Here is a 92633-nt window from a genome sequence, read left to right as displayed (position 1 = left end):
GAGGTGGGCCCAGGGCACGCCGTTCACGAAGCGCTGGATGAACATGGCCGCGGTGATCGAGCCGCCGGGCCGGCCGCCGGTGTTCTTCATGTCGGCGATCATCGAGTCGATGTTCTTGTCGTAGGCCTGCGGCAGCGGCATGCGCCAGAGCGGCTCGCCCTCGGTGTTCGAGGCCGCGATCAGGTTGCCGGCCAGCTCCTCGTCGTTCGCGTAGCAGCCCGCCAGGTCGTGGCCGAGAGCGATGATGATCGCCCCCGTCAGGGTCGCCAGGTCGACCATGAACTTCGGCTTGAAGCGGTCCTGGCAGTACCAGACGGCGTCGGCCAGGACGAGGCGGCCCTCGGCGTCGGTGTTGATGATCTCGATCGTCTGGCCGGACATCGAGGTGACAACGTCGCCCGGCCGCTGGGCGTTGCCGTCGGGCATGTTCTCGACCAGGCCCAGGATGCCGATGGCGTTGACCTTCGCCTTGCGGCCGGCCAGCACATGCATCAGGCCCGCGACGGCGCCCGCGCCGCCCATATCCCACTTCATGTCCTCCATGCCCTCGGGCGGCTTCAGCGAGATGCCGCCGGTGTCGAAGCAGACGCCCTTGCCGACGAAGGCGATGGGCTGGGCGGTTTTGTCCGCCGCGCCGTACCACTTCATGATGGCGAGCTGGCTGTCGCGCACCGAGCCCTGGCCCACGCCCAGCAGCGAGCCCATGCCGAGCTTCATCATCTCGGCCTCGCCGAGGATCTCGACCTCCAGGCCCAGCGCCTCCAGCTTCTTCACCCGCTGGGCGTATTCCGCCGGATAGAGGACGTTCGGCGGCTCGGAGACCAGGTCGCGGGTGAAGCTGACCGCGTCGGCGAGCGCCGCCATCGGTTCGAAGGCCTTCGAGGCCGCGGCCGGGTCCGTCGCGACCACCTGCGCCGTCACCACCGAGGGCTTCTTTTCCGCCGGCTCCTTGGTCCGGTACTTGTCGAACCGGTAGCTCGCCAGCCGCACGCCCAGCGCCGCATGCGCCGCCAGATCGGCAGCCCCCTCCGGCAGCTCGATGCGCACCGCCTCCAGGCCCGAAGCCTTCACCGCCGCGAAGGCGCTGGCCGCGGCGTGCTCGATCCCGATGGCGTCAACGCCGTCCGCCTTGCCGGCGCCGACCAGCACCAGCCGGGGCGCGTCCACGCCTGACGGCGCCAGCACATCGAGCGTCTGGCCCTTGGCGCCGGTGAAGCGGCTGGCGGCGGCGGCCTGGGCGAGTACGCCCTCCAGCTTCACGCCCTCGTGGACGATACGGGCCAGGGCGGTTTTCGGGGGCAAGGCTGCGCCGGCGGCGACGAACTCGATATCCATGCGTGTCTCTCAGGTGACAAGGGCTGCCGCAGAGCGCCCGCGGACGGCGTCCGGCGGTTGTCTCATGGGGCGACGCATGGTTTAGATCACCTCCGCGGCGGGGGCGCGGCAAAAACTCCGAGTGAGCCCTAAATCTTACCGATGCGCCTGATCGACCGCTACCTGCTCCGGCAACTGCTAGGCCCCACCGTCCTCGCCATCACGGCGTTGTCAGCGGTCGTGCTGCTGAGTCAGAGCCTGTCGGGCCTCGATCTGGTGGTGAACCAGCGCCAGAGCTTCATGGTCTTCCTGAAGGTCACGCTGCTGTACATGCCGCAGCTGATCAACATGATCCTGCCGATCGCGGTGTTCGTGGCCGCCCTGGTGGCGCTGAATCGCCTGCATACCGAGCAAGAGATCGTCGTCTGTTTCGCGGGCGGGATGAGCCGCTGGCGGGTGATCTCGCCGGCCATGCGGCTGGCCAGCACCATCGCGCTCCTGGCGCTCCTGATGAACCTCTGGGTGCAGCCGCTGACCTACCGCGCGCTCCGCCAAGTCCTGTTCGACGTCAAGACCGACCTCGCCGCGACCCTGGTGCGCGAAGGCGAATTCACCCAGCCGGTGCCGGGCCTCACCGTCTACGCCCAGACGATCGACAACAAGGGCGAGATGCACAACATCTTCATCCACCAGACCAAGGACGACGGCACCGCCACCACCTACATCGCCAACTCCGGCCGCGTGGTGCAGCGCGCCGGCGGGCCGGTGCTGCTGCTGCATGACGAGTCGACCCAGCGGTTCTCGCCGCGCGGCGTGCTGAACTTCCTGACCACGCCGGAATACCCCTTCGAACTCAGCTCGCTGAACGACAACGACGAGCTCATCCAGTACAAACAGTCGGACCGCTATCTGCACGAGCTGTTCTTCCCGGACCTGCAGCAGGACTGGGAGAAGCGGAACCGCAAGGCGCTGCTCGCCGAAGGGCACCAGCGGATCGCGACCCCGCTCTACAACATCGCCTTCATGGCCATGGCGCTTTCGGCGGTGCTCGGCGGCGCTTTCTCGCGCCTGGGCTATGGACGCCGTATCGTCGTGGTCAGCGCCGCGGCGGTCGCGGTGCGGATCCTGGGCTTCGTCGCGCTCTCGGCCGCCAATTCCGCCGTCTGGGTGAACGCCCTGCAGTATCTCATCCCCCTGGCCGCGACGGCGGTTGCGCTGCGCAGCGTGTTCCGCCAGCGGGTCAGCCGCTTCATCGACATCCGCCGCCAGCCCGCGCGCATCGCGCCGGTCGCGGCCTAGGGGCGCGGCGATGAATTCGCGCATCGAACGCTATGTGCTGGTCCGCACCCTGCTGGGCGTCGGCATGGCGCTGGCGGTGATCTCTTCGATGATCCTCTTGATCCAGTTCGTGAACCTGTCGCGCAAGATCGGGGTGCGCGCCGACGTCAGCGCCGCCGATCTGTTAGGCTTGACGCTGTTGAGCTCGCCCTCGCTCATTCAGATCCTGCTGCCCTTCGTCTTCCTGTTCGGCGGCATCAGCGCCTATGTCGGCCTCAACCGCCGCAGCGAGCTGATCGCCATGCGCGCGGCCGGCGTTTCGGCGTGGCGGTTCATCATGCCCTCGGCCGCCGCCGCCTTCGTGGTCGGCGTCCTGACCGTGCTGGTGATCAACCCGATCTCTTCCCAGCTCAACGCCCGCTTCGAGGCCGACCAGGCCAAGATCATGTCCAACTACCTGGGCGACATCCCCAAGGACGTCTGGCTGCGCCAGGGCGACGAACACACCCAGATGGTGATCCACGCCAAGTCGCGCGACATGGTGCAGGGCGACGTCCGCCTGCGCGGCGTCTCGCTGTTCGTCTATCAGAAGAACAGGTTCGGCCAGCCCGAGTTCAAGCGCCGGCTGGAGGCCGCCGAGGCGGTCCTGCGCCCGGGCTTCTGGCAGTTGAAGGACGTGCGCGAGGCCAGCGCCGGCGAAAGCTCGGTGCAGTCGGACAGCCTGTCGATTCGCTCCACCCTGGACTCCGAAGCCGCGGTCGAACGCTTCTCCTCCGCCCCGCCAGACGCCGTGGCCTTCTGGCGGCTGCCCGCGGCGATCAAGCAGACCGAGGATTCCGGCTTCTCCGCCGCCGGCTACCGCCTGCGCTTCCAGCAACTGCTGGCGACTCCGGTGATGTTCGCGGCCATGGCGATCCTGGCGGCAGCGTTTTCGCTGCGCCTGGTGCGCCTGGGCGGATTGGCCGGCCTCGCGGGCGCCGGTTTCGCCCTGGGATTCGTCGTCTTTTTCTTCAACCAGTTCTCCGGCGCGCTGGGCCGCGCCGACATAATCCCGCTGTTCGCCGCGGCCTGGGCCCCGGCGGCGGTGGCGCTGCTGTCTGGGCTGACGCTGCTCTGTTACACCGAAGACGGTTGAATCCTCCGCACGCCCGGCTATGCAGGCGGTGAGGCGCGTCGCGATGAGGATCGGAAGGCGAAGATGAATCCGCGTCGGCGCGCGCTGTCCGCAGCCGCTCCCTCTTATGCGATGAAGCGCGCGCTCCTGGCCGGCGCCGCGCTGGCGGTTGCATGGCCGGCGCTGGCGCTGGCCCAACAGGTGAGCCCGCCGCCCACCGAATACGAACAGGGGCCGCAGGGCCGCCTGCAGCGCGGCCAGGTGCTCAACAATGAACCGGGCCAGCGCACACAGCCCGCCAAGGCGGCGCCTGTAAACACCGACGGCCTGAAGCCTGGCGAACTCTATATCGAGGCCGATCAGCTCTCGCGCGACGACAAGAACGGGATCACCACCGCCGAAGGCCACGTGGAGGTGCGCTACCAGGACAAGACCCTGCGCGCCGACAAGCTGGTCTACAAGGAGCCGCCGCCGCCTCCGGAGGGTCAGCCCCGGCCGCCGCGCGACAAGGACGCGCCGGCCCAGGGCGTGATCCGCGCCTACGGCCACATCCAGATCATCCACGACGACGGCCAGGTCGAATACGCCGACCAGATGACGCTCGACGACAAGATGCAGGCCGCGGTGGCGCTCGGCTTCTCGACCCGCATCAAGGAGGTGAAGACCAACCAGGAGGCCAAGATCAGCGGCGACACCGCCGTCCGCCGCTCGGAAGACCTTCAGGAGCTCAACCGGGCGATCTTCACCGAGTGCGAGATCTGCGTCGGCGACAAGCCAAAGTCGCCCACCTGGTCGGTCAGCGCCGACCGGATCGTCGAGGATAAGGTCCACCACATCATCTACTATCGCCACGCGCGCATCCACGTGCTGGGCGTGCCGGTGCTCTACCTGCCATTCTTTTGGCATGCCGATCCGTCGGCGGAACGCGAGAGCGGGCTGCTGGCGCCGCGTATCGGGGTCAACAGCCGCCGCGGCTTCTCCTACGATCAGCCCTATCTGTGGGTGATCAGCCCCTCTGCCGACCTGACGATCTCCCCGCAGATCAACACCAACGTCAATCCATTCCTGAACCTCCACTACCGCCAGCGCTTCAACGAGGGCGATCTGGATGTCCGCGCCGGCTACACCTACGAAAAGGACCTGGAAGGCTCGGGCACGCGTTTCGGCGAGGCGACCTCGCGCAGCTACATCCTGGCGAGCGGCGACTACCACCTCGACGACAAATGGCTGGTGGGCTTCACCGCCGAGCGGGCCTCCGATCCGCTGATCAACGACAAGTACGATATCGGCCGCTTCTATGGCGTGGCCCGCGGCCCCTATGTGACCGATGATCACCGGCTGATCAGCCAGGCCTATGCGGTGCGCCAGGACGACGATTCCTATTCCTCGATCGCCGCCATCAGCATCCAGGGCCTGCGACCGGGCGACAACAACCGCACCTTCCCGTTGGTCGCGCCCATCGTCGAAAGCCAATACGAGCATCCCGACGACGTTTTGGGCGGGCGGCTCAGCTTCACCGGCAGCGCGGTGTCGCTCACCCGCGACCAGTCCCCCGACAATCAGGCGGCCAGGCTGCCCGGCCTCGACAGCGCCCGCGTCAGCGCCGACGTCGACTGGCGGCGCATCTTTACCTCCGAGAGCGGCCTGCGGGTCGAGCCTTTCATCAACGCGCGGCTCGACGGCTACGACATCCGCGACATCCTGACCGGCGCCAGCGCCCTGCCGACGGCGACGGCCGCAACGCCCGTCACGACAGCTTCGAAGACCGAGGCCCGCGCCGTGGGCGTGGTCGGGGCCGACATCTCCTATCCGCTCTACCGCCGCTGGGGCGACGACAAGACGGTCGTACTGGAGCCGCTCGCGCAGGTCGCCATCTCACCGAAGGCCCAGCAGGTGGTCATCGGAAAGGATCCGACCACCGGCAAGCCGATCTATCTGGACGAGGATTCGGTGGCCTTCGAATTCGACGAGACCACCCTCTTCCAAGCCGACAAATTCCCCGGCTACGACCTCTATGAGGACGGCACGCGCCTGAACGTCGGCGGTCGTGGCTCAATCCTGTGGGACGACGGGCGTCAGGCGAGCCTCTTGGTCGGCCGCAGCTTCCGCGCCGAACCCAACACCGTCTTCAACCCGGGGTCGGGCCTCAACAACCGCGCCTCCGACTGGATCGTCGCTGTCGACGCCCGGCCCTCGGCACACTATTCCTTCTTCGCCCGCACGCGCCTCGACGGTGAAACCTTTGAGGTTCACCGCCTTGAGGCGGGGGCCAATTTCAACGAGACCTGGGGCACCGGCTACGTCCGCTACCTGAAGGACGACCAGGGCCTCAACGGAACCCCGATCAAGAACGTCGACCTCGGGGCCGACTTCAACATCCCCGGCACCAAGCACTGGGGCATCAGCACCTATGGCAACCGCGATCTGATCCAGCAGGCCTGGGTGATCCGCGACGTCGGCGTCTTCTACAAGGACGAGTGCGTCCGCGTGGACGTGTTCTATCGCCACGAAGACGTTATAATCGGGCGGCTGGGCTCCAGCGACCAACTGTCCATACGCCTAACGCTCGCCACATTGGGCGCACCATTTTATGGTCGATAAGGAATGCGGCCGGACGCGGCCGAACGAGGGAATGATTTCATCCATGATGCGCGCGCGTAACGTCACGGGCCGGGGGGCGCGCGGCGCTGTGATCGCAACGGCCGCCTTGGCTGTGGCCTTGCCCCTGGGCGTTCCGATGGGCGCGTGGGGCCAGGTCGGCGCGCCGCCGGCCGCCGCCGCGCCTGCGCCGACAGCGGTTTCGACAGGCCCCGTGCGCTCCGCCGCGCCGGCCGTGGCGCGTCCGATGACGGAATCGGTCGCCGCCATCGTCAACGACGAGATCGTCTCGACCTACGACCTGGCGCAACGCATGCGCCTGTTGATCTCCACCACCGGCGTCCAGCCGACCCAGGACACCATCCCGCAGCTCCAGCAGGAAGCGCTGATCTCCTTGGTGGACGAGCACCTGCAGGTGCAGGAGCTGCGCCGCGTCGAGAAGGACAACAAGTCGACCATCATCCTGACCGATGACGAGGTGAACGACGAACTGGCCGACATGGCCCAGCAATCCAACCTCAAGCGCGAGGGGCTGGTCGCCGCGCTCAAGGCCCAGGGGATCACCGAAGCCACCCTGGTCGACCAGATTCGCGCTCAGCGCAGCTGGGAACGTTACATCCGCGGCCGCTACGGCTCGCGGCTGCGGATCGGCGAGGACCAGATCAAGGCCACCCAGCAGCGCCTGATCGCGTCGGCGTCCAAGCCGCAGTACGAGGTCAGCGAGGTCTTCCTCGACGCCACCCGCATCGGCGGCATGGATGCCGCGACCAAGGGCGCCGCCCAGCTGGTCGCCCAGCTGCAGCAGGGCGCGCCGTTCGCCGCCGTCGCTCGGCAGTTCTCTTCCTCCTCGACCGCGGCCGCCGGCGGCGACGCAGGCTGGATCAGCCCGGGCGAAATGCCGCCCGAGGTGGACACGGCGATCGAGCAGCTGCGCCCCGGCCAGCTCTCCCAGCCGATCCCGGTCAAGGACGGCGTCTACATCATCTATCTCAAGGACAAGCGCTCCGGCGCCGGCCAGACCCTGGTCAGCCTCAAGCAGATCGCCGTCGCCCTGCCGACGACCGCCACGCCGGCCGACATCGAGGCCGCCCGCGCCAAGCTTGCGACGGCCAAGGCGACCATCAAGGACTGCGCGACCCTTGAGGTCACGGCGGGCAAGACGCCGGGCGTGGTCGCCAGCGACCTGGGCGAGGCTGAGCTCGCGGACCTGTCGACCGAGTTCAAGGACGCCGCCAGCAAGCTGAAGGTCGGCGAGCTGTCCGATCCGATCCGCACCAAGGTCGGGCTGCACGTGCTCGCCGTCTGCGGCAAGCGGGCGGCCGGTGCGGCCCAGGTCGACCACGACCAGGTCGAAAACCGCCTCTATGGGCAGCAACTCAGCATGATCGCCCGGCGCGCCATGCGCGACCTGCGCAATACCGCGACCATCGAGTACCGGTGAAGCCCGGCCCGCTCGCTCTGAGCCTGGGCGATCCGGCCGGCATTGGACCGGAGATCGTCGTCAAGGCCTGGAACGAGCTGCGGCGTGGCGGTCCGCCCTTCCTGGTGGTCGGCGACTACCAGGCGCTCGCCTCGGCCTCCGGCGGCGGCGCCTCGATCCTTCGCCAGGTGGTGGCCCCGGCCGAGGCGCTGGACGTCTTCGAAACCGCCCTTCCCGTCCTCAACCTCCCGCTGAAAACCCCCGTGGTCGCAGGCCAGCCCTCCGCGGCCGCCGCGCCGGCCGTCATCAAGTGGATCGAGACCGCCGTCGGCCTGGCGCTGTCCGGCGCCGTGGCCGGCGTGGTGACGGCGCCCATTGCCAAGGCCCCGCTCTACGACGCCGGCTTCAAGTTCCCCGGCCACACCGAGTTCCTGGGCGAGCTAACCGCCTCGGAACGGTTCGACGGCGCGCGCGGGCCGGTGATGATGCTGATCGCGGGCGACCTGCGCGTGGCGCTGGTCACCGTCCACACGCCGCTTGCCCAGGTGCCCGGCCAGCTCAGCACCGAGGCCATCGTCAACGTCGGCAAGGTCACCGCCGAGGCGCTCAGCCGCGATTTCGGCATCGCCAAGCCGCGCCTGGCCGTCGCCGGGCTCAATCCGCACGCCGGCGAGAGCGGCGGCATCGGCCGCGAGGAGATCGAGATCGTCGCTCCGGCAGTCCGCGCGCTGGTCGACCTCGGCATCGACGCCACCGGCCCCTACCCAGCCGACAGCCTGTTCCCCGAGGCCATGCGCGCCAACTATGACGCCGCCATCTGCCTCTATCACGACCAGGCCCTGATCCCGGTGAAGATGCTCGATTTCTGGGGCGGGGTGAACGTCACGCTCGGCCTGCCGATCGTGCGGACCTCGCCCGACCACGGCACCGCCTTCGACATCGCCGGGCGCGGCCTCGCGCGCGCCGACAGCCTGATCGCCGCCATCCGCCTCGCCGACCAGCTGGCCAAGGCCAGGGCGGCTTAGGTGAGGAGAGCGTGAGCCTCGAGGCTTTGCCGCCGCTGCGCGAGGCGCTCGCGGAACACGGGCTGATGGCCAAGAAGGCGTTCGGCCAGCACTTCCTGCTCGACCTCAACATCACCCGCAAGATCGCCCGCCTGGCCGAGCTCTCGCCGGGCGAGCGGGTGATCGAGGTCGGCCCGGGCCCCGGCGGCCTGACCCGCGCCCTGCTCGAGACCGGCGCCCAGGTCACCGCCATCGAGAAGGACCAGCGCTTCCGCCCGCTGCTGGAGGACCTGGCTGCGGCGGCGCGGTCGAGCGCGGGGGCTGGTGCGCTGACCCTCGAATTCGCCGACGCGCTGACCGCCGACGAGGCGGCGCTGACCGCCGGCGGACCGGGCCACGTGGTCTCCAACCTGCCCTACAACGTCGGCACGGCCTTGCTCATCAAGTGGCTGACGGGGTCCTGGCGCCCGGCCTCGATGACCCTGATGTTCCAGCGCGAGGTCGCCCAGCGGATCGTGGCCGGCGTCGATTCGCCCGCCTACGGCCGCCTTGCGGTGATCGCCCAGGCCACCAGCCACGCCGGCATCGTCATGGACGTCCCGGCCCGCGCCTTCACCCCGCCGCCCAAGGTCGATTCCGCGGTCGTGCGCCTGACGCCCCGCGCCGACCGGCCCTCGCCGCCGCGCCTCCACGCCCTGCAGAAGGTCACCGCCGCCGCTTTTGGCCAGCGCCGCAAGATGCTGCGCGCCAGCCTGAAGGGCCTTGGCGGCGAGCCGCTGATCGAGGCCGCGGCCCTGAACCCCCAGGCGCGGGCCGAAACCGTCGATGTCGCAGGCTTCCTGCGCCTTGCAGACGCCTGGATCGCGGCGCGCTAGGGGATGCGACTCAGCTATTGCGGACAAACCCGCCGATCGTGGCGTCTGGAGTAGATCATGGCGGATGCCTGCAACGGCGTGGATACCGGCTTCGTCGCGCTTGGCTACGCCAAGGTCGCCCTGCTCGGCGTGGTCCAGGGGATCACCGAGCTGATGCCGATCTCGTCCTCGGCCCACATGCGGATCGTGCCCGCGGTGTTGGGCTGGCAGGATCCGGGCGCGGCCTTCTCGGCAGCGATGCAGCTCGCCGCCCTGTTCGCCGTTGTCAGCTATTTCTGGAGCGACGTGGCGGGGCTGGCCGGCGGATCGCTCTCGGCGGTCGCGAAAGGGCGGTTCAGCGACCCGAAGTTCCGCCTGTCGCTGTGGATCGTGCTGGCGACCATTCCCCTGGTCGCGGCCGGCGTCGCGCTCGCCCCGATCCTCAACGCCTGCAACTCGCCGCTGCGCTCGATCCCGGCGATCGGCGTCGCCTGCCTGGTGATGGCGGCGTTGCTGGCGCTGGCCGAAGTCGGCGCGCGCCATTCCCGCACCGTGACCAAGGCCGGGCTGATCGACGCCCTGCTGGTTGGCCTGGCGCAGGTGGGCTCGCTGATCCCTGGCGTCTCGCGCTCGGGTTCAACGCTGACCGCGGCGCTGGCCCTGGGATTCAAGCGCGAGGAGGCGGCGCGCTTCTCCTTCCTGCTCGGCATCCCGGCCATCGCCGGCGCGGGCTTGAAGGAGCTATGGGAGCTGCACAAAGTGCATCTGGGCAGCCACGGCTGGAGCGTGCTGGGCGTCGGCATCGCGGTGGGCGCGGTCTCCGCCTTCGTGACCATCTGGGCCCTGATGCGCATCCTCGAGCGCGTCTCGGCCTGGCCCTTCGTGGCCTATCGCGCGCTGCTGGGCGTCGCCCTCCTGGCCGGCGCGGCGTCGGGGTGGCTCCACTAGGGCGTTGCCTGTGGGGGCCGCACGCGGTCCTATGATCCCGCCGTCTGCGAGGGAGACCGGATGCTGATCCTGCTGGGCGTGGCCGTGATCGTGGTGGGCTTCGCCGTCCGGCTCAATCCGCTGCTGGTGGTGCTGTTGGCCGCCATGACCAGCGGCTGGTTCGCCGGCCTCTCGCCGCTGCAGGTGCTGGCGGCGTTCGGCCACGCCTTCAACGAGAACCGCTTCGTCACCAGCGCCTACCTGGTGCTCCCCCTGGTGGGGATGCTGGAGCGCGCCGGCGTGCGCGAGCGGGCGGCGGCGATCATCGCCACATCGCGCGGAGTCACCGCCGGCCGCTTCCTGATCAGCTATATGGCGCTGCGCCAGGCCACCTCGGCGGTGGGTTTGGCGACGATCGCCGGTCAGACCCAGACCGTGCGGCCGCTCATCGCGCCGATGGCCGAAGCGGCCACAGAGGTGCGGGACGGGCCGCCGGCGCCGGAAACCCGCTACCTCGTCAGGGCCATGGCGGCGGCCACGGACAACATCGCCGTGTTCTTCAGCGAAGACGTCTTCGTCGCCATGGGCTCGGTCCTGCTCGTGGTGAGTTTCCTGACCACCAGCAAGATCGTCATCGACCCGCTGCGCATCTCCGTCTGGTCGATTCCCACCGCGCTCGCCGCCTTTGCGATTCACGGCGCGCGGCTGCTGCTCTTCGACCGCCGTCTCGCGCGGAGCACCAAGGCGTGATCAAGCTCGGCTTCGTCTATGTCCTGGCCGGGCTGATGTACGCGGCCTTCGCGCTTCTCAGCGCCACGGACCGGGTCAACCGCAAGCGCTGGGGGAACGCCCTGTTCTGGGGTTTGGTGGCGGTGAGCTTCCTGGCGGGCGACCGTCTCGGCGACCTCGGCAACGGCGTCCTGGTGCTGGGCCTGGCGCTGATCGCCGGCTTCGGGTTCCTCGGACGCGGCCAGCCCGCCACCACCTCGCCGGCCGAGCGCACCGGCCTGGCCGAGCAATTCGGGAACCGGCTCTTCCTGCCGGCGCTCATGCTGCCCCTGGTGGTCGCCATCGGCGTGTTGCTGCTGAAGCCGGTGCAGATCGGCGGCGTCCCACTGATGGACCCCAAGCAGGCGACCCTGATCTCGCTTGCGTTGGCGGTGATCGTCGGCCTAGCGCTGGCGCTCGCCCTGCTGCGCCAGCCCTGGGCCAGTCCGCTGCAGGAGGGCCGCCGGCTGGCCGACACCATCGGCTGGGCCGCGCTCCTGCCGCAGTTCTTGGCCGCGCTTGGCGCCGTCTTCGCGCTGGCCGGGGTCGGCAAGGCCATCGGCCTTTTGACCAGCACCTACCTCCCGGTCGACACGCGCCTGGCGGCGGTCAGCGTCTATTGCGTCGGCATGGCCGCCTTCACCATGCTGATGGGCAACGCGTTTGCCGCCTTCCCGGTGCTGACCGGAGGGATAGCCCTGCCGATCCTTGTGGGCCACTTCGGCGGCAATCCCGCCGTGATCGGCTCGATAGGCATGCTGTCGGGGTTCTGTGGGACACTGATGACCCCGCTTGCGGCCAACTTCAACCTGGTGCCCTCGGCGCTCCTGGAGCTTCCCGACCGCTATGCGGTGATCAAGGCCCAGATCCCGACCGCGCTCCTCATGCTGATCGTCAACGTGGTGCTCATGTATGTCCTCGCCTTCCGCCCCTAACGCCACCAACGGCCGCGTGACCCGCGAACTCGCCTCGCAGTTCGCCCGCATCGCGCTGGGCCACGTGGCGCGCGAGTACCCCAACAAGCTCGATCACGTACTGGACGGCCCCGCCGATGCGCGCGGGCCCCGCGACCTGCACCCGATCTTCTTCGGCAGCTTCGACTGGCACTCCTGCGTCCACGGCTACTGGCTCTTGGCGACGCTGCTCCGCCTGCAGCCCGCGATCCCGGAGGCGCCGGCCATCCGCGCCCTGTTCGACGCCGCCTTCACCGCCGAAAAGGTGGCGGGCGAAGTCGCCTATCTCGCCCGGCCCTCCTCCCGCGGCTTCGAACGGCCCTACGGCTGGGGCTGGCTGCTGAAGCTGCAGGCCGAGTTGCTGGCCCACGACGCACCCCCTTCGTCGGCAAAATGGGCGAAGACTCACCAGCCGCTGGCCGATGTGTTCGTCGCCCGGTTCGAGGACTTCCTGCCCAGGGCCACCTACCCCTTGCGCACCGGCGTCCATTCATCGACCGCTTTCGCCATCGCGCTCGGCCAGGACTACGCGAAGACCGTGGGGAACGCCGCGCTGACCGCCCTCTTCACCCAGAAGATGCGCACGTGGCATCTGGCCGACCGCGACGCGCCCGCCTGGGAGCCGTCGGGCGACGAATTCCTTTCCGCCACCCTGATGACCGCCGCCTGCCTGCAGAGGCTGCTGCCGCGCGACGAGTTCCGGGCCTGGTTTGCCGCCTACCTGCCGCGCGCGGCGCAGCGCCAGCCGGCCACCCTGTTCACGCCGGCCACCGTTTCGGACCGGTCCGACGGCAAGATCGCCCACCTCGACGGCCTCAACTTCTCCCGCGCCTGGTGCTGGCGGGAACTGGCCGCCGGCCTGCCGCCAGGCGATCCTCTCGCCGGCGTCGCCGAGGCGGCCGCGGACCAGCACATGGCCGCCTCCCTGCCGCACATTTCGGGCGACTACATGGGCGAACATTGGCTCGCTTCCTTCGCCCTCCTGGCGCTCACGGCCGGAGAACCCATTGGATAGATTACAGATTCTTCACATACCGGATTACATTTCATTCACATTCGAAAGTTGCGCTTTTTAAGCGCGCCCGCAGCGCACAACGCCGCGAATGTGCGCTGCGCCATATCGGATAACGGCAAAACCGCATCCGGATCGGCTTACGATTTCCTCCGTTGGGGCAATCTCGCTGTCGAGGACGGCTATGAAACTCTGTGGTCAGATCTCTGTCGAACTGAACGTCGGCGACTACATCGAGGCCGCCGATCATCAGAAGCGGCTTGAGGACATCCTCAAGCTGGTTCGCGACGCCTATCCCGACGCTACGCTGGCCATGCGCGAGCGCCGCCAGCGCAAGGCGCTGCCGCTCACCCGCGCGGCGCCGCGTTCGGCGGCCACCGGCGTGCTCAACCGCTACGACGACGAATAGGCCTAAGTGCGCCCCAGGGACTCTCTGCTGGAGGCGATCCTCGCCCTGAAGGCGCTCGATGCCCGCATCAGCGTCAATGAGATCGTCGCCTTCCTCTATACCTGCGAGAACGAGGGCCTGAGCGTGCAGGAACTCGCTTATGTGGCCGGCCTCACGCAGTCCACCGCCTCGCGCAGCCTGCGCTCGCTGGGTCGCCCCGGCTCCGACTGGGCGCAGGCGCCGGCGCTCGGCCTGGTCGACGCCTTCCTCAATCCGACCGACGGCCGCAGCCATGTGGTCCACCTCACCGACCAGGGCCGCGCGTTGCGCGACCGCCTCGATGACATGATCCGCCGGGCGGTCACCATCGACTACGAAGGCTGACCTACTGAGTATAGAATTCCTCCGATACGCGTTTAGAAAAGTACATGCAGCATCGCAACAAACCCAAGAACGAATACCATCCGTCACGTTGTTACGTCAGATGAACGCAAGTTAACTGTCGCGACGCCGATTCCTGTGGTTCGGTCCCCGACACCTGGGGAAGCACGAACCGCTATGGCCTATCCACTCGACCGCCTGGACGTTCAGATCCTGGCCGCCCTGCAGGAGAACAACCAAGCCACCGCGCAGGCGCTTGCCGACCGCGTGCCGCTGTCGCCCTCGGCGATCCTGCGCCGCATTCGGCAGTACCGTGATGAAGGGGTGATCGCCGCCGACGTCTCGATCATCGAACCCGGGCAGGTAGGCGAGCGGATCTCAGTCATCATGATGGTGCAGCTCGAGCGTCACTCCCCCGCGGCGGTGAGCGAATTCCGCTCCCACCTCGCCCGCTCGCCGCATGTGCAGGTCTGCATGGAGATCTCGGGCGCCTACGACATCTCCTGCATCGGCATCTTCCGCGGGATGGAGGAGTTCAACGCCTTTACCGACGCCAATATCGCCGGCCACCCGGCTGTGCGCCGCTACGAGGCGAGCTTCGTCAAAAAGCGCGTGAAGTTCACGACAGCCATCCCGCTGTAGATCGTTTTGTCCAGATCCATGCAACTATGACTACGCGATAATCTTGCTCGATTACTTCGATCTTTGTGTCCAATTCGAGACACGTAGGCCACATTACCTTTGCAAATCCCACAACCACATTGACCACTTCCTGCAGCCCTAAGTAACTCCACCGTAACCGGGGTCTCCGAGAGGCGTCCCTGGGACTCGTTTTTTGTGGGGAGCTGGCCGGCTCCGATGCGAGCGCGGCCGCTGGAGGAGTTGACCTTGAAAATCCAAAACACCCGAGAGCGCCTGTTGGCCTCCTCGATGATCTGCGGCGTGGCCTTCCTGGGTCTTTCCGCGTCTCAGGCGTTCGCCGCCGCGGCTGACGCGGCCAACGGCGAAGTCTCCGAAATCGTCGTGACCGGAACACGTATCCCGTCACCCAACCTCACCTCCATCGCGCCGGTGACTACGGTCGGCAACGCCGACATCAAGGCGCAGGGCGTGACGCGGATCGAAGACATCACCAACTCGCTGCCGCAGGTGTTCGCGGGCCAAGGCTCCTCGATCACCAACGGCGCCACCGGCGCGGCGACCGTCGACCTGCGCGGTCTCGGCCCCAACCGCACCCTGGTGCTGATCGACAGCCGCCGCGTGATGCCCGGCGACCCGACCGCCCGGATCAGCGGCTCGGCCGCCGACCTGAACTTCATCCCGGCCGCGCTGGTGGAGCGGGTCGATGTGCTGACGGGCGGCGCCTCGGCCACCTACGGCGCCGACGCCGTGGCCGGCGTCGTCAACTTCATCATGCTGCACAACTTCGAAGGCGTGCGCATCGACGCGCAATATTCGGGCTACCAGCACGACAACAACAACTCGGCCGGCCAGAACGCCCTGAAGGCCGCCGCAGCGACCGCCATCATCCCCTCGCAATACGCGATCCCGGGCAACCTCTGGGAAGGCGAAAGCTCCGAAGTCAGCTTCGTGATCGGCGCCAACGCCCCGGACGGCAAGGGCAACGTCACCGCCTACGCCACCTACCGCCAGAACAACGCGATCCTGGAAGCCGACCGCGACTTCTCGGCCTGCACCCTGGCCTCGACCGCCGCGGGCTTCGGCTGCTCGGGCTCCGGCACCGCCTTCCCCGCCCGCGTCGGCAGCTTCCTGGTCGACCCGACCACCTTCAACACCTTCCGTCCTCGCGTGGCGACGGACGTGTTCAACTTCGGCCCGGCGAACTTCTTCGTGCGGCCTGACGAGCGCTACAACCTGGGCGCCTTCGCCCACTACCAGATCGCGCCGTGGGCCGACGCGTACATGGACGCCATGTTCATGGACGACCTGTCGACCGCCCAGATCGCGGCCGGCGGCATCTTCGCCTCGACCTTCTCGATCGACTGCGCCAACCCGCTGCTGAGCGCTCAGGAAAAGGGCCTGCTGGTTCCCGTCGGGGCCACCGCCGGCCAGACCTGCGCCAACACGCCGGGCGGCACTTTCACCGGCACCGTCGCCCGACGCCTGCTTTCCAGCGAGCAGACCGGCCGCCTCACCCAGTTCCGCCACACCGACTTCCGGATCGTGGTCGGCCTGCGCGGCGACCTGGGCAAGAACTGGAACTACGACGGGTACATGCAGTACGGCTCCGTCAACGTGAACAACCGCCAGTCCGGCAACTTCGACACCACCCGCATCAACCAGTCGCTGAACGCGATCGCCGGCCCCAACGGCCAGGCGATCTGTAACCCGGCGGCGAACCCCGATCCGGGCTGCGTGCCGATCAACATCTTCACGGCCCAGACCATCTCGCCGGCGGCGATCAACTTCCTGTCGATCAACAGCTTCAACAGCGGCAACATCGTCGAGCGCGTCGTCAGCCTGGCCTTCACCGGCAAGCTCGGCGACTACGGGGTCAAGAGCCCCTACGCCAGCGAGGGCGTGGGCGTGGCGTTCGGCGGCGAATATCGCCGCGAACATCTCGACACTGTCGCCGACTTCCTGGCCAACAACGGCCTGGTGAACGGCAACGGCGGCGCGAACCCGCCCGTCAACGGCGGCTTCGACGTCTACGAACTGTTCGGCGAAGCCCGCGTGCCGCTGGTCAGCGACATGCCCTTCGCCAAGGACCTGTCGCTCGAGCTCGGCTACCGCTTCTCCGACTACTCCTCGATCGGCGACACCAACACCTACAAGGTGGCCGGCGAGTGGGAAGTTGTCGACGGCGTCCGTTTCCGCGCCGGCTACAACCGCGCCGTCCGCGCGCCGAACGTGATCGAACTGTTCGCGCCGCAGAACGTGGTGCTCGACGGCACCGCCGACCCCTGCGCCGGCCTGACGGCGGCCAACCCGCTGGTCGCCACCTGCGCCAGCCTCTTCCACCTGACCACGGCGCAGGTCCTGGCCATCGAGAAGAACCCGGCCAACCAGTACAACGGCCAGACCGGCGGCAACCCGAACCTGAAGCCGGAAATCAGCGACACCTACACCGCCGGCGTGGTGTGGCAGCCGACCTATGTTCCGGGCCTCTCGGTCAGCCTCGACTACTTCAACATCAAGGTCGACCAGTTCATCTCGCGGATCGGCGCGACGCTGGAACTGAACAACTGCCTGGCCACCGGCAGCCCGACGTTCTGCAACCTGGTTCACCGTGACCCGAACGGTTCGCTGTTCCTGACCAACGCGGGCTTCGTGCAGGACACCACGCTCAACACCGGCTCGCTGAAGACCTCCGGCGTCGACCTGAACCTCGCCTACCACACCGACCTGTCGAACCTGGGCCTTGGCGACAACGGCTCGATCGCAGTGAGCATGGTCGGCACCTGGCTCGACACCACGATCACCCAGCCCCTGCCGGGCGGCCCGAGCTTCGATTGTAAGGGCCTCTACGGCGTGATCTGCGGCGTCCCGTCCCCGGAATGGCGTCACAAGGCCCGCCTGACCTGGAACACGCCGTACTCCTACGGCGACTGGTTCAAGTCGCTGAGCCTGTCGATGCAGTGGCGCTACTTCGGCAAGGTGTCGGCCGACTCCTTCGACTCCAACCCGCAGCTCAACAACCCGGGCCTGCAGGTCGCCAACGAGCAGAACTTCTCGGCTCAGAACTACATCGACCTGACGGCGAACTTCACGGTCCACAACAACCTGAACTTCCGGGTTGGCGTGAACAACGTGTTCGACAAGGATCCGCCGCTGGCCGCCAACAACCTGCCCGCGACGGTCGGCAACGGGAACACCTTCCCGCAGGTCTACGACGCGCTCGGCCGCTTCGTGTTCGTGGGCCTGACCGCGGACTTCTAGGTCTTAGCGGCCCTCAAGGACGAGAAGGGCGGCGGAGCGATCCGCCGCCCTTTTTCGTGCGCGCCTGGCGCGCTCAGCGCTCGTCGAAGAGGCGGCGTAGGACGTTGGGCGCCAGGCCCGGCAGGTCCTCGGAGATCAAGCCTGGTCCGTGCAGCTCGGCGGCCTCCGAATGGATCCAGGCGCCGGCGCAGGCGGCCTCGAAGCTCTCCATGCCCTGGGCCACCAGCCCGCCGATGAAGCCGGCCAGCACGTCGCCGGACCCGGCGGTGGCCAGCCACGGCGAGCCGTTGCCATTGACCGCGCAGCGCCCGTCCGGCGCGGCGATCACGGTGTCGGAGCCCTTCAGCAGCACCACGGCGCCGGCCCGCTGGGCGGCCGTGCGCGCCGCGGCGATCCGTTCCGGCGAGGCGGCCAGCAGGCCCGGAAACAGGCGCTCGAATTCGCCGGGATGGGGAGTGAGGACGTCATCCCGGTCGAGCAGCGAGAACAGCTCCTCCGGGTCATCGCGGAAGACGGTGATGGCGTCGGCGTCGAGAATCAGGGCCGCGCCGGTCCGCGCCAGCGCCAGCACGTTCAACAGCGTCGGCTCGCCCACGCCGGCCGCCGGGCCGATCACCGCCGCGTCGACGTCCTTTGCGGCCTGTTCGAGTTCCAGGTCGGTCTCGAAGGCCTTCAGCATCACCGCTTCCAGGTGGCCGGCGTTGATCGGCAGGGCTTCGGGCGGCGACAGCACAGTCACCAGGCCCGCGCCGATCCGCAGGGCGCCGCGCGCCGCGAGCCGCGCCGCGCCGGTCTGCCAGGCCTCGCCGCTCACAACCACCAGGCGGCCGCGCGCGTGCTTGTGCGACGCCGCCGTCGGCCAGGGGAAGCGCGGCAGCCACAGCTCCGGGCCGTTCTCGACGACCTGGCTCTCCGTCGCCCCCAGCCCGATATCGGCCACCACCACCTCGCCGCAGCGACTGCGGCCGGGCTCCAGCAGGTGGGCCGGCTTCTTGGCGTGGAAGGTCACCGTCAGCGTCGCGCAGGCGGCCGGGCCGTTGGGCTTGCCGGTGTCGCCGGCCACGCCGCTGGGCACATCGACCGCCACGACCCGCTCGGGCGCCTCGGCCATGCGCAAGGCCGCCGCCGCCGCCGGACCGCTCAGCGGCCGCGTCAGCCCCGCGCCGAACAGGGCGTCGATCCAGACCCCAGGCTCCAGCGCGCCGTTCAGCGGCTTCGTGCTCCCGTCCCATCGCGCGCTTGCCGCCTGAGCGTCCTGCGTCGCGGGCTCGCCGAAGCTGCGCACCTCCACCGGCCAGCCGCGATCCTTCAGGACACGGGCCGCCACATAACCATCACCGCCGTTGTTGCCCGGTCCGCAGAGCACCGTGGTCGTCTGGCGGGCGAACCGGGCGCAGACCGCGTCGGCCACGGCCGTCCCGGCGCGCTCCATAAGCACCAGCCCCGGCGTGCCGGCGGCGATCGCCGCGGCGTCGGCGCGGCCCATCTCGGCGACGTTCAGGATTTGCCGGACACTCAACTGCTTACAGCCTCATCTCAAAGTACGCCCGTGGTGGCTTCGCGGCCCTTGCGGATCAGCCGAAGTTTGCCGCCGTCGGTCTCGAGCGTCGTGATCGAGGCGTGGTCCGGGCGAAAGGCCAGCACCCGCGGATCGCCCAGCAACAGGCTCACCACCGCATTGGTCGCCACATAGTGCGAGAACACCGCGGTCCCGCTGCGCGGCAACAGGGAGGCGGCGATGTCGCGGCGCCACTGGTCGTAGTCCAGGTCGCCCTTGATGCCCTTCCAGGTTCCGGCGAAGGCCTCGCGCAGCCAGGTCCCGCGATCCGCGAGCGCGATGCCGGCGGGCGTGGGGATCTCGCCGACCCGCGCGTCGATCTCGATCTTCACGCCAAGCGCGTCCGCGGTCGGCTGCGCGGTCTCCCGGCAGCGGCGCAGCGGCGAGCTCACGACCTTGGTCACCCGCTCCCCGGCGGGCAGCGCCATTAGCCAGTCGCGCGCCGCCTTCGCCTGCGCCTGGCCGGCAGCGTCCAGCCCCGGATCATCGTCATCGCCGCCCCAGGTGGCGGAGGGCTTGCCGTGCCGGATCAGGTAGAGGCGGGCCATGCGATTTCTCAGTCCGGGGTGAAGAGGTTGGTCTGGGCGCCCTGCTCCACCCGCCCGGTGCGGCCGACCTGTTCGCCGTCCTCCAGGCTCGCCAGCGTCGCGGGATCGTTGGGCGTGTTGGCGACGAAGCGGCGGCCGTCCGCATCGCGGCCGATGACGATCCCCATGAACGGTCCCTCGCGGCGGTGGACGACGGTGTAGGTCTCGATTGTCGCGGCGCCCTGCGGCGTTTCGGTGACGGGCGGATGGGCCAGGGCGTCGATCTGGCGCTGCAGCACGCCGGGGTCCTGCCGCTCGAACGGCGCCTTGGGCGGCGTCGTCGAATAGATCCCCGTCGACTGCTTGGTCAGGTACCAGCCGTTGGCCGTCACCAGCCCGTAGCTCCCTGGCTTGGCGCGCAGCTTCCCCGCCATCGTCGCGATCGAGTGCATGGCGTAGTTGTTGCCGGGGCCGCCCGCGTAGGGCAGCCCGCCGGTCACGGTGAAGCCGCGCGGATCGTCGAGCGACAGGCCGAGTTCCTCCGCTCCGATCTCCACCGCCACCGGGAAGCAGGAGTAGAGATCGATGTAGTCGATGTCGGAAAGCCCGATCCCGGCCATCTCCAGGGCGTGCTTGCCGGTCAGCCGCATGGCCGGGCTGGAATGGTAGTTCTGCCGGTCGGTGGGGAACCACAGGTCGGCGGCGTCGGCGCAGCCGTGCAGATAGACCCACTTCTCCTCGGGCACGCCCAGATCGCGGGCCTTGTCGACGCTCGCCAGGATCACGCCGGCCGATTGATCGACCTCCATGATCGCGTTGAGCAGCTTGGGATAGGGAAAGCCCACCATCCGGTTGCGATCGGAGACGGTGACCAGTTCCTCGGCCGTTCGGGCCGTCGGGAACCAGGCCTCCGGATTGTTCGCCGCCACCTGGGTGAAGGGGGCGAACAGCTTGCCGAGCCGCGCCTGATGGTCGGAGACCGAGCGGCCGTCGCGGGCCCGCAGCGCGTTCTCGAACATGGGATAGATGTTGATCGGCCTGTTCAGCGCATGCCGCGCCTCATAGGGCGTGACCCCGTTGCGGCCGTCGCCGATCCGCTGCGGCTCCGGCAGGTCGTCATCCTCATGCCAGTCGTCGAAGCCCAAGCCCTTGGTCAGCCGCTTCACCGCCGAGCCCAGGAATTCCGCGCCCACCGCCAGCGCCAGCTGCGTCTCGCCCTTGGCGATCCGCTCGGCGATGACGTTGACCAGCTGCTGGGAGGTATTGCCGCCCATGTGGGAATAGACCTGCCACGCCGGCGCCGCGCCCAGCTCCCGCGCCAGGCTGGCCGGCGGATTGACCGAGTGCGGGATCATGCCCCGCGTCGAGCCCGGGGCGTCGATGGTGAAGCCCGCCACCGCCAAGCCGTCGAGCTGCGCCAAGCCGGCCGCCCCGATCCCCGCGTCCGCCGCCGCCCGTTCCGCCGCAATCTTCAGCAGGACGGTCGGCGCGGGCGACGCGCCCGGATCGCCGCGATAGGTGAATTGGCCCGCTCCGATCAGAACTGGGGTCTTGCCGTCCATACTTCACTCGCCTTCCGACCGTTGCGCCGCGCGATCCTAGGGGCGGGAAAGGCGGTCTTGAAGGCATTTCGGCATTGACTGGTTTTTGATCTCGTGGCGCCTGCTTTCCGGGCGCCCGCCGCTTTGGCGCACGCCCGTCCCAGCCCCGCTCGCGAGCGCGCTTGTGAGCCCCCGCCAAGCCATGCTCCGTCGCCCCGACCGCCAGTAGGCCGTTGGGGGCGGCGCGTCCGAGGACCGATGAAAAAGATCGAAGCGATCATCAAGCCGTTCAAGCTGGACGAGGTGAAGGAGGCTCTGCAGGAACTCGGCATTCAGGGCATGACCGTCATCGAGGCCAAGGGTTACGGGCGCCAGAAGGGGCAGACCGAACTCTACCGCGGGGCGGAGTACGTCGTGGACTTCCTGCCCAAGATCAAGATCGAGGTGGTCATCGCCGACGACCAGCTCGCCCGCGCCCTCGAGGCCATCGCCACCGCGGCCCGCACCGGACGTATCGGCGACGGCAAGATTTTCATTTCCGACGTCCTCGACGTCATGCGCATCCGGACGGGAGAAACCGGAGCCGACGCCGTCTAACCCACCTCATCGACACCACTCTACCTAAGGGGATTACCGACCATGGCTACCACCGCCAAAGACATCCTGGCCCAGATCAAGGAGAAGGACGTCAAATACGTCGACGTGCGCTTCACCGACATCCGCGGAAAGATGCAGCACGTGACCTTCGACATCGACCTGGTCGATGACGACTTCCTGACCGACGGCACCATGTTCGACGGCTCATCGATCGCCGGCTGGAAGGCCATCAACGAGAGCGACATGAAGCTGCGTCCCGACCTGGAGTCGGTGATCATCGACCCGTTCTACCAGCAGACGACCATGGCGATCTTCTGCGACGTGGTGAACCCCGACACCGGCACGCCCTACGAGCGCGACCCGCGCTCCATCGCCAAGTCGGCGCTGAACTTCGTCAAGTCCGCCGGCGTCGGCGACACGGTCTACTTCGGCCCGGAAGCCGAGTTCTTCATCTTCGACGACGTGCGCTGGTCGGTGCAGCCGTCCAACACCGGCTACAGCTACGACTCCACCGAACTGCCGACCAACTCGGCCAAGGAGTACGAAGAGGGCAACATGGGCCATCGTCCCGGTCCCAAAGGCGGGTATTTCCCGGTGAACCCGGTGGACAGCGCCCAAGACCTGCGCGGCGAGATGCTGGCGGTGATGGGCGAGCTCGGCATGAAGCCGGAAAAGCACCACCACGAGGTGGCGCCCGCCCAGCACGAGCTCGGCCTCAAGTTCGACACCATGATCACCATGGCCGACCGGCTTCAGCTCTATAAGTACGTCATCCAGAACGTCGCCCACGCCTACGGCAAGACGGCGACCTTCATGGCCAAGCCGATGTTCGCCGACAACGGCTCTGGCATGCACGTGCACCAGTCGATCTGGGGCGGCGGCAAGCCGCTGTTCGCCGGCGACAAGTACGCGGGCCTGTCGCAGACCTGCCTGTGGTACATCGGCGGGATCATCAAGCACGCCAAGGCGATCAACGCCTTCTCGAACTCGACGACCAACTCCTACAAGCGCCTGGTGCCCGGCTACGAAGCCCCGGTGAAGCTGGCCTACTCCGCCCGCAACCGCTCGGCCTCGATCCGCATCCCGCACACCGACAGCCCCAAGGGTAAGCGCATCGAGTGCCGTTTCCCCGATCCGATGGGCAACCCGTACCTGACCTTCACCGCGCTCCTGATGGCGGGCCTCGACGGGATCATCAACCAGATCGACCCGGGCGGCCCGGCCGACAAGAACCTCTACGACCTGCCGCCGCGCGAGCAGAAGAAGATTCCCGAGGTCTGCGGTTCGCTGAAGGAAGCGCTGGAAAACCTCGACAAGGACCGCGGCTTCCTGAAGGCCGGGGGCGTCATGAGCGACGACTTCATCGACAGCTACATCGAACTGAAGATGGAAGAGGTGATGCGGCTGGCGCTGCACCCGCACCCGGTCGAATTCGACATGTACTTCAAATGCTGACGGTCCTCCCCTGAGGCAAGCCTGGGGCCGCGGCGCAAGCCGCGGCCCTTTCTTTATCTCGGCCCTTCCCCACCTTGGGCCCATGCCCGATTGGCTCGGCTATCTCCTGGCGGTCGCCGCCGTCATCGTGTTCGCGCCCTTGCTCGGCTGGTTGGGCATGAGGCATGGGCGGCGCATCAAGGGCGGCGTGGCGATGGCCTCGCTGATGCTGGGCATGGGGGCCCTGTTCGACCCGCCGCAGAAGGCCGCGACAGAGGCCGAGGAGGCCCTGGTCAAGGGCGACCGAGGCAGCGGCGATCCTCCGGACCCGGAGATTGCGCCCGCGAAACCATCCGACGGTTGAGCTTTGCTCCGAACCCGCCCTACAACGGGAAATCCTTCCCCTCCGTAAGGTCGTGTCCGTTGAAGCCAGCCCTGTTCGCCTGCGCCGCCGTTCTAGCGCTCTCCACCTCCGCCTTCGCGCAGACGTCTCCCGGCCCGCAGCCCTACCCCATGCCGCCGAAGACCGAGGCGCCGCAGGACACGCCCTACCCCGGCCTCCTGAAGGTGCAGGTGGACGCCACCGACCTCGACCGCCACATCTTCCGCGTTCATGAGACGATCCCGGTCGCCAAGGCCGGGCCTATGACGATCCTCTATCCGCAGTGGCTGCCGGGCAATCACGCCCCCAACGGCCCCTTGAAGAACATTGGCGGCATCGCGTTTTCCGCCGGCGGCAAGCCGATCACCTGGTTCCGCGATCCGGTGGAGGTCTATTCCTTCCACATCGACGTGCCGGCCGGCGTAGCCAGCATCGACGTCGACTTCGACCTGCTCTCGGCCGTCGCCAATGACGAGGGCCGCATCGTCATGACCCCGGAGATGCTGAGCCTGCAGTGGATCAACCTGGCCATGTACCCGGCCGGCCACTTCGCGCGGCGCATCCAGATCGAGCCCAGCGTCCGCTTCCCGGAAGGCTGGACCCCCTTCTCGGCGCTGGAGACCACCGGGACCGAGGGCGGTGTCACCCACTACAAGGCCGTCGACTTCGACACCCTGGCCGACAGCCCGATGATCGCCGGGCGCTACGCCAGGCAGATCGATCTCGATGCGCCGGGCCCGGCGCCGGTCCACCTCGACGTCATCGCCGACCGCCCGGAACTGCTGGAGGCGACGCCGGACGAGATCGAGAAGCACAAGGCGCTCGTGCAGCAGGCCTACAAGCTCTACGGCTCTCACCACTACAATCACTACGACTTCCTGTTCTCGCTGTCGGACCGCATGGGGGGGTCGGGCCTGGAGCACCACCGCTCCAGCGAGGACGGCACCATCCCCGACTATTTCACCGGCTGGGCCAAGAGCCCCTCGTCGCGGGACCTGTTGGCCCACGAATACACCCACAGCTGGAACGGCAAGTTCCGCCGCCCGGCCGACCTGTGGACGCCGAACTTCAACGTCCCCATGCGCGGGTCGCTGCTGTGGGTCTACGAGGGCCAGACGCAGTACTGGGGCTTTGTGCTCTCCGGCCGCTCGGGCCTCCTGACCAAGCAGGAGGCGCTGGATGCGCTCGCCGCCACCGCCGCCACCTACGCCAACCGCGTGGGCCGCGACTGGCGCAGCGTCGAGGACACCACCAACGATCCGGTGATCGCCTCCCGCCGGCCGCAGCCCTGGACCAGCTTCCAGCGCAGCGAGGACTACTATTCGGAAGGCCAGCTGGTCTGGCTCGACGCCGACACGCTGATCCGCGAGAAGTCGGGCGGCAAACGCTCGCTCGACGACTTCGCCAAGGCCTTCTTCGGCGTCGACGACGGCAGCTGGACCCCGGTCGCCTACACCTTCGACGACGTGGTCGCGGCGCTGAACAAGGTCGAGCCCTACGATTGGGCGAAGTTCCTCAACGAGCGGATCAACGCGGTGGCGCCCAAGCCGCCGCTCGACGGCCTGGCCCGTGGGGGCTGGAAGCTGGTCTACACGGAGACGCCGACCGATTATTTCAAGTCGGCCGAGGCCCGGCGCCACGCCACCGATCTCTCCTATTCCCTCGGCCTGACGCTCGGCCGCGACGCCGACATCACCGGCGTCCAGTGGAACGGCCCGGCCTTCAAGGCGGGCCTGACCATCGGCGGCAAGCTGCTGGCCGTGAACGGCATCGCCTATGACGCCGACCGGCTGAAGGAGACGATCACCGAGGCCAAGAAGGGTGGCGGGCCGATCAGCCTCCTGGTCAAGCGCGGCGACCACTATGTGACCGTCAACGTCGACTACCACGGCGGCCTGCGCTATCCGCGCCTGGAACGGATCGAGGGAACGCCAGATCTGCTCTCGGCGATCTACACGCCGAAGAAGTAGGCGTCGGACACCCGATGCGGACCCGGCTTCTCACCGCCCTGGCAGGTGTTGTCGCTCTGAGCGCGGCTGGCGGCGCGGCGGCCCAACAGATCGGCCAGCCAGGTGCGGCCAGCCTCTATGGGGGCGCCAAGCCCGCGGTCGACGCCTTGCCGACCGACGCCGAGGTCACCGCCGCCACGCCGCCGCGCAAGACCGAGGGCAGCGCCGCCGCCCACTGCACGGCGGGGCCGTCCGGCGTGCTGGAAGGTTGCACGGTGATGATCCAGCGGGGCGGTCCGGCCTTTGGCCAGGCGCTGCTGAGCCTGGCGCCCAAGTATCGTCTGCGCCCGTCCGACGCGCGGCCCGCCGGCACGGATGTGGTGATCACCGCCAGCTGGCCCGTGGTCGAGACGCCGGTCGCCTGGCAGGTCCCGCCTAAGGAGGGCGACTTCGCCACCAACGCGACGCCCGCGGTCGCCAAGTACGGCAAGCCCGGCTCGGCGGTGCTGAACTGCCTCATCGGCCGGCTGGGCACGACCTACGACTGCATGGTCGTCTACCAGCAGCCCTACGGCGTCGGCATGGGGACCATGATCCTGCGGCTCGCGCCCTATCTGAAGGTGAAACCGGCCCTGCTGGGCGGCAAGCCCACCCCGGCCGCGGTCAACTTCCCCTTCGAGATCAGCGCGGCGACCACCGACGCGATCCGCTGAGCGGCGCCGGCGCCAGGCCGAGCGGCTTGTAGGACTGGCCGGCCTGCGGGGCGATCGCCGTGGCCAGAGCCAGGCCCGCCAGACGCCGCCGCACGGACGTCTCAGCCACCCATCCGAGCGTCCATCCACTGGCCCGCCGCCTTGATCGCCCGGCGCGCGGCGCCCAGCTGGCCGCCGAAGGCGTGCCAGACGTGGATCATCTCCGGCCAGACCTCCAGGCGCACCTCGACGCGGGCGTGACCGGCGCGCTCGGCGAGCAGCAGGCTGTCGCCCAGCAGCGCCTCCTCCGAGCCCACCTGGATCAGCATCGGCGCGACGCCCTCGAAGTCCCCGAACACCGGCGAGGCCCGGGGATCGCGCGGGTTGAAGCCCGCCAGATAGGCCTTGGCGCTGTCGTCCAGGCCCTGCTTGGTGATCATCGGATCATCGGCGGCCTTGGTGTGATAGCTCGCGTGGCTCTGGGTCAGGTCGGCCCAGGGGCTGATCACAAACAGCCCGGCCGGCTGCGGCAGGCCAAGGTCCTTGAGCGCCAGCGTCAGGGCGAGCGTGAGTCCGCCGCCCGCGGAGTCGCCGGCCACCATCGTCCGCTCGGGCTCCGCGCCGTCCTCCTCCAGCATCCACCGGTAGACCGCGATGGCGTCCTCCAGCGCCGCTGGACAGGCATGCTCCGGCCCCAGCCGGTATTCGGCCACAATGGCGCTGGTGCGCGACGCCTCGGCCAGCCTGGCGGCCAACGGCCGGTGGCTGCGCGGACTGCCGCCGGTGTAGCCGCCGCCATGCAGATAGAGCATGCGCCGCCCCTCCAGCGCGCCGGCCGGGATCACCCGCTCGCCCTTCACGCCCGCGGCGATCATCGGCTCGTGGCGGCACCCCGGCGGCAGGGAGCCCATTTCCCCAAACGCATCGGACGCCGCGCGGCGCGCCTCAATGCTCGGCCTCGGTTCGCCCGGCGCAGGCTGGCGCGAGGCCAGCAGGGCGCGGACGCCCGCGATTTCCGGATCCTTCCAGCTCGACATCCACCCACCCTTTTCTCTGGATTAGGAGCCCGGCCGGCCGTCCCTGTCGAGAGGCCACATTGCGTTCGCGCGCGCGGCGATTCATATCGGGCGCTTCCAGGAATCGTCCCAAGCTTACCGGTCCATGTCCCCGCCTTCCGCCAAGCCCGCCGCCCAGCCGCAAGCGTCCCTGTTCGACGACGCGCTCAACCCTGCGCCGGCCTCGCCGCTGGCCCAGAGTCATGAGCCACGTCCGAGCCCGCCGCCCGCGCCGGCCGCCGCGTCCGCCAATGCGCCGACGGGTGGGTATTCGGCCAAGGACATTGAGGTGCTGGAAGGGCTGGAGCCGGTCCGCAAACGCCCGGGCATGTATATCGGCGGCACCGACGAGCGCGCCCTGCACCACCTGTTCGCCGAGGTGCTGGACAACGCCATGGATGAAGCCGTGGCCGGCCACGCCAAGCTGATCCAGGTCCATCTCGACGCCGACGGCCAACTCACAGTCACCGACGACGGCCGCGGCATCCCCGTGGACCCGCACCCGAAGCATCCCGGCAAGTCGGCGCTGGAGGTCATCATGACCGTCCTGCACTCCGGCGGGAAATTCTCCGGCAAGGCCTATGAGACCTCCGGCGGCCTGCACGGCGTCGGCGTTTCCGTGGTCAACGCGCTTTCGGAACGGGTCGAGGTCACCGCCTGGAAGGACGGTTTCGAGTGGCGTCAGGCCTTCACCCGCGGCAAGCCCATCGGCTCCATCGAGAAGCTGGGCCCCACACGCAAGCACGGCACCGCCATCGCCTTCACCCCTGACCCGGTGATCTTCGGCGAGGCCGCCGCCTTCAAGCCGGCGCGGCTTTACCGGATGGCGCGGTCGAAGGCCTATCTGTTCGGCGGCGTCGAGATCCGCTGGTCCTGCGATCCGTCCCGAATCCACGACCAGACCCCGGCCGAGGCGACGTTCCGCTTCCCCAACGGCCTCGCCGACTTCCTGGCCGAGCGGGTCAAGGACATCGAGACGGTCACGCCAGAGCCCTTTGCCGGCCGCTATTCCCGCCCGGGCGAGACCGGCAAGGTGGAGTGGGCCATCGCCTGGACTCCCGCCGGCTTCGGCGAGGCCGACGGCTTCCTGCAGTCCTACTGCAACACCGTGCCGACGCCGGAGGGCGGCACGCACGAGGCGGGCCTGCGCGCGGCGCTGACCCGCGGCCTCAAGGCCTATGCCGAGCTCACCGGCGACAAGCGCGGCGTGATCCTCACCGCCGACGACGTCATCGCCCAGGCCGGCGCGCTCGTCAGCGTCTTCATCCGCGACCCCGAGTTCCAGGGGCAGACCAAGGAGCGCCTCTCCTCCGCCGACGCCCAGCGCCTGGTCGAGGCCGCCATCCGTGACCCCTTCGACCACTGGCTTACGGCGCAGCCGAAAATGGCTTCGGCCCTGCTCGAGTTCGTCATCGAGCGCGCCGAGGAACGGCTGAAACGCCGCAAGGACAAGGAGGTCGCCCGCGCGTCGGCGACCCGCAAGCTGCGCCTGCCAGGCAAGCTCGCCGACTGTTCCGGCAACGCCATCGACGGCACCGAGATTTTCCTGGTCGAAGGCGACAGCGCCGGCGGCTCGGCGAAGCAGGCCCGCGACCGCAGGAGCCAGGCGATCCTGCCGCTGCGCGGCAAGATCCTCAACGTCGCCTCGGCGACGCTGGACAAGCTGGGTCAGAATAAGGAACTCAGCGACCTCTTGCTGGCGCTGGGCGTCCAGGGCGGCGCGAAGTTCAAGGAAGAGGACCTCCGCTACGACCGCGTGGTGATCATGACCGACGCCGATGTCGACGGCGCCCACATCGCGAGCCTGTTGATCACCTTCTTCTACCGCACCATGCCGGAGATGGTCCGCTCTGGCCGCCTCTATCTGGCGCTGCCGCCGCTCTACCGCCTGAGCCATGGGACCAAGATCGTCTATGCCCGCGACGACGCCCATCGGGAAGAGCTGCTGGCCGGTGAGTTCAAGGGCAAGAAACCGGAGATCAGCCGCTTCAAGGGCCTGGGCGAGATGATGCCGTCGCAGCTCAAGGAAACGACCATGGACCCGGCCAAGCGGACGCTCGCCCGCGTCACCCTGCCCCGCGCCGAAGAGGGCGTTGAGGCGCTCGTCGAACAGCTGATGGGCCGCAAGCCGGAACTGCGCTTCCAGTTCATCCAGGAGAACGCCGAGTTCGCGGTGGCCGACCTGGACGTCTAGGCGGCGGCCTCGTCGCGGCCGACGCCCGGCTGCGCCTCGCGGCAAACCGCCTCGCTGATGGCCTGCGCCAGCGCCATGGCGACGATCGGCTTGCGGACCAGACCGTCGAAGCCGCGCGGCTCGCCGATGCCGGCCACCTGCGCATCGGCGGTGAAGGCGAGGATCGGCGCGTCTCTATTGGGGCCGTCTCCCGACCGGATCTGCGCCAGCGCCGCCGGCCCGTCCATCCGCGGCATGCGGATATCCATCAGGATCACATCGAAAGGATGCGCCGCGGCGGCCACCGCAGCCAGACCGTCGGCGGCCTCCGAAATCTCCACCCCGAACGGGGCCAGCACGGCGCGGGCCAGTTCGCGGTTCATCGGATTGTCGTCGACGATCAGGGCGCGCACACCCTGCAGGGCCGAACCGGCCGCGATCTCTTCGGCCTCAGCCGCAGGCGCCTGCGTGACCGGCGCATCGATCCGGAAGTGGAACGCCGAGCCGACGCCGGCCTTGCTGGCGACGCCGATCGTCCCGCCCATCGCCTCGGCCAGCCCCTTGCTGATCGCCAGCCCCAGCCCGGTGCCGCCGTGGCGCCGCGTCGAGGAGGCGTCAACCTGCGAGAACCGCTGGAACAGCTTCTTCTGCTGCGCCTTGGTCATCCCCTCGCCGGTGTCTTCCACCCGCACCCGCAGCTGGCCGGTCCGCGCGGAATAGGCCGCGGTCAGATGCACGCCGCCCTGGTCGGTGAACTTGATGGCGTTGCCCACCAGATTGATGAGGATCTGCCGCAGCCGGTCCGGATCGATGAGCACGAAGGCCGGCAAGCTGTCGGCCTCAAAGGTCAGGCTGAGGCCCTTGGCGTCGGCCTGCGGCGAGAACATCAGAAGCGTCTCGCGCAACAGCTCGGCCGGCGCGACCGCCTTGGGCAGGATTTCGAACCGCCCGGCTTCCAGCTTGGAGAAATCCAGCACGTCGTTGACCACCGACAGCAGAGCCTCGCCGGCGCTGACCACCCGGGCCACGCGGGTCCGGGCGGTCTCGTTCAGGTCCGGCTGGCCGGCAAGCAGGTTGGCGAACCCCAGGATCGAGGTCAGCGGCGTGCGGATCTCGTGCGTCATGTTGGCCAGGAACAGCGACTTGGCGGCCGCGGCGTCCTCGATCGCCTGGCGCGCGGTCTCCTCCTCGGTGACGTCGCGGATCACGCCCATGACCGCGCAGACCGCGCCGGTCTGGTCGCGCTCGCCCTCGCCCTTGTAGGCGACCACCCGCTCACGCCCGTCGTCGGCGCGGGTGAGCGTGAGCTTCAGGTCGAAAGGCTTGCCGGTCGTCACCGTGCGGCGGATCGCGTCCACCACTTTCTGCCCATCGCCCTCACGATAGAGGTTGAGCGCATAGGGCTGATCGGAGCAGACGTCGGCCGGCTTAAGGCCGTGGATCGCGAACACCTGCTCCGACCAGGTGCGCCGGCCGGTCACCAGGTCGTTGCGCCAATAGCCGATGCCGGCGATCTGCTCGGTGAGGGCCGACAGCCGGTTGGCCTCGCGCAGATTGGCCTCCAGCCGCCGGCGCGTGGCCAGAGCGGCGGCGACCGGCAGGATCGTCACGCTGATGATGGCGATGAAGATCTGGAACCACTCCAGGCGCGACGTCAGCCCGTCGCGGACCGCCATCAGCCCGCCGTGCCCGCCGATGGTCATGACCACGCCCGCGGTCGCGGTGATCAGCAGGCCGATCGCGACCCCGGCCAGGTTCAGTTCGAAGGCCATCAGAGTGAGCGCGGCCGGGATCAGGAAATAGAGCGGCGCGGTGTTCTGCGAGAAGACCAGCAACAGGGTGGCGGTCAGCGCGGCCGGCGACAGCCAGCCGCGTGGCTGGCGCAGTGTCCGGCCCAGCGCGCGCAGGCTCTCGCCTGTGACCGCCAGCAGCACCGGCGTCACCAGGAACAGGCCCAGCGCGTCGGCGGAGTACCAGCCGCGCACGCTGGCGAAGTAGGTGGCGTGGTGCCGCCCGGCGAGGACCAAGGCCGCGCCGGCGCCCGAGACCAGCGGCGCGACCGCCGCGGCGAGCAGGAAAACGATCAGATGGCGCTGAAGGCCGAGGTCGATGTTCCGGCCGGCGAACCGGCGGATCAGCGCCGCGCAGACACCCGCCTCCGCGAGGTTGCAGGCGGTCAGCCCCACCGCCGTCGTCAGGGAATCACCGATGACCAGGTCCGCGGCTAGTCCGCCGACCAGACCCGCGGCGAGATAACGCATCCACGCGGCGCCCCGGCTGCGCAGCAACGCCACCAGCAGGAGCGCATTGACCGGCCAGATAGCGGCGATCCGGCCGACCTCGCGCCCGAAATGGATGCTTGCGAGCGCCAACAGGAACACAGTCATGGTGAGGGCCACCGGCCCCAGGTCGGCGAACCACTCGTGGCGCTTCTCCGAGGCGACGTCCGCTGAGCTTGTCGGCTGCATGCTCCGGTTGTGGGCTAAACGCCCTGAGTATCCGTTAACGGTGAAGCCGCGCGCGCGGCCTCAGTTCTGGCCGAACCGGATTTCGCTCGAGCCGGCCGGCAGCTCGATCGTCGTCCCGTCCTTGGCGATCCGCCAGTCCAGCGGACCGCCGGCGTCCATCCCCTTGGTGAAGGCTTCCGGCGTGAAGCCCGGCAGACCCGCCTGGGTGATGTGGTAGAGCACCAGCCGCTTCACCCCGGCCATGCGGGCGATGTCCGCCGCCTCCACCGGGGTCGTGTGATAGCTGAGCGTGTCGGTCATGATCGAGCTCATCCGCGGGTTGCCCATCATCTTCAGGCCCTGGGACATCTGCTTGGTCATGTCGCTGTTCTGCGCCTCGTGGATCAGGACGTCGGCGCCCTTGGCCGCGGCGGCCAGGGGCGGCCATTTGCGGGTGTCGCCGCTGATCACCACCGAGCGACCCTTGTAGTCGAAGCGGTAGCCGAAGGCCGGCGTCACCGGATTGTGCGCCACCGCGATCGCCGTCACCGTCAGCCCATCCTCGCGCCAGACCACCTTGGTCGCCCCGCCGTCCGGGCCGGGCTTGGGCAGGGTAACCACCTGCGGCGCCAGGAGACCCGCGGCGATCGGCAGCTTCACCTCGCCGTGCTCGTGGTGGGCGTTGCGGAAGACGTGATCGTTCTCGTAGGCGAGGTTGAAGCCCTTGGCGACCTTGTCGGTCCCCTCCGGTCCGACTAGCGCCAGAGGCGCCGGCCGCCCGGCCACCCAGCTCTGCAGGTTGAACTCGCCCACCTCGCCGATGTGGTCGGAGTGCAGGTGGGTCAGGAAGATCGCGCGGGCCTGGGCCATCGGCAGGCGCCACAGCATCAGGTTCTCGACCGACTCCGGCCCGACGTCGACGGCATAAAGCTTGCCCGCCGCCTGGATCACCACGCAGGTCTTGGCCCGGTCGCGCACCGGCAAGGGGCCCGAGGTGCCGCAGAAGGTCACCTTGAGGGTGTCGGGCTGCGCCGCCGGCGCCTGGGCGCGCGCCGCGCCCGTGCTGAGCAGTCCCCAGAGGGCCACAGAGACGGCTGCGGCCGCGGCCCCCCGCCAAAGTCCGCGTCCCATGCCTGATCCCCTGATGTCAGCGCCCCGGCTACGCCTGGGGCGAACCTTGGTAGGGGTTCGGGGAGTCCGGCGCAATTCCGCAGTCGGAATTCGCATTGACGCCCACCGGCTTACCAACCGCCGCAAGGTCCGATACCAATTCGCCCACGAGTGGCGGGGACAGGCTTCGATGACGATGTGGCGGGTGATGCGGCCGGTTCTGGCCGCGGGGGCGGTTGTGGCGGCTCTGGTCGCGGGCGCGGCCCTCGCCCAGCCGCCTTCGCCGCAAGCTCTCGTCGGCAGGCCCGCCTTCGCCACGCCCACCCTGTCGCCCGACGGCAAAGAGATCGCCTTCGCGTCGGGGGGCGACATCTGGACCGTTCCGGCCGCCGGCGGCACGGCGCGCCTGCTGGTCACCGACCCGGCGACCGAGGAACGCCCGATCTATTCGCCGGACGGCGAGGAGATGGCCTTCACCTCCACCCGGGCAGGCGCGCCCAACATCTACATCGTGACGCTCGCCACCGGTCAGGTGCGGCGGCTCACCTGGTCCGACGCCCCTGAGCAGCTCGACGCCTGGTCGCGCGACGGCAAGTGGATCTACTTCTCCTCCAACGCCAATGATGTCCGCCGCCAAACCGACGTGTTCCGCGTCGCCGCCACTGGCGGCACGCCGCTGGAGGTCAGCCGCGAGCGCTTCCTGGCGGAGTTCAACTCGGCGCCCTCGCCCGACGGCGCGGCCATCGCGCTGATCGCCAAGGGCAACTCCGGCGTCCAGTGGTGGCGCAACGGCCACGCCCACATCGACGAGGGCGAGCTGTGGCTGAAGCCCATCGCCGCGGCCGGCTCCTACAAGCGCCTGCTCGGCCCCGACGCCAAGCATCTGTGGCCGATGTGGAGCCCAGACGGCGTGACCCTCTACTATATGAGCGACGCCTCGGGTTCGGAGAACCTCTGGAAGCTGCCCGCCGCCGGCGGCCAGCCGACCCAGATTACCCACTTCACCGCCGGCCGCGTGCTGTTCCCGTCGATCGCCCGCGACGGCGCAGCCATCGTCTTCGAGCGCGACCTCGGCATCTGGAAACTCGACCTGAAGTCCGGCCAGGCCGCCCAGGTGCAGATCGCCTTGCGCGGGGCGCCTGCGTCGGCGGGCGACCGGCGCCTGAACGAGACCAGCTTCCAGCAGATGGCGCTCTCCCCCGACGGCAAGAAGGTGGCCGTCGTCGCCCACGGCGAGGTCTTCGCCGCGAGCGCCAAGGACGGCGGCCCGGCCGAGCGGGTCACTGACAAGGGCGGCATCCAGAACGACCTCTTCTGGTCGCCGGACAGCCGCCGCCTGGCCTACGTCGTCCAGCGCGGCCTGGAGAGCCACATCGCCACCTACGATTTCCAGACGCGCCGCGAACGAATGCTCACAGGCGGCCCGGCCTTCGACGCAGCCCCCTCCTGGTCGCCGGATGGCAAGATGATCGCCTACGTCCGCGAGCGGAAAGAGCTTCGGGTCATCGCGCTCAACGACGCGGGCGAGGCGCAGAAGGACAGCCTCGTCTTCACCGGCCTCATCGCTGGCTTCGGCGGCTCGGGGCCGGCCTGGTCGCCGGACAATAAGTGGCTGGCCTTCGGCGTCTCCGACGCCAAGTCGTTCCGCAATGTTTGGGTCATCCCCTTGGCTGCTGGAGGGGCGGCGGGCGGCGAGGCCCGGCCCGTCAGCTTCCTGGCCAACGGCAATGCCTCGACCATCGTCTGGTCCAAGGACGGCAAATACATCGTCTTCGACACCGCCCAGCGCTCGGAGGACGTGCACATCGTGCGCGTCGACCTCCTGCCGCACGTGCCGCGCTACCGCGAGGACGAGTTCCGCGACCTGTTCCGCCAGGAGACGCGCCCCGACGCCCCGCGCCCGCCCGCCGCGCCGACCTCACCCGGCGTCAAGCCGCCGGAGGCGCCGCCGCCCGCGCCCAGGCCCGACGACCCGCCGGGCATCACGGAAGCCAAGATGGGCGAAGCAAAGACGGCCGACGCCAAGACCGCCGCCGACAAGCCCGACGCCAAGCCCAAGATGGAGCCGGTGAAGATCGTCTTCGAGGGCATCCGCGAGCGCGCCACCTACCTGCCGCTGGGCGTCAGCGCCGAGGCGCCGGCGATCAGCCCGGACGGCAAGACGCTCGTCTTCCGCTCCAGCCTGTCGGGTCAAAGCGTGCTCTACAGCTACAATCTCGATGAACTGGTCCGCGAGCCGCCGACGCCGCAGCAGGTCGCCAGTTCCCGGCGCACGAAGCGCTTCATCGCCTTCACCCCCGACTCCAAGGCCCTCTACTACCTGGACGGCGGCGCCGTGACGACCACCCCGCTCGAAGCGCCACGGCCGCGCGCCATCGCGGTGAACGCCGAGATGGATGTCGCCTTCGACCAGGAGAAGCTCACCACGTTCAACCAGGCCTGGAGCCTGCTGGACCGCAGGTTCTTCGACCCGAAGTTCCACGGCCAGGACTGGACCGCGCTGCGGACTCGCTTTGCGCCCTACATCGAAGGCGCCCATACCCCCGACGAGATGCGCCGCATCACCAATCTGATGATCGGCGAGCTCAACGCCTCGCATTCCGGGATCAACGCGGCCAACCCGCCGGCCCGGCGGGTCGCGGACCTGGGCCTGCGATTCGACCGAGAGGCCTATGAGGCCGGCAAAGGGCTGGTGGTGCGCGAGGTGGTCACGCTGGGTCCCGCCGCCATCGAGGGCTCCATCAAGCCCGGCGACGTCCTGCTGGCCGTCGATGGGCGCCCGCTCGGCCCCGCCGTCGACCTCGACCAGCTGATGCTCGACCGCGCGGAGAAACGCACGGTGCTAACCGTGCGCACGGGAAGCGCGACCCGCCAGGCCGTTGTCCGGCCGGTGTCTTCCGCTGTCGCCTCGGGCCTGCTCTATCGCCAATGGATCACCAGCCAACGCGCCTATGTGGACAGGATCAGCGGCGGGCGCCTGGGCTATGTCCACATCGCCGATATGTCCTCCGAGGCGCTGGACCAGCTCTACCTGGACCTCGACGCCCAGAACCAGGGCAAGGAGGGTGTGGTCATCGACGTGCGCAACAACAACGGCGGCTTCGTCAACGGCTATGTCCTCGACGTCTTCAGCCGCCGGAACTACCTGACCATGACCGCGCGCGGCGAGACCGGGGTGCCGAGCCGCCAGTACCTGGGGCAACGCGCCTTGGGCCTGCCGACGGTGCTCCTGACCAATGAGTCGTCGCTCTCCGACGCCGAGGACTTCACGGAGGGCTATCGCGCCCTGAAGCTCGGCAAGGTGGTGGGCGTGCCGACCGCCGGCTGGATCATCTTCACCTCGGACATCCCGCTGGTGGACGGGGCCTCGATCGTGCGCCTGCCCTTTTCCCGCATCCAGGGCGCCGCCGGCGACGACATGGAACTGCATCCACGGCCGGTGGACGTGATGGTCGAGCGCCCGCTCGGCGACACCCTGCAGGGCAAGGACACCCAGCTCGAGGCGGCGGTGGCGGAACTTTTGAAAGGGTTGCCGCCAAAGCGCTGATCTGCAGTCAACTCGGCTTGCCGAGTCTCCTCGGGGGCCCCAAAGTGCAAAGAAAACGCCTGGGGAGGCTTCTGGCATGAGACTCTGGATTTCCGCGGCTCTGGTTTCGCTGGGGCTCTGCCTTCCCCTGGCCGCGCATGCGCAAGACGCGGCGGCCGGCGCGACGGTGTTCAACGCCCGCTGCAAGGGCTGCCACGAGCCGAACATCGACCGCGCGCCCAGCCGCGCGACGCTGGCCACCTATCCGGCGGCCGCCATCGTCGACGCGCTCACCAACGGCGTCATGAAGCCCATGGCCGCTGGCCTGTCGGACGCCGACAAGCAGAACGTCGCCGCCTTCCTGACCGCCGGCGACGCGCCGCCCGCCGCGCAAGCCGCCGCCGCGCGCCGACCGGCCCCGCCCGCGGCCGTGGGCGTCGACGTCAAGTGCGAGACCAACCCGCCGATCAAGGCCACCGGCTCCGACTGGACCAGCGTGGGCTTAGAGACCTCCCACCGCTACCAGGCCAATCCGGGCCTGAAGACCGCCGACATCGCCCGGCTGAAGGTCAAGTGGTCCTTCGCCATGTCCGGCAGCTCCGGCATGCCGACGGTGATCGGCGACTGGCTGTTCGTCGCCAACCGCTCGGGCAAGTTCTATGCGCTGGACCCCAACACCGGCTGCGTCCGCTGGGTGGTCGACAACACCGTCTCGCGCACCACCCCGATGATCGTGAAGTCGGACCTCTCGCCCAGCGGCTGGCTGACCATCCTGGGCATCCGCGACCGCACGGCCCACGCCTACGACGCCCAGACCGGCAAGGAGATCTGGAAGAGCCCCTCGCTTGAGACCAACACCATCGCCGGCATCACCGGAACACCGGTCATCTCCGGCGACCAGGTGTTCGTGCCCCTGACGTCGGGCGAAGAAGGCGCCGCGCGCCAGCCGACCTACCGCTGCTGCAGCTTCCAGGCCTCGCTCGCCGCCCTGGACCTGAAGACCGGCAAGCTCAACTGGCAGACCAAGGTCATCACCGAGCCCCTGCGCGACACGCACAAGAACTCCGCCGGAACCATGATGCAGGGCCCGGCCGGCGGCGCGATCTGGTCGGCCCCGACGGTCGATGCGAAGCGCGGCCTGGTCTATGTGGCCACCGGCGACAGCTACACCGAGGTCGAGACCAAGGGCGCCGATGCCATCGTCGCCATGGATGTGAAGACCGGCAAGATCCGCTGGTCGAACCAGGTGACCGAGAAGGACAACTTCATCGTCGGCTGCAACGCGGCCCAGAAGCCGGTCAACTGCCCCAGCCCCGACGGTCCGGACTACGACTTCGGCGCCTCGCCGATCCTGTTCCATCTCGCGAGCGGCAAGGACATCGTGCTCTCCGGCCAGAAGTCCGGTGTGGTCTATGGCATGGACCCCGACACCGGCCGCTCGCTCTGGAACACACGCGTGGGCTCCGGCTCGTCGCTGGGCGGGATCGAGTGGGGCATGGCGGCGGACGGCAAGCGCCTCTACGTCGCCAACGCCGACACCGTGAACCTCTTGGAAGAGAACCTGAAGAAGCTCGGCCGCTCCAATGTCGCAACGCCGCTTGGCCCGCCGCGGCCCGGCCTGACCGCCATCGATCCGGCGACCGGCAAGGTCATCTGGCACGTGGATGCGCCCAATGCGCCCTGCCACTACGCCGGCGACCGCAGCAAGGACCGCGGCGGCGGCGCCTGCGTCCGCGCCCAGAGCCAGGCGCCGTCGGTGATCCCGGGTGTGGTGTTCGACGGCACCATGGACGGGTGGCTGCGCGCCTACGACGCCGCCACCGGCAAGGTGATCTGGGCCGACAGCACCACCGACCGCACCTACGACACCGTCAACCAGGTGAAGGGCCAGCCGGGCGGCAGCCTGGATGGCCTGGGCGCCGCCATCGCCGGCGGCCGTCTGTTCGTGTTCAGCGGCTTCAACGGCGCCGCCAACACCGGCGGCAATGGGACCAACGTGCTGCTTGCGTACACGATCGATGGCAAATAGCGGCTAAAGCGTCGGCCCCGCGCCGGCGCCGTTGCTGTTCTGGAAGTCGAAGCCGGGGTCCCTGGGCCGCCCTCCGCCGAAGCTGTAGCTCAGGCTGATCCGCAGCGACTTGTTGTCGATAGCCACCTTGCCGCGCTGGATCAGCACCGGCGTGTCCGCCGACTGGCGGATGAAGAAGCTGTCGGCCACGTCGCGCGCGGTCACCACCAGGGCCAGCCGGTCGCTGAGTTTGTGGCGCCAGCCAAGGTCGACGGCCATAAGCGGCCTAACCTCGCCCTGCGAGGTCAGCCGTTCCGGATTGTAGAAGGCGTTGAGCTGGAAGAGGTCCTTCGCCGACGCCGTCCAGGTCAGGTTGCCCTGCCCGCTCGCCCCGACCAGTTCCCGGGTCGGCGCGAAGGTGGGCCCAAGGCTGTCGAGCTGCGTCCAGCTCACCCCGCCGGTCAGACCGTAGCCGAGCGTCGGCGTGACCTTGCCGTTCAGCGTCACCTCCAGCCCGGCCGAGCGGCTGGTCGCCAGATTCTGCTGCTGGGTCAGGAACACCCCGCCGCCCAGGTCGGTCAGCACGTCGCCGAACCCGTCGCGGTTTTCCCGGTAGAACAGGGTCCCGAGCAGCAGCACGGGCGCCTGACGATAGGCGTAGCCCAGCTCGAACGATTGGGTCTGCTGCGGCTTCAGGTCGGGATTGCCCGACCGGAAATTCAGCGGGTCGACCAGCAGGCGGAAGGCGTTGAACGCGCCTGGATCGGGCCGCTGCACACGATGGCTGTAGCTGGCGCTGACGTCCTGGGTGTCGCTGAGCTTCCAGTTCAGGTGCAGGCTGGGATAGGCCCGCAGATAGTCGTTCTCGTCGCTCTGGCCGGTCGTGACCTGGTCCAGGTGGATGCGCACGTCCTCGACCCTTAGGCCCGCAAGCACCGTCAGATCGCCCACCGGCCGCTCATAGGTGGCGTAGGCCGCGCTGATGGTCTGGCGGAACTCGAAGAGATTGGTCAGCGCCGCGTCGGGCGTCAGCGCCAGACCGTCGTAGCCCCGGTTGCGGTAGGCATTGTCGTCATACTGCACGTCGAAGCCCAGCTTCAGCTTGGACATGTCGCCGAACGGCTGCGCCAGGTCGCCCTTCAGTTCGGTGCGGTGCAGGTGGTTGTCGAGCCGCTGCTGGTCGAAAACGTCGGGAGCGGCCGGAACCTCGTCGAAGGCGTGGCCGGTGCGCACGCGCGGATCGACGATCTCCTCGTGGCTGAGGCTGAGGGCGAAATCGCCGTCGGCGCCGAGCTTTTGGCGCAGGTTGACGCTGACCTCGCCCTGCGTCCGCTTCTGATGGACGGTCAGCCGGCGGAGGAAGCTGTCGGTGAGCGCGCCGGAGGACCCGTCCGCCACCGTGGACGTGAAGTTGTTCGGCCTGAAGAAGGTGTAGTTCCCGTGCGTCTCCACCCCGATCCGGGTGCGGGGCGTCACGTCGAAGTCCAGCGCGCCGCGCGCGTTGAACGAATTGATGATGATGTTGGCGAGCTGCTGCTGATCCAGCGCATCGAAGCCGCCCCTCGGATCGGGCGTCAGGCGGTCGTCCACCGACTTCTGGTTCTGGGTGTCCTGCCGGATGGCGAGTTCGCCAGTCATCGACAGGCGCTTGGAGTTGTAGCCGCTGCTCAGGCTGGCGGCGAACCGGTCGCCGTCGGCCGCCATGAGGTTCACCGCCCCGGTGACGCCGGTCCCGCGGGCCTTCCTGGTGATCAGGTTGATGATCCCGGCCGAGCCGTCCGCGCGGAACTCGGCGGAAGGATTGGTCACCACCTCCACGCGCTCGATGGAACTCGCCGGCATCGACTGCAGCGCCAGCGCGCGGTTGTCGCCCTCGAACTGGCTGGAGGGTTTGCCATCGACCAGGATGGTGACGTTGGGATCGCCGCGCAGACTGACGGCGCCCTGCGGGTCCACCTGCACCGAGGGCACGTTGCGCAAGGCGTCGCCGATGGCTCCGGACTGCGCCTGCAGGTCCTTGGTCACGTCATAGCTCTTGCGGTCGATTGAGACCTGCACCGGCGCCGCGGCCTGGCCGGTGACGACCACCTCGCCCACCGTCTTACCGGCTGGCGGCGGCGGGGCGGCCGCCGGTTTGGTTTCCTGGGCCGCGGCCAGGGATGGCAGGGCGGCGGCGATCGCCATGGAGATGAGCCCGGTCCGCACGATTCATGTCCTCGAATTCACTGGCCGGCGCGGCCCGATGAGCTATGATACAGACGTACTTTCAATTAAAGTACACGTGTATTTTCGGTAAGGTGCGCAGAATGCCAGCGGTCAAGATCTCCGGCGCCGAGAGCCAGATCATGGAGGCCCTGTGGGCGCAGGGACCGCTGACGCCGGACGGCGTCGTCGGCGCGGTGGGCGAGGCGCACGGCTGGGCGCCGGGCACGGTGAAGACCCTGATCACCCGGCTGCTGCGCAAGGGCGCCATCGAGGGCCGCCGCGAGGAGACGGGCTACCTCTACCGTCCGCTGATCAGCCGCGCCGACTATGTGCAGTCGGAAAGCCAGGGGCTCGTCGACCGGCTGTTCGGCGGCGAGGTCGCCCCGCTCGTCGCCCATTTCGCCGAGCATCGCGCGCTGACCGGGCGCGACATCAAGTTGCTGAAGTCGCTGATCGCGAAGCTCGAAGACGATGAGTGAGGCGCTCGCCCTCCTGCTACGGGTGAACCTGGCCATCGCCGGCGCCGTGGCGCTGGCCATGCTGCTGCGCCGCCCGGCGCGGCGGCTGTTCGGGGCCCGCGTCGCCTACCAGCTCTGGGCGTTGGTCCCGCTTGCCGTCGCGGCCATGCTGGCGCCGACCCGGATCATCACCCTGGCCGCGCCCAAAGCGGCCGTGGCCCAGCGTGGCCTGGCCGCCGCCTTCGACTATGCGCCGAGCCTGCCCGCGCCGTCCGGCCCCGATCTCTCCGCCATTCTCATGGTCCTCTGGATCGCCGGCGCCGCGGCGGCGCTGGCTCACCTCGCCTGGCGCCAGGCGCAGTTCAGTCGCGCGGTCCGCGCCGGCCGGGCCGGGCCCGCGGTGGTCGGCGTCCTGCGCCCCAGGGTCGTCACGCCGCGCGACTTCACCGGCCGCTACACGCCGCGCGAACAGCGGGTCGTCCTGGCCCATGAGGAAACCCACATCGCCCGCCAGGACTCGCGCATCAACGCCGCCGTCGCGCTTGCCCGCTGTCTCAACTGGTTCAACCCGCTGGTCCATGTGCTGGCCCACTATCTGCGGATCGATCAGGAACTGGCCTGTGACGCCCAGGTAGTCGCCGCGCATCCCGCCGCGCGCCGTGCCTACGCCGAGGCCATGCTGAAGACCCAGTTGGCCGCACGGCCGCTGCCGATCGGCTGCTATTGGCCCGCCCAGGCCGCCCATCCGCTCGCCGAGCGCATCGGCCTGCTGTCACGGCGCACGCCGAGCCGCGCCGCCCGCGCGCTGGGCGCGGCCAGCATCGCGGCCCTGACCTTGGGCGTCGCCTGGACCGCCTGGGCCACGCGGCCGGCGCAGGTCGTCTTCGCCGCCACCCCGGCCGCCCAGCCGGCCCCCGTCACGGCCGAGCAGCAGCCGCCAGCACCGCCGCCGCAGGTCTCGACGCCCGCCGCCCGGCCGGCGCCGCGCCCGCAACCGCTGCAGCTCGTCTCGATGCCGCCCGAACCGACCGAGGCCTTCGAAACGGCGCGCGATCCCGCAGCCTACGGCTTCACGCGCGTCACCGACGCCCCGCCGATCGTCGCGGTCGAGCCTCACCTGCTGGCCCCTGGCGAGTTCGGCCCTCGGCGGGTCCACGCCATCGCCGGCTGGTCGTCCGTCGAGCCGGGCTCGGCGGTGCGCGTCTACGCCACCATGCAGGACCCGGACGGCCATGCGCTGGTCACCGACCTCACCGCCTTCGGCTCGCAGTCCTGGTACCGGCTGGGCTACATCGAACGCGACAACAGCCGCTTCAAGCTGTTCACCAAGGTCAATCAGCACGGCGACCGCCTGACCGTCACCGCCGGCCTCAATGAGAGCCTGCATCCGATGGTCAGCGGGTCCATCGATCTGGCCTCCGGCGAGACCGGGACCATCCGGCTGCCCAGTGGCCTGACGGTCACCGTGACGCCGACGCTGCGCGCCGAAACCCCGGAAGAGATCGCCGAGGGCCAGCGCACCGGCGGCCGCGGCTTCGTCAATGTGCTCAGGATGCCGGCTCCGACCTAGGCGCTAGGCCCTAAATTCGCAGCTTCCGCGCGCCGCCAGAACCGCCAGGACGCGAGCGCGTTGACTTAGGCGTCGCCGCTCGTATGTTCCGCCCGCGCGGCGAACCTCGTCAGCGCGCCGACGTGGCGCATCCGGCGCCGCTTCAGCCTTCCTGGGGCCACAACGGTCCCACCCGACCGTATCTCAGGCAAAATGACCGAATTCTCCGAACTGGGCCTGTCGCCCGCGACCCTCAAGGCCGTCGCCGACACCGGCTACACCACCGCCACGCCGATCCAGGCCGAGGCGATCCCCTACGCCCTGCACGGCAAGGACGTGCTGGGCATCGCCCAGACCGGCACCGGCAAGACCGCGGCCTTCACGCTGCCGATGATCGACCGGCTGGCCGCCGGCCGGGCCCGCGCGCGCATGCCGCGCGCCCTGGTGATCGAGCCGACCCGCGAACTGGCCGACCAGGTCGCCGCCTCCTTCGAACGCTACGCCAAGGGCCAGAAGCTCTCCTGGGCGCTGCTGATCGGCGGGGTCTCCTTCTCCGACCAAGAACTGAAGCTCGACCGCGGCGTCGATGTGCTGATCGCCACGCCGGGCCGCCTGCTCGACCACTTCCAGCGCGGCAAGCTGCTGATGACCGGTGTGCAGATGCTGGTGGTCGACGAGGCCGACCGCATGCTCGACATGGGCTTCATCCCCGACCTCGAGCGCATCTTCCAGCTGACGCCCAAGAAGAAGCAGACGCTGTTCTTCTCGGCCACCATGCCGCCGGAGATCACCCGGCTCACCAAGCAGTTCCTCAACGATCCGGTGCGCATCGAGGCCTCGCGGCCCGCGACCACGGCGGAGACCATCACCCAGTATCTGGTGCGCATCCCCACCACCGACCAGAAGGCCAAGCGCACGGCGCTGCGCATGCTGATCGAGCGCGACGACGTGAAGAACGGCATCGTTTTCTGCAACCGCAAATCCGAAGTCGATATTGTCGCCAAGTCGCTGAAAACCCACGGGATGGACGCCGCGCCGATCCACGGCGACCTCGACCAGCAGACCCGCATGCGCACGCTCGAGAGCTTCCGCAACGGCTCGCTGAAGCTCTTGGTCGCCTCAGACGTCGCCGCCCGCGGCCTGGACATCCCCGACGTCAGCCATGTGTTCAACTTCGACGTGCCGCACCACGCCGACGACTACGTGCACCGCATCGGCCGCACCGGCCGCGCCGGCAAGCTCGGCCAGACCTTCATGATCGTCACGCCGGCCGACAGCCGCAACCTCGACAAGGTGCTGAAGCTGATCGGCAAGGCGCCCGAAGAGATCAAGCTCGAGGCCGACTGGGCCAACATCAAGGACGAGCCGCGCAGCAGCCGCGGCGGCGACCGGGGCCGCGCCGGCGGGCGCAGCGCGCCGTCCAGCCGCGACCGGGACCGTGACCGCCGTCCTCGCCCGGTGCCCGTCCACGGCGAGGTGGCGTCCATGACGCCCTTCGATCCGACAACCGCGCCGACGCCGTCGGACGACGCCGCGCCAAAGCCGGAGCGCTCCGAACGCGGCGGACGCGGCCGTGGCCGGGGTCGCCGGGGCGAAGAGCGTCCCGCGACCGACGCCGCCGCGCCCGCCCACCTGGACGCTGCGCCCATCGAGGCAGCCGCCCCCGCGCCGGCCCGGGAACCTCAGCCGCAGCCCGAACGCGCGCCTCGCGAGCGTCAGGAACGCGACCGCGGCCCCCGGGCCCGGGACGACCGTCCCCAGCGTACCGAGGGCGGCCGCGACCGAGGCCGACAAGAGCGCGGCGGCGAGCGCAACGACCGTGGCCGCGACCGCGACGATGGCGATGACGGCGTGGTGGGTTTCGGCCGCGACGTGCCGGCCTTTCTCTCGCGCCCGCCGCCGCCTCGTTCGGAAGACTAGGGTCATTTCGAAAATCACCCGCCAGATGCCGCGCCCTTTAACCGGTCGTTGGGTGTTGCGGCGGTAGATTTGCTCTCAACTGTAGGCGGCTCGCATAAGGTGAGCGGCCTGGTTGGGAAGCTTTGACCATGTCGGTGGACGTTCAGACCGCGCTCCGCAGCCCGAAATCCTATGACCTCGCGCGGACCGCGCTGGAGGTGATGGAGGCCAACCAGGTTTGGCCGACGGTGCGCAATTTCGAACTCTGGGTGCACTACGTCGCCGAGAAGGAAAGTCCGCTCGCCCAAGAGATCGACCGCCTGCTGGCGGCCGGCGAGCCGATCACCGAGACGCTGGGCGCCGAACTGGCCGCCATGTACCTGCCGGAAGCCAAGCTGAACGGCGACATCCTGGAAGCGGGCGACGTCCTGTCCAAGGAATTGCAGAGCGTCACCGCAGCTATCGAAAGCGCCCAGAAATCCAGCGAGGAATACGGACAGGAACTGGCCATCGCGTCCGGCCGTCTGCAGGACGGCGAGGACGCCGGCGAGGTCAAGGCCGTGGTCAAGGACCTGACCGCCGCCACCAAGAAGGTGCAGGACGAGACCGTCGTGCTGGAGACCCAGCTCGCCGAGACCACCGCCGAACTCGGCCGCCTCCGCGAGAGCCTCGATCAGGTCCGGCGCGACGCCATGACCGACGGCCTGACCAACCTCGCCAACCGCAAGGCTTTCGACGAACGCCTTGAAGCGACTTGCGAAAAGGCCGACGCCGACGGCGAAGGCATGACCCTGGCGATCATCGACATCGACCACTTCAAGGGCTTCAACGACGCCTGGGGCCATCAGATCGGCGACCAGGTGCTGCGCTATGTCTCCAGCGTCATCGGCCGCATGGGCGCAACGCCCCGCATGGCCGCCCGCTACGGCGGCGAGGAGTTCGCGATCATCTTCCCGAGCGAAAACGGCCGCACCGCCCGCGCTGTCCTGGAAGAGATCCGCGAGGAGGTGTCCTCTCGCTCGCTGAAGCGCCGCTCGACCAACGAGGACCTGGGCACCATCACCGTCTCGGCGGGTTATGCCGAACGGATCACCGGCGAAAGCACCATGAGCCTGGTGGAACGCGCCGACGCGGCCCTCTACGCCTCCAAGCACGCCGGCCGCAACCGCACCACCGCCGCCCAGCCCATGGCCGCCGTCGCCGCTGCCTGAGCCGGCTCGCCGGGAAGCGTTTGCCCCTAGGCTGACGCGGCGTAGAGTCTTTTAGATCGAGCGCAAGTCTCGAACTGGAGGACATCAGCCATGGACGGCGCCCAACCCACTCCGAAGGTGCGGACCGAGATCAAGGACCGCATCGGCGTTATCACCCTCAACGATCCGGCGACGCTGAACGCCGCTGGAATTGAGCTGATGGACGGCCTGCGCGCCGCCTTCGACGCCTTCGTGGCCGACGCCAACGTCCGCGCCATCGTGATAACCGGCGAGGGCCGCGGCTTCTGCTCCGGCGCCAACCTGTCGGGCGGCGGCTCGCGGATCACCGAGAACCGCAACGGCCCCAACCAGTCGCTGCTGCAGGTCTACAATCCCTTCGTCAGCGCGGTGCGCAAGTCGCCCAAGCCCCTGGTCGCCGCGGTCAACGGCGTCGCCGCCGGCGTGGGCGCCTCGCTGGCGTTGATCTGTGACCTCTGCGTCGCCGCCGAGAGCGCCTATTTCCTGCAGGCCTTCCGCCGCATCGGCCTCGTGCCGGACGGCGGCGCCACCTACCTGCTGCCGCGCCTGGTCGGCAAAGCGCGGGCCATGGAGCTCACCCTGCTGGGCGAGAAGCTGCCGGCCAAGACGGCGCTGGAATGGGGCATGATCAACCGCTGCGTCCCCGACGCCGAGCTGATGCCCACCGCCATGGCGCTGGCCGGCCAGCTGGCCGACGGGCCGATTTCGCTGGGCTACACGCGCAACCTGATCTGGGCCTCGCTCGACGCCGCCTGGCACGATCAGGTGGAGGCGGAGGCCTACGTCCAGGGCGACGCCGCCCGCACGGAGGACGCCCGCGAAGGCATCATGGCCTTCGTCCAGAAACGTCCCGCCGAGTTCAAGGGCCGCTAGTTCCGGCTTAACGCCGGGCCGGCTAAAAGCGCCGCCATGAGCCAGAACCGGCCGCTCGCGGTCTTCGCCTACGACTTCGACGGCACGCTGGCGCCCGGCAACATGCAGGAGCACGCCTTCATCCCTGACGAGCTGGGGATGAGCCACGCGGACTTCTGGGCCGAGGCGCGGGAGCTGGCAATCGGCCAGCGCGGCGATCCGATCCTGGCCTACATGCACCTGATGCTGGAGAAGGCGCGCGGCCGCGGCATCGAGCTGTCGCGTGACGCCTGGGTGCGGCGCGGCGCCAACCTGCCGCTCTTCCCCGGCGTCGAGGGCTGGTTCCAGCGCCAGACGGCCCGCGCCGCCGAACTTGGCCTCGACCTGCGCCATTTCATCATCTCGTCGGGCAACCGCGAGCTGATCGAGGGCTCGCCGATCGCGCGCCACTTCGAGCGGATCTACGCCTCGGCCTTCCTGTTCGACGCCAACGACGACGCCATCGGCGCGGCGCTCGCGGTCAACTACACCTCCAAGACCCAGTACCTGTTCCGCATCAACAAGTGGACGCTGGAGGAATGGGACGACGAGTCGATCAACAAAGTGGTCGCCAAGAACGAACGCGCCGTGCCCTTCGACCGCATCGCCTTCTTCGGCGACGGCCAGACCGACATCCCCTGCATGCGCCTGGTCACCGACCAGGGCGGCGCGGCGGTCGCGGTCTACAATCCGGCGGTCGAGAAGAGCCGCGCCGCGGCCAAGCGCCTGCTAGATGATGGCCGCGCCCGCCACTCCGGCGTCGCCGACTATTCGGAGGGCTCCGACCTCGACCTGATGGCCGACGAACTGCTGCGCGAGATGGCCGCCCGGGTCGGCGCACACGGCCTGGCGCTCTGGCCGCAGGGGCCGCAAGCCTAGCGGACGCGGACGATCACCACGGCCACGGCGATGGCGACCAGGCAGAGCGTCAGCACGATCGCCCCGGTCCGGAGCGCCAGCTTCAACAGGCTGATCTGCAACGCCCAGCGCGGCCAGGGCCCATGGATCAGGCGGTATTCCGCGTCGATGTCGGGCGGGCGTTCGGGGTCCATGGCCCATAGTGGCCCGTCGGGTGGGCGAAGTCATGGCCGCCGGCGGGACGTGGCCGAAAGACGCCTGGAGCTGCGTTATTCGTTGCGTAACCCGTCCGTGGCGTCATGATGGACAGATTGTCGCACCCCGGCAGAGTGCCTATAGCGTCCCAATGACCGCCATTCCTTCTGGCAAACACGCGCTCATCATCGAAGATGAGATGCTGATCGCCCTCGAAGTCGAAAGCCTGTTGCACGACTTCGGCTTCGAGAGCTGCGACATCGTCGACAACCCCAAGGATGCGTTGAAGAGCGCCATGGCGCACCGCCCGGATCTGGTCACCGCCGACCTGCGCATTGTCGGCGGCACCGGCGTGGAAGCCGTCACGGCCATCACCGAAAAGCTTGGCCCCGTGCCGCACATCTACGTCACCGGCAACGCCGACATGCTGACCGGCGCCACGGCCGCGCCGGTGGTCGACAAGCCGCTTAGCCGGCGCGCGCTGGCCGAAGCCTGCCAACGGGCCTGCGCGGCCTGAGGCGCTCATGCGCACCCTCGCCGTCCGCTTCCCGCCCGGCGTGGGTCGGCGCTATTCCTCCGACAGCCCCCGCACGAACTCCGGCAGCCAGGGATTTCGGCCCGGCTTCATCCGCTCGGACCGGTAGATGTGGATCAGGTCGGCGTAGGCGCGGTCGAAGTCCTTGTTGACGATGACGTAGTCGGCCGCGCGCCAGTGTTCGATCTCGCGCTTGCCGAGCGCCAGGCGCTGTTCGATGACCGGCTCGCTGTCCTGAGCGCGCGCGTGCAGCCGGCGCGCCAGATCCGACCAGGAGGGCGGGAGGACGAAGACCCGGACGCTGTCGTCGGGCGCCCGCTCGGCCACCTGCGCCGCGCCCTGGTAGTCGATGTCGAAGAGCACGTCCTTGCCGGCCTCCAGGGCGGCCATCACGGGCCCCTTCGGCGTGCCGTAGAGGTTGCCGTTGACCTCGGCCCATTCCAGGAGCTCGCCCGCCGCGATCATCGCCTCGAAGGCCTCGCGGGTCTTGAAGAAGTACTCGCGCCCTTCCTCCTCGCCAGGTCTAGGCGCCCGCGTGGTGGCCGAGATCGACAGGATCATGTCGGCGTAGTCGGCCACCAGTCGACGCGACAGCGAGGTCTTGCCGGCGCCGCCGGGGCTCGACATCAGGAGCAGCAGGCCCCGACGAACAGTCTCCCAGGGCTTGGCGTGGTCGTCCGCGGTCGCCGCGTTCACGGTTGCTCACTCCACATTCTGCACCTGCTCGCGGAACTGCTCGATGCTGGCTTTGAGGTCGAGGCCAACGGAGGTCAAGGCGCCCGAGGCGGACTTCGAGCAGAGGGTGTTGGCCTCACGCATGAATTCCTGGGTCAGGAAGTCCAGCTTGCGCCCGACGCCGCCGTCCGTGCCCAACAAGACGCGGGCCGCGTCGACGTGCCCGCGCAGGCGATCCAACTCTTCCTGCACGTCCGCCTTCACCGCCATGGCGGCCGCCTCCTGCAGGATGCGCTCCTCGCTCACCGCCTCACCAGCCAGTTCGGTCATCCGCTTCTCGAAGCGGGCCTTGATGATCGCCGGCTGACCGCCCGCCAGCGCGGACGCCTTGGCCGTCAAGTCGCCGATCTGGGTCACCAGGCCGGCCAGCACGCCCTCCAGCGCCCGGCCCTCCTCCGCGCGCCCGGCCGCAAGGCCATCCAGCGCCACGCCGATCGAGGCCGCCATGGCCGCCTCCAGGGCCGCCTGGGCCTCGGGATCTTCCACCGCGTCGGCCGCCTCGATCACGCCGCGCAGAGCCAGGAGGCCATCCAGACTGGGCGGCGCGACCTGCCCTTCGAGCACGTAGGGCGCGCCGGCCGCGAGATAGCGCTCCAGCTGCTCGAGGTTCAGCCGCACCGCGCCCACGCCCTCGGCGCGCTTGGCCTGCACGCCGACGGTCAGCTGGCCGCGTTGGAACCTCGCCTGCGCGCCCTCCCGCGCCGCCCGCTCCAGCCCCTCGAACCCCGGCGGCCCGCGGAACCGGACCTCCAGGTTGCGGCCGTTGACGCTGCGCGCCTCCACCGCCCAAGACCACGCGCCCAGCGAACCCTCGGCCCGCCCAAAGCCCGTCATGCCGGAAATGGTCATTTGCCGCCTCCCGCCGCGGCGCGGGCCCGCTCGATCGCCCGCCACTTGGCCACGTTCGCCTGATGTTCGGCGAAGGTCGAGGCGAAGACGTGCCCGCCGCTCCCGTCGGCCACGAAATAGAGCTCGTCTGACTTGGGCGGATTGAGCACCGCGGCCAGCGCCGCGCGGCCCGGGTTGGAGATCGGCGTCGGCGGCAGGCCCGCGATCCGGTAGGTGTTGTAGGGCGTCGCCGTCACCAGCTCTTTCATCGTGATGCCGTGGCCCAGGGGCCGGCCCTTCGTGATGCCGTAGATGATGGTCGGATCGCTCTCCAGCTTGATCCCCTGGCGCAGGCGGTTCTCGAACAGGGCGGCGATCCGCGGGCGCTCGGCCGGGATGCCGGTCTCCTTCTCGACGATCGAGGCGAGCGTCACCGCCTCCTCAGGGGTCTTCAGCGGCAGGTCCGGCGCGCGCCCGGCCCAGAGCTGGGCCAACAGGGCGTCGCGGGCCGCCATCATCTTGGCGATCACCTCGCCGCGGTCCTCGCCCCGCTCGATCTGGTAGCCGTCCGGCAGGATCGAGCCCTCAGGCGGGGTCTCGATCACGCCGGTCAGCACCGGCTGGGCGCGCACGGCGTCGGCGACCATGTCGCTGGTCCAGCCCTCCGGCGCCACGACGAAGCGCTTGACCACCTTGCCCTCGGCGATCGCGTTCAGCACCTGGGCCATCGGAGCGTGGCTCGGGAACTCATATTCGCCGGCCTTCAGATGACGGCCCGATCCGCCCATCTTGGCCGCCAGGTAGAAGACGTCGCGCGAACCGATGACCCCGGCGGCCTTGAGCGCGCTGGCGATCTGGCCGACTCCCGCGCCGTGCGGCAGGATCACATCGGTGGCGCCGCCGGCCCGCGCCGCGGGGCCCGGGCCGCGATAGGTCCAGTAGACCCAGCCGCCCGCCAGGAGCGCGACGATGACAAGGGTGCTGAAGACTCGGCGGATCATGCTCAGCGGACCTTGCCCTTTTCGGACCGGCCTGCGCCCCCATTTCTTGAGGATTCGGCGTGGCCTGCGGCTCACGAGACCTTCTTGAACACCACCGACGCGTTGGTCCCGCCGAACCCGAAGGAGTTGGAGAGCGCCACGTCGATCTTCATCGGCTTGGCCTTGTGCGGCACCAGATCGATCTCGGTTTCCACAGACGGATTGTCGAGATTGATGGTCGGCGGTGCGATCTGATCGCGGATCGCCAGCACCGAGAACGCGGCCTCGATGGCTCCGGCCGCGCCCAAGAGGTGCCCGGTGGCCGACTTGGTTGAGCTCATGGTCGCGTTGCCCGCCGCATCGCCCAGCAGGCGGGTCACCGCCCCAAGCTCGATCTCGTCGCCGAGCGGCGTCGAGGTGCCGTGGGCGTTGATGTAGTCCACCTCGGCCATGGACACGCCCGCGTCCTTCAGCGCCGCCTTCATGGCGCGGAAGCCGCCGTCGCCGTCGTCCGCCGGCGCGGTGATGTGATAGGCGTCGCCGGCCAGGCCGTAGCCGGCCACTTCGGCGTAGATCTTGGCGCCACGGGCCTTGGCGTGCTCGTACTCTTCCAGCACCAGGACGCCCGCGCCCTCGCCCATGACGAAGCCGTCGCGGTCCTTGTCGTAGGGGCGGCTGGCCTTCTCCGGCGTGTCGTTGAAGCCGGTCGACATGGCGCGCGCGGCGATGAAACCGGCCATGCCCACCGGGCAGATCGCCGCTTCGGCCCCGCCGGCGATCATCACGTCGGCGTCGCCGTATTTGATCAGCCGGGCCGCGTCGCCGATGGCGTGAGCGCCGGTGGCGCAGGCCGTCACCACCGCATGGTTCGGCCCCTTGAAGCCGTAGCGGATCGAGACCTGGCCACTCGCCAGATTGATCAGGGCCGAGGGGATGAAGAACGGGCTGACGCGGCGCGGGCCCTTCTCGTGCATCTCGATGGAGGTCTTCTCGATGGTGGCTAGGCCGCCGATGCCGGAGCCGATCATCACCCCGGTGCGCTCGCGGCCCTCGACGTCGTCCTCGCCGGGCTGCCAGCCGGAATCCTTCACGGCCTCGTCGGCCGCGGCGATGCCGTAGAGAATGAAGTCGTCGATCCGGCGCTGATCGCGCGCAGATAGCGTCTGGTCGGGATCGAAGGAGCCCGGGACGTCCGGCCCGCCGCCGCCGCGCCCATCGACGCGCGGCACCTCGCCGGCCACGCGGCAGGCGAACTCCTCGGTGATGTCGAAGGTGGTGATCTTCCCCAGGCCAGACTTGCCGGCCAGGATATTGGCCCAGCTGATCTCCGTGCCCTGACCCAGCGGGGTGATCAGGCCGATTCCGGTGATGACGACTCGACGGGTGCTGCTCACGGGCGCGGTCCTCAAAGGAAGACCGCCGGAGCCGGGGCGAAACCCCGACCCGGCGGTCTGAAAACCTTAAGCCGAATCAGGCGTTTAGGCTGCGCCGAGACGCTCTGCGATGAACTTCACGGCATCGCCCACCGTCTGGATGTGCTCAGCCGCGTCATCCGGGATTTCGATGTCGAATTCTTCCTCGAAGGCCATGACCAGCTCGACATTGTCGAGGCTGTCGGCGCCCAGGTCGTCGATGAAGCTGGCCTTCTCGGTCACCTTCTCCGGATCGGCGTCCAGGTGCTCAATGACGATCTTGCGGACGCGTTCTAGGACGTCGGACATTAGGTAGGTCCCTTTAAAGTTCAGGCTTTGCATCGGCGAGCCGGGCTTTGGAGTCAACTCCACAGTCTCGCTCACCGCAATTCGCTGCGGCGTTAGCATGTTCCCATGTGGGAAGGCGAGAGCTTCAAATCACTCCCTCTAGATCATCGCCATTCCGCCGTTCACGTGGAGGGTCTGGCCGGTGACATAGGCCGCCTCGTCGCTGGCTAGATAGACGCAAGCCGCGGCGACATCGGCGCCGGTGCCGAGGCGCGGCGTCGGGATGGTCCCCATGATCTGCGCCTTCTGGGCCTCGGTCAGGCCGTCGGTCATCGGGCTCTCGATGAAGCCGGGCGCCACGCAATTGACGGTGATGCCGCGGGTGGCGACCTCCTGGGCGAGCGCCTTGGAGAAGCCGATCATCCCGGCCTTGGAGGCGGCGTAGTTGGCCTGGCCGCCGTTGCCGGTGACGCCCACCACCGAGGTGATGCCGATGATCCTGCCATGGCGGCGGCGCATCATGCCCTTTGTCGCCGCGCGGCTGAGCCGAAAATAGCTCTCGAGGTTGACCTTCAGCACCTCCTGCCAGTCCTCGTCCTTCATGCGCAGGAGCAGGCCATCCTTGGTGATGCCGGCGTTGGCCACCAGGATGTCGACCGGCGCGCCGGCGGCGGCCTCGGCCGCCTCGATCAGCCCGTCCACCGCCGCGGCGTCGGAGAGATTCGCCGCCACCGCCGCAGTGCGTGCGCCAAGTTCGGTCGCGCGTTCCTGCAGCACCGCCTCCCGCGTGCCGGAGAGCACCACATAGGCGCCCTGGTCGTGCAGCGCCCTGGCGATCGCCGCTCCGATGCCGCCCGTGGCGCCGGTGACAAGCGCGGTCTTGCCGGTCAGATCGAACATTTAGGCTCCCAAAGGCTCTTGATTACAGACTGGCGGCGAAGGCTTCGAGGTCGGCGGGCGAATTGAGCGGCGTCGCCTCGGCGTCCGGCGCAATGCGCTTGGCCATGCCCGACAGCACCTTGCCGGCGCCCGCCTCGGCGAAGCGGGTCACGCCGCCCGCGCCTGCCAGCCAGAGCATGCTTTCACGCCAGCGCACCCGGCCGGTCACCTGCTCCACCAGCATCCGGCGGATCGCCTCGGGATCCAGCGTCGGCTGCGCGGTGACATTGGCCACCAGCGGCGCACGGGGCGCGAGGATAGTCGCTGTGGCGAGCGCGGCGGCCATCTCGTCGGCCGCCGGCTGCATCAGCGGGCAATGGAAGGGTGCGGACACGTTGAGCAGGATGGCGCGCGCGCCCAGTTCCTTGGCCTTCTCTATAGCTAGGTCGACCGCGGCCTTGGCGCCTGAGATCACCACATTACCGGCGTTGTTGTCGTTGGCGACCACGCAGACGCCCACGACCGACCCCGCCGCGGCGGCTTCCTCGGCCAGGGCGACGTCGCTCTTCGGCCCGATCAGCGAGGCCATCGCGCCCTCGCCCACCGGCACGGCCCGCTGCATCGCCTGACCGCGCAGTTTCAACAGGCGCGCGGTGTCGGCCAGGCTGATCGCGCCGGTCGCGGCCAGCGCCGAATATTCGCCAAGGCTGTGGCCTGCGACGAAGGCCGCCTTCTCCACGCCCACGCCGAATTCCTTCTCCAGAGTGCGCATCACCGCCAGGCTAACGGCCATCAGCGCCGGCTGGGCGTTTTCGGTGAGGGTGAGCTGATCTTCCGGGCCCTCGCGCATCAGCTTTCCGAGCTTTTGCCCCAGCGCTTCGTCGACCTCCTGGAACACCTCCCGCGCGGACCCAAATGCGTCGGCCAAGTCGGCGCCCATGCCCACGGCCTGGCTGCCCTGGCCGGGAAAGAGGAAGGCGAGGCTCATGCGATAACTCCGGATAGCTTTGAGGATCGGGCTCTATCGATTCCGCCGGGCGAGGGTTACGGAATAAGGAAAGCCCCGGCAAGGCGGCCAAGATCCAGGGAGAGTGCGATGCGGGCGGTGGTTCGGCGCAACAAGCAGCTGGTCTGCGACGAGATCGCCGAGTTGGAGCCGGCGGCCGGCCAGGTGCTGGTGAAGACGCTGGCCTGCGGCATCTGCGGCTCCGACCTGCATGCCCTGCACCACATGGAGCATATGATCGAGCTCGGCCGCCGCGCGGGCGGCGGCGACAACGGCTTCGACCCCGGCGCCGACACTGTCTTCGGTCACGAGTTCTGCGCCGAGATCCTCGACCATGGCCCAGGCTCAGCGAAAGCGCTGAAGGCCGGGACCCGGGTAGTCAGCGTGCCGATCACGCTTACGGCCGGCGGAATGGAGGCGCTGGGCTTCTCCAACCGCCTGCCCGGCGGGTTCGCCGAGCGCATGGTGCTGAGCGAAGCCCTGATCCTGGCGGTGCCCAATGGCCTCGCCACCGACCAGGCGGCGCTGACCGAGCCGTTCGCCGTCGGGCTGCACGCGGTCGCCAAGGCGCGGATGGACGCCAACTCCGTGGCGCTGGTCGTCGGCTGCGGCCCGGTAGGGCTGGCGGTGATCGCCGCGCTGAAGGCCGGCGGCCACGGCCCGGTCATCGCCGCCGACTTCTCGCCGCGCCGCCGCGCCGCCGCCGAGAAGCTTGGCGCCGACATCGTCATCGACCCGGCCAAGGAGTCGCCGCACGACCGCTGGGAGGGCCTGGGCGTGCCCAAGGCCCGCGGCGCCCAGCAGATGATGCGGATGATGGGCGGAAGCTTCGGCCGCCCCGTGGTCTTCGAATGCGTCGGCGCGCCCGGCATCGTCCAGGCCCTGATCGAGGCGGCGCCGGCCGGCAGCCAGATCGTCGTGGCCGGGGTGTGCATGGAGACCGACCGCATCGAGCCCTCGATCGCCATCACCAAGGAGATCGAGCTCACCTTCGCCTTCGGCTATTCGCCGGAAGAGTTCGCCCAGACCCTGCATAATATCGCGCAGGGCGTCATAGACGTCACCGGCCTGGTGACCGGCCGGGTCGGCCTCGACGGCGTGGCGGGCGCGTTCACCGCGCTCGGCGACCCCGAGGCTCACGTGAAAATCCTCGTCGAACCGGCCGCTTAGGGCCGCCAAACCCTAGGACCGATTGTCGCGCCCGACCGCCGATCCCGGCGGCGCGCGCGCCCTGAATTGAACCTGGCGGATGCATCCGAAGCCTTGCCGCGGCCGTACAATGGTTAACGACGAGGCCGACAACGATAAATCAGGTTCCAGACGTCGCCTGACTCGTCACGTAAATACTGGAAAATTCCCCTGACAGGGGAACTCGACGACCGTTAAGGTTGTCCGCGCCCGTTTGACTTGGTTAACGGCGAAACCGAGCAATCAAATCTGACTCAACCTAAGCGTTCAGTCGCTTCCGGCACGTCTATGCTTAATCTTGACAGTTGGTAAACGCGCAACTAATGGCTAAGATTAATAAGACGTTACTGCCGGGGTGAACTATGCCCCGGCGACCGTATCACCCGGGGGTTTCATGGCTTACCGCAACATCCTGCTCGCCGCGGCCCGTGCGCTCGCGCTTTCCACCCTGGCCGGCAGCGCCTTCGCCGCCGGCACGCTGAACGCGTCCGCGGTCTCCAGCGTCATCGTCGTCTCGCCGACCACGCTCACCAAGACCCAGGACATGAACTTCGGCACCGTCGTTCGTCCCAGCGGCGCCAACGGCAACACCACCTTCATCCTCGACACCGCCAACAACGTCACCAAGAGCGGCGGCGACGGCTCGGTGGTCGCCAGCACCACGACCTCGGCGAAATTCAGCCTCGTCACCACCCCGGCCATCGCCTTTTCGGCCGGCGCCGTGCTCAGCTTCGCCCCGGCCGGCCAGCTGATCAACATCGCGGCGGGAACCCCGCTGATCACCGGCGCCACCGGAAGCGGCCCGACCTTCAACCTCGCCGCCAACGGCACCGCGACGCTGAGCTACGGCGGCCAGTTCGACGTCACTCCGTCCACCGTTCCGCAGACCTACACCGGCACGCTGGCGGTCACGATCACCTACAACTAGCCGCGGGCGATCCCATTCGAGACAGGCATGGCCGCTCGCCAAGGGCGGCCATTCTTGTTTCCAGGGGCGCCCTCGCCTCTCGCGTCACGGGGCCGCGGCACACATCGCATTAATCATATGCGGCGAAGCTTCCGACTCGCCGAGGCTCAATCCCGGGCCCGACGCGGACATGGGGCCGGCAGGACGATCCGCCGCACGGATCAAACGCTGGAACAGAGCTTGCGGGCCGGACCACCACCGATGGATAATGCCCTGGGTCTCGTGCTCCGCCGTTCTCGGCGATCCCTGCCGGGCCACAGACCAGTACCGGCGTCCTGTTCATGAAGCTCCCGGCCCTCTTCACCGCACTCTGTGCGCTCGCGTCCCTGGCGGTGGGTCCAGCGTCAGCTCAGCCTGCGCCGGCAGCCGCCCAGCCCACGCCGGCGGCGGCGGCTCAGGCCGCGGCGGCCGCGCCCAGCGGCGCGAACCTCAACATCTCGCCCAAGCGGGTGACCTTCGACCGCAACCACCGATCGGCGACGGTCTACATCTTCAATCAGGGTTCGGCGCCCGGCACCTTCGATATCTCGCTCATCGACCGGGTCATGACGCCGGACGGCCAGATCCTGCCGATCACCGAGGCTCAGGCGAAGCCTGAGAACAAGGCGATCGCCGATCAGGTGCGGTCGGCCCAGGATATCCTGCAGGTCGCCCCCCGGCGCGTGACGCTCGCCCCCGGCCAGGGCCAGACGATCCGCCTGCGGATCACCGGCGCGCCCGCCGACACCGCCGCGACGGAGCTGCGCAGCCACCTGACCATCGCCACCCTGCCGCCGCGTGAAGCCGGCACCACCGCCGACGCCGCGGCCGCCAACGCCCAGACCGGCCAGCTGCGGTTCCAGATCAACGCCCTGCTCGGTCTCAGCATCCCGGCCATCGTGCGCCTGGGCGAGCTGGACGTGCGGGCCGGCCTCGAGAATCCCCACGTCAGCCTGGAGAAGCTGAGCGGGCCGAACGGACCGGAGACCCCGGCGCTCAGCCTCGACCTGGTGCGGCTGGGATCGAACTCGCTGTTCGGCAACCTCGAGGTCCGCGTTCAGGGCCAGCCGAAGAGCCCGGCCCTGGGCCTGTCTCGGGGGGTCGGCGTCTATACCGAGATTGGCCGCCGCGTGATGCACATCCCGCTCAGCCGCGCGCCCGCGCCGGGTGAACATCTGGAGGTGACTTTCACCGACGACGACACATCGCCGGGCAAAGTCCTTGCGAAGCTCGTCCTTTAATCGCGCCGCACTTTTCGTGACGGCGGCCGCGGTCCAGCTCTGCGCGACCGGAGGGGCGGCCGTGGCCCGCGAAGCCGACGTCGGCGATGCGATCAGCGCCCTGCTGCTCGGGGCCCGAGGGCCGCCCGTTCGCGCCGCGCCGCGCGGCGGTGCGCCATCGCCGGGAGACGCGGTCGCCAAGTACCTCGTCACCGGCCAGCAATTCCATGCCATCGCGCGCGCGCCACTCGAGCGCGCGCCTGTGCTTTTGGCGTCCAACGGCCGGGCCGCGGCCCCGGAAGCCCTCGCTGGCGCCCGGCCCTCCAACGGCGGCGCGGGCCTTGCGGCCCAATCCCCGGCCAGCCCGCCCGGGGCGTCCTACGACCGGATCGGCGCCCTGCTGACCGGCGGCGCCCAGCCTCCGCCCACCGCGCCCAGCGGGCCGCCGCCGGTCGCGGTGACCAGCGCGGTCTCGACCTCGCGCTTCCCGGCGCCCGATCCGCAGACCCTACTGTTGCTGGCGGTCCAGCTCGACGACCTCAATCTGGCGGACGGCATGGCCGCCTACGGTATGCCCGAGGATCCGCAATTACCGGTCGGCGAGCTAACGCGCCTGCTGGAGATGGACGTCGACGTCAGCCCCAGCGACGGGCGCATCACCGGCCGCATCGGCGAGTCCCGCCGCGCGCTCACCGTCGATGTGGCCACCAACACCGCCCGCATCGGCCCGTTGCAGATTCCGCTCGAGCCCGGCGACGTGGTCGTCGAGCCCGGCGAGATCTATGTGCGCGCCTCGGTTCTGGCCAAGCTGCTGCCGCTGCAGTTCGCCGTCGACCCGCGCAACCTGCAGATGAAGCTGACGGCGACCGAAATCCTGCCCCTGCAGGGCCGTCTGGCGCGCCTGGCCCGCCTGCGCCAGGGCGCCACCAAGCCCGCGACGCCGGTCCTGCGGGTCGAGGAACCCTATCAGCTCTTCAGCCCGCCCTCCTTCGACGTGGCGCTGGGTCTGGGCGCCCAGAACGTCACGCCAAGGGCGCCGACCCAGTACGACATCCGCCTGGGCGGCGATCTGCTCTATTCCGGCCTGCAGGCCTATTTCGGGTCGGACGACACCGGCAAGCTGACCACCGGCCGCGTTCTGCTGGAAAAGCGCTCGGTCGATGGCGATCTGTTGGGGCCGCTGCACGCGCGCGTGGTGGGCCTGGGCGACGTCTTCACGCCGGGTCTGGCGATCGGGCCGCGCAGCCTCGGCGGCCGGGGCGTTGAGCTCTCCACGGCGCCGCTCGACCAGACCAGCGTCTTCAACCGCGTCGACCTGCGCGGCGAGCTGCCGATCGGCGACGATGTCGAGCTCTATGTGAACGACGTCCTGCAGGGCTCGCAGAGCCAGGCGGTCAACGGCCAGTATGAGTTCCTGTCCGTGCCCCTGACCCAGGGCGTCAACGTCGTGCGCATCGTGACCTATGGCCCGCACGGCGAGCGCAGCGAGGAGACGCGGATCATCAACGCCGGCGGCGGCCTGCTGCACAGGGGCCAGGTCACCCTCGACTTCGCCGCGGTCGATCAGAACGAGCCCTTGCTACACATCGGCGACACCTCCGACCCGTTCGTCATCGACCACATCACCGGCAAGCCGCGGGTCATCGCCAATCTGAACTACGGCCTGACCCAGTATGTGACGGTCACGGCCGGCGGCGCGCTCTACACCGACCAGCTGGGCGTGCAGCGCCAGCTCGCCACCGGCGGCGTCAAAAGCTCCATCGCCGGCTTCGCCACAGAATTCGATCTGGCCGCCGACAACCTGGGCGGCGAAGGCGCCTCGATCGGTCTGGCCGGCCGGCTGTTCGGAACCAACACCGTGCTGCGCCACTCCGAATACCGCGGCGGCCTGCTCGACGAGAACAACGCGGAAGCCGATCTTGAGCGCCCGCTCCTCCGGCGGACCGAGCTAGACCTCGACCGCAACATCCAGTTCGGCGCCCAGCCGATCCCGATTTCCGTCCGCGCCCTGCGCGACGCCTATGCCGATGGCGGCGTCAACTGGATCACCCAGGTGCGCGGCTCCGCCTCCTTGGGGCCCCTGCTCTATTCGACCGGCTTCGAATACGACCACGACCTACTCGTCACCGGCCAGGTCAGCGACTTCCTGAAAGGGTTCGTCGGGGTCTCGACCTTCCGGAAATACCAGTGGCAGGTGCGCGCGACCCTGGACTATGTCGCTGTCCCCGATTTCCGGCTGAGCAGCCTGGAAATCCTCGCGGACCGATCGATCAACGACACCTGGGCGCTTCGCTTGGGGCTGACCGGCGAGCTGGACACGCCGAAGGACTTCTTGCTGCTGGCCGGCACGACCACCAAGACCAAGTTCGGCGACCTGGCGCTCACCGGTCAGTACGACACGCGGCAGGGCACTTGGCGGCTGGGCGCGCAGATGAACTTCGGCATCGGCTACAATCCGGAGAAAGGCTACCAGCTCACCCGCTCCGGCCCCGGCTCCGGCGGCTCGGTCTCGTTCCACGCCTTCATCGATTCCAACGGCAACGGGGTCTACGACGCGGGCGAGAAGCCGGTGGCCAATGTCAGCCTCGAGGGCGGCAGCCTGAAGGCCAAGACCGACGCCGACGGCCGCGCCTACCTGAGCGGCTTTGGGTCCGGCCCCACCGCGCGTCTGCTGGTCGGCATCTCCGAGATCGAGGATCAGCAGGTCAAGACGCCGCCCAGCGTCATTGAGTTCACGCCCCGGCCGGGCGGGGTGACCCAGATCGAATACCCGATGCGGCCCACCGGCGAGGTGATGGTCACCGTCAAGCTGCACCGCCCCGACGGGGTCCTGGTGGGGCTCTCCGCCACCCGCGTGCGGCTGGTCGACGCCAAGGGTTTGGCCCTGGAAGGCGTGACCGAGTTCGACGGTTCGGTGAACTTCCTCGACGTCCCGGCCGCCACCTACCGGCTCGAGCTCGACAAGGAGCAGGCCGAGCGCCTGCGCATGCGCCTGCTGGCCCCGGTCAGCATCACCATCAAGCCCGACGGCTCGGGTGCGCCCGACACCATCGCCGAGGTGGAATTCCAGCCGCGCGACGACGCCCCCGCGCCGCCGCCGGGCTGAACGTCGCCTCTTGGGTCGCCTCTGGGGTGCGTCCGCTGGGCTCGGCCGCCGGTTCCGGCTAGACTGGGAATCCCCCGGGGATGAGGCGTACAAGCGTTCTTCAAGTGGCGACAACCAGGCTCTTCCGGCCGAAACTTCCTCGGCAAGGCGCCGCTCAAGCGCTGGGACTGGTGCTCGTCCTGGCGGCGATCGTCGGCCCCGCGCGGGCGACGCCCAACTACACCGTCCAGGTCACCACCAACGCCGACCTGGGCCGGGTGACCTCGGCGGCGAGCGGCGACACCAACTTCCGCGTCGACCCGACCACCGGCAATGTCACCATCACCAATGGCGGCGGCGCCGTGCGCTCCAGCAACGGCGCGACCCGGGCCATGGTGACCATCAGCTGCACCGGCGCGACCGGCGATTGCAGCAAGAACATCAACGTGCAGCTGACCAGCGCGGGCGGCCCCCTTGGCCGGGCCCGGGCGCTGACCCGCCTCACCTTCACCATGGGCACCGCCGTCCTGGCCGGCGGCCCCGGCCTGCCAGGCTCCGGCAGCTTCACCATCGGCCCGATCGGCCTGAATTCGTCGAAGACCTTCTTCGTCGGCGCCGACATGGCCATCGCCGCCGACGATTCCGGCCTGGCGACCGGTCCCGCCGAAGCCGATTTCTCCGTCTTCACCGCCGAGGCTCCGACATCGCCGACGAGCGGTCCCAACGGCCGCTTCCTGGCGACGATCCTGCGCCAGCTTTCGATCACCAAGACCCAGGACCTGGTGTTCGGGGTGGTCTCCACGCCGACGAGCGGCAATGGCACGGTGACCATCGACCCGGCGACCGGCGCGCGCACCACCGTCGGCGCCGTCGGCTTCGGGACGCCGACGCCCACCCAGGCGACCTTCAACGTCACCGGCGAAGGCGGCCAGGCGTTCAGCGTGACCATCCCCGCGACCTTCCAGATGACCGGCCCGCAGTCGATGACCGTGACCACCACCAACTCGGCGGGCGCCGCGCCCATGCTCGGCGGAGCGCTCGGCTCGCAGGGCAGCTTCAACTTCGGCGTGGGTGGTCAGATCGCGGTCAATTCGACGACGCCGAACGGCAGCTACACGGGCAATTTCACCGTCACCGTGGCCTATAACTGACGCCGGCATGACGCCGCGTAACCTTGCGCGCGACAAGCTCCGCGGCGCGGTGTAGAAGGCCGCAAATCAGGTCAGAGAATTCAGGGGAGAACCACTATGAAGACGCTGCTCGCCACCCTCGCCGTCGGCGCGACTGTCGCCGCCGCCATCGCCGGCTCGGCTTTCGCCGGCCTTAAGGAGGGCGCCAAGGCCCCAGACTTCACCGCGCCGGCTTACCTCGCCGGCCAGCCCTTCACCTACAAGCTCGCCGACGCGCTCAAGAAGGGCCCGGTGGTGGTCTACTTCTTCCCCGCCGCCCACACCCAGGGCTGCAACATCGAAGCCCACCTGTTCTCCGACGCCATCGACCAGTTCAAGGCCGCCCACGCCACGGTCATCGGCGTCACCGCCGGCAACGTCGATCAGCTGTCCGACTTCTCCAAGGAGACGGAACATTGCGGCGGCAAGTTCCCGGTCGCCGCCGACCCGGGCGCCAAGATCGCCAAGCAATATGACTCGGTGCTGACCCAGAAGCCGGACTGGTCGGACCGCACCTCCTACGTGGTCGCCCAGAACGGCGACATCGTGAAGGTCTACTCCAACCTGAACCCCAACGAGCACGTCAACGAGACGCTCGCCGCGGTTAAGGCGCTCAAGAAGTAGTCACGCCGCACGGCTGACAATTGCGCGCGGAGGCCGGCCACGGCTTGCTTCCGCGCCGTTTTTCCCCTATCAGCCCGCCTCTTCATGGAGAGCGGTCTCTCGCGGAACACCAATGGGTCGGGACCATCCCGGCCGCCGCGCCAGAGATCCATCGTTTCCAGCGGACCTTCCGCCCCTGGACGCGCCGCCCTCCCAACGGAAGAAGGAACCTATGGCGCTCTACGAGCACGTTGTTATTTCGCGGCAGGATATCTCGCCGCAACAGGCTGAAGCCCTCAACGACACCATGAAAGCTCTGATCGAGGCCGGCGGTGGCACCGTCGCCAAGATCGAGTACTGGGGTCTTCGCAACCTGACCTACCGGATCAAGAAGAACCGCAAGGGGCACTACTCCCTGCTGGCCATCGACTCCCCCGCCGAGGCGGTGAAGGAGATGGAACGCCAGCTCTCCATCAACGAAGACGTGCTGCGGTACCTCACCGTCCGCGTCGACGAGCTGGAGCTGGAGCTCTCGCCGATCCTCGCCCGCCGCGATCGCGACCGCGAACGCCGCGATGACTTCCCGGCCAAGGACGGAGCGTTCTGATGACCGACGAAACCACCATTGAAGCGCAAGACACCGCGCCTGCGGCCGGAGCCGGCGGCGCGCGCCGTCCCTTCTTCCGCCGCCGTAAGGTCTGCCCGTTCTCCGGCGCCAACGCCCCGAAGATCGACTACAAGGACGTAAAGCTCCTGCAGCGCTACGTCTCCGAGCGGGGCAAGATCGTGCCGTCGCGGATCACCGCGGTCTCCGCCAAGAAGCAACGCGAGCTGGCCAAGGCCATCAAGCGCGCCCGCTTCCTGGCGCTCCTCCCCTACGTCGTGAAGTAAGGGAGCGCGAAGCACATGAAAGTCATTCTGCTCGAACGGGTCGAAGGCAAGGGCGCGCTCGGCGACGTCGTCAACGTCAAGGACGGCTACGCCCGCAACTTCCTGCTGCCGCGGTCCAAGGCGTTGCGCGCCAACGCCGCCAACCTCAAGGTGTTCGAAGGCCAGCGCGCCGAGATCGAAGCCCGCAACGCCAAGGCCAAGGAAGCCGCCGGTGGGGCCGGTGAGAAGCTGGACGGGACGTCCTACATCCTGATCCGCCAGGCCGGCGAAAGCGGCCAGCTCTACGGCTCCGTGGCCGGCCGCGACGTGGCCGACGCGGTCAACGCCGAAGGCGTCTCGAAGATCGACCGCGCCATGGTCGTCCTCGACAAGCCGATCAAGACGCTCGGCCTGCACGAGGTGAAGGTCCGCCTGCACCCCGAAGTCACCGTCACCGTGACCCTCAACATCGCCCGCTCGCAGGACGAAGCTGAGCGTCAGGCGCGCGGTGAGAACGTGATCGACTCTCAGTTCGAGGAAGATCGCATCGCCGACGAACAGGCCCAAGCCGACCTTCTCGAGGGCGGCGCGGGCTCGCAGGACACGGGCTTCGGCGAGGCTTAGCGGCCACATAAGAGACACATAAAGAGGGCGCGGAGGCCATCTCCGCGCCCTTTTTTGTGCACTGTGGCCAAATTGTCATTTACGGCGTCACAAAGCACCTTAGCTAAGCCCCCGAATGGGTCAGGACGGGCCTCCGCCCGTAGTCATTTCGGGGATTAAATCTATGAAAACTCGCATACTTCTGTTCTCCGCGGTTTCGGCGGCGAGCCTCTTCGCGACCGGCGCGCTCGCCCAATCCAAGACCGCCACCTCCGCCGCGGCGACGGCCTCCTCCAATGTCGAAGAGCTCGTGGTCACCGGCAGCCGCGCCGAGCCGAAGTCGCGTCTGGAGACGCTGGCGCCGGTCGACGTGGTCACCGCCAAGACCCTGCAGACCCGCGGGTCCACGGAGCTGGCCGCGGCGCTGGCCGCCACCATCCCGTCGCTGGACTTCCCGCGTCCGTCGAACACCGACGGCACCGACAGCGTGCGCCCGCTGACCCTGCGCGGTCAGGGTCCGGACGAGACCCTGGTGCTGATCAACGGCGTGCGCGCCCACACCTCGGCGCTCGTCAACCTGAACGGCTCGGTGGGCCGCGGCTCCGCCGCCGTCGACCTCAACACCATTCCGGAAATCGCCATCAGCCGCATCGAGGTGCTGCGTGATGGCGCGTCTGCGATCTACGGCTCCGACGCCATCGCCGGGGTCATCAACATCGGCCTGCGCGAGGCCGACCACGGCGGCGGCGCGCAAGCGACCTACGGCGAGCACAACACCGACATCAACTTCTTCAACGCCGGCGACCAGCACCGCACCGACGGCGGCACCACCACCGTCGAGGCCTGGCAGGGCTTCAAGCTCGGCGCCGACGGCTTCCTGACGCTCTCGGCCGAATACCGCGACCAGAACCACACCAACCGCTCCGACATCGACCCGCGCTTCACGCCGAAGGTCGTCGACAGCCGGTTCGGCGACGGCGACGTCGAGGAAAGCACCGTCTACTTCAACGCCGGCAAGCCGCTGGGCGACGGCTGGGAGTTGAAGGCCTGGGGCGGCGGACAGCTGCGCCACTCCGAGACCGCGGCCACCTTCCGCGCCGCCAACGACGCGACCCAGAACATCCCGTCGGTCTATCCCAACGGCTACCTGCCGCTGATCAACACCCACTCCAACGACTTCTCGATCGGCGGCGCCCTGCAGGGCGAAATCGCCGGCTGGAAGTCCAACTTCAGCGTCGACTACGGCTGGAACAATCTGAAGTACGGCGTCGAGCACACCCTGAATCCGTCGCTCGGCCCGACCTCGCCGCACTCCTTCTACGCCGGCCAGATGACCTACGATCAGACCGTGGGCAACGCCGATTTCCACCGCGACTTCGACATCGGAACCGCCGGTCCGCTGAGCGTCGCCTTTGGCGCGGAAGCGCGCGACGAGCAGTTCAAGATCGGCGCCGGCGACCCCGGCTCCTATGAGCGCGGCACGGTCGCCCCAACGCTGGCGCTGGGCTCGCGCGGCTTCTCCGGCTTCACGCCTGAGAACGTCATCGACAAGAGCCGCACCAACGTCGGCGGCTACGTCGAGCTGGAAGACAAGCTCACCAACTGGTTCACCGCGTCGGCCGCCGTGCGCCAGGAGCACTATTCCGACTTCGGCGACAACACCTCCGGCAAGGTCGCCGCCCGCGTCGACGTGACCCCGAACTTCGCCTTCCGCGGCTCAGCGGAAAGCGGCTTCCGGGCGCCGAGCCTGCAGCAGGAGTACTTCACCTCCACCGCGATCCTGTTCATCAACGGCATCCCGTTCGACACCGGCACCTTCCCGTCGATCAGCCCGACCGGCAAGGCGCTGGGCGGCAAGCCGCTGGAGCCGGAAAAGTCAAAGAACTACTCGGGCGGCTTCGTCTATCACCAGGGCCACCTGGAGATCACGGTCGACGCCTATGAGATCGACGTGAACAACAAGATCGTGCTGTCGGAAACCCTGACCGGCAGCGCCACGGCCGCGCCCGGCACGGATGCCGCGGTGATCTTCAATCTGTTGAACCCCTTCGGCGCGTCTGCGGCCCGCTTCTTCCTGAACGGCGTCGACACTGTCACCAAGGGCGTCGACTATTCGGTCAGCTACCGGCTGCCGACGGACGACTTCGGCGACTTCGACTTCACCGGATCGGCCAACACCAACAAGGTGGACGTGACCAAGACCCCGGCCACGCCGGCGACCATCCTGCCAGTGCCGATGTCGCTGTTCGCCCGCCAGGCGGTGCTGCGCTTCGAAAAGGGCCAGCCGGACTACAAGGTCACCCTGCAGACCGATTGGACGAGGGGCGCCTGGGGCGGCACCCTGCGCTCGACCTTCTACGGCGACGTGCTCTCGCCCGGCACCGCGCTCGACGGCAGCCAGGACGTGCACACCGGCCAGCGCAGCATCTGGGACCTGGAAGGCCGCTACACCTTCCCGCACGACGTGACCGTGGCTCTCGGCGCCGACAACCTGTTCGACGCCTATCCGCGGCAGGTTCCGGTGGCGCTGAACACCACCGGCGCCGCGCCCTTCACCTCCTTCTCCCCCTTCGGGTTCGAGGGCCGGTTCCTCTACGGGCGCGTCAGCATTCAGTGGTGATCTGAGGCGCCGCTTCGGACGCGAAAACGGAACGGGCGGGCTGGTTCTCCAGCCCGCCTTTTTCGTGCGCCCGGTATGGCCAAGCTGTCCACAGCCTCACTCGAAAGTGTGGACGGGAAGCGATGTCGCATCCCCAGGGGCCAGACCGTTAGGCTATCGGTAAGCCATGGCTCTTGTTCCCGCCCTCGACCTGCGTTCCGTCCCCAGCGACCCGCCGCCGATCGCCCATGCCCCGGCTAATATCGAGGCCGAGCAGGCGCTGCTGGGCGCGCTGCTTTACGACAACGCCGCCTTCGAGCGGATCGGCGACTATCTGCAGGCGCGCCACTTCTTCGAGCCGTTCCACCAACGCCTGTTCGCCATCATCGAGAGCAATATCCGCAAGGGCCAGCTCGCCGAGCCGATCCTGATCGCCGAGCAGTTCGCCCGCGACGTCGGCTTCGAGGAGCTGGGCGGCGTGCGCTACCTGGCCGACCTCGTCGACCGCGCCCCGCCGGCCGCCAACGCCCCGGACTACGCGCGGGCCATCTACGACCTGGCGATCCGCCGCGACCTCATCCGCATCGGCGGCGACATCGCCACGGTGGCGGGCCAGGGCGACGCCGAACTCTCCGCCCGCGACCAGATCGAGGCCGCCGAACAACAGCTCTATGCGCTCGCCGAGACCGGTGGCGTCTCCCAGGGCTTCGTGACCTTCGCCGACGCCCTCCATGGCGCGGTCACCATGGCGGCGGAGGCCCACAGCCGCGACGGGGGTCTGGCCGGCCTCTCCACCGGCCTGATCGACCTCGACAGCAAGATCGGCGGCCTGCACCCCTCCGACCTGGTGATCATCGCCGCGCGCCCCTCGATGGGGAAGTCGTCGCTCGCCTGCAACATCGCCTTCGACGTGGCGCGGAACTACGCCTGGGAGCCGCAGCCGGACGGCTCGAAGAAGACCGTGCGCGGCGGGGTGGTGGCCTTCTTCTCCCTGGAAATGGCCGCCGAGCAGCTGGCCATGCGCTTGCTCGCTGAGGCCTCCGGCGTCTCCGGCGACCGCCTGCGCAAGGGCGAGATCGACGCGTCCGAGTTCGGCCGGGTGCGCGACGCGGCGCTGGAGATCCAGGAAGCGCCCCTCTACATCGACGCCACCGGCGGCATCTCCATGGCCAAGCTCGCCGCCCGCGCGCGGCGGCTGAAGCGGATGGTCGGCCTGGACCTGTTGATCGTCGACTACCTGCAGCTGATCACCGGCGGCGACGGCATGGGCCGCAACGACAACCGGGTGCAGGAGGTCTCGATGATCACCCAGAGCCTGAAGTCGCTGGCCAAGGAGCTCTCGATCCCCGTCATCGCGCTCGCCCAGCTCTCCCGCCAGGTCGAGAACCGCGAGGACAAGAAGCCCCAGCTCTCCGACCTGCGGGAATCCGGCTCCATCGAGCAGGACGCCGACATGGTCATGTTCATCTACCGCGAGGCCTACTACCTCTCCCGCCTGGAGCCGCGCGAAGGCACCGAAGAGCACTTCAAGTGGCAGGAGAACATGGATCAGGTCCGCGGCCAGGCCGACATCATCATCGGCAAGCAGCGCCACGGCCCGATCGGCAATGTGAAGCTCTCCTACAACGAGGACCTGACCAAGTTCGGCAACCTCGCCCGCGACCACCACAGCCGCTACGACCCGCACTAGCGGCCAGATGAGCGATCCGGCAGCCGCGCGTCTGACCATCGATCTCGACGCGCTGGCGCACAATCACGCCGTCCTGCGCGCCGAAACGGCCGGCGCCGAGGTCGCCCCGGTTCTTAAGTCCGACGGCTATGGCCTGGGCGCGGGGCCTGTCGGCCGCCGGCTGTGGGGCGAAGGCGCGCGCAGCTTCTTCGTCGCCCGCCTGGCTGAGGGCGAGGCCCTGCGCGCCGCGCTCGGGCCGGACCGGCCCGCCGCGATCTACATCCTCGACGGCATGACCGAGGGCGCGGCCCCTCGCCTCGCCGCCGCCGGGCTGACGCCGGTGCTGAACAGTCTGCCGCAGCTCGGCGCGGCGCAAGCCGCCGGGCCCGCATCCGTCGCGCTGAACATCGACACCGGCATGAGCCGCCAGGGCCTGACCCTCGACGAAGTCCGCGCCGCCCTCCAATCCACCGACCGCCTGCGCGGCCTCGACGTCAGCCTGGTGATGAGCCACCTGGGGTCCGCCGCCGAGCCGGAAAACCCACGCAACGCCCGGCAGTTGGCGATGTTTCTTGAGGTCCGGTCACTCTTCGCGAGGGCCCGCGCGAGCCTCGCGGCCTCGGCCGGCGTCTTCCTCGACTCCGACTATCGCTTCGACCTCGTTCGCCCGGGCATCAGCCTGTTCGGCGGCGGCCCCCGCGAAACCCCGGACCCGCGCCTCAAGGCGGTCGCCACCCTCACCGCCCCGATCCTCGACATCCGCACGCTCCGGCCCGGCGACGTCCTGGGCTATGGCGAGGCCGTCCGCATCGACGCCGCCACGCGCGTCGCCGTGGTCGCCGCCGGCTATACCGACGGGATCGTCCGCGCGGCCAAGGGCGCGGGCCGCGCCTGGTTCGCCGGCGCGCTCCGCCGCCTGCTGATCGTCAACATGGACATTCTGGTGATCGAGATCGGCGACGCCGAGGCGGCGTTAGGCGATCACGTCGAACTCTTGGGCGAAAACGCCTTGCTCGATCATCTCGCCGCCGCCGGCGACACTGTCGCCCACGAGCTCCTCGTGCGCCTCAGCCGGCGCGCGGAGCGGGTGTATCTGGGCGAGACCTAGGTCCTATCGAGAGCAGACGGGCGTACTGAGCCATCGCCTTAGGTCTCGTCCCGGGCGGCGGGCCGCGGCGGGTTGTAGCCGCTGACACCCTCGTCGCCGATCATCGTCACCGCCGACCGCTCCTTGATCGGCAAGGCCATCAGAGCGTCGATACGGGCGGTGGTCGCCGCTTTGTTGGCCGCCGCGGCCGGTGCGGAGCCCGGGACAACCTCCGCACGGCGGAATAACGCTGTAATTGAACGCCAGATTGTTATTCCGAGCGTACTTTTCATTCCATCGTAAGCACTGGAGTAACTCTTGGTTCCACATTGTTTTTCTTAAATTGAAAAGTAATTTTGGCCCTCCAATCGAGCCGGGGCCGACCTCAGCCCAGAGCGCCATCCCTCAGTAGATGTGGATCGGGCCGCCGAAGTTGACGGCGTGGCTGCTCACCGAGCTGATCACCACCCACATGACGATCGCCGCCACCAAGGTGAGCGCGAAATAGTTCAGCGTGAAGGTCGGCGCCGAGCGCATCAGCTTGGGCAGGCCCAGATAAAGCAGATAGAGGCTGTAGAGCCCGCCCAAGAGCGCGAACACCCCGCCCGCGGTGGGCAGCAGCATGAAGACGCCGGCCACCCACGCCGCCGTCCCCGAATAGGCCACCAGCTTGAACGCCTGGGTGCGGTCGCGCTGGCCGCCGAACTGGATCGCGAACTGATCGACGACCAGGGCGAGCAGATAGACCGAGATCAGGGTGAGCGCATAGCGCGCCACCGCGTCGCCCAGCACCGCGATGACGTTGGGGTGATAGAACCGCACCCCGAAGAGCTGGAAGCTGGAGAAGTTCCAGAACGACAGCGCCCCCAGCATCCGCCCCACCACGGGGATCGCGGCGAGCGGCGCCACCCAGTATTTGAACAGCCGCTCAATGGTGTCGGGCTCGGCCTCGATGGCGTCCCAGGTGTCGGCGGGATGCAGCAGCAGGTTCAGCGCGCGGCGGACCAGGTCCTGCACCGGCGTTTCCGGTTCGACCTCGTGCATTGCAATCCGCTCCCATCCTGCCCACCTAGGAGCCTACCCCAACGCCAAACCGCGGCAAAGCGCACGCAGGGCGCCGGCCCCAAGGTCGGCTAACATCGTCCGCACACCGAATCGGAGTTCGCCACGCCATGGCCCGCGACGGCGCCGTCTACGCCTGTCAGTCCTGCGGGGCCGTCCAGACCAAGTGGGCGGGCCAGTGCCCGGCGTGCGGCGCGTGGAACACGCTGGTCGAGGAGCTGCAGGCCCGCCCGCCGGGCGCGCTCGCGCCGTCTAAGGCCAGCCGCGCCAGAGGCCTCGCCTTCGAGGGCCTGCAGGACGAGACGCCCGCCCCGCCGCGCATCGCCACCGGCGTCGACGAGTTCGACCGCGTCTGCGGCGGCGGCGTGGTGCCGGGCTCGGCGATCCTGCTGGGCGGCGACCCCGGCGTCGGCAAATCCACCCTGCTGCTGCAGGTCGCCGGCCAGGCCGCCCTGCGGGGCGCCCGCTGCGCCTATATTTCCGGCGAAGAGGCGGTCGAGCAGGTCCGCAGCCGCGCCCAGCGCATGGGCCTCGCCAGCGCCCCGGTCAAGCTCGCCGCCGAGACGTCGCTGCGCGCCATCTCCGACGGCCTGAAGCGCGAACAATTCGACCTCGTCATCATCGACTCCATCCAGACGCTGTGGAGCGACGCCCACGAGGCGGGACCGGGCTCGGTCACCCAGGTGCGCGCCGCCGCCGGCGAGCTGGTGCGGCTCGCCAAATCGCGCGGCGTCGCCATCGTCCTCGTCGGCCACGTCACCAAGGAGGGCACGATCGCCGGCCCCCGGGTGATCGAGCACATGGTCGATGCGGTGCTCTCCTTCGAGGGTGAGCGGGGCTATCCGTTCCGCATCCTGCGCGGCGCCAAGAACCGCTTCGGCGCCACCGATGAGATCGGCGTGTTCGAGATGGGCGATGCGGGCCTCGCCGAGGTCAGGAACCCCTCGGCGCTGTTCCTCAACACCTCGGGCGAGCGCGCGGCCGGCGCGGCGGTGTTCGCCGGCATCGAAGGCTCGCGGCCGGTGCTGGTGGAGTTCCAGGCCCTGGTCGCGCCCTCGGCCTACGGCACGCCTCGCCGCGCGGTGGTCGGCTGGGATAGCGGGCGCCTGGCCATGGTGCTGGCCGTGCTGGAGGCGCGTTGCGGATTGAGCCTCGGCGACCGCGACGTCTATCTGAACGTCGCCGGCGGCCTGCGGATCACAGAGCCGGCGGCGGACCTCGCGGCGGCGGCGGCCTTGGCCTCCTCGGCCCTGGACCAGGCCCTGCCGCAGGACTGCGTGGTGTTCGGCGAGATCAGCCTGTCGGGCGAGGTCCGTTCGGTCAGCCGCATGGAAAGCCGCCTGAAGGAGGCCGCCAAGCTCGGCTTCCGCCGCGCGCTCGGTCCGGCCGACATGGATGGCGCGGGCGCGCTCGCCGTCACCGGCGCCGGACGCCTCGCCGACGCCGTGCGCCGCATCGGAGAGGCCGCATGGGACTAGGCCTCACCCAGTTCGACATCGTCGTCCTCATCGGTCTGGCGATCTCGGCGGCCATCGGCTTCGCGCGCGGCGCGGTGCTGGAAGTCATCTCCCTGGTCGCCCTGGTCGTCGCCGCCGTCGCCGCCGTCTACGGCCTGCCGCTCGCCGCGCCCATCGCCCACAAGCTGATCCACATCGACTGGCTGGCGACGGTGCTGGCCCTGATCGTCGTGTTCGTGATCGTCTTCGCCGCGATCCGGCTGGCCGGCGCGGTGATCGCCCGCCAGCTTCACGAGACCTATTTCATCGGAACCCTGGACCGCAGCCTGGGCCTGGCGGTCGGCCTGCTTCGCGGCCTGTTGGTGCTGGGCATCCTCAACCTGATGTTCAACGCCGCCACGCCCAAGGACCTGCAGCCGCACTGGATCGTGGGGTCGACCACCTGGCCGCTGGCCCAGGATATGGGGAAACTGGTGACCAAGCTCACGCCGCAGGGCCTCGACCTCGCCGGACGACTGAAACCGGCCTTCGATCACGCCCTGCATGACGCCAAACACGACGCCATAGATGACAGATTGAAGTCAGAAGGCTACGACGCGCGGCAGCGGAGGGAGATCGAGGACTTGGTGGAGAAATCCCGATGAGCGTGACCTCCGCCGGCAGGGCGCCCTGGCGTGATCCTCTCGACGACTCCCCGCGCCTAGAATGCGGGGTATTCGGCGTGTTCGACACGGCCGAGGCCGCGGGCCTGACCGCGCTTGGCCTGCACGCCCTGCAGCATCGCGGTCAGGAAGCCTGCGGCATCGCCTGCTTCGACGGCCAGCGCTTCCACACCGAGCGTCACATGGGGCACGTGGGCGACGCTTTCGGCGGCGCGGACCTGACCGACCGCCTGCCCGGGCGCTTCGCCATCGGCCACACCCGCTACTCCACCGCCGGCGGCTCGGTGATCCGCAACGTCCAGCCGATGTTCGCCGACATGGAAGCCGGCGGCGTGGCGCTGGCCCACAACGGCAACCTGACCAACTTCCTGACGCTGCGCGATCAGTTGGTGGCCAACGGTGTGATCTTCCAGTCGACCTCGGACTCCGAGGTGATCCTCCACCTCATCGCGCGATCGCGGAAAGCGCGCTTCGTCGACCGCTTCATCGATGCGCTGTCGCAGATCGAGGGCGGTTATGCGCTGGTGGCGCTGACCAACAAGAAGCTGATCGGCGTGCGCGATCCGCTCGGCATCCGCCCGCTGGTCCTGGGCGACCTGAACGGCAAGCCGATCCTGGCGTCGGAGACCTGCGCGCTGGACATCATCGGCGCCCGCTTCGTGCGCGACGTCGAGCACGGCGAGATCGTGGTCATCGATGCGGACGGCGTCACCAGCATCAAGCCGTTCCCGGCGCTGAAGGCGCGGCCCTGCATCTTCGAATACGTCTATTTCGCCCGTCCCGATTCCGTGGTGAACGGCCGCTCGGTCTATGACGTGCGCAAGCGCATGGGCCGCCGTCTCGCCCAGGAAAGCCTGGTTCCGGCCGATGTCGTGGTGCCGGTGCCCGACAGCGGCGTGCCCGCAGCCCTGGGCTTCGCCCAGGAGGCGTGCCTGCCCTTCGAGATGGGCATCATCCGCAACCACTACGTCGGTCGCTCCTTCATCCAGCCGACCCAGGCGACGCGCGAATCCAGTGTGCGCATGAAGCTCTCGCCCAATCGCGCCGTGCTGGCCGGCAAGCGGGTGATGCTGATCGACGACAGCATCGTGCGCGGCACCAACTCCATCCGCGTCGTGCAGATGGTGCGCGAGGCCGGCGCCGCCGAGGTGCACCTGCGCTCCGCCTCCCCGCCGATCCAATGGCCGGACTTCTACGGCATCGACATGCCGGACCGCGAGAAGCTGCTGGCCGCCAACCATTCGGTGGACGAGATCGCCAAGATCCTCGGCGTCGATTCCATGGGCTACCTGTCGGTCGACGGCCTCTACTGGGCCATGGATTCCGCGCCGCGCGATCCCAACTGCCCGCAGTTCACCGACCACTACTTCACCGGCGACTATCCCACCCGCCTGCTCGACCGCGAGATCGCCGAGGGCCGCAACGAGGTCTCGGAACGCCAGCTGTCCTTCCTGGTCGACGCCTGACCTTCTAAGAAGCTCCTATGCCGCTCACCGACAAGATCGCCCTCGTCACCGGCGCCAGCCGCGGCATCGGCCGTGCGTCCGCGCTCGCGCTTGCCAAGGCCGGCGCCCACGTGGTCTGCGTCGCCCGCACCGAGGGCGCCCTGACCGAGCTCGACGACGAGATCCGCGCCGCCACCGGCGAGCCCGCGACCCTCGTGCCGCTCGACATCACCGCCGGCGATGGCCTGGACCAGCTGGGCCTCGCCCTGCATCAGCGGTTCGGCCGCCTGGACGTCCTGGTGCACGCCGCGGCCATGCTCGGCCCCATGACGCCGATGAGCCATCTGGAGCCTCAGCACTGGGACAAGGTGGTGGCGCTGAACCTGACGGCCACCTATCGCCTGCTGCGCAGCTTCGAGCCGCTGCTGAAGGCGTCGGCCGCCGGCCGCGCCATTTTCCTGACCACCGGCCGCGTCGCCCGGCCCAAGGCCTTCTGGGGCCCCTACGGGACCACCAAGGCCGGGATGGAGCACATGGTCCGCACCTGGGCCGACGAGTTGGAACAGACCAACGTCCGCGCCGTCCTGCTCGACCCCAATACCATGCGCACCAAGATGCGCGCCGAGGCCATGCCCGGCGAGGACCCGGAGACCGTGACGCCGCCCGACGAGATCGGGCCGTTGATCGTGGAACTGGCGCAGGCCGACCTGGGCCTGCCGCGCGCTAACGTGGTCTTCGCCCAGTGGAAGGCGGCCGGGACGCTCGCTTCGGCTTAGTCCCCGGCCGCAGCAGCTTCTGCGCCCGCCCGCGCGGGGCGCCGGCCTTGGCCTTCGGCTTGGTCTTCTTGCCGAGCGTCTTGGGCTTCGCCGTGGCGCCGGCCTTGGCCTTGCTGGCCGCCGCGATCCGCGTCTTGGCCTTGAGCCCGGTCGAAGGCAGGCTCTCGCCGAACGGCGCGCGGGCCGAACCCTGCCCGGCTTTCTCCTCGCCCTCGGCATAGGGGTTCTTGTTCGACTTCACCGTCACCCGGATCGGCACGCCCGGCAGGTCGAAGCTCTCGCGGATCGAATTGATCAGGTAGCGGCGGTAGCTTTCCGGCAGCTGGTCGGCGCGGCTGGCGAACAGCACGAAGGTCGGCGGCCGCGACTTGGTCTGGGCCATGTACTTCGGCTTGATCCGCCGGCCGCTCACCGCCGGCGGCGGATGCCGCTCGGTGGCCATCCGCAACCAGTCGTTGAGGTCCTTGGTCTTGACCTTGGTCGACCAGTCGTTGTGGGTCTTGAAGACCGCCGGCATCAGCTTCTCGAGGCCGCGGCCGGTCTCCGCCGACAGCGCGATGATCGGCGCGCCGCGCACCTGCGGCAGCTGCCGCTGCGCCTCGTCGACGATCGCCGCCAGCCGCGTCTGCGGATCTTCCACCAAGTCCCACTTGGCCAGCACGAACACCAGGCCGCGCCCCTCGCGCTCGACCAGGTCAGCGATCTGCAGGTCCTGGATCTCGAAGGGATGGGTCGCATCCATCACCAGGATCACGATCTCGGCGAAGGTGATTGCCCGGATGCTGTCGTGGGTGGAGAGCTTCTCCAGCTTCTCCTGCACCTTGGCCTTGCGCCGCAGGCCCGCGGTGTCGACCAGCCGCACGGCGCGGTCGTCCCAACTCCAGTCGACCGGAATAGCGTCGCGGGTGATGCCGGCCTCGGGGCCGGTCAGCATGCGGTCTTCGCCGATCAGCTTGTTGACCAGCGTCGACTTGCCGGCGTTCGGCCGGCCGACGATGGCGATCTTCACCGCCTTGTCGCCGTCCTCGTCCTCGTGGTCGCTCTGGTCGGGCGCGATGGCGATCAGCGCTGCGTAGAGGTCGGCCATGCCCTCGCCGTGCTCGGCGGAGATCGGCACCGGCTCACCCAGACCCAGGCCGAACGCCTCCAGGATTCCCTGGTCGCCGGCCCGGCCCTCGGCCTTGTTGGCGGCCAGCACCACCGGCATGTCGCGGCGGCGCAGGATCTCGGCGAAGATCTCGTCGACCGGCGTCACCCCATCGCGGCTGTCGATCACGAAGAGGGCGACATCGGCCTCGTCGATGGCCAGCTCGGTCTGGATGCGCATCCGCGCTTCCAGGCTCTCGTCGGTGACATCCTCGAAGCCGGCGGTGTCGATCAGCTCCAGGTCGAGGTCGCCGATCCGGCCGGTGCCGAAGCGCCGGTCGCGGGTCACCCCCGGCTGGTCGTCGACGATGGCGAGCTTTCGCCCCGCCAGCCGGTTGAACAGCGTGGATTTTCCGACGTTCGGACGCCCGACGATCGCGAGTTTCAGCGTCATGGCGTCAGCATAGACCTATTTAAGTCAGCGGATCGCGACGAGCTGGCCGTTGTCGGTGACCAGATAGATCATATTGCCCATGGCGATCGGCGACATCAGCGACGGCGCGCCGAGGTTGAGCTTCTTTTCCAGCTCGCCGGTCTTGGCGTTCAGCGCCACCAACTGCCCGTCGGAGGCGGTCATGATCAGCCGGTTGTCCACCAGGATCGGACTGGTCCACAGCGGCTTCGGCACTTCGTGCGACCCGATGCCCCAGAGGCCGCCTCTCTTGCGGACCACCCAGCCGGGGTTCATGTCATGCACCCAGTAGATTTGGCCGCTTTCGCGCGAGGCGCAGATCAACTTGCCGTCGGTGCCCACCACATAGACCACGTCGCCTTCCGGCAGCGGCGAGGTGATGCCCACCACCGGCAGGCTCCAGCGCGCGGCGCCGGTGCGAAGATCGGTGGCGGCGAAGACGCCGGAGTGGCTGACGGCGAAGACGTCGCCGCCGTAGATCACCGGGCGGCCCGGGATGTCGCGGATTTCGGAGAGCGCGCTGGTGCGGCTGGCCCGCGAGAGCGCGTTGTTCCACAGGTCGTTGCCGTTGGCGGTGCGCAGGGCGATCAGCTCGCCCGATCCAAAGGCGGCGACCACCGTGTCGCCGGACACCGCCGGACTCGAGGCCGCCAGGATCCGCGCTGACTCCGAAAGGGCCTGATAGGTCCAGCCGGGCGCGCCGGTTCCCGCATCGAAGGTCAGCAGGGTGTTGTCGAGGGCGACGGCCATCACGCGGCCGCCAAAGACGGTGGGCGCGCCGTGGATCGGCTGCTCTGTGCGGACCCGCCAGCCGACGCGGCCGCTGTTAGCGTCGAGCTGCGCCACCAGGCGGAAGCCAGAGGTCACGTAGAGCTTGCCGTCGGCGAAGGCGAGACCGCCGCCGAAGCCTTCGCGGTCGCGCTTGTTGTCGGTCGGACGCATGTTGATGCGCCACAGCCGGTCGCCGGTGCGGGCGTCGTGCGCCGTCACCTCGGCCTGGCCATCCATGGTGAACACCTTGCCGTCGGCGGCGACCGGCGGCGCGGTGATGAGTTCGCCGTTCTTCGAGCCCTGGCCGATGCCCTTGCGCCAGGCGATGGCGAGCTGCGGCGCGGCCTTGGCGTTGCCCATCGCCTGTTCGGGCGAGCCGCCCGGCAGCGGCCAGGCCGCCACGGTCTCGGCGGGCGGCAAGGCGAAGTCGACGCCCTTCAGCGCCTCAGCCGGTTCTAGCTTCTGGTCGGCCGAGATGATCGAGATGCGGTCGCCTTCGGTGGCGACCTCCTTGGGTGTCGAGCCCTTGAACGGATTGAACCGGTCGACGGTCGAGCAGGCGCTCAGACCGAGCGCGGCGACCATCAGGGCGGCGAGCAGGCGCGTCTGGCTGGGCGTCATTGCGGGCCGGGCGCCTGGTCTTGCGGCTGGCCCTGGGCTTCGGGCGGGGCAAGACCCATCGGCACGCCGCCGGGGCCGACCAGCATCGGGGTCGGCAGAGCCTGGGCGGCCTTCACCGTGGCCGCCACGCCGTTGGCGGAGCCGGTGTCGATCAGATCCATGGCCGCCTTGGCCCGCTGGCGGGCGCCGTCGGGCGCCTCAAGCGACTGAGAGATGACCACGAAGTCGCGCCGCGCACCGGCGCTGTCGCCCTTCATCAGCTTGGCGAAGGCCAGGGCCTCGCGCGCCTGCACCCGATAGGGGCGCCCGTCTTTCATCAGCGGCGCCAATCGCCCCTCCACTTCCGCGAAAGGAGCGGTGTCGAGGATCGCGAAGGCGGATTTGAGGCGCGCGGCGTCGCCCAGCATATCGTCGGGCGCGGCGCTGGCTGCCTGGTCGAAGAGCGTGACAGCCGCCTTGATGTCGTCGGGCATGCCGTGGGCGATCTTGAGCCCGCCCAGCTGCATCAGCGCCAGCGAGCGGTAGGCCTTGGACGGCGACTTGGAAACATCGCTGAACAGCTGGGTCGCCTTGGCGGCGTCGCCCTGCGCCAGCGCGGTCAGCGCCACGGCGTACTCCTGCGAGGCCTTGTCGGTGATCTGCTGGTTGTACTGCTGCCAGCCCCAGACCCCGAGCGCGGCGATCAGGGCGATGGCGGCGGCCGCAATCACCCAGGGCGCGCCCTTGCGCGCAAGCGCCTTGTAGCGGTCGGAGCGTAGCTGCTCCTCGACCTCTTCAAACAGATCGGTCAATCGGGGACTCCGGACAGAAAATTAGCGCCGCGCTTTAGAGGCGGGGAACCTATAGCGCGCCGACCCGCGCCGCAACCGATCCTCCCTCAGGAGGGATCGCGCGCGCCAACGCGAGGCAATGGCTCAGATCTCGCCGATCACCCGGGTCAGGACGAAGCCCATCATGATCACCGCCAGACCCGCCGCGGCCCAGACCACCGTGCCGCCGTTGGAGACGGTCGCCACCCAGTCGGCGCCCGTGGTCATGTGATTGAAGCTGCTGGTGAGCAGGCGCGCGGAATCCCCCGCCGTCTCCACGCGCTGGAACAGGTTGGAGACCATCAGCTGGCTCGCGCCGATCACACCGCCGATCACGCCCGCCGCGCCGATCAGCCAGCGCCGCGCCGTCCAGCCGGCGTCGAGCCGGCGCTCCACGCGATCGGCGAAGGGCCCCGCGTCCGCCAATTCAGGCGCGTCCGCGAAAAGACGTTCAAGCCGCCGCTCGAAGTCGAGTTCAGCCATTGCCACGCCTCCCTTCAAGAACGACGCCGTCCTCCGGCGCCAGTCGCGTTCTGAGTTTTTCCAGACCACGTTTGACATGGGATTTGACCGTTCCAAGCGGCAGGTTCAAGGCCTCAGCCGCTTCCGTGTGAGAAAGTCCGGCGCCGAAACACATGGTGACGCACAGCCGTTCGGTGGCGCTGAGCACTTTCAACGCCTCTTCAAGGTCGATGGTCGCATCGGTGTCACCGTGAACGACATCCGCCTCATCTTCGATCGCCTCCGCCGTCATCGCGCCAAGTCTGCGGTCGCGCTGCAGTCTACGCAGATAAAGCCTGGCGGCGATCTTCTTCACCCAGGCGGCGAATGTGCCCTCCCCGCGAAATTCCGCGATCCGCTCGAAGGCAGTCAGGAAAGCGTCCTGGGCCACGTCGTCGGCCTCGGCGCCTTGGGCGCCCATCCGGCGCAGCACGCCGCGCACGGCCGAGCCGTGACGCCGCACCAATTCACCAAAGGCGCGCCGCTCGCCCATCGCCGACTGAGTGCAAAGCTCGACGTCGTGCAGAGTGGCGAATTTGGTATGTCCGAAGCCCGGCATGGGCTGTTCCCCCGGCTAAGCCCGTGACTAAGCCTTGGTGCGGTTGACGAAGCTCAGCGCGATGAACGCCAAGCCGATGAACACCGGGAAGGCCGCGAAGCCGAGGAACGGCATGGTGGCGTCCGGATCGTCATAGCCCAGGGCTACGCCCATGGCCGCGACGCCGAGGCCCACGCCCAGCCAGATGATGCCGGTGCGGAGATCGCGGCTCGGCGACGGCGCGGGTCGGATGTTGATGTTGCGGGCGGCGTTTTCCATGACCTCGGTGGGCATGGGCTGACCGCTTTCGATGGCGGCGCGCAGGGTTTCCTGAACGCGGATCCGTTCCTGCGAGCGCAGCCAGAACGGCACGATGATCACGGCGGCGATCGATCCGAAGATGATCGCGCAGATGAAGACAGCTTCCACTTCAACTCTCCCTCTCTCGATTCAACCGGGCCGGTTTCAGCCCGTCTCTGATGAGGAAGAGGCTCAGCCGGCTGGCGACAGATGCAAATAGTAGCGTGAATTCTTGGTCATGTGGCCAGACCGAGCGCGTGTGACGGCCGCCCGCCCAGAATCATCGCCGCGCAGAAGGCGATCGCCATGGCGCCGAGCGCCGGCGCCAAACCCTGGGAAACCGCCACCAGCGCCGGCTGCAGCGTCGGCCACACCAGCCACATCGCGCCCGCGCCGATGACGCTGACCCCGGACAGCAGGGCCACGTCCTCGCGGAAGCGCTGGCGCATGACCTGCTCCATCACCGCCATCGAGAAGCCGGGATCCCGGGCTGGGGGTTCGTCCAGGGCGAACAGGGCCTTCAGGCGGTCGTCAGCTTGCGTCATCGCACACTCCCAACGCTTGGCAGAGCCGCGCACGGCCCCGCGACACATGGCTTTTCACAGTTCCAAGAGGCATGTCGAGCGCCTCGGCGGCCTCGGCATGAGAGAAGTCCGCCGCGAGGCAAAGGGCCACGCAGGCGCGTTGTTCCGCGGGCAGGTCCGCCATCGCCTTCTCCAGAGCCAGCTTGTCTTCCGGCGCAGCGTCGATGATTTCATCGCGGTCCTCCTCGTAGCGGGCGCCGCGGGCGCGCTCGCGGCTGGCGGAGCGGATCGAGGTCAGGTGCTTGTTGTAGCCGATGCCGCAGAGCCAAGCCCGCACGCTCGCGCCGGCCTTCAGACGGCCGATCCGCGCCCAGGCGGCGAGGAAGGTTTCCTGCGCCAGGTCGTCGGCGGCCGCCCAGTCGCCGCAGGCGCGGCGCAGGAAGGCCCGCAGCGCTTGCTGATGCCGCTCGACAAGCCGCGAGAAGGCCTCGGTCGATCCGCTTTGAGCAGCGGCGACCAGCGCTTCGTCAAGGCTCGCCGGCGACATCAGGGGGAGCTCATTTGTTCCGGAAGCTGGAAGCCATCAGCGCGAACACCAGGTTTCCGACGCAGACGATGGTCATGATGATGGCCACCAGGCGGAAGGGACCATAGGTGCCCGGCCAGTCGGACCATTCCGACGCCCACCAGAACCCGGCGGCGACCGCGCCGGTCACGAAGACCGTGCGCCACTGCCAGTAGGGGCCGTAGCGGTAGTAGTTGCGGTAGGCGCGGCGCATATGGCGCGGATAGCCCCAGTAGCCATAGCCGCCGTATCCGCCGTAGCCGGGCGGCGCGCCGGGATCGCCCGGGCCATAGCCGCCGGGCGCCTCGCCGTTGATGCCGTCGCCGATCCCGCGGACGAGCTCCGGCGGCGGCTCCTTGCCCTTCTCGGCGTAGGATCTCAGCAGATCCAGGTGGTCGCGGCTGCGCTTGTAGGCGAGCCAGCGGTCCCAGGCGCCGAAGACGAACGCCCCGATCGGAAAGAGCAGCCACCAATAGCTGCGGAAGATGTCTTCCATGAGCTTGAGCTCCTTGAACCCTTGCGGCGCGCAGATCGTCCCGCACCGCCGCTTGCCCTGTAGTCGCCGCCGACCGCTGGATCGGATGCAGGGCGGAGCCTAACCCCTTCCGTGTACGTCAGCCACGGCCTCGGCGCCCGCCCGGCCGGATAGGCTTTGGACTGAACTGGCTGCCGCCCGGTCTGCCGCCGCCAGCGCCGGGCGGGCCGCCCGGACGCGCGGCCTGGAAGCCGCCGCCGCCGCGCTTTTCCGCCAGCTTGCGCTCGAGGACCTCGCGGGCGTGGGCGGCCTTGTCGGCGAACTCAACCGCATACCGGGCGAAGGCGCGGGTGGCGGCGACCTCGGAGGGGTCCGCCGGCTGGCCGGACTGCGCCGCATCGCCCTTGCGCACCGCCGCCGCGCCAGCGATCAGCGGCCGCCATTGCGGATCCAGGGCGCCCTGCGCCCAGGCCATGCTGGCCTTCTTCGACCACACCGCGCCTGTCGAGAGCGTGTGCAGCATGCGGCAGAAAAGCCCGACCCAGAACGCCTGCCAGGCCACGAGCTGCATCGGCTGCAGGTCGAGCTGCATCACGAGATCCATGGTCTGGCGGACCTCCGCGCGCAGAGCCGCCGGCGGGACGGGATCGATCAGCGACTTTGGCGGCGGCCCAGCGAGCGTCACGCCCTTTTCCCGCAGGCACCAGCGCACGACCTGGGTGTTGTCGTGCTCGGAGCGCAGCAGCGCCCTCGCGCCATGGTCCAGATACCAAAACGGATAGGCCTTGGCCGGCGCGCCCGACATGCCAGGATCGCCCCAGTCCGGCCCGCGAGGTTCGCCCGGCGGGTCGCGGGGCTCCGTCGACCATCGCCGCAAGATCGCCGCCGGAACGTAGGATCCTTCCAGGCCGGTGCGCCAATAGGGATAGGGCAGCGCCTGAATCGAAGCGTGCAGGGCCTGAAAGCCCGGCAGTTCGTCGGGCGTGATGTCGCGCTGCGTCACGATGATGAAGTCGCAGTCGCTGTATTCGGTGAAGTCGCCCACCGCGAACGGCCCTGCAGATAGGCGCCGACGAAGTTGTCGCCGAGCAGGGTGCGGGCGCCGTCCACGAGATGGACGAGGACGGCGTTCAGGTCGGCGTAGGGCGTGGGTTGGCGCACAGCCGTGCGCGGGTCTTTGGATTGGGACATGAGAGCATCCGTTGGATAGGGCAAGCACCCGCAGTCGCCAGGCGATGCGGAACCGTCAGCAGGTCTCGTCGGGCGGCGCGCCCGGACGGCCTACGGCCTCAAACGGCTGCTGATCATGGGCGCTCAAGCCTCCAATGGAACGCCGAGGTTAGTCAGACGCGGGACCGCCCGCAACTAGCCAAACCGCGCCGCGTAGATCTCCGGCTTGAACCCGACGGTGAGCGTCGCGCCCTGATCCAGCACCGGACGCTTGATCATCGAGGGCTGCGCCAGCATCAGGGCGATGGCCTTGGCCTGGGTCATGTCGGCCTTGTCGGCGTCGGAGAGGTTCTTGAAGGTCGTGCCGGCGCGGTTCAGCAGCACCTCCCAGCCCACCTGCCCGGCCCAGCTCTCCAAGGTCGCCCGGTCGATCCCTTGCTTCTTGTAGTCATGGAAGTCGTAGGCGACGCCATGCTGATCGAGCCAGGTCCAGGCCTTCTTCATCGTGTCGCAGTTGCGGATTCCGTAGAGGGTCGTCACGTCGAGGCGTTCCTCTCAACCGGTCAGCGGGAAACGGTCCACGAGCTCGTGGCGGCCCTGGCCGTAGCGGCTGTCGATTAGCACGAACTCGCGCACCCGCCAGCGGATCGGCGCGATGAAGGTCTCAGGCATGCGGCCGTGATCCCGCCACAGCGTCAGATGCGGCTCGATCCCGGGTTTGCGCCGCCGCCAGTCGGCGGTCCCCGCCAGGGCCTGATGCAGGACTTCATGCAGGCCATGTACGCCGACAACACCTTCCTCCGACCACGCCACGACCGGCAGCGGCCCAAGGCCCCGGCCCCAGGTGGCGATGCGGTCCAGCTCGACCAGGAACGGCGTGCGCCGCACCGATCCGACCGCCTGCACCGCGTCCACGATCTGCCGGCGCGGCCAGCGGCGGTGAAGGCCCAGCGAATAGAGCGAGATGTGCAGGCGGTCGGGGTCCATCGGCCGGCCAGGCGCCGCCCGCAGGCTCTCCAGCGCGCAGAGCGCCCGCGCCGCCTCGGCGTCGGGCCGCAGGGCGAAATAGAGGTTGTGCGGCGCCTCGTCGCCCGCTGGCGTCGCGTCCTCGAACAGAAGGGTCATATCGGCATCTCGACTGCTGGGTCCGCCGCCGCGAACGATAGCTGCGGGATGAGAACATTTCAAGAACTTCAGGGTTGGCGCGGTTGGCAGGCGCCGGCGCCTACGGGCTTGACGGCGCAGGCGTGGCGGCTTCCCCTGTCGCGACGGCACGCCGCCCTGAGAGCGGCGGCTTCGGGAGCATGACCTGCAATGAACAGCCGGCTTTTGGCGCTTGCCCTGGCGACCTCGGCGATCATGGTGACGGCCGCCGCGCCGGCCGGGGCGCAGACTGCCCCGGCCTCGGTGGCCAGGGGCTACAAGGCGCCGCGCAACGCGTTTGGCCAGCCGGACTTCTCAGGCGTCTGGAGCAACGCCACGATCACCCGGCTGGAGCGCGACCCGAAGTACGGCGACCGCGCGACGCTCACCGCCGATGAGGCCAAGGCCATCGAAGGCGCCAGCGACCAGCGCAACGCGCGCCTGCGCGCCAACACCGACACCTCGAACAAGGACCCGGACAAGCTGCCGGAGTGCCAGAGCGGGGCCACCGGCGCGGCCTGCGGCTACAACGCCTTCTGGACCGATCCGGGGACGCGGCTGGTGCGGATCGGCGGGGTGGCGCGCACCTCGATCCTGACAGCGCCGGCCAACGGGCGCCTGCCGAGCCGGCCGACGGCCGCGGGCGCAAGGGGTCGGGCCCAGCTCGGCGGCAATTTCGACAACCCGGAGGCGCGCGCGCTGGGCGAGCGGTGCATCGTCGGCTTCGGCGGCACCTCGGGGCCGCCGATGCTGCCCGTGCTCTACAACAACCACTATCAGATCCAGCAGACCAAGGACGCGGTCGTCATCGTCGTCGAGATGGTCCACGACGCGCGCATCGTGCGCCTGGCCGACACGAAGCACCCGCCGGCCGATATGCGCGTCTGGATGGGCGACTCGATCGGCCATTGGGAGGGCGACACCCTGGTGGTCGAGACCACCAACCTGCGGCGCGAGGAGGGCCTGCGCGGCCCGACCGAGAACATGAAGACCATCGAGCGGTTCACCCGCGTCTCGCCCGAGCAGATCCTCTATCAGTTCGAGGTGGTCGATCCGGCGGCCTTTTCAGGCCCGGTCAAAGGCGAAGAGTCGCTGAACTTCACCAAGGACAAGATCTACGAATACGCCTGCCACGAGGGCAACTACGCCATGACCGGCATCCTGGCCGGCGCACGCGAGGCCGAGCGGACGGGCAAGCCCATCGAGGGCAATCGCGGTCAAATCAAGGAAGAAGGCGGCAACTGAGAACCCGGGCCGCGCGCGATCGGCGCTGACATGTCATGAGGTTCGGCTAGGGTCGCGACGCCCCCTAGACAGCCGGACACCCCATGACCCCATCGGACATCGGAGACGACCTCGACGTCAGCCGCCGAAGGCTGCTCGCCGCCGCTGGCTTCGTCGGCGGCATGACCGCGGCGATGGCGATGGCGAAGCCGCGGGATGCCCGCGCCGCGGCGACGGCCTCCGATCCCATGGCGCCGCCGGTCGCGGGCCTGCATCTGCAGTTCGGCGCCGACGCCTCGTCGGAGATGGTGGTCTCCTGGCACACGCTGCAGCCGGTGGGGCGGCCGCGCGTGATGCTGGGGCGGATGGATGGCCGGCTCGACCAGGTCGCCGCGGCCAAGACCGTCAGCTACGCCGACGGCAAGTCGCGGCAGGTGGTCTACGCCCACCACGCGAGGCTCGCCGGGCTGCGGGCCGACACACCCTATCTTTACGCCGCGGCGCACGACGGCGCCGAACCGCAGTTCGCGACCTTCCGCACCTCGCCCAGGGGCCGCTCGCGGCTCACCTTCACCAGTTTCGGCGATCAGGGGACGCCGACGCTGGGCCGCCGCTACGCGCCGCCTCAGGACGTGACGATCGAGGATCCGCCCTGGGTGAACGACAACCTGGGCTCGCCGGCGGCGGCCGGCACCGTGCTGGGCGTCGAGCGCCTGCAGCCGCTGTTCCATCTGTTCAATGGCGACCTCTGCTACGCCAATCTCGCCAAGGACCGGGTGCGGACCTGGTGGGATTTCTGGGCCAACAACAGCCGCAGCGCCCGCAACCGCCCCTGGATGCCCTCACCGGGCAACCACGAAAACGAACTGGGCAACGGCCCGATCGGCTATCAGGCCTACCAGACCTATTTCTCCGTTCCCGAGGCGGCGGGACAGACCGACCTGACCCGTGGGCTCTGGTATGCCTTCACCGCCGGCTCGGTGCGGGTGATCAGTATCGCCAACGACGACGTCACCTATCAGGACGCTGGCGACTCCTACGTTCGCGGCTATTCCGCTGGCGCCCAGAAGGCCTGGCTGGAGCAGACCCTGGCCGAAGCCCGCCACGACCCCGCGGTCGACTGGGTGGTGGTCTGCATGCATCAGGTCGCGATCTCCACCGCCGACAAATTCAACGGCGCGGACCTTGGAATCCGCGAGGAATGGGCGCCGCTGTTCGACAAGCATGGTGTCGATCTGGTGGTCTGCGGCCACGAGCATCACTACGAGCGCTCGCACCCCCTGCGAGGCCACGAAGCCAACCAGACCCTGACGCCACGGACCGCCGCGACGGCCACCGATGTGGTCGATACGAGCCTGGGGACCGTGCATATGGTGATCGGCGGCGGCGGCACCTCGCGCCCCTCGAACGAGCTGTTCTTCGACCCGCCGCAATGCCGGGTGATCACGGCGGTCGGCGCGCCGGACCCGAAGACCGGCCGGCGTCCTCCGGTCTATGTCATCGAGAAGGCCCCCTGGTCGGCGGTGCGCAATGCGGCGAACGCCTACGGCTTCGCGGCCTTCACCGTCGACCCCGGCGACCGCGCCGGCGGCTTCACGACCATCACCGTCACCTACTACGACGTGGTCGGCCTGGATGGCGCGGCGGCGCCTTTCGAGACCTTTGTCCTGCGGCGACCGCGGCGCGGCTAGTTTGCGGCCCGCGCCTGGGCGCCGCTCTCCGGGTAGCGATAGACCACGGTCCGTGCGCCGCGCACGATGCGATAGGCGTGAGGCGAGGCTTCCGGATCGGCGCAGGCGTAGAGGATGGCGGCCTCGAGCTTGGCGTCCTCGAGCGAGTCGGCGATCAGGGCGTAGGCGCGCGCCGTCGCCATCTGCAGCCGCGATGGCCACTCATAGTGCAGGCTGTAGCGCGGCGGCGCTTCGTCGGACCACCTCATGCGGCGACCCTCGGCGCAACCTCGGGATCGCGCGGCGCGGCCCAGATGCGCCAGGCCCACGCCCGGGTCATGGCGGCTTGCGCGGCGGCCAGGCTTACCGGCTTGGCCAGGGCGCCGTTGAAGCGGGTCGGCAGGTCACAAAGCTCGGTCGACCAGGCCAGGACGAACTGTTCGCGCGGCAGGCGCGCGGCCACCTCATCGCCCGATAGTCCGGGCATGTGCCGGTCGAGGCAGATGAGGTCGAAGTGGTCGACCGCCAGGATGGAAAGCGCCTGCACCCCGGTCTCCGCGACGGACACGACGCCGCCCAGATGGGTGAAGATTTCCTGGAGGACCAGGCGGTTCACGGGGTGGTCGTCGACCACCAGGATACGCAGGCTATCCAACACGTTCGTCCTCCCGAGCTCCACAACCCGCTATAGTTAAGGAGGTTCGGCGGGAGCCTACAACCTGGGGGCGATGCCTAGGGGTTTCTACCTAGCTGCGCCGTCACCGAATTCTGCAACCGTTGCGGGCTTTTTGTTAAGGCGCATGAGCCATGCTGCGCGCCGGTGGGAGAGGTCTCGATGGCCGACGAGCTTTTGGTGGCGGATCCTGACAAGGCCAGACGATCGCCGCCGGCGACCGACGCCGGGCGCGCGCCGGCGAAGCCTGCCCCGCGGATGGTTTCGGCGGGCCTTGAGGCGTCGCTGGAGCAGTTCGACGACCCGCAGCTGCTGGCCGACGGCAAGGTGAACCTCATCTCGCTGGAGGCCGTCTACGAACGCCTGGGCGACCGCTGGCCGTTCAAGCGGGACCAGGTCTACGGCTTCACCGACCGGGTGCTGGAACGCGGCGTCGGCGACGGCGGGGTCTATCTGCGCATCTCCGACACGGACTTCTTCATCGTCCACCCCGACCTCAGCCGCGTGGCCGGCCAGGCGGCCTGCCTGCGCTATCTGCGCGAGGTCCTGAACCACTTCCTGGGCGACGACCAGATGGCGGCCGGCAGCGTCCTACAGGTGACCCGCATCAGCGGCGGCGAGCTCGAGGCGCGGCCCGCGGACCTGCGCGCCAAGCCCGGTTGCGATCCTGAGCCGACCGGCGACGGCCCCGGCCTCGCCGAGACCGGCCAGCCCGACGCGCCGCCGAGCGCCGCCGCCCGGCCGACCCCGCCCATGCCGGCGGCGGCCGACGCCGGCCTGGAGCGCTGGACGCCCTTCGTCTGCAACGACGGCCGGCAGCTGCGCGTCTCGGCGACGCTGGAGCCGGTCTACGAGCTCAAGGGCTTCACCCGCATCGGCTTTCGGATGATGCGCCGCGTGATCGTGGTGGCGACCGACGAGGAGTTGTCGCCGCAGCGGATCGCGCAGCTTTCCGCCGCTGACCTCCTGAGGGTCGATGTGGCGACGATCCTGCGCGGCATCGGGCGGCTGCAGCACGACGCACCGGGCGAGAGCCCGCTCAGCCTGATCGTGCCGCTGTCCTTCGTCAGCCTATCGAGCCAGCGGGGCCGCGCCGAACTGGTGCATCACCTCAAAACCGCCGGCGCGCTCGTGAAGATGGGCGTCATCTGCGAGATCTGCGACATCGAGGGCGTTCCGCCCGGCATGCTGTTGGCCGCCGCCTCGCTCGTGCGGCCCTTCACCCTGCTGACCGCCGGTCGCCTGCTGGCCCCGACGCCGGCCGCGGTGCGCCATCTGGCCGGCGCCAGCCTTCAGGCGCTCTCCTTCGACTGCCCCAAGGGCCTGGGCGATGCGGAATTCACCGGCTGGGCGATCGGCGCCATCGACGCCGCCAAGCGGATGGCCAAGTCGGTGATCGTCTATGGCGCCGGTTCCCCCGCGCGCGCCGGCTCGCTGGCGTCGCTGGGCGCTACCCACGTTAGTCTCGCCGGCTAGGCCACGGCGCGCCGGTCTCGACGTCGCAGGTGCGGCGCGTGAGATAATCGGGCAAGGTCAACCTTCACGTGCAGGCGTAAGGCCGCGTCACTAGGGCGTCCGCCATGAAGACGGCGAGTGCAACCCCACCGGGCGAGACCACCGAGCGACCCGACGCGGCGCTGCGCCAGACCGAGGAGCAGCTGGAGTTCGCCCTGCACGCGGGCCGGATGGGCAGCTGGGAGCTGGACCTCGCCACGCGGCGTTTCACGACCTCGGAATACTGCCGCGTGGTGTTCGGCCTGGGGCCCGACGATCCCTTCGAGACGGTCGAGGACCTCACCGCGCTCATCGTGCCGGAGGACCGCCAGAAGCGGCAGGACGCCATCGCCCGCGCGATCGCCGACCACACCGAGATGGAGGTAGAATACCGCACCCATCGCCCCGACGGATCGATCGGCTGGGTGTTGGCGAGGGGCCGCGCCGCCTACGAGGACGGCCGCGCGGTGCGCATGGCCGGCATCTCGCTCGACATCACCGACCGGCGCGCCGCCCAGGAGCGGCAGACGCTGCTGATCAACGAGCTGAACCACCGGGTGAAGAACACGCTGGCGACGGTGCAGTCGCTGGCGTCGCAGACCTATCGCGGCGCCGGCGACCCCGCCGCGGCCGGCGAGGCGTTCCTGGAGCGGCTGATGGCCCTGGCCCGCGTCCATGACCTGTTGAGCGAGGCCGCCTGGGACGGCGCCTCGCTGCACGACGTGGCCGAGCGCACCCTGACGCCCTACCGCCGCGACGGCGTGCGCCTGACGGCTTCGGGCCCCATGGTCCATCTCGCGCCCAACGCCGCGGTGACGCTCAACCTGGCGTTCCATGAGCTGGCGACCAATGCGGTGAAGCACGGCGCGCTCTCCTCGCCCACCGGCGCCATCGACATCGCCTGGGCGGCCGAGGGCGGCGAGCTCACGATCGACTGGCGCGAGAGCGGCGGGCCGCCAGTCGTCCAGCCCGAACGGCGAGGCTTCGGCTCGCGACTGATCGAGCGGGGCCTTGGCCATGAGCTGGGCGGCGAGGCGCAGCTCATCTTTCGGCCCGAAGGCCTGAGTTGCCACATCCGCGCCCCGCTGGGCGGCAAGCTTCGGCTGGCGGGCTAGGCGGCGTCGAGCGCGCGCCGCATCGCCTCGACCTCGGCCCGGCTGGTGTCCTGCAGGCGGGGCGTGACGAAGCCCAGTTCGGCCTCGAGGCCGCCGCGCTGACCGGCGACCGGCCCGCGGCACGCCGCATGGACCTCCTTCGCGCCCGTTCGGCGGACGAAGTCGGCGACGTTGCCGGCCTCCAGGCCTGCGCCCGGCATGATCGCGATGCGTTCGCCGGCCTGCCGGATCAGGTCGGCGATCACGTCCGCACCTTCCGGGGCGCCTGGCCGGCCGCCCGAGGTCAGGATGCGCTGGAAGCCGAGGCCGATCGCGGTTTCCAGAGCCTCGGCCTTGTCCGGCGTCACGTCGAAGGCCCGGTGCAGGGCGACGCCCAGGCCTGAGGCGTGGGCGATGAGGCCGGCGAGCGCGCGTTCGTCCAGCCGGCCGTCGGGGCGGCTCGCGCCCAGCACCACGCCCGCCAATCCCGCCGCGCCCGCGGCGTCGATGTCGCGGCGCATGGCGTCGAGGTCCAGCTCGCCGAATACGAAGTCGCCGGCCCGCGACCGGATCAGGGCGAAGGTCTCGACCCCGCACGCGCCGGCTTGCGCCATCAGCCCCGGGGCCGGCGTCAGGCCCTCGGCGTCCAGCGAGGCGCAGAGTTCGATCCGGTCCGCGCCGCCCGCCACCGCGGCGGCCAGGCCGAGCGGACTGTCGAGACAGACCTCCAGCTTCACCCTTCCACCGGCGCCGAGGCTCACGAGAAGCTCTCGCTCTGGACGATCCGCACCTGCGAGGCCGAGTCGCAGCAGGCGTAGCTGAAGCCCTTCTGCACCGCCCAGGCGCCGACCTCGCCCTTCTTGCTGATGGCCAGGAAGCCTACCTGGAAGTCCGGGTCGCGGGTGACGTTGCGGCGCAGGATGCGCTGCACCGCCTCGCGGCAGGCGTCGCGCGGCGAGCGGCCCTGGCGCATCAGCTCGACCACCAGGAACGAGCCCACGTTGCGGATCACCTCCTCGCCGACGCCGGTCGAGGTGGCGGCGCCCACCTCATTGTCCACATAGAGGCCCGCCCCGATGATCGGGCTGTCGCCGACCCGGCCACGCAGCTTCCAGGCCATGCCAGAGGTCGTGCAGGCGCCGGAGAGATCGGACCGGGCGTCGAGCGCCAGCATGCCGAGGGTGTCGTGGTTCGTCTTGCCGCCGGGCAGGCCCAGGTCCCTGCCGTAGGTCTTCACTTCGCTGTTGGCGACGGGATCGTAGCGATGCTCCTTCAGCCAGGCCTTCCAGGCCTTGCGCGACTGGGGCGTCAGCAACTCCTCGCGTTTGAACCCTTGCTCGACGGCGAACTGCAGGGCGCCGTCGCCGACCAGCAGGACGTGCGGCGTCTTCTCCATCACGCGACGCGCCACGGAGATCGGGTGGGCGATGTGCTCCAGGCCGGCGACCGCGCCGCAGTCGCCCCTCTGGTCCATGATGCTGGCGTCCAGGCTGACGTGGCCGTCCCGGTCGGGATAGCCGGCGCGGCCTACGCTATGGTTGGAAAGGTCGGCCTCAGGCACGCGCGCGCCGGCCTCGACCGCGTCCAGCGCCGCGCCGCCCTTGGCGAGCACCTTCCAGGCCGCCCCGTTGGCCGCGACGCCGAAGTCCCAAGTGGACACCACGCAGGGAGTCGAGAGCTTCACCGGCTGGGCGGCTTGCGCCTCAGCCTTCGCGGCAAGGCCAGCGATGGCGCCGGCGGCGATCAGCTGGCGGCGGTCGAAGATGAACGACTTCGCGGTCGGCATGGCGGGCGGTCTCCGTCTATTCCCACTCGATGGTCCCCGGAGGCTTCGAGGTCACGTCGTAGACCACGCGGTTCACGCCCTTCACCTCGTTGATGATGCGGGTGGCGCAGCGGCCCAGCACGTCCCAGGGAAATTCGAAGAAGTCGGCGGTCATGCCGTCGGTGGAGGTGACGGCGCGAAGCGCCAGCACGTCCTCGTAGGTGCGCGCATCGCCCATCACGCCCACCGTCTGGACAGGCAAGAGGACCGCGAAGGCCTGCCAGATGCTGTCGTAGAGGCCGGCCTTGCGGATTTCGTCGAGATAGATGGCGTCGGCCTCGCGCAGGATCTCCAGCTTCTCGCGTGTGATGCCGCCCGGGCAGCGGATGGCAAGGCCCGGACCTGGAAACGGATGGCGGCCGATGAAGCTCTCGGGCAGG

Annotated in this window: 84 protein-coding genes and 1 pseudogene; 49 read left to right on the top strand and 36 right to left on the bottom strand. The window is 69.0% G+C overall.

Annotation, left to right across the window (positions count from 1 at the left end):
• Positions 1–1335: leucyl aminopeptidase (locus VKQ35_RS15615; protein ID WP_324363235.1), on the bottom strand; the 1335-nt coding region annotated here is incomplete at its 3' end.
• Positions 1336–1476: 141 nt separating this feature from the next.
• Here VKQ35_RS15615 and lptF point away from each other — a divergent pair.
• The 14 genes from lptF (at position 1477) to VKQ35_RS15545 (ending at position 17911) form a co-directional block, all read left to right on the top strand.
• Entirely contained in the window at positions 1477–2613 is a 1137-nt protein-coding gene (gene lptF, locus VKQ35_RS15610; RefSeq protein WP_324363233.1) for an LPS export ABC transporter permease LptF, read from the top strand.
• Between the two features lie 10 nt (positions 2614–2623).
• Entirely contained in the window at positions 2624–3727 is a 1104-nt protein-coding gene (locus VKQ35_RS15605) for an LptF/LptG family permease (protein WP_324363231.1), read from the top strand.
• Between the two features lie 111 nt (positions 3728–3838).
• Entirely contained in the window at positions 3839–6307 is a 2469-nt protein-coding gene (locus tag VKQ35_RS15600; RefSeq protein ID WP_324363229.1) for an LPS-assembly protein LptD, read from the top strand.
• Between the two features lie 244 nt (positions 6308–6551).
• Positions 6552–7745, top strand: a complete 1194-nt coding sequence (locus VKQ35_RS15595) for a peptidylprolyl isomerase (protein WP_324363227.1) — start codon at positions 6552–6554, stop codon at positions 7743–7745.
• Positions 7742–8749 (top strand): 4-hydroxythreonine-4-phosphate dehydrogenase PdxA, encoded by a 1008-nt coding sequence (pdxA, locus tag VKQ35_RS15590; protein ID WP_324363225.1) that lies wholly within the window; start codon positions 7742–7744, stop codon positions 8747–8749. Before VKQ35_RS15595 ends, pdxA begins: the two co-directional genes overlap by 4 nt.
• An 11-nt stretch (positions 8750–8760) precedes the next feature.
• The gene (rsmA, locus tag VKQ35_RS15585; RefSeq protein WP_324363223.1) at positions 8761–9603 is read left to right on the top strand and encodes a 16S rRNA (adenine(1518)-N(6)/adenine(1519)-N(6))-dimethyltransferase RsmA; all 843 of its coding nucleotides are present in this window, start codon (positions 8761–8763) and stop codon (positions 9601–9603) included.
• A gap of 57 nt (positions 9604–9660) precedes the next feature.
• A complete protein-coding gene (locus VKQ35_RS15580) occupies positions 9661–10530 on the top strand; it encodes an undecaprenyl-diphosphate phosphatase (protein WP_324363221.1) in 870 nt (289 codons plus the stop codon).
• 60 nt (positions 10531–10590) lie between these two features.
• Positions 10591–11259 (top strand): DUF969 domain-containing protein, encoded by a 669-nt coding sequence (locus VKQ35_RS15575; RefSeq protein WP_324363219.1) that lies wholly within the window; start codon positions 10591–10593, stop codon positions 11257–11259.
• Positions 11256–12212, top strand: a complete 957-nt coding sequence (locus VKQ35_RS15570) for a DUF979 domain-containing protein (RefSeq protein ID WP_324363217.1) — start codon at positions 11256–11258, stop codon at positions 12210–12212. The genes VKQ35_RS15575 and VKQ35_RS15570 overlap by 4 nt, the downstream gene beginning before the upstream one ends.
• On the top strand, positions 12190–13245 hold the full coding sequence (locus VKQ35_RS15565) for a DUF2891 domain-containing protein (RefSeq protein WP_324363215.1): 1056 nt from the start codon (positions 12190–12192) through the stop codon (positions 13243–13245). Before VKQ35_RS15570 ends, VKQ35_RS15565 begins: the two co-directional genes overlap by 23 nt.
• Before the next feature lie 181 nt (positions 13246–13426).
• Complete coding sequence (locus tag VKQ35_RS15560) at positions 13427–13651, top strand: hypothetical protein (protein WP_324363213.1); 225 nt, start codon at positions 13427–13429, stop codon at positions 13649–13651.
• Between the two features lie 6 nt (positions 13652–13657).
• Positions 13658–14014 (top strand): MarR family transcriptional regulator, encoded by a 357-nt coding sequence (locus VKQ35_RS15555; RefSeq protein ID WP_324363211.1) that lies wholly within the window; start codon positions 13658–13660, stop codon positions 14012–14014.
• 174 nt (positions 14015–14188) lie between these two features.
• On the top strand, positions 14189–14653 hold the full coding sequence (locus tag VKQ35_RS15550; RefSeq protein WP_324363209.1) for an Lrp/AsnC family transcriptional regulator: 465 nt from the start codon (positions 14189–14191) through the stop codon (positions 14651–14653).
• A gap of 246 nt (positions 14654–14899) precedes the next feature.
• Positions 14900–17911, top strand: coding sequence for a TonB-dependent receptor domain-containing protein (locus VKQ35_RS15545; RefSeq protein ID WP_324363207.1), 3012 nt, complete (start codon positions 14900–14902; stop codon positions 17909–17911).
• A gap of 73 nt (positions 17912–17984) precedes the next feature.
• Here VKQ35_RS15545 and VKQ35_RS15540 read toward each other — a convergent pair whose 3' ends face one another.
• From VKQ35_RS15540 to VKQ35_RS15530, 3 genes are read right to left on the bottom strand one after another with little or no spacing between them, the layout of a single operon-like run.
• Positions 17985–19397, bottom strand: a complete 1413-nt coding sequence (locus VKQ35_RS15540; protein WP_324363241.1) for an NAD(P)H-hydrate dehydratase — start codon at positions 19395–19397, stop codon at positions 17985–17987.
• A gap of 50 nt (positions 19398–19447) precedes the next feature.
• Positions 19448–20017, bottom strand: a complete 570-nt coding sequence (locus tag VKQ35_RS15535) for a histidine phosphatase family protein (RefSeq protein ID WP_324363205.1) — start codon at positions 20015–20017, stop codon at positions 19448–19450.
• 8 nt (positions 20018–20025) lie between these two features.
• On the bottom strand, positions 20026–21558 hold the full coding sequence (locus VKQ35_RS15530; protein ID WP_324363203.1) for an acetyl-CoA acetyltransferase: 1533 nt from the start codon (positions 21556–21558) through the stop codon (positions 20026–20028).
• Between the two features lie 237 nt (positions 21559–21795).
• Between VKQ35_RS15530 and VKQ35_RS15525 the strand changes: the two genes are divergently transcribed.
• From VKQ35_RS15525 to VKQ35_RS15505, 5 genes are all read left to right on the top strand, one after another.
• Positions 21796–22134, top strand: a complete 339-nt coding sequence (locus tag VKQ35_RS15525) for a P-II family nitrogen regulator (protein ID WP_324363200.1) — start codon at positions 21796–21798, stop codon at positions 22132–22134.
• 42 nt (positions 22135–22176) lie between these two features.
• A complete protein-coding gene (gene glnA / locus VKQ35_RS15520) occupies positions 22177–23589 on the top strand; it encodes a type I glutamate--ammonia ligase (protein WP_324363198.1) in 1413 nt (470 codons plus the stop codon).
• Between the two features lie 82 nt (positions 23590–23671).
• Positions 23672–23932 carry a hypothetical protein gene (locus tag VKQ35_RS15515; protein ID WP_324363196.1) on the top strand — a complete coding sequence of 87 codons (261 nt, stop codon included), beginning with the start codon at positions 23672–23674 and terminating at the stop codon, positions 23930–23932.
• Between the two features lie 59 nt (positions 23933–23991).
• A complete protein-coding gene (locus tag VKQ35_RS15510) occupies positions 23992–25920 on the top strand; it encodes a peptidase M61 (protein WP_324363195.1) in 1929 nt (642 codons plus the stop codon).
• Between the two features lie 14 nt (positions 25921–25934).
• Positions 25935–26612: a hypothetical protein gene (locus VKQ35_RS15505; RefSeq protein WP_324363193.1), complete on the top strand. Its 678-nt coding sequence runs from the start codon at positions 25935–25937 to the stop codon at positions 26610–26612.
• Here the strand turns inward: VKQ35_RS15505 and VKQ35_RS15500 are convergent.
• Together VKQ35_RS15500 and VKQ35_RS15495 are read right to left on the bottom strand one after the other, a co-directional pair.
• Positions 26581–26721 carry a hypothetical protein gene (locus VKQ35_RS15500; RefSeq protein ID WP_324363191.1) on the bottom strand — a complete coding sequence of 47 codons (141 nt, stop codon included), beginning with the start codon at positions 26719–26721 and terminating at the stop codon, positions 26581–26583. The two genes, VKQ35_RS15505 and VKQ35_RS15500, sit on opposite strands and share 32 nt — an antisense overlap.
• A complete protein-coding gene (locus tag VKQ35_RS15495) occupies positions 26714–27628 on the bottom strand; it encodes an alpha/beta hydrolase (RefSeq protein WP_324363189.1) in 915 nt (304 codons plus the stop codon). Before VKQ35_RS15495 ends, VKQ35_RS15500 begins: the two co-directional genes overlap by 8 nt.
• A gap of 124 nt (positions 27629–27752) precedes the next feature.
• Here VKQ35_RS15495 and parE point away from each other — a divergent pair, with 124 nt between their 5' ends.
• Positions 27753–29840 carry a DNA topoisomerase IV subunit B gene (parE, locus tag VKQ35_RS15490; RefSeq protein ID WP_324363187.1) on the top strand — a complete coding sequence of 696 codons (2088 nt, stop codon included), beginning with the start codon at positions 27753–27755 and terminating at the stop codon, positions 29838–29840.
• Here parE and VKQ35_RS15485 read toward each other — a convergent pair.
• Together VKQ35_RS15485 and VKQ35_RS15480 are read right to left on the bottom strand one after the other, a co-directional pair.
• Positions 29837–32287 (bottom strand): ATP-binding protein, encoded by a 2451-nt coding sequence (locus VKQ35_RS15485; protein ID WP_324363185.1) that lies wholly within the window; start codon positions 32285–32287, stop codon positions 29837–29839. The two genes, parE and VKQ35_RS15485, sit on opposite strands and share 4 nt — an antisense overlap.
• A gap of 60 nt (positions 32288–32347) precedes the next feature.
• Positions 32348–33397, bottom strand: a complete 1050-nt coding sequence (locus VKQ35_RS15480; RefSeq protein WP_324363183.1) for an MBL fold metallo-hydrolase — start codon at positions 33395–33397, stop codon at positions 32348–32350.
• Between the two features lie 169 nt (positions 33398–33566).
• On the opposite strand from VKQ35_RS15480, the gene VKQ35_RS15475 reads away from it, so the two are divergent.
• Complete coding sequence (locus VKQ35_RS15475) at positions 33567–36923, top strand: S41 family peptidase (RefSeq protein WP_324363181.1); 3357 nt, start codon at positions 33567–33569, stop codon at positions 36921–36923.
• A 76-nt stretch (positions 36924–36999) separates the two neighbouring features.
• The gene (locus tag VKQ35_RS15470) at positions 37000–38931 is read left to right on the top strand and encodes a PQQ-binding-like beta-propeller repeat protein (RefSeq protein WP_324363179.1); all 1932 of its coding nucleotides are present in this window, start codon (positions 37000–37002) and stop codon (positions 38929–38931) included.
• Between the two features lie 3 nt (positions 38932–38934).
• Here VKQ35_RS15470 and VKQ35_RS15465 read toward each other — a convergent pair whose 3' ends face one another.
• A complete protein-coding gene (locus VKQ35_RS15465; RefSeq protein WP_324363177.1) occupies positions 38935–41115 on the bottom strand; it encodes a TonB-dependent receptor domain-containing protein in 2181 nt (726 codons plus the stop codon).
• A gap of 101 nt (positions 41116–41216) precedes the next feature.
• Between VKQ35_RS15465 and VKQ35_RS15460 the strand changes: the two genes are divergently transcribed.
• From VKQ35_RS15460 to VKQ35_RS15435, 6 genes are all read left to right on the top strand, one after another.
• Complete coding sequence (locus VKQ35_RS15460; RefSeq protein ID WP_324363175.1) at positions 41217–41594, top strand: BlaI/MecI/CopY family transcriptional regulator; 378 nt, start codon at positions 41217–41219, stop codon at positions 41592–41594.
• Positions 41587–43143 carry a M56 family metallopeptidase gene (locus VKQ35_RS15455; protein ID WP_324363173.1) on the top strand — a complete coding sequence of 519 codons (1557 nt, stop codon included), beginning with the start codon at positions 41587–41589 and terminating at the stop codon, positions 43141–43143. Before VKQ35_RS15460 ends, VKQ35_RS15455 begins: the two co-directional genes overlap by 8 nt.
• Positions 43144–43335: 192 nt before the next feature.
• Positions 43336–45042: a DEAD/DEAH box helicase gene (locus VKQ35_RS15450; protein ID WP_324363171.1), complete on the top strand. Its 1707-nt coding sequence runs from the start codon at positions 43336–43338 to the stop codon at positions 45040–45042.
• A gap of 128 nt (positions 45043–45170) precedes the next feature.
• Positions 45171–46232: a diguanylate cyclase gene (locus VKQ35_RS15445; RefSeq protein ID WP_324363169.1), complete on the top strand. Its 1062-nt coding sequence runs from the start codon at positions 45171–45173 to the stop codon at positions 46230–46232.
• A gap of 90 nt (positions 46233–46322) precedes the next feature.
• Complete coding sequence (locus tag VKQ35_RS15440) at positions 46323–47123, top strand: enoyl-CoA hydratase/isomerase (protein ID WP_324363167.1); 801 nt, start codon at positions 46323–46325, stop codon at positions 47121–47123.
• A 36-nt stretch (positions 47124–47159) separates the two neighbouring features.
• Positions 47160–48020, top strand: a complete 861-nt coding sequence (locus VKQ35_RS15435) for an HAD family hydrolase (protein ID WP_324363165.1) — start codon at positions 47160–47162, stop codon at positions 48018–48020.
• On the opposite strand, the gene VKQ35_RS15430 is transcribed toward VKQ35_RS15435, so the two are convergent.
• Positions 48017–48193, bottom strand: coding sequence for a hypothetical protein (locus VKQ35_RS15430; RefSeq protein WP_324363163.1), 177 nt, complete (start codon positions 48191–48193; stop codon positions 48017–48019). The two genes, VKQ35_RS15435 and VKQ35_RS15430, sit on opposite strands and share 4 nt — an antisense overlap.
• Before the next feature lie 152 nt (positions 48194–48345).
• Between VKQ35_RS15430 and VKQ35_RS15425 the strand changes: the two genes are divergently transcribed.
• A complete protein-coding gene (locus VKQ35_RS15425; protein WP_324363161.1) occupies positions 48346–48711 on the top strand; it encodes a response regulator in 366 nt (121 codons plus the stop codon).
• 51 nt (positions 48712–48762) lie between these two features.
• On the opposite strand, the gene gmk is transcribed toward VKQ35_RS15425, so the two are convergent.
• The 7 genes from gmk to fabD all read right to left on the bottom strand — a co-directional run bounded on the left by gmk (position 48763) and on the right by fabD (position 54839).
• The gene (gene gmk, locus VKQ35_RS15420) at positions 48763–49356 is read right to left on the bottom strand and encodes a guanylate kinase (RefSeq protein WP_324363239.1); all 594 of its coding nucleotides are present in this window, start codon (positions 49354–49356) and stop codon (positions 48763–48765) included.
• A 75-nt stretch (positions 49357–49431) separates the two neighbouring features.
• Complete coding sequence (locus VKQ35_RS15415) at positions 49432–50313, bottom strand: YicC/YloC family endoribonuclease (protein ID WP_324363159.1); 882 nt, start codon at positions 50311–50313, stop codon at positions 49432–49434.
• Positions 50310–51293, bottom strand: a complete 984-nt coding sequence (gene mltG, locus VKQ35_RS15410; protein ID WP_324363156.1) for an endolytic transglycosylase MltG — start codon at positions 51291–51293, stop codon at positions 50310–50312. Before mltG ends, VKQ35_RS15415 begins: the two co-directional genes overlap by 4 nt.
• Before the next feature lie 71 nt (positions 51294–51364).
• Complete coding sequence (fabF, locus tag VKQ35_RS15405) at positions 51365–52666, bottom strand: beta-ketoacyl-ACP synthase II (protein ID WP_324363154.1); 1302 nt, start codon at positions 52664–52666, stop codon at positions 51365–51367.
• 84 nt (positions 52667–52750) lie between these two features.
• Positions 52751–52993: an acyl carrier protein gene (locus tag VKQ35_RS15400; protein ID WP_309606033.1), complete on the bottom strand. Its 243-nt coding sequence runs from the start codon at positions 52991–52993 to the stop codon at positions 52751–52753.
• A 138-nt stretch (positions 52994–53131) separates the two neighbouring features.
• Positions 53132–53872 carry a 3-oxoacyl-[acyl-carrier-protein] reductase gene (fabG, locus tag VKQ35_RS15395; protein WP_324363152.1) on the bottom strand — a complete coding sequence of 247 codons (741 nt, stop codon included), beginning with the start codon at positions 53870–53872 and terminating at the stop codon, positions 53132–53134.
• Positions 53873–53894: 22 nt separating this feature from the next.
• Complete coding sequence (fabD, locus tag VKQ35_RS15390) at positions 53895–54839, bottom strand: ACP S-malonyltransferase (protein WP_324363150.1); 945 nt, start codon at positions 54837–54839, stop codon at positions 53895–53897.
• A 108-nt stretch (positions 54840–54947) separates the two neighbouring features.
• On the opposite strand from fabD, the gene VKQ35_RS15385 reads away from it, so the two are divergent.
• The 12 genes from VKQ35_RS15385 to alr all read left to right on the top strand — a co-directional run bounded on the left by VKQ35_RS15385 (position 54948) and on the right by alr (position 69917).
• On the top strand, positions 54948–56027 hold the full coding sequence (locus VKQ35_RS15385; protein ID WP_324363148.1) for a zinc-binding dehydrogenase: 1080 nt from the start codon (positions 54948–54950) through the stop codon (positions 56025–56027).
• A 412-nt stretch (positions 56028–56439) separates the two neighbouring features.
• On the top strand, positions 56440–56973 hold the full coding sequence (locus VKQ35_RS15380) for a DUF4402 domain-containing protein (protein ID WP_324363146.1): 534 nt from the start codon (positions 56440–56442) through the stop codon (positions 56971–56973).
• Between the two features lie 320 nt (positions 56974–57293).
• Positions 57294–58232 (top strand): hypothetical protein, encoded by a 939-nt coding sequence (locus VKQ35_RS15375; RefSeq protein ID WP_324363144.1) that lies wholly within the window; start codon positions 57294–57296, stop codon positions 58230–58232.
• A 61-nt stretch (positions 58233–58293) separates the two neighbouring features.
• On the top strand, positions 58294–61317 hold the full coding sequence (locus VKQ35_RS15370; protein ID WP_324363142.1) for a hypothetical protein: 3024 nt from the start codon (positions 58294–58296) through the stop codon (positions 61315–61317).
• Positions 61318–61487: 170 nt separating this feature from the next.
• A complete protein-coding gene (locus VKQ35_RS15365; protein ID WP_324363140.1) occupies positions 61488–62447 on the top strand; it encodes a DUF4402 domain-containing protein in 960 nt (319 codons plus the stop codon).
• Between the two features lie 96 nt (positions 62448–62543).
• Positions 62544–63089 (top strand): peroxiredoxin, encoded by a 546-nt coding sequence (locus VKQ35_RS15360; protein ID WP_324363138.1) that lies wholly within the window; start codon positions 62544–62546, stop codon positions 63087–63089.
• Between the two features lie 211 nt (positions 63090–63300).
• Complete coding sequence (gene rpsF / locus VKQ35_RS15355) at positions 63301–63675, top strand: 30S ribosomal protein S6 (RefSeq protein ID WP_324363136.1); 375 nt, start codon at positions 63301–63303, stop codon at positions 63673–63675.
• Positions 63675–63959: a 30S ribosomal protein S18 gene (gene rpsR / locus VKQ35_RS15350; protein ID WP_324363134.1), complete on the top strand. Its 285-nt coding sequence runs from the start codon at positions 63675–63677 to the stop codon at positions 63957–63959. Before rpsF ends, rpsR begins: the two co-directional genes overlap by 1 nt.
• A gap of 15 nt (positions 63960–63974) precedes the next feature.
• Positions 63975–64562 (top strand): 50S ribosomal protein L9, encoded by a 588-nt coding sequence (gene rplI, locus VKQ35_RS15345; RefSeq protein ID WP_324363131.1) that lies wholly within the window; start codon positions 63975–63977, stop codon positions 64560–64562.
• Positions 64563–64725: 163 nt separating this feature from the next.
• Entirely contained in the window at positions 64726–67161 is a 2436-nt protein-coding gene (locus tag VKQ35_RS15340) for a TonB-dependent receptor (RefSeq protein WP_324363129.1), read from the top strand.
• A 166-nt stretch (positions 67162–67327) separates the two neighbouring features.
• Positions 67328–68830 carry a replicative DNA helicase gene (locus VKQ35_RS15335; RefSeq protein WP_324363127.1) on the top strand — a complete coding sequence of 501 codons (1503 nt, stop codon included), beginning with the start codon at positions 67328–67330 and terminating at the stop codon, positions 68828–68830.
• A gap of 7 nt (positions 68831–68837) precedes the next feature.
• Positions 68838–69917, top strand: coding sequence for an alanine racemase (alr, locus tag VKQ35_RS15330; RefSeq protein ID WP_324363125.1), 1080 nt, complete (start codon positions 68838–68840; stop codon positions 69915–69917).
• Positions 69918–70301: 384 nt separating this feature from the next.
• Here the strand turns inward: alr and VKQ35_RS15325 are convergent, their stop codons facing one another.
• Positions 70302–70940 carry a Yip1 family protein gene (locus VKQ35_RS15325; protein WP_324363123.1) on the bottom strand — a complete coding sequence of 213 codons (639 nt, stop codon included), beginning with the start codon at positions 70938–70940 and terminating at the stop codon, positions 70302–70304.
• A gap of 128 nt (positions 70941–71068) precedes the next feature.
• On the opposite strand from VKQ35_RS15325, the gene radA reads away from it, so the two are divergent.
• From radA to VKQ35_RS15305, 4 genes are read left to right on the top strand one after another with little or no spacing between them, the layout of a single operon-like run.
• Positions 71069–72436: a DNA repair protein RadA gene (radA, locus tag VKQ35_RS15320; RefSeq protein ID WP_324363122.1), complete on the top strand. Its 1368-nt coding sequence runs from the start codon at positions 71069–71071 to the stop codon at positions 72434–72436.
• Entirely contained in the window at positions 72427–73059 is a 633-nt protein-coding gene (locus VKQ35_RS15315; protein WP_324363120.1) for a CvpA family protein, read from the top strand. The genes radA and VKQ35_RS15315 overlap by 10 nt, the downstream gene beginning before the upstream one ends.
• Positions 73056–74543 (top strand): amidophosphoribosyltransferase, encoded by a 1488-nt coding sequence (purF, locus tag VKQ35_RS15310; RefSeq protein WP_324363118.1) that lies wholly within the window; start codon positions 73056–73058, stop codon positions 74541–74543. The genes VKQ35_RS15315 and purF overlap by 4 nt, the downstream gene beginning before the upstream one ends.
• Before the next feature lie 17 nt (positions 74544–74560).
• Positions 74561–75298: an SDR family NAD(P)-dependent oxidoreductase gene (locus VKQ35_RS15305; protein ID WP_324363116.1), complete on the top strand. Its 738-nt coding sequence runs from the start codon at positions 74561–74563 to the stop codon at positions 75296–75298.
• On the opposite strand, the gene der is transcribed toward VKQ35_RS15305, so the two are convergent.
• From der to VKQ35_RS15240, 13 genes are all read right to left on the bottom strand, one after another.
• Positions 75246–76838, bottom strand: a complete 1593-nt coding sequence (der, locus tag VKQ35_RS15300) for a ribosome biogenesis GTPase Der (RefSeq protein ID WP_324363114.1) — start codon at positions 76836–76838, stop codon at positions 75246–75248. The two genes, VKQ35_RS15305 and der, sit on opposite strands and share 53 nt — an antisense overlap.
• A 24-nt stretch (positions 76839–76862) precedes the next feature.
• Positions 76863–78248, bottom strand: a complete 1386-nt coding sequence (locus tag VKQ35_RS15295; protein WP_324363112.1) for a PQQ-like beta-propeller repeat protein — start codon at positions 78246–78248, stop codon at positions 76863–76865.
• Positions 78245–79039, bottom strand: a complete 795-nt coding sequence (locus VKQ35_RS15290) for a tetratricopeptide repeat protein (RefSeq protein WP_324363110.1) — start codon at positions 79037–79039, stop codon at positions 78245–78247. Before VKQ35_RS15290 ends, VKQ35_RS15295 begins: the two co-directional genes overlap by 4 nt.
• Positions 79040–79162: 123 nt before the next feature.
• Entirely contained in the window at positions 79163–79540 is a 378-nt protein-coding gene (locus VKQ35_RS15285; protein WP_324363108.1) for a hypothetical protein, read from the bottom strand.
• Complete coding sequence (locus VKQ35_RS15280) at positions 79533–80117, bottom strand: RNA polymerase sigma factor (protein WP_324363106.1); 585 nt, start codon at positions 80115–80117, stop codon at positions 79533–79535. The genes VKQ35_RS15285 and VKQ35_RS15280 overlap by 8 nt, the downstream gene beginning before the upstream one ends.
• Before the next feature lie 27 nt (positions 80118–80144).
• Positions 80145–80525, bottom strand: a complete 381-nt coding sequence (locus VKQ35_RS15275) for a DUF6249 domain-containing protein (RefSeq protein ID WP_324363104.1) — start codon at positions 80523–80525, stop codon at positions 80145–80147.
• A 107-nt stretch (positions 80526–80632) separates the two neighbouring features.
• A complete protein-coding gene (locus VKQ35_RS15270; protein ID WP_324363102.1) occupies positions 80633–80941 on the bottom strand; it encodes a hypothetical protein in 309 nt (102 codons plus the stop codon).
• Entirely contained in the window at positions 80928–81467 is a 540-nt protein-coding gene (locus VKQ35_RS15265; protein WP_324363100.1) for an RNA polymerase sigma factor, read from the bottom strand. Before VKQ35_RS15265 ends, VKQ35_RS15270 begins: the two co-directional genes overlap by 14 nt.
• A gap of 10 nt (positions 81468–81477) precedes the next feature.
• Positions 81478–81981 carry a hypothetical protein gene (locus VKQ35_RS15260; protein WP_324363098.1) on the bottom strand — a complete coding sequence of 168 codons (504 nt, stop codon included), beginning with the start codon at positions 81979–81981 and terminating at the stop codon, positions 81478–81480.
• A 118-nt stretch (positions 81982–82099) separates the two neighbouring features.
• Positions 82100–83005, bottom strand: a complete 906-nt coding sequence (locus VKQ35_RS15255) for an aminoglycoside adenylyltransferase domain-containing protein (protein WP_324363096.1) — start codon at positions 83003–83005, stop codon at positions 82100–82102.
• Complete coding sequence (locus VKQ35_RS15250; RefSeq protein WP_324363094.1) at positions 82960–83151, bottom strand: hypothetical protein; 192 nt, start codon at positions 83149–83151, stop codon at positions 82960–82962. Before VKQ35_RS15250 ends, VKQ35_RS15255 begins: the two co-directional genes overlap by 46 nt.
• Before the next feature lie 174 nt (positions 83152–83325).
• Positions 83326–83670 (bottom strand): ArsC family reductase, encoded by a 345-nt coding sequence (locus VKQ35_RS15245; RefSeq protein ID WP_324363092.1) that lies wholly within the window; start codon positions 83668–83670, stop codon positions 83326–83328.
• A 15-nt stretch (positions 83671–83685) separates the two neighbouring features.
• Positions 83686–84255: a 2'-5' RNA ligase family protein gene (locus VKQ35_RS15240; RefSeq protein WP_324363090.1), complete on the bottom strand. Its 570-nt coding sequence runs from the start codon at positions 84253–84255 to the stop codon at positions 83686–83688.
• A 189-nt stretch (positions 84256–84444) separates the two neighbouring features.
• Here VKQ35_RS15240 and VKQ35_RS15235 point away from each other — a divergent pair, with 189 nt between their 5' ends.
• Both VKQ35_RS15235 and VKQ35_RS15230 read left to right on the top strand, forming a co-directional pair.
• Positions 84445–85518 (top strand): hypothetical protein, encoded by a 1074-nt coding sequence (locus VKQ35_RS15235; protein ID WP_324363088.1) that lies wholly within the window; start codon positions 84445–84447, stop codon positions 85516–85518.
• Between the two features lie 83 nt (positions 85519–85601).
• Positions 85602–87188 carry a metallophosphoesterase family protein gene (locus VKQ35_RS15230; protein ID WP_324363086.1) on the top strand — a complete coding sequence of 529 codons (1587 nt, stop codon included), beginning with the start codon at positions 85602–85604 and terminating at the stop codon, positions 87186–87188.
• On the opposite strand, the gene VKQ35_RS15225 is transcribed toward VKQ35_RS15230, so the two are convergent.
• Both VKQ35_RS15225 and VKQ35_RS15220 read right to left on the bottom strand, forming a co-directional pair.
• The gene (locus tag VKQ35_RS15225; protein WP_324363084.1) at positions 87185–87436 is read right to left on the bottom strand and encodes a hypothetical protein; all 252 of its coding nucleotides are present in this window, start codon (positions 87434–87436) and stop codon (positions 87185–87187) included. The genes VKQ35_RS15230 and VKQ35_RS15225 overlap by 4 nt on opposite strands.
• Entirely contained in the window at positions 87433–87825 is a 393-nt protein-coding gene (locus VKQ35_RS15220; protein ID WP_324363082.1) for a response regulator, read from the bottom strand. Before VKQ35_RS15220 ends, VKQ35_RS15225 begins: the two co-directional genes overlap by 4 nt.
• Positions 87826–88002: 177 nt before the next feature.
• Here VKQ35_RS15220 and VKQ35_RS15215 point away from each other — a divergent pair, with 177 nt between their 5' ends.
• Both VKQ35_RS15215 and VKQ35_RS15210 read left to right on the top strand, forming a co-directional pair.
• The gene (locus VKQ35_RS15215) at positions 88003–89316 is read left to right on the top strand and encodes a hypothetical protein (protein WP_324363080.1); all 1314 of its coding nucleotides are present in this window, start codon (positions 88003–88005) and stop codon (positions 89314–89316) included.
• Between the two features lie 104 nt (positions 89317–89420).
• Positions 89421–90449, top strand: a complete 1029-nt coding sequence (locus tag VKQ35_RS15210) for a sensor histidine kinase (RefSeq protein ID WP_324363078.1) — start codon at positions 89421–89423, stop codon at positions 90447–90449.
• Here VKQ35_RS15210 and VKQ35_RS15205 read toward each other — a convergent pair.
• The 3 genes and pseudogenes from VKQ35_RS15205 to VKQ35_RS15195 form a co-directional block, all read right to left on the bottom strand.
• Positions 90446–91189, bottom strand: a complete 744-nt coding sequence (locus VKQ35_RS15205) for a copper homeostasis protein CutC (protein ID WP_324363075.1) — start codon at positions 91187–91189, stop codon at positions 90446–90448. The two genes, VKQ35_RS15210 and VKQ35_RS15205, sit on opposite strands and share 4 nt — an antisense overlap.
• Positions 91186–92193, bottom strand: coding sequence for a N(4)-(beta-N-acetylglucosaminyl)-L-asparaginase (locus tag VKQ35_RS15200; protein ID WP_324363237.1), 1008 nt, complete (start codon positions 92191–92193; stop codon positions 91186–91188). The genes VKQ35_RS15205 and VKQ35_RS15200 overlap by 4 nt, the downstream gene beginning before the upstream one ends.
• Positions 92194–92230: 37 nt before the next feature.
• Positions 92231–92633 (bottom strand): annotated as a pseudogene (locus VKQ35_RS15195) (GMP synthase (glutamine-hydrolyzing)); the annotation flags it as partial.

It is taken from the genome of Phenylobacterium sp., from assembly GCF_035309685.1.
Lineage (GTDB): Bacteria > Pseudomonadota > Alphaproteobacteria > Caulobacterales > Caulobacteraceae > Phenylobacterium.
This window is presented reverse-complemented; position numbering and strand designations above follow the sequence as displayed.

Coding starts and splice junctions, on each gene's coding strand:
- lptF (WP_324363233.1), top strand. CDS start 1,477: ATGCGCCTGATCGACCGCTACCTGCTCCGGCAACTGCTAGGCCCCACC.
- VKQ35_RS15605 (WP_324363231.1), top strand. CDS start 2,624: ATGAATTCGCGCATCGAACGCTATGTGCTGGTCCGCACCCTGCTGGGC.
- VKQ35_RS15600 (WP_324363229.1), top strand. CDS start 3,839: ATGAAGCGCGCGCTCCTGGCCGGCGCCGCGCTGGCGGTTGCATGGCCG.
- VKQ35_RS15595 (WP_324363227.1), top strand. CDS start 6,552: ATGACGGAATCGGTCGCCGCCATCGTCAACGACGAGATCGTCTCGACC.
- VKQ35_RS15580 (WP_324363221.1), top strand. CDS start 9,661: ATGGCGGATGCCTGCAACGGCGTGGATACCGGCTTCGTCGCGCTTGGC.
- VKQ35_RS15575 (WP_324363219.1), top strand. CDS start 10,591: ATGCTGATCCTGCTGGGCGTGGCCGTGATCGTGGTGGGCTTCGCCGTC.
- VKQ35_RS15565 (WP_324363215.1), top strand. CDS start 12,190: ATGTCCTCGCCTTCCGCCCCTAACGCCACCAACGGCCGCGTGACCCGC.
- VKQ35_RS15560 (WP_324363213.1), top strand. CDS start 13,427: ATGAAACTCTGTGGTCAGATCTCTGTCGAACTGAACGTCGGCGACTAC.
- VKQ35_RS15550 (WP_324363209.1), top strand. CDS start 14,189: ATGGCCTATCCACTCGACCGCCTGGACGTTCAGATCCTGGCCGCCCTG.
- VKQ35_RS15540 (WP_324363241.1), bottom strand. CDS start 19,397: ATGGGCCGCGCCGACGCCGCGGCGATCGCCGCCGGCACGCCGGGGCTG.
- VKQ35_RS15535 (WP_324363205.1), bottom strand. CDS start 20,017: ATGGCCCGCCTCTACCTGATCCGGCACGGCAAGCCCTCCGCCACCTGG.
- VKQ35_RS15530 (WP_324363203.1), bottom strand. CDS start 21,558: ATGGACGGCAAGACCCCAGTTCTGATCGGAGCGGGCCAATTCACCTAT.
- VKQ35_RS15525 (WP_324363200.1), top strand. CDS start 21,796: ATGAAAAAGATCGAAGCGATCATCAAGCCGTTCAAGCTGGACGAGGTG.
- glnA (WP_324363198.1), top strand. CDS start 22,177: ATGGCTACCACCGCCAAAGACATCCTGGCCCAGATCAAGGAGAAGGAC.
- VKQ35_RS15515 (WP_324363196.1), top strand. CDS start 23,672: ATGCCCGATTGGCTCGGCTATCTCCTGGCGGTCGCCGCCGTCATCGTG.
- VKQ35_RS15505 (WP_324363193.1), top strand. CDS start 25,935: ATGCGGACCCGGCTTCTCACCGCCCTGGCAGGTGTTGTCGCTCTGAGC.
- VKQ35_RS15495 (WP_324363189.1), bottom strand. CDS start 27,628: ATGTCGAGCTGGAAGGATCCGGAAATCGCGGGCGTCCGCGCCCTGCTG.
- parE (WP_324363187.1), top strand. CDS start 27,753: ATGTCCCCGCCTTCCGCCAAGCCCGCCGCCCAGCCGCAAGCGTCCCTG.
- VKQ35_RS15485 (WP_324363185.1), bottom strand. CDS start 32,287: ATGCAGCCGACAAGCTCAGCGGACGTCGCCTCGGAGAAGCGCCACGAG.
- VKQ35_RS15480 (WP_324363183.1), bottom strand. CDS start 33,397: ATGGGACGCGGACTTTGGCGGGGGGCCGCGGCCGCAGCCGTCTCTGTG.
- VKQ35_RS15475 (WP_324363181.1), top strand. CDS start 33,567: ATGACGATGTGGCGGGTGATGCGGCCGGTTCTGGCCGCGGGGGCGGTT.
- VKQ35_RS15470 (WP_324363179.1), top strand. CDS start 37,000: ATGAGACTCTGGATTTCCGCGGCTCTGGTTTCGCTGGGGCTCTGCCTT.
- VKQ35_RS15460 (WP_324363175.1), top strand. CDS start 41,217: ATGCCAGCGGTCAAGATCTCCGGCGCCGAGAGCCAGATCATGGAGGCC.
- VKQ35_RS15455 (WP_324363173.1), top strand. CDS start 41,587: ATGAGTGAGGCGCTCGCCCTCCTGCTACGGGTGAACCTGGCCATCGCC.
- VKQ35_RS15450 (WP_324363171.1), top strand. CDS start 43,336: ATGACCGAATTCTCCGAACTGGGCCTGTCGCCCGCGACCCTCAAGGCC.
- VKQ35_RS15445 (WP_324363169.1), top strand. CDS start 45,171: ATGTCGGTGGACGTTCAGACCGCGCTCCGCAGCCCGAAATCCTATGAC.
- VKQ35_RS15440 (WP_324363167.1), top strand. CDS start 46,323: ATGGACGGCGCCCAACCCACTCCGAAGGTGCGGACCGAGATCAAGGAC.
- VKQ35_RS15435 (WP_324363165.1), top strand. CDS start 47,160: ATGAGCCAGAACCGGCCGCTCGCGGTCTTCGCCTACGACTTCGACGGC.
- VKQ35_RS15430 (WP_324363163.1), bottom strand. CDS start 48,193: ATGGACCCCGAACGCCCGCCCGACATCGACGCGGAATACCGCCTGATC.
- VKQ35_RS15425 (WP_324363161.1), top strand. CDS start 48,346: ATGACCGCCATTCCTTCTGGCAAACACGCGCTCATCATCGAAGATGAG.
- gmk (WP_324363239.1), bottom strand. CDS start 49,356: ATGTCGAGCCCCGGCGGCGCCGGCAAGACCTCGCTGTCGCGTCGACTG.
- VKQ35_RS15415 (WP_324363159.1), bottom strand. CDS start 50,313: ATGACCATTTCCGGCATGACGGGCTTTGGGCGGGCCGAGGGTTCGCTG.
- mltG (WP_324363156.1), bottom strand. CDS start 51,293: ATGATCCGCCGAGTCTTCAGCACCCTTGTCATCGTCGCGCTCCTGGCG.
- VKQ35_RS15400 (WP_309606033.1), bottom strand. CDS start 52,993: ATGTCCGACGTCCTAGAACGCGTCCGCAAGATCGTCATTGAGCACCTG.
- fabG (WP_324363152.1), bottom strand. CDS start 53,872: ATGTTCGATCTGACCGGCAAGACCGCGCTTGTCACCGGCGCCACGGGC.
- fabD (WP_324363150.1), bottom strand. CDS start 54,839: ATGAGCCTCGCCTTCCTCTTTCCCGGCCAGGGCAGCCAGGCCGTGGGC.
- VKQ35_RS15385 (WP_324363148.1), top strand. CDS start 54,948: ATGCGGGCGGTGGTTCGGCGCAACAAGCAGCTGGTCTGCGACGAGATC.
- VKQ35_RS15380 (WP_324363146.1), top strand. CDS start 56,440: ATGGCTTACCGCAACATCCTGCTCGCCGCGGCCCGTGCGCTCGCGCTT.
- VKQ35_RS15375 (WP_324363144.1), top strand. CDS start 57,294: ATGAAGCTCCCGGCCCTCTTCACCGCACTCTGTGCGCTCGCGTCCCTG.
- VKQ35_RS15360 (WP_324363138.1), top strand. CDS start 62,544: ATGAAGACGCTGCTCGCCACCCTCGCCGTCGGCGCGACTGTCGCCGCC.
- rpsF (WP_324363136.1), top strand. CDS start 63,301: ATGGCGCTCTACGAGCACGTTGTTATTTCGCGGCAGGATATCTCGCCG.
- rpsR (WP_324363134.1), top strand. CDS start 63,675: ATGACCGACGAAACCACCATTGAAGCGCAAGACACCGCGCCTGCGGCC.
- rplI (WP_324363131.1), top strand. CDS start 63,975: ATGAAAGTCATTCTGCTCGAACGGGTCGAAGGCAAGGGCGCGCTCGGC.
- VKQ35_RS15340 (WP_324363129.1), top strand. CDS start 64,726: ATGAAAACTCGCATACTTCTGTTCTCCGCGGTTTCGGCGGCGAGCCTC.
- VKQ35_RS15335 (WP_324363127.1), top strand. CDS start 67,328: ATGGCTCTTGTTCCCGCCCTCGACCTGCGTTCCGTCCCCAGCGACCCG.
- alr (WP_324363125.1), top strand. CDS start 68,838: ATGAGCGATCCGGCAGCCGCGCGTCTGACCATCGATCTCGACGCGCTG.
- VKQ35_RS15325 (WP_324363123.1), bottom strand. CDS start 70,940: ATGCACGAGGTCGAACCGGAAACGCCGGTGCAGGACCTGGTCCGCCGC.
- radA (WP_324363122.1), top strand. CDS start 71,069: ATGGCCCGCGACGGCGCCGTCTACGCCTGTCAGTCCTGCGGGGCCGTC.
- VKQ35_RS15315 (WP_324363120.1), top strand. CDS start 72,427: ATGGGACTAGGCCTCACCCAGTTCGACATCGTCGTCCTCATCGGTCTG.
- purF (WP_324363118.1), top strand. CDS start 73,056: ATGAGCGTGACCTCCGCCGGCAGGGCGCCCTGGCGTGATCCTCTCGAC.
- VKQ35_RS15305 (WP_324363116.1), top strand. CDS start 74,561: ATGCCGCTCACCGACAAGATCGCCCTCGTCACCGGCGCCAGCCGCGGC.
- der (WP_324363114.1), bottom strand. CDS start 76,838: ATGACGCTGAAACTCGCGATCGTCGGGCGTCCGAACGTCGGAAAATCC.
- VKQ35_RS15295 (WP_324363112.1), bottom strand. CDS start 78,248: ATGACGCCCAGCCAGACGCGCCTGCTCGCCGCCCTGATGGTCGCCGCG.
- VKQ35_RS15285 (WP_324363108.1), bottom strand. CDS start 79,540: ATGGCTGAACTCGACTTCGAGCGGCGGCTTGAACGTCTTTTCGCGGAC.
- VKQ35_RS15280 (WP_324363106.1), bottom strand. CDS start 80,117: ATGCCGGGCTTCGGACATACCAAATTCGCCACTCTGCACGACGTCGAG.
- VKQ35_RS15270 (WP_324363102.1), bottom strand. CDS start 80,941: ATGACGCAAGCTGACGACCGCCTGAAGGCCCTGTTCGCCCTGGACGAA.
- VKQ35_RS15265 (WP_324363100.1), bottom strand. CDS start 81,467: ATGTCGCCGGCGAGCCTTGACGAAGCGCTGGTCGCCGCTGCTCAAAGC.
- VKQ35_RS15260 (WP_324363098.1), bottom strand. CDS start 81,981: ATGGAAGACATCTTCCGCAGCTATTGGTGGCTGCTCTTTCCGATCGGG.
- VKQ35_RS15250 (WP_324363094.1), bottom strand. CDS start 83,151: ATGTCCCAATCCAAAGACCCGCGCACGGCTGTGCGCCAACCCACGCCC.
- VKQ35_RS15240 (WP_324363090.1), bottom strand. CDS start 84,255: ATGACCCTTCTGTTCGAGGACGCGACGCCAGCGGGCGACGAGGCGCCG.
- VKQ35_RS15235 (WP_324363088.1), top strand. CDS start 84,445: ATGAACAGCCGGCTTTTGGCGCTTGCCCTGGCGACCTCGGCGATCATG.
- VKQ35_RS15230 (WP_324363086.1), top strand. CDS start 85,602: ATGACCCCATCGGACATCGGAGACGACCTCGACGTCAGCCGCCGAAGG.
- VKQ35_RS15225 (WP_324363084.1), bottom strand. CDS start 87,436: ATGAGGTGGTCCGACGAAGCGCCGCCGCGCTACAGCCTGCACTATGAG.
- VKQ35_RS15215 (WP_324363080.1), top strand. CDS start 88,003: ATGGCCGACGAGCTTTTGGTGGCGGATCCTGACAAGGCCAGACGATCG.
- VKQ35_RS15210 (WP_324363078.1), top strand. CDS start 89,421: ATGAAGACGGCGAGTGCAACCCCACCGGGCGAGACCACCGAGCGACCC.